At 66.2% G+C, this 115343-nt stretch carries 105 protein-coding genes and 1 pseudogene (2 of these 106 cut by a window edge); 36 read left to right on the top strand and 70 right to left on the bottom strand.

Annotated features, from left to right (window positions below):
- Positions 1 to 83, bottom strand: the 5' portion of a protein-coding gene (locus tag ACRVY7_RS11600; RefSeq protein WP_005173015.1) for a DUF4193 domain-containing protein. 217 nt of this gene lie to the left of the window's left edge; only the first 83 of its 300 coding nucleotides appear in the window; it begins with the start codon at positions 81 to 83; its stop codon lies off the left edge, out of view.
- Positions 84 to 511: 428 nt separating this feature from the next.
- Between ACRVY7_RS11600 and cei the strand changes: the two genes are divergently transcribed.
- On the top strand, positions 512 to 1225 hold the full coding sequence (gene cei / locus ACRVY7_RS11595; RefSeq protein WP_049697191.1) for an envelope integrity protein Cei: 714 nt from the start codon (positions 512 to 514) through the stop codon (positions 1223 to 1225).
- Between the two features lie 20 nt (positions 1226 to 1245).
- Here cei and ACRVY7_RS11590 read toward each other — a convergent pair whose 3' ends face one another.
- Positions 1246 to 2157, bottom strand: a complete 912-nt coding sequence (locus ACRVY7_RS11590) for an inositol monophosphatase family protein (protein WP_049697190.1) — start codon at positions 2155 to 2157, stop codon at positions 1246 to 1248.
- Positions 2158 to 2383: 226 nt separating this feature from the next.
- Between ACRVY7_RS11590 and ppgK the strand changes: the two genes are divergently transcribed.
- Both ppgK and ACRVY7_RS11580 read left to right on the top strand, forming a co-directional pair.
- Positions 2384 to 3169: a polyphosphate--glucose phosphotransferase gene (ppgK, locus tag ACRVY7_RS11585; RefSeq protein ID WP_049697189.1), complete on the top strand. Its 786-nt coding sequence runs from the start codon at positions 2384 to 2386 to the stop codon at positions 3167 to 3169.
- Positions 3170 to 3402: 233 nt separating this feature from the next.
- Positions 3403 to 4851: an RNA polymerase sigma factor gene (locus tag ACRVY7_RS11580; RefSeq protein ID WP_431817168.1), complete on the top strand. Its 1449-nt coding sequence runs from the start codon at positions 3403 to 3405 to the stop codon at positions 4849 to 4851.
- 15 nt (positions 4852 to 4866) lie between these two features.
- Here the strand turns inward: ACRVY7_RS11580 and ACRVY7_RS11575 are convergent, their stop codons facing one another.
- Positions 4867 to 5202 (bottom strand): DUF952 domain-containing protein, encoded by a 336-nt coding sequence (locus ACRVY7_RS11575; protein WP_431817506.1) that lies wholly within the window; start codon positions 5200 to 5202, stop codon positions 4867 to 4869.
- 300 nt (positions 5203 to 5502) lie between these two features.
- On the opposite strand from ACRVY7_RS11575, the gene ACRVY7_RS11570 reads away from it, so the two are divergent.
- Positions 5503 to 5709: a DUF7455 domain-containing protein gene (locus ACRVY7_RS11570; protein WP_005173003.1), complete on the top strand. Its 207-nt coding sequence runs from the start codon at positions 5503 to 5505 to the stop codon at positions 5707 to 5709.
- Positions 5710 to 5787: 78 nt separating this feature from the next.
- Here the strand turns inward: ACRVY7_RS11570 and ACRVY7_RS11565 are convergent, their stop codons facing one another.
- Positions 5788 to 7512 (bottom strand): DEAD/DEAH box helicase, encoded by a 1725-nt coding sequence (locus tag ACRVY7_RS11565; protein ID WP_270482640.1) that lies wholly within the window; start codon positions 7510 to 7512, stop codon positions 5788 to 5790.
- A 332-nt stretch (positions 7513 to 7844) separates the two neighbouring features.
- Between ACRVY7_RS11565 and ACRVY7_RS11560 the strand changes: the two genes are divergently transcribed.
- Positions 7845 to 9038: a YihY/virulence factor BrkB family protein gene (locus tag ACRVY7_RS11560; protein ID WP_431817505.1), complete on the top strand. Its 1194-nt coding sequence runs from the start codon at positions 7845 to 7847 to the stop codon at positions 9036 to 9038.
- A 28-nt stretch (positions 9039 to 9066) separates the two neighbouring features.
- Here the strand turns inward: ACRVY7_RS11560 and ACRVY7_RS11555 are convergent, their stop codons facing one another.
- Complete coding sequence (locus tag ACRVY7_RS11555; protein ID WP_049697486.1) at positions 9067 to 9342, bottom strand: DUF3039 domain-containing protein; 276 nt, start codon at positions 9340 to 9342, stop codon at positions 9067 to 9069.
- 183 nt (positions 9343 to 9525) lie between these two features.
- Here ACRVY7_RS11555 and ACRVY7_RS11550 point away from each other — a divergent pair, with 183 nt between their 5' ends.
- Together ACRVY7_RS11550 and ACRVY7_RS11545 are read left to right on the top strand one after the other, a co-directional pair.
- Positions 9526 to 9912, top strand: a complete 387-nt coding sequence (locus ACRVY7_RS11550) for a DUF3099 domain-containing protein (protein WP_049697185.1) — start codon at positions 9526 to 9528, stop codon at positions 9910 to 9912.
- Between the two features lie 190 nt (positions 9913 to 10102).
- Complete coding sequence (locus ACRVY7_RS11545; protein WP_049697184.1) at positions 10103 to 11113, top strand: sigma-70 family RNA polymerase sigma factor; 1011 nt, start codon at positions 10103 to 10105, stop codon at positions 11111 to 11113.
- 19 nt (positions 11114 to 11132) lie between these two features.
- On the opposite strand, the gene ACRVY7_RS11540 is transcribed toward ACRVY7_RS11545, so the two are convergent.
- Complete coding sequence (locus ACRVY7_RS11540) at positions 11133 to 14030, bottom strand: bifunctional acetate--CoA ligase family protein/GNAT family N-acetyltransferase (RefSeq protein WP_431817167.1); 2898 nt, start codon at positions 14028 to 14030, stop codon at positions 11133 to 11135.
- 82 nt (positions 14031 to 14112) lie between these two features.
- Positions 14113 to 15357 carry an acetoin utilization protein AcuC gene (locus ACRVY7_RS11535; protein ID WP_431817166.1) on the bottom strand — a complete coding sequence of 415 codons (1245 nt, stop codon included), beginning with the start codon at positions 15355 to 15357 and terminating at the stop codon, positions 14113 to 14115.
- A 133-nt stretch (positions 15358 to 15490) separates the two neighbouring features.
- On the opposite strand from ACRVY7_RS11535, the gene ACRVY7_RS11530 reads away from it, so the two are divergent.
- The gene (locus tag ACRVY7_RS11530; RefSeq protein ID WP_049697181.1) at positions 15491 to 16174 is read left to right on the top strand and encodes an iron-dependent transcriptional repressor DtxR; all 684 of its coding nucleotides are present in this window, start codon (positions 15491 to 15493) and stop codon (positions 16172 to 16174) included.
- 26 nt (positions 16175 to 16200) lie between these two features.
- On the opposite strand, the gene ACRVY7_RS11525 is transcribed toward ACRVY7_RS11530, so the two are convergent.
- Both ACRVY7_RS11525 and ACRVY7_RS11520 read right to left on the bottom strand, forming a co-directional pair.
- The gene (locus tag ACRVY7_RS11525; RefSeq protein ID WP_431817165.1) at positions 16201 to 17274 is read right to left on the bottom strand and encodes a DUF4192 domain-containing protein; all 1074 of its coding nucleotides are present in this window, start codon (positions 17272 to 17274) and stop codon (positions 16201 to 16203) included.
- 91 nt (positions 17275 to 17365) lie between these two features.
- The gene (locus ACRVY7_RS11520) at positions 17366 to 18028 is read right to left on the bottom strand and encodes a hypothetical protein (protein WP_431817164.1); all 663 of its coding nucleotides are present in this window, start codon (positions 18026 to 18028) and stop codon (positions 17366 to 17368) included.
- 265 nt (positions 18029 to 18293) lie between these two features.
- Between ACRVY7_RS11520 and ACRVY7_RS11515 the strand changes: the two genes are divergently transcribed.
- Both ACRVY7_RS11515 and ACRVY7_RS11510 read left to right on the top strand, forming a co-directional pair.
- Positions 18294 to 19292 (top strand): PAC2 family protein, encoded by a 999-nt coding sequence (locus tag ACRVY7_RS11515; RefSeq protein ID WP_431817163.1) that lies wholly within the window; start codon positions 18294 to 18296, stop codon positions 19290 to 19292.
- Positions 19292 to 21430 (top strand): DEAD/DEAH box helicase, encoded by a 2139-nt coding sequence (locus ACRVY7_RS11510; RefSeq protein WP_431817504.1) that lies wholly within the window; start codon positions 19292 to 19294, stop codon positions 21428 to 21430. Before ACRVY7_RS11515 ends, ACRVY7_RS11510 begins: the two co-directional genes overlap by 1 nt.
- A gap of 19 nt (positions 21431 to 21449) precedes the next feature.
- Here the strand turns inward: ACRVY7_RS11510 and ACRVY7_RS11505 are convergent, their stop codons facing one another.
- Positions 21450 to 22397 (bottom strand): hydrogen peroxide-inducible genes activator, encoded by a 948-nt coding sequence (locus ACRVY7_RS11505; protein ID WP_431817162.1) that lies wholly within the window; start codon positions 22395 to 22397, stop codon positions 21450 to 21452.
- A gap of 130 nt (positions 22398 to 22527) precedes the next feature.
- Between ACRVY7_RS11505 and ACRVY7_RS11500 the strand changes: the two genes are divergently transcribed.
- Together ACRVY7_RS11500 and ahpD are read left to right on the top strand one after the other, a co-directional pair.
- On the top strand, positions 22528 to 23115 hold the full coding sequence (locus ACRVY7_RS11500; RefSeq protein WP_431817161.1) for a peroxiredoxin: 588 nt from the start codon (positions 22528 to 22530) through the stop codon (positions 23113 to 23115).
- An 11-nt stretch (positions 23116 to 23126) separates the two neighbouring features.
- The gene (gene ahpD, locus ACRVY7_RS11495) at positions 23127 to 23660 is read left to right on the top strand and encodes an alkylhydroperoxidase, AhpD family (protein WP_431817160.1); all 534 of its coding nucleotides are present in this window, start codon (positions 23127 to 23129) and stop codon (positions 23658 to 23660) included.
- 58 nt (positions 23661 to 23718) lie between these two features.
- Here ahpD and ACRVY7_RS11490 read toward each other — a convergent pair whose 3' ends face one another.
- Complete coding sequence (locus ACRVY7_RS11490) at positions 23719 to 24540, bottom strand: helix-turn-helix transcriptional regulator (RefSeq protein WP_431817159.1); 822 nt, start codon at positions 24538 to 24540, stop codon at positions 23719 to 23721.
- Positions 24541 to 24640: 100 nt separating this feature from the next.
- Between ACRVY7_RS11490 and ACRVY7_RS11485 the strand changes: the two genes are divergently transcribed.
- Positions 24641 to 25429, top strand: a complete 789-nt coding sequence (locus ACRVY7_RS11485) for an SDR family oxidoreductase (protein ID WP_431817158.1) — start codon at positions 24641 to 24643, stop codon at positions 25427 to 25429.
- A gap of 45 nt (positions 25430 to 25474) precedes the next feature.
- Here the strand turns inward: ACRVY7_RS11485 and ACRVY7_RS11480 are convergent, their stop codons facing one another.
- Positions 25475 to 26704, bottom strand: coding sequence for an aminotransferase family protein (locus ACRVY7_RS11480; RefSeq protein WP_431817157.1), 1230 nt, complete (start codon positions 26702 to 26704; stop codon positions 25475 to 25477).
- 135 nt (positions 26705 to 26839) lie between these two features.
- Here ACRVY7_RS11480 and hrpA point away from each other — a divergent pair, with 135 nt between their 5' ends.
- Positions 26840 to 30826 carry an ATP-dependent RNA helicase HrpA gene (hrpA, locus tag ACRVY7_RS11475; protein WP_431817156.1) on the top strand — a complete coding sequence of 1329 codons (3987 nt, stop codon included), beginning with the start codon at positions 26840 to 26842 and terminating at the stop codon, positions 30824 to 30826.
- A 99-nt stretch (positions 30827 to 30925) separates the two neighbouring features.
- Here the strand turns inward: hrpA and nrdR are convergent.
- Both nrdR and ACRVY7_RS11465 read right to left on the bottom strand, forming a co-directional pair.
- Positions 30926 to 31360 (bottom strand): annotated as a pseudogene (gene nrdR / locus ACRVY7_RS11470) (transcriptional regulator NrdR); the annotation flags it as partial.
- Between the two features lie 144 nt (positions 31361 to 31504).
- Positions 31505 to 32134 carry a LysM peptidoglycan-binding domain-containing protein gene (locus tag ACRVY7_RS11465; RefSeq protein WP_431817155.1) on the bottom strand — a complete coding sequence of 210 codons (630 nt, stop codon included), beginning with the start codon at positions 32132 to 32134 and terminating at the stop codon, positions 31505 to 31507.
- Positions 32135 to 32450: 316 nt separating this feature from the next.
- On the opposite strand from ACRVY7_RS11465, the gene lexA reads away from it, so the two are divergent.
- A complete protein-coding gene (gene lexA, locus ACRVY7_RS11460) occupies positions 32451 to 33098 on the top strand; it encodes a transcriptional repressor LexA (protein WP_306302058.1) in 648 nt (215 codons plus the stop codon).
- Positions 33099 to 33142: 44 nt separating this feature from the next.
- Here lexA and ptsP read toward each other — a convergent pair whose 3' ends face one another.
- Positions 33143 to 34858, bottom strand: a complete 1716-nt coding sequence (gene ptsP / locus ACRVY7_RS11455; protein WP_431817154.1) for a phosphoenolpyruvate--protein phosphotransferase — start codon at positions 34856 to 34858, stop codon at positions 33143 to 33145.
- 269 nt (positions 34859 to 35127) lie between these two features.
- Between ptsP and ACRVY7_RS11450 the strand changes: the two genes are divergently transcribed.
- The 4 genes from ACRVY7_RS11450 (at position 35128) to ACRVY7_RS11435 (ending at position 39352) form a co-directional block, all read left to right on the top strand.
- Positions 35128 to 35898, top strand: coding sequence for a DeoR/GlpR family DNA-binding transcription regulator (locus tag ACRVY7_RS11450; protein ID WP_064870843.1), 771 nt, complete (start codon positions 35128 to 35130; stop codon positions 35896 to 35898).
- The gene (locus tag ACRVY7_RS11445; RefSeq protein WP_431817153.1) at positions 35895 to 36860 is read left to right on the top strand and encodes a 1-phosphofructokinase family hexose kinase; all 966 of its coding nucleotides are present in this window, start codon (positions 35895 to 35897) and stop codon (positions 36858 to 36860) included. Before ACRVY7_RS11450 ends, ACRVY7_RS11445 begins: the two co-directional genes overlap by 4 nt.
- A 97-nt stretch (positions 36861 to 36957) precedes the next feature.
- The gene (locus tag ACRVY7_RS11440; RefSeq protein ID WP_431817152.1) at positions 36958 to 39048 is read left to right on the top strand and encodes a PTS fructose transporter subunit IIABC; all 2091 of its coding nucleotides are present in this window, start codon (positions 36958 to 36960) and stop codon (positions 39046 to 39048) included.
- Positions 39049 to 39091: 43 nt separating this feature from the next.
- The gene (locus tag ACRVY7_RS11435; RefSeq protein WP_005204573.1) at positions 39092 to 39352 is read left to right on the top strand and encodes an HPr family phosphocarrier protein; all 261 of its coding nucleotides are present in this window, start codon (positions 39092 to 39094) and stop codon (positions 39350 to 39352) included.
- A 4-nt stretch (positions 39353 to 39356) separates the two neighbouring features.
- Here ACRVY7_RS11435 and hflX read toward each other — a convergent pair whose 3' ends face one another.
- The 4 genes from hflX to ACRVY7_RS11415 form a co-directional block, all read right to left on the bottom strand.
- Positions 39357 to 40928 (bottom strand): GTPase HflX, encoded by a 1572-nt coding sequence (hflX, locus tag ACRVY7_RS11430; RefSeq protein WP_431817151.1) that lies wholly within the window; start codon positions 40926 to 40928, stop codon positions 39357 to 39359.
- A gap of 81 nt (positions 40929 to 41009) precedes the next feature.
- A complete protein-coding gene (gene dapF, locus ACRVY7_RS11425) occupies positions 41010 to 41912 on the bottom strand; it encodes a diaminopimelate epimerase (protein ID WP_431817150.1) in 903 nt (300 codons plus the stop codon).
- A 26-nt stretch (positions 41913 to 41938) separates the two neighbouring features.
- A complete protein-coding gene (gene miaA / locus ACRVY7_RS11420; protein ID WP_431817149.1) occupies positions 41939 to 42859 on the bottom strand; it encodes a tRNA (adenosine(37)-N6)-dimethylallyltransferase MiaA in 921 nt (306 codons plus the stop codon).
- Positions 42856 to 43617, bottom strand: a complete 762-nt coding sequence (locus ACRVY7_RS11415) for a class III extradiol ring-cleavage dioxygenase family protein (RefSeq protein WP_431817148.1) — start codon at positions 43615 to 43617, stop codon at positions 42856 to 42858. The genes miaA and ACRVY7_RS11415 overlap by 4 nt, the downstream gene beginning before the upstream one ends.
- Positions 43618 to 43816: 199 nt before the next feature.
- On the opposite strand from ACRVY7_RS11415, the gene ACRVY7_RS11410 reads away from it, so the two are divergent.
- The gene (locus tag ACRVY7_RS11410; protein WP_431817147.1) at positions 43817 to 45211 is read left to right on the top strand and encodes a DUF349 domain-containing protein; all 1395 of its coding nucleotides are present in this window, start codon (positions 43817 to 43819) and stop codon (positions 45209 to 45211) included.
- A gap of 53 nt (positions 45212 to 45264) precedes the next feature.
- Here the strand turns inward: ACRVY7_RS11410 and ACRVY7_RS11405 are convergent, their stop codons facing one another.
- Positions 45265 to 45948 (bottom strand): Rv2732c family membrane protein, encoded by a 684-nt coding sequence (locus ACRVY7_RS11405; RefSeq protein WP_431817146.1) that lies wholly within the window; start codon positions 45946 to 45948, stop codon positions 45265 to 45267.
- Positions 45949 to 46037: 89 nt separating this feature from the next.
- The gene (gene miaB, locus ACRVY7_RS11400) at positions 46038 to 47588 is read right to left on the bottom strand and encodes a tRNA (N6-isopentenyl adenosine(37)-C2)-methylthiotransferase MiaB (RefSeq protein ID WP_431817145.1); all 1551 of its coding nucleotides are present in this window, start codon (positions 47586 to 47588) and stop codon (positions 46038 to 46040) included.
- A 181-nt stretch (positions 47589 to 47769) separates the two neighbouring features.
- Between miaB and ACRVY7_RS11395 the strand changes: the two genes are divergently transcribed.
- From ACRVY7_RS11395 to ACRVY7_RS11380, 4 genes are all read left to right on the top strand, one after another.
- The gene (locus ACRVY7_RS11395; RefSeq protein WP_049697478.1) at positions 47770 to 48498 is read left to right on the top strand and encodes an amino acid ABC transporter ATP-binding protein; all 729 of its coding nucleotides are present in this window, start codon (positions 47770 to 47772) and stop codon (positions 48496 to 48498) included.
- 94 nt (positions 48499 to 48592) lie between these two features.
- The gene (locus tag ACRVY7_RS11390; protein WP_431817144.1) at positions 48593 to 49576 is read left to right on the top strand and encodes a glutamate ABC transporter substrate-binding protein; all 984 of its coding nucleotides are present in this window, start codon (positions 48593 to 48595) and stop codon (positions 49574 to 49576) included.
- A gap of 14 nt (positions 49577 to 49590) precedes the next feature.
- Positions 49591 to 50262: an amino acid ABC transporter permease gene (locus ACRVY7_RS11385; protein WP_049697162.1), complete on the top strand. Its 672-nt coding sequence runs from the start codon at positions 49591 to 49593 to the stop codon at positions 50260 to 50262.
- Entirely contained in the window at positions 50259 to 51167 is a 909-nt protein-coding gene (locus ACRVY7_RS11380; protein ID WP_049697161.1) for an amino acid ABC transporter permease, read from the top strand. The genes ACRVY7_RS11385 and ACRVY7_RS11380 overlap by 4 nt, the downstream gene beginning before the upstream one ends.
- 2 nt (positions 51168 to 51169) lie before the next feature.
- Here the strand turns inward: ACRVY7_RS11380 and ACRVY7_RS11375 are convergent, their stop codons facing one another.
- The 7 genes from ACRVY7_RS11375 to pgsA form a co-directional block, all read right to left on the bottom strand.
- A complete protein-coding gene (locus ACRVY7_RS11375) occupies positions 51170 to 51727 on the bottom strand; it encodes a regulatory protein RecX (protein ID WP_431817143.1) in 558 nt (185 codons plus the stop codon).
- A 16-nt stretch (positions 51728 to 51743) separates the two neighbouring features.
- The gene (gene recA / locus ACRVY7_RS11370) at positions 51744 to 52787 is read right to left on the bottom strand and encodes a recombinase RecA (RefSeq protein WP_049697160.1); all 1044 of its coding nucleotides are present in this window, start codon (positions 52785 to 52787) and stop codon (positions 51744 to 51746) included.
- 427 nt (positions 52788 to 53214) lie between these two features.
- Entirely contained in the window at positions 53215 to 53409 is a 195-nt protein-coding gene (locus ACRVY7_RS11365; RefSeq protein ID WP_431817142.1) for a DUF3046 domain-containing protein, read from the bottom strand.
- A 9-nt stretch (positions 53410 to 53418) separates the two neighbouring features.
- Positions 53419 to 54621 carry a glycosyltransferase gene (locus tag ACRVY7_RS11360; protein WP_431817503.1) on the bottom strand — a complete coding sequence of 401 codons (1203 nt, stop codon included), beginning with the start codon at positions 54619 to 54621 and terminating at the stop codon, positions 53419 to 53421.
- The gene (locus ACRVY7_RS11355) at positions 54618 to 55439 is read right to left on the bottom strand and encodes a PspA/IM30 family protein (protein ID WP_049697476.1); all 822 of its coding nucleotides are present in this window, start codon (positions 55437 to 55439) and stop codon (positions 54618 to 54620) included. The genes ACRVY7_RS11360 and ACRVY7_RS11355 overlap by 4 nt, the downstream gene beginning before the upstream one ends.
- Positions 55440 to 55648: 209 nt before the next feature.
- Positions 55649 to 55993: a helix-turn-helix domain-containing protein gene (locus ACRVY7_RS11350; protein WP_431817141.1), complete on the bottom strand. Its 345-nt coding sequence runs from the start codon at positions 55991 to 55993 to the stop codon at positions 55649 to 55651.
- A 209-nt stretch (positions 55994 to 56202) separates the two neighbouring features.
- The gene (pgsA, locus tag ACRVY7_RS11345; RefSeq protein WP_431817140.1) at positions 56203 to 56943 is read right to left on the bottom strand and encodes a CDP-diacylglycerol--glycerol-3-phosphate 3-phosphatidyltransferase; all 741 of its coding nucleotides are present in this window, start codon (positions 56941 to 56943) and stop codon (positions 56203 to 56205) included.
- A gap of 37 nt (positions 56944 to 56980) precedes the next feature.
- On the opposite strand from pgsA, the gene ACRVY7_RS11340 reads away from it, so the two are divergent.
- Entirely contained in the window at positions 56981 to 57523 is a 543-nt protein-coding gene (locus ACRVY7_RS11340; protein ID WP_431817139.1) for an amino-acid N-acetyltransferase, read from the top strand.
- Positions 57524 to 57610: 87 nt separating this feature from the next.
- Entirely contained in the window at positions 57611 to 57895 is a 285-nt protein-coding gene (locus tag ACRVY7_RS11335; protein WP_049697155.1) for a YciI family protein, read from the top strand.
- 35 nt (positions 57896 to 57930) lie between these two features.
- On the opposite strand, the gene ACRVY7_RS11330 is transcribed toward ACRVY7_RS11335, so the two are convergent.
- From ACRVY7_RS11330 to thyX, 7 genes are all read right to left on the bottom strand, one after another.
- On the bottom strand, positions 57931 to 58941 hold the full coding sequence (locus ACRVY7_RS11330; protein WP_431817138.1) for a TerC family protein: 1011 nt from the start codon (positions 58939 to 58941) through the stop codon (positions 57931 to 57933).
- Positions 58942 to 59208: 267 nt separating this feature from the next.
- Positions 59209 to 62220 carry an FtsK/SpoIIIE family DNA translocase gene (locus tag ACRVY7_RS11325; protein WP_431817137.1) on the bottom strand — a complete coding sequence of 1004 codons (3012 nt, stop codon included), beginning with the start codon at positions 62218 to 62220 and terminating at the stop codon, positions 59209 to 59211.
- A gap of 172 nt (positions 62221 to 62392) precedes the next feature.
- Positions 62393 to 63025 carry a TIGR03085 family metal-binding protein gene (locus ACRVY7_RS11320; RefSeq protein ID WP_049697152.1) on the bottom strand — a complete coding sequence of 211 codons (633 nt, stop codon included), beginning with the start codon at positions 63023 to 63025 and terminating at the stop codon, positions 62393 to 62395.
- Between the two features lie 34 nt (positions 63026 to 63059).
- Complete coding sequence (locus tag ACRVY7_RS11315) at positions 63060 to 63830, bottom strand: tyrosine-protein phosphatase (RefSeq protein ID WP_431817502.1); 771 nt, start codon at positions 63828 to 63830, stop codon at positions 63060 to 63062.
- 211 nt (positions 63831 to 64041) lie between these two features.
- Complete coding sequence (locus tag ACRVY7_RS11310; RefSeq protein ID WP_431817136.1) at positions 64042 to 66108, bottom strand: ribonuclease J; 2067 nt, start codon at positions 66106 to 66108, stop codon at positions 64042 to 64044.
- Positions 66108 to 67013 carry a 4-hydroxy-tetrahydrodipicolinate synthase gene (gene dapA, locus ACRVY7_RS11305; RefSeq protein WP_005204512.1) on the bottom strand — a complete coding sequence of 302 codons (906 nt, stop codon included), beginning with the start codon at positions 67011 to 67013 and terminating at the stop codon, positions 66108 to 66110. The genes ACRVY7_RS11310 and dapA overlap by 1 nt, the downstream gene beginning before the upstream one ends.
- 144 nt (positions 67014 to 67157) lie before the next feature.
- A complete protein-coding gene (gene thyX, locus ACRVY7_RS11300) occupies positions 67158 to 67910 on the bottom strand; it encodes an FAD-dependent thymidylate synthase (RefSeq protein WP_049697148.1) in 753 nt (250 codons plus the stop codon).
- Between the two features lie 147 nt (positions 67911 to 68057).
- Here thyX and ACRVY7_RS11295 point away from each other — a divergent pair, with 147 nt between their 5' ends.
- Positions 68058 to 69467, top strand: coding sequence for an amidase (locus tag ACRVY7_RS11295; protein ID WP_431817135.1), 1410 nt, complete (start codon positions 68058 to 68060; stop codon positions 69465 to 69467).
- A gap of 15 nt (positions 69468 to 69482) precedes the next feature.
- Here ACRVY7_RS11295 and ACRVY7_RS11290 read toward each other — a convergent pair whose 3' ends face one another.
- The 5 genes from ACRVY7_RS11290 to ACRVY7_RS11270 all read right to left on the bottom strand — a co-directional run bounded on the left by ACRVY7_RS11290 (position 69483) and on the right by ACRVY7_RS11270 (position 74830).
- A complete protein-coding gene (locus ACRVY7_RS11290) occupies positions 69483 to 70247 on the bottom strand; it encodes an HAD-IIB family hydrolase (RefSeq protein WP_049697147.1) in 765 nt (254 codons plus the stop codon).
- 69 nt (positions 70248 to 70316) lie between these two features.
- On the bottom strand, positions 70317 to 71561 hold the full coding sequence (locus ACRVY7_RS11285; protein ID WP_431817134.1) for a winged helix-turn-helix domain-containing protein: 1245 nt from the start codon (positions 71559 to 71561) through the stop codon (positions 70317 to 70319).
- 11 nt (positions 71562 to 71572) lie between these two features.
- Positions 71573 to 72097: a dihydrofolate reductase gene (locus ACRVY7_RS11280; protein ID WP_049697145.1), complete on the bottom strand. Its 525-nt coding sequence runs from the start codon at positions 72095 to 72097 to the stop codon at positions 71573 to 71575.
- A 9-nt stretch (positions 72098 to 72106) separates the two neighbouring features.
- Complete coding sequence (locus ACRVY7_RS11275; RefSeq protein ID WP_431817133.1) at positions 72107 to 73768, bottom strand: PE-PPE domain-containing protein; 1662 nt, start codon at positions 73766 to 73768, stop codon at positions 72107 to 72109.
- A gap of 228 nt (positions 73769 to 73996) precedes the next feature.
- Positions 73997 to 74830 carry a thymidylate synthase gene (locus tag ACRVY7_RS11270; protein WP_431817132.1) on the bottom strand — a complete coding sequence of 278 codons (834 nt, stop codon included), beginning with the start codon at positions 74828 to 74830 and terminating at the stop codon, positions 73997 to 73999.
- A gap of 105 nt (positions 74831 to 74935) precedes the next feature.
- Here ACRVY7_RS11270 and ACRVY7_RS11265 point away from each other — a divergent pair, with 105 nt between their 5' ends.
- Entirely contained in the window at positions 74936 to 75307 is a 372-nt protein-coding gene (locus ACRVY7_RS11265) for an HNH endonuclease (protein WP_431817131.1), read from the top strand.
- Positions 75308 to 75314: 7 nt separating this feature from the next.
- Here ACRVY7_RS11265 and ACRVY7_RS11260 read toward each other — a convergent pair whose 3' ends face one another.
- From ACRVY7_RS11260 to ACRVY7_RS11240, 5 genes are all read right to left on the bottom strand, one after another.
- A complete protein-coding gene (locus ACRVY7_RS11260) occupies positions 75315 to 75992 on the bottom strand; it encodes a GAP family protein (protein ID WP_431817130.1) in 678 nt (225 codons plus the stop codon).
- 230 nt (positions 75993 to 76222) lie between these two features.
- Complete coding sequence (locus tag ACRVY7_RS11255) at positions 76223 to 76675, bottom strand: flavodoxin family protein (RefSeq protein ID WP_431817129.1); 453 nt, start codon at positions 76673 to 76675, stop codon at positions 76223 to 76225.
- On the bottom strand, positions 76672 to 77187 hold the full coding sequence (locus ACRVY7_RS11250; RefSeq protein ID WP_049697138.1) for a hypothetical protein: 516 nt from the start codon (positions 77185 to 77187) through the stop codon (positions 76672 to 76674). The genes ACRVY7_RS11255 and ACRVY7_RS11250 overlap by 4 nt, the downstream gene beginning before the upstream one ends.
- 6 nt (positions 77188 to 77193) lie before the next feature.
- On the bottom strand, positions 77194 to 77946 hold the full coding sequence (dapB, locus tag ACRVY7_RS11245) for a 4-hydroxy-tetrahydrodipicolinate reductase (RefSeq protein WP_049697137.1): 753 nt from the start codon (positions 77944 to 77946) through the stop codon (positions 77194 to 77196).
- 75 nt (positions 77947 to 78021) lie between these two features.
- Positions 78022 to 78504 (bottom strand): Lrp/AsnC family transcriptional regulator, encoded by a 483-nt coding sequence (locus ACRVY7_RS11240; protein ID WP_005204483.1) that lies wholly within the window; start codon positions 78502 to 78504, stop codon positions 78022 to 78024.
- 171 nt (positions 78505 to 78675) lie between these two features.
- Between ACRVY7_RS11240 and ald the strand changes: the two genes are divergently transcribed.
- Positions 78676 to 79791 (top strand): alanine dehydrogenase, encoded by a 1116-nt coding sequence (ald, locus tag ACRVY7_RS11235; RefSeq protein ID WP_431817128.1) that lies wholly within the window; start codon positions 78676 to 78678, stop codon positions 79789 to 79791.
- 78 nt (positions 79792 to 79869) lie between these two features.
- Here ald and ACRVY7_RS11230 read toward each other — a convergent pair whose 3' ends face one another.
- From ACRVY7_RS11230 to ACRVY7_RS11205, 6 genes are all read right to left on the bottom strand, one after another.
- Positions 79870 to 80544, bottom strand: a complete 675-nt coding sequence (locus ACRVY7_RS11230; protein WP_431817127.1) for a GAP family protein — start codon at positions 80542 to 80544, stop codon at positions 79870 to 79872.
- A gap of 94 nt (positions 80545 to 80638) precedes the next feature.
- On the bottom strand, positions 80639 to 81400 hold the full coding sequence (locus ACRVY7_RS11225) for an NRDE family protein (protein ID WP_431817126.1): 762 nt from the start codon (positions 81398 to 81400) through the stop codon (positions 80639 to 80641).
- Between the two features lie 42 nt (positions 81401 to 81442).
- Complete coding sequence (locus ACRVY7_RS11220; protein WP_431817125.1) at positions 81443 to 82945, bottom strand: putative nucleotidyltransferase substrate binding domain-containing protein; 1503 nt, start codon at positions 82943 to 82945, stop codon at positions 81443 to 81445.
- Positions 82946 to 83078: 133 nt separating this feature from the next.
- Positions 83079 to 85367, bottom strand: coding sequence for a polyribonucleotide nucleotidyltransferase (locus ACRVY7_RS11215; RefSeq protein ID WP_049697133.1), 2289 nt, complete (start codon positions 85365 to 85367; stop codon positions 83079 to 83081).
- Positions 85368 to 85846: 479 nt separating this feature from the next.
- The gene (rpsO, locus tag ACRVY7_RS11210; protein WP_005204469.1) at positions 85847 to 86116 is read right to left on the bottom strand and encodes a 30S ribosomal protein S15; all 270 of its coding nucleotides are present in this window, start codon (positions 86114 to 86116) and stop codon (positions 85847 to 85849) included.
- Positions 86117 to 86283: 167 nt separating this feature from the next.
- A complete protein-coding gene (locus ACRVY7_RS11205) occupies positions 86284 to 87258 on the bottom strand; it encodes a bifunctional riboflavin kinase/FAD synthetase (protein WP_064862099.1) in 975 nt (324 codons plus the stop codon).
- Positions 87259 to 87463: 205 nt separating this feature from the next.
- Between ACRVY7_RS11205 and ACRVY7_RS11200 the strand changes: the two genes are divergently transcribed.
- On the top strand, positions 87464 to 88168 hold the full coding sequence (locus ACRVY7_RS11200) for a metal-dependent transcriptional regulator (RefSeq protein ID WP_005204465.1): 705 nt from the start codon (positions 87464 to 87466) through the stop codon (positions 88166 to 88168).
- A gap of 39 nt (positions 88169 to 88207) precedes the next feature.
- Here ACRVY7_RS11200 and truB read toward each other — a convergent pair whose 3' ends face one another.
- The 3 genes from truB to ACRVY7_RS11185 are packed head-to-tail and all read right to left on the bottom strand — an operon-like array spanning position 88208 to position 90748.
- On the bottom strand, positions 88208 to 89107 hold the full coding sequence (gene truB / locus ACRVY7_RS11195; protein ID WP_431817124.1) for a tRNA pseudouridine(55) synthase TruB: 900 nt from the start codon (positions 89105 to 89107) through the stop codon (positions 88208 to 88210).
- A 1-nt stretch (position 89108) separates the two neighbouring features.
- Positions 89109 to 89765 (bottom strand): 4'-phosphopantetheinyl transferase family protein, encoded by a 657-nt coding sequence (locus ACRVY7_RS11190; RefSeq protein WP_005204461.1) that lies wholly within the window; start codon positions 89763 to 89765, stop codon positions 89109 to 89111.
- On the bottom strand, positions 89762 to 90748 hold the full coding sequence (locus ACRVY7_RS11185) for a metallophosphoesterase family protein (protein WP_431817123.1): 987 nt from the start codon (positions 90746 to 90748) through the stop codon (positions 89762 to 89764). The genes ACRVY7_RS11190 and ACRVY7_RS11185 overlap by 4 nt, the downstream gene beginning before the upstream one ends.
- Before the next feature lie 346 nt (positions 90749 to 91094).
- Here ACRVY7_RS11185 and ACRVY7_RS11180 point away from each other — a divergent pair, with 346 nt between their 5' ends.
- Complete coding sequence (locus ACRVY7_RS11180; RefSeq protein ID WP_431817122.1) at positions 91095 to 91586, top strand: hypothetical protein; 492 nt, start codon at positions 91095 to 91097, stop codon at positions 91584 to 91586.
- Between the two features lie 38 nt (positions 91587 to 91624).
- Here the strand turns inward: ACRVY7_RS11180 and ACRVY7_RS11175 are convergent, their stop codons facing one another.
- The 7 genes from ACRVY7_RS11175 to rimP all read right to left on the bottom strand — a co-directional run bounded on the left by ACRVY7_RS11175 (position 91625) and on the right by rimP (position 99646).
- Positions 91625 to 92947, bottom strand: a complete 1323-nt coding sequence (locus ACRVY7_RS11175; RefSeq protein WP_431817501.1) for an MATE family efflux transporter — start codon at positions 92945 to 92947, stop codon at positions 91625 to 91627.
- Positions 92948 to 93006: 59 nt separating this feature from the next.
- Positions 93007 to 93966 carry a DHH family phosphoesterase gene (locus ACRVY7_RS11170; RefSeq protein ID WP_431817121.1) on the bottom strand — a complete coding sequence of 320 codons (960 nt, stop codon included), beginning with the start codon at positions 93964 to 93966 and terminating at the stop codon, positions 93007 to 93009.
- A complete protein-coding gene (gene rbfA / locus ACRVY7_RS11165) occupies positions 93963 to 94421 on the bottom strand; it encodes a 30S ribosome-binding factor RbfA (protein ID WP_064869920.1) in 459 nt (152 codons plus the stop codon). Before rbfA ends, ACRVY7_RS11170 begins: the two co-directional genes overlap by 4 nt.
- A gap of 153 nt (positions 94422 to 94574) precedes the next feature.
- Positions 94575 to 97391: a translation initiation factor IF-2 gene (gene infB / locus ACRVY7_RS11160; protein ID WP_431817120.1), complete on the bottom strand. Its 2817-nt coding sequence runs from the start codon at positions 97389 to 97391 to the stop codon at positions 94575 to 94577.
- A gap of 79 nt (positions 97392 to 97470) precedes the next feature.
- A complete protein-coding gene (locus tag ACRVY7_RS11155) occupies positions 97471 to 97788 on the bottom strand; it encodes a YlxR family protein (RefSeq protein ID WP_152929968.1) in 318 nt (105 codons plus the stop codon).
- 157 nt (positions 97789 to 97945) lie between these two features.
- Positions 97946 to 98989, bottom strand: a complete 1044-nt coding sequence (gene nusA / locus ACRVY7_RS11150; RefSeq protein WP_431817119.1) for a transcription termination factor NusA — start codon at positions 98987 to 98989, stop codon at positions 97946 to 97948.
- A gap of 111 nt (positions 98990 to 99100) precedes the next feature.
- Positions 99101 to 99646 (bottom strand): ribosome maturation factor RimP, encoded by a 546-nt coding sequence (rimP, locus tag ACRVY7_RS11145; protein ID WP_049697122.1) that lies wholly within the window; start codon positions 99644 to 99646, stop codon positions 99101 to 99103.
- Positions 99647 to 99886: 240 nt separating this feature from the next.
- Between rimP and ACRVY7_RS11140 the strand changes: the two genes are divergently transcribed.
- Both ACRVY7_RS11140 and ACRVY7_RS11135 read left to right on the top strand, forming a co-directional pair.
- Positions 99887 to 100453, top strand: coding sequence for a hypothetical protein (locus ACRVY7_RS11140; RefSeq protein WP_431817118.1), 567 nt, complete (start codon positions 99887 to 99889; stop codon positions 100451 to 100453).
- On the top strand, positions 100450 to 100884 hold the full coding sequence (locus ACRVY7_RS11135; protein ID WP_431817117.1) for a ferritin-like domain-containing protein: 435 nt from the start codon (positions 100450 to 100452) through the stop codon (positions 100882 to 100884). Before ACRVY7_RS11140 ends, ACRVY7_RS11135 begins: the two co-directional genes overlap by 4 nt.
- 55 nt (positions 100885 to 100939) lie before the next feature.
- Here ACRVY7_RS11135 and ACRVY7_RS11130 read toward each other — a convergent pair whose 3' ends face one another.
- The gene (locus ACRVY7_RS11130) at positions 100940 to 102670 is read right to left on the bottom strand and encodes a proline--tRNA ligase (RefSeq protein ID WP_431817500.1); all 1731 of its coding nucleotides are present in this window, start codon (positions 102668 to 102670) and stop codon (positions 100940 to 100942) included.
- An 83-nt stretch (positions 102671 to 102753) separates the two neighbouring features.
- Between ACRVY7_RS11130 and yaaA the strand changes: the two genes are divergently transcribed.
- Positions 102754 to 103494 carry a peroxide stress protein YaaA gene (gene yaaA, locus ACRVY7_RS11125; protein ID WP_431817116.1) on the top strand — a complete coding sequence of 247 codons (741 nt, stop codon included), beginning with the start codon at positions 102754 to 102756 and terminating at the stop codon, positions 103492 to 103494.
- 11 nt (positions 103495 to 103505) lie between these two features.
- On the top strand, positions 103506 to 104240 hold the full coding sequence (locus ACRVY7_RS11120; protein ID WP_431817115.1) for a phosphotransferase: 735 nt from the start codon (positions 103506 to 103508) through the stop codon (positions 104238 to 104240).
- A 7-nt stretch (positions 104241 to 104247) separates the two neighbouring features.
- On the opposite strand, the gene ACRVY7_RS11115 is transcribed toward ACRVY7_RS11120, so the two are convergent.
- The 4 genes from ACRVY7_RS11115 to ACRVY7_RS11100 form a co-directional block, all read right to left on the bottom strand.
- Positions 104248 to 105795, bottom strand: a complete 1548-nt coding sequence (locus ACRVY7_RS11115) for an MFS transporter (RefSeq protein WP_431817114.1) — start codon at positions 105793 to 105795, stop codon at positions 104248 to 104250.
- A gap of 127 nt (positions 105796 to 105922) precedes the next feature.
- A complete protein-coding gene (cobA, locus tag ACRVY7_RS11110) occupies positions 105923 to 107239 on the bottom strand; it encodes a uroporphyrinogen-III C-methyltransferase (protein ID WP_431817113.1) in 1317 nt (438 codons plus the stop codon).
- Between the two features lie 117 nt (positions 107240 to 107356).
- Positions 107357 to 107698, bottom strand: a complete 342-nt coding sequence (locus tag ACRVY7_RS11105) for a hypothetical protein (RefSeq protein ID WP_331436594.1) — start codon at positions 107696 to 107698, stop codon at positions 107357 to 107359.
- Complete coding sequence (locus ACRVY7_RS11100) at positions 107695 to 108693, bottom strand: acyl-ACP desaturase (RefSeq protein ID WP_049697115.1); 999 nt, start codon at positions 108691 to 108693, stop codon at positions 107695 to 107697. Before ACRVY7_RS11100 ends, ACRVY7_RS11105 begins: the two co-directional genes overlap by 4 nt.
- Positions 108694 to 108886: 193 nt before the next feature.
- Here ACRVY7_RS11100 and ACRVY7_RS11095 point away from each other — a divergent pair, with 193 nt between their 5' ends.
- Positions 108887 to 109600 (top strand): response regulator, encoded by a 714-nt coding sequence (locus tag ACRVY7_RS11095; protein WP_049697114.1) that lies wholly within the window; start codon positions 108887 to 108889, stop codon positions 109598 to 109600.
- A 4-nt stretch (positions 109601 to 109604) separates the two neighbouring features.
- Here ACRVY7_RS11095 and ACRVY7_RS11090 read toward each other — a convergent pair whose 3' ends face one another.
- The 4 genes in view from ACRVY7_RS11090 to ACRVY7_RS11075 are tightly spaced (at most 32 nt apart) and all read right to left on the bottom strand, a layout consistent with a single transcriptional unit that may run on beyond the window.
- Positions 109605 to 111272: a GAF domain-containing sensor histidine kinase gene (locus ACRVY7_RS11090; protein ID WP_431817112.1), complete on the bottom strand. Its 1668-nt coding sequence runs from the start codon at positions 111270 to 111272 to the stop codon at positions 109605 to 109607.
- Entirely contained in the window at positions 111272 to 112699 is a 1428-nt protein-coding gene (locus tag ACRVY7_RS11085) for a cobyrinic acid a,c-diamide synthase CobB (RefSeq protein WP_431817111.1), read from the bottom strand. Before ACRVY7_RS11085 ends, ACRVY7_RS11090 begins: the two co-directional genes overlap by 1 nt.
- 19 nt (positions 112700 to 112718) lie before the next feature.
- Entirely contained in the window at positions 112719 to 113336 is a 618-nt protein-coding gene (gene cobO, locus ACRVY7_RS11080; RefSeq protein WP_431817110.1) for a cob(I)yrinic acid a,c-diamide adenosyltransferase, read from the bottom strand.
- A 32-nt stretch (positions 113337 to 113368) separates the two neighbouring features.
- On the bottom strand, positions 113369 to 115343 hold the 3' portion of the coding sequence (locus tag ACRVY7_RS11075; RefSeq protein WP_431817109.1) for a VWA domain-containing protein. 53 nt of this gene lie beyond the right edge of the window; 1975 of the gene's 2028 nt are visible here — the last part of the coding sequence; its start codon lies off the right edge, out of view — the gene reads right to left on this strand; its stop codon occupies positions 113369 to 113371.

Genomic DNA, 115343 nt, shown 5'->3' with positions numbered 1-115343 from the left:
CGACGAGCCTTCAACTCTTCGAGCGAATCCTCATTCAGGTCTTCGGTCTCCGTACGCCGTGGCGCGTCGTAATCAGTAGCCATTGTGTGCCTTACTTGGTTGGAGTTGGAGCCGAGGAAGACTGGCTTGTGGCCGGTCGACCAATGAGCACGATGCCTGTCGGGGGTTTGGATTTCACCGACGTCACAACAACTCGTGGCGCCTGCAATTCGTTACCCCCAACCAAACAGATTTATGTGATGTGCATCACATAATCCGTAGGCTGGTCCATCCACGTCTAGGACGGGGCGCCCGAACTGTAGTGCATCGCTTGTCCGCGGTCAACATCACGGCTACGCCGATTCATTCCCGAGTGATTCATCACCCGGGTACCGGTGAGCTCCGACTCGCACACACAGCGCTTGACACATCGGCGCCCGCGAACCCTCTACAGTGAACTCGTCCTGCTCGCTGGGCTCCCGGCGCCGGCAGGCGCAGGTATGCGTGGATACGAGAAGGAGCAGGGTCAACGGTGGTCTCGAGGATTACGGTCGGCTACCCGACCGACGACAAGGGACGCCCCTACCGACGTCGGCACGCGCGGCCGGCCATCATCGTCGCGGTCATCCTGCTCGTCGTAGGTGTGATCGCATGGGCGGTCGCGCTGTCGAATTCGACCGCGGACGCGACGCCGACCAGCTGCAACGCGCCCACCCCGGCAAGTTCATCGGTCGTGGCGCCACCTGCCGCCAACGCCCCCGCCGCGGCGTCTGCGAAAACACCGAAGCTCACCGTCGTCAGTCGTGACGACATGCTGAACGTCGCACCCGCCGCGCTGTCCACGTTCCAGGTGCGCGTGCTCAATGCATCGACTCAGCGCGGCGAGGCTCAGACCGTCTCCGACGACCTGACCGCCCAGGGTTTCAATCCCGTTCCCGATGGCGCATATGCCGACGACGCGCTGTACCCCAACCACGACCTCGACTGCGTGGCACAGATCCGATTCGGACCCGCGGGTAAGGCTGCCGCGGCGTCGGTCTGGGTCGCGATCCCCTGCGCTGAACTCGTCGACGATGGGCGCACAGGCACTTCGGTCGACGTCGCACTCGGCGAGTACTACAAAGCGCGTGAGCAGTCACAGGACACGCAGGCAGCCCTCGAAGCTCTCCGGTCAGCCGATCCGCACAACCCGAAGACCGGAGCAGATCCCGGAGTGGTACGAGCGGTTCACGCCCAACCCTGTTGACAGACAGGACAATTGGTCGCTCAGACGATGGGCTTGAGCGCACCGATCTCATCGAGCAGCGCAAAGAACTCCTCGCCGATGCCCGGCGCGACGGCAACCGTGGCGTCGCCGTCGGCTGAGCGCGAATCCGGCGGCGGGGTCCGCACGATCGCGCCCGCCTCTGCCGCCACAAGCGCACCGGCGGCCCAGTCCCAGGGACTCAATCCGTGCTCGATGTGCGCATCAACCGCACCCGAGGCCACCATGCACAGGTCGAGCGCCGCTGCGCCTATTCGACGTAGATCCCGAACCCGCGGAAGCAGCCGAGACATCAGTTCGCCCTGTGCGCGACGACGCTCGACGTCGTAACCAAATCCGGTCGCGACCAGCGCGAGGTCGACTCGCGAGATCGGATTGGCACGCAGCCTCGTGCGCACGCCGTCGCGAACCTCGTACGCGCCACCGGACAGCGTCGCCGTGTACACAACATCACGCGCGACGTCGACGACAGCACCGGCGACCGACCTGCCGTCGACTTGGGCTGCCACGGACACCGCGTATGCGGGAATGCCGTAGAGGAAGTTGACCGTCCCGTCGATGGGATCGATCACCCAGCGCACACCGGACGGGACCTCGACGGAGCCGCCCTCCTCCTCACCGAGAACAGCGTCGTCCGGGCGCAGCCGCTTCAGCAACGCGCGGATGAGTTCCTCGGATTCGGTGTCGGCGAGCGTCACCGGATCGGTCGGCGTGGATTTCGTCGACACCGCCGACGGGACAACGTCATTGCCCGTTCCCGGCGCCGTTCCGGTTCGCCCGAACAACTCCGGACGTCGCCTTCGGACATGGCGAGCCGCATCGGTGGCCACCTCGAATGCCACCTCACCGAGCTTCTCCACGTCGACGCCTGCAATGGTCTGGGCCGTATCGGCGTTCTCGCGTGGGATGTTCACCAGACCATCATGTCAGTTGACCTTCGCGCGACCATGTCGGTGACGTTTGCTCGACCCTGCGGGCAACTGTGCCCGACCCGGTGCCGGCATACCGTCACTCGCCGGTCACGTGATCGTCACCGTGCGACACGATTTCCGACAACGTCCGCCCGTTGCACGTCACCCCTCGATAGCCTGAATATCGCACGGTCGCGGACACCGCGATCCCCCGAGAGAGGAAGCCGCCATGACCGACTCATCCACCTCTGCGAAAGATTCCGCCGGACCCCGCGCGTTCGGCGTCGATGTCGGGGGGTCGGGGATCAAGGGCGGAATCGTGGACCTCACGACCGGCAAGCTCGTCGGCGAACGCTACAAGGTGCTCACCCCCAAACCCGCGACACCCGAAGCGGTCTCGAAGGGTGTCGCCGAGGTCGTCGGCCACTTCAACTGGGATGGGCCCGTTGGCATCACGCTTCCCGGAGTCATCACCGACGGAACCATGCGCACCGCGGCGAACATCGACAAGGGGTGGATCGGCACGAATACCTACGAGCTCTTCGCCAAGGACCTCGGGGGGCGTGCTCTCTCGGTCGTCAACGACGCGGACGCGGCCGGAATGGCGGAGGACGCACACGGAGCCGGAAGCGGAGTCGACGGCGTTGTCATGCTGCTGACGTTCGGCACCGGCATCGGATCGGCGATCCTGGTCAATGGCACGCTCGTACCGAACACCGAGCTCGGTCACCTCATCGTCGGAAAGAAGGAAGCCGAGCATCAGGCGTCCTCGCGCGTGAAGGAAGAAAAGGGCTGGTCGTACAAGAAGTGGTCCAAGAAGGTCAGCACGGTCCTCGAGGAGTACGAGGCGCTCTTCTGGCCGTCGTTGTTCATCGCAGGCGGCGGCATCAGCCGTAAGGCCGACAAGTGGATTCCGTACCTGACGAACGACACCAAGGTGGTTCCGGCCGCCCTGCAGAACACCGCGGGAATCGTGGGCGCCGCGATGGCCGTCGATCGGGGTCTCAAGCCCTGACCTGGCTGACGTCTGCGCGGTCTCCCAGCGCGAGCCGTCGGCGATCGGTGGGGGCTGGCGAGTCGACGTAACCGATGCTGCGACAACCTGTCTGACCTGGCATTTGTCACATTCGGAGTGATGTTGTCGTTACAATGGTTTCCACCGGTGACGATGCACCGAGAAACCAGCCCGATCCGCAGCGGTTCTCCGCTGTGAATCAGCGTGTCAGATTGTGTTCGGAAAGGTTGTACGTGGCAGCCACCCAGACCCGCCAGAGCGACGCCGAAGCCGAGGATTCGACGACGACGTCGGCCCCGGCTGCAGAGAAGGCGACGGCTAAGAAGACCGCCAAGAAGGCGGCCAAGAAGGCCACAGCTCGCAAGGCCCCCGCCAAGAAGGCGGCCAAGAAAGCCGCTCCGAAGAAGGCGGCCAAGAAGGCCGCGAGTCCTGCCGACGGGGCAGAGGAAGCCAACGCCGAGGAAGAACTCGACGGCGGCTCGATCGACGACATCGACGGTCCCGACGCGGAACTCGAAGAGGACGTCGAGATCGACGACGAGGATATCGACGTCGAAGATGAGGCCGAGGATTCGGCCGACGATGACGACGCCGAGGAGCCGGAGACTCCGGCCAAGACGACCGCCGGAGCCACTCCCCCGGTCGCGCCGCCCGCCGACAAGGCGTCCAAGGACGCCGACGCGAAGACCGCGGGAGACTTCGTCTGGGACGAGGAAGAGTCAGAGGCTCTTCGTCAGGCCCGTAAAGACGCAGAGCTCACCGCGTCCGCCGACTCGGTTCGTGCCTACCTCAAGCAGATCGGCAAGGTCGCTCTCCTCAACGCAGAAGAGGAAGTCGAACTCGCCAAGCGCATCGAAGCGGGCCTGTACGCCACCGAGCGTCTACGCCGGATCATGGAGTCCGGCGAGAAGATCTCGACCGCACAGAAGCGCGACCTGAACTGGATCTCCCGCGACGGCAACCGCGCCAAGAATCACCTTCTCGAGGCAAACCTCCGCCTCGTCGTCTCCCTCGCCAAGCGCTACACCGGCCGCGGCATGGCTTTCCTGGACCTGATCCAGGAGGGCAACCTCGGTCTGATCCGTGCTGTCGAGAAGTTCGACTACACCAAGGGTTACAAGTTCTCGACGTATGCCACATGGTGGATCCGTCAGGCGATCACCCGCGCGATGGCCGATCAGGCCCGCACCATCCGTATCCCGGTGCACATGGTCGAGGTCATCAACAAGCTCGGTCGCATCCAGCGTGAACTGCTTCAGGACCTCGGCCGCGAGCCGACTCCTGAAGAGCTCGCGAAGGAAATGGACATCACGCCCGAGAAGGTGCTGGAGATCCAGCAGTACGCGCGTGAGCCGATTTCGCTCGACCAGACGATCGGCGACGAGGGCGATTCGCAGCTCGGCGACTTCATCGAGGACTCCGAAGCCGTGGTCGCGGTCGACGCGGTCAGCTTCACGCTGCTCCAGGACCAGCTGCAGTCGGTGCTCGAGACGCTGTCCGAGCGCGAGGCAGGCGTTGTCCGGCTCCGCTTCGGACTCACCGACGGTCAGCCGCGCACACTCGACGAGATCGGCCAGGTCTACGGCGTGACGCGTGAGCGCATCCGTCAGATCGAGTCGAAGACCATGTCGAAGCTTCGCCACCCGAGCCGCTCTCAGGTGCTTCGCGACTACCTCGACTGACCGTCGTCACTGGGTTCAGGCACTTGGCCCGTCAAACGGCGCGAACGTGCCGTCTTCGCTTCGCGGATAGGGCGTGACGTCGACCACCGCGCTCAGCGGTAGTGGGCCGTAGAGGTGCGGGAAAAGCATCGATTCAGGATCGTCGTCGACGCCGGGCTCCCAGCGGATCTCGGCGTCGAGGCGTGCCGGCTCGACGTGTAGTGCGAGCAGGTCCTCCTCACCGGAGTAGAACCTGTTTGCCGGCAGGTGCACCTGTTGCGGGGTCGAGAGGTGAATGAACCCGACGTCGGCCAGCGATGGCGGCCGTAGTTCCGATTCGTGTCGGGCTGCGTCCCAGTCCGCACTCGACATCAGATGGATGAGGCGTTCGACGGTCGGCTCGTCGGTTGGTGACGTCACTGCAGCACCATAGCCACCAGAGGTCTCACCACTATCGAAATGTGAGCCAGATCGCCTCGCGCGTAACGGGGTCGTGTAGTTGTGTTGCACCTCGGGGAACCGATGTAAACGGTGAGTGACGACACACCCGGGAAACCGACGGAACAATACGGGGTCCCCAAACGTCTGACACAGTGAGGTTGACGCATCGTCCGGATGCGTTGGCTCTGAAGGGAAGGCGACCACACCGGCGCCGGACCGGGACGGAGGAAAATGTCTGACATCGCCACCACAACCCCGATCTCCATACCGCTCACCGCTGCCGATCGCTGTGATCGCTGCGGCGCAGCCGCAAAGGTTCGTGCCGTCCTGCCCAAGGGCGGCGAGCTTCTCTTCTGCCGCCACCACTTCAACGAGCACGAAGCCCGACTCGTCGAGCTCAGTGCCACCGTCGAAGAGTCTGCGGGAGAGCTGGTCTAGAGACCGATACACGTAGCGAACGCCCCGACCACTCGGATGTGGCCGGGGCGTTCTGCTATTCAGGTCTCACTGCCCAGGTCACCGCCACGCGCGGAGCGCCTTGATGCGCTCGCGGAGCTGGTCGGCCGTCGCCATGGCCGTCGGCGGGCCGCCGAGTTTGCTGCGTAGTTCGTTGTGCACCATGCCGTGCGGCTTACCGGTGCGATGGTGGTGCATCGCGACCAGTCCGTTGAGTTCCTTGCGCAGCGCGTGGAGGTTCTCCCCCGTCGCGGGCTGCGTCGGCACCTTATCTGCAGCGGGCACGATCTGCGTGACCGTCGAGCGCTGTGCCACCTGGTCGGCCTGCTTCTTCCGGAGCAGTGCGCGCACCTGGTCGGCGTCGAGCAGCCCGGGAAGGCCCAGGTAGTCCGATTCCTCGTCGCTGCCTGCGAACGTCGCCGTTCCGAACGACGAGCCGTCGAAGATCACCTGGTCGAGCTCGGCGTCGGCATGCAGCGATTGGAAGCTCTTCTCGTCCTCGCCCGGCTCGTCCTTCTGCTTGTTGGCATCGATCAGCAGGGCGTCGTCGAGACCGTCGCTGTCGCGATGCGGTTTGCCGAGCACGTGGTCGCGCTCGGCTTCCATCTGGCTCGCCAGATTCAACAGCACGGGCACGGAGGGCAAGAAGACGCTCGCGGTCTCGCCCGGGCGTCTCGAGCGCACGAAGCGCCCGATAGCCTGCGCAAAGAACAGTGGGGTCGACGCACTCGTCGCATACACGCCGACCGCGAGACGCGGCACGTCGACGCCCTCGGACACCATGCGGACCGCGATCATCCACTCGTCGTCGGATTCGGCGAACTGCGAGATGCGCGACGTCGACTTCGGATCGTCGGAGAGGACGAGGACTGGTTTGCGGCCGGTGATCGACTCGAGCAGTTCGGCGTAGTCGCGGGCGACGGTCTGATCGGTGGCGATGACGAGTCCTCCGGCGTCCGGAACGCCCGCCGCACGCAATTGGCCCAACCGTGTGTGGGCAGCCTGCAGGACTGACGGAATCCAGTCACCGTGCGCGTCGAGCGCGGTTCGCCAGGCCCGTGCGGTCTGCTCGGCGGACAGCGGCTCACCGAGTCGGGCGGTGTACTCCTCGCCCGCCGACGTGCGCCAACTCGCCTGCCCGGAGTACGCAAGGAAGACGACCGGACGCACGACCCCGTCGGCGAGCGCGTCGGCGTAGCCGTAGGTGTGGTCGGCACGCGATCGGAGCACTCCCGCCCCTTCCGGCTCGTACGTGACGAACGGGATGGGTGAGTCGTCGGAGCGGAACGGTGTTCCTGTCAGCGACAACCTCCGCACGGCGTCGGAGAACGCCTCACGGATCGCGTCGCCCCACGACTTCGCGTCGCCACCGTGATGGATCTCGTCGAGGATCACGAGTGTTCGACGATTCTCGGTGCGCACCCGGTGGCGCGACGGGTGCGCGGCCACCTGCGCGTAGGTCAGGGCGACGCCGTTGTAGTCCGAGCTCGTCTGACCGTCGGAGTTGCGGAAGCGGGAGTCGAGGGCGATGCCGACGCGCGCGGCGGCCTGCGCCCACTGGTGCTTGAGGTGTTCGGTCGGGGTGACGACGGTGACCTGTTCGATCGTGCGATCGTCGAGCAGTTCCCGAGCGACACGAAGCCCGAACGTCGTCTTTCCCGCACCTGGCGTCGCCACCGCGAGGAAGTCGGTCGGCCGGGTCGCGAGGTACTTCGTGAGCGCTCGACGCTGCCAGGCGCGTAGCGGCGGACCGGCGGGCGTTGCGGGCGATTGGGCAGAAGTCACGTAAACAAAGCTCCCGACGGCGCGAAGGCAAGAAACAACCCCTCGGCCAGATGGACCGTGCCGGAACACATTCACTCATCCGAGGGGACCTTCCGATCTTAGCGGCTCGCGCCGACGCGCCTTTCGCCAGACACGGCCGTCGAGGTAAGCCGGGTGATGGGCTTTGTGACACGCGGCAAGGGGTGTGTCGCACGTAACCTGCGCCGATCAGGGATGCTGGACCCATAGCCACGACACGCCGCAACCCTGTTCCGATGACCGACGACGCCGCCCCGTCGCCGGCTCTCGGAGAACGCGTGCGCAGAACACCTCGTCGGCCTGCGCCGGTGTCGATGGATCTTCCGCTGGGAGACGAACGCCAGCCGCTCGATTCTCCCGACGCCCCCAGGCGCGCTGCGCCGACACATGAGACCGACGACACCGGATCGACGAAAGACGGCACCGCATCGACGGGAACCGACGATCCGCAGGAGCACCAGACGTCGTCGCCCGGGCCTCCTGTGCTGCCCAATCTGCATCGGGTTGTCTGGCGCACGATCAAGAAGGCATGGGACGACGGGATCGTCGGCTGGGCCGCGCAGGCGGCATTCTGGCAAGCGTTGTCGCTACCTCCGCTGCTCCTCGGGCTCCTCGGCAGCGTCGGCTACATCGCCGGGTGGTTCGGTCCCGACACCGTCGAGGTGATCTCGTCGCGGATCATCAGCTTCGCCGAGCGCACCTTCTCGACGAACGTCGTGAACGACCTCATCACCCCCACCGTCGACAACGTCCTCGGCCGCGGGCGGGTCGGCGTCATCTCGGTGGGCTTCATCCTGTCGCTGTGGGCCGGTTCGTCGGCGGTGTCGTGTTTCGTCGCGTCGATCGTTCGGGCGCACGACCAGCACGAGGTGCGCAACCCGGTCTGGCAGCGGATCTTCGCGCTCCTGCTGTACGTGTGCTTCCTCGTCGTGTCGGTGTTCCTGCTGCCGCTGGTCGCACTCGGCCCGAACTACCTGCACGAGATCGTTCCCGACTCCTGGGACCGAGGAGTGAGCGCGCTGATCGACTTCGGATACTTCCCGTTCGTCGCGCTGCTGCTACTCGGGGTCCTCACGACGCTCTACCACCTGGCTCTGCCCAATCCGTTGCCCTGGCACAGGCTCGTCGGAGGCGCGGTGGTCGCCGGGGTCTTCTTCTGGATCGCCAGCTATGTTCTGCGCATCTACCTCGCCGCGATCACACGCGCCGGATACACCTACGGCGCACTGGCGACGCCGATCGCCTTCCTGCTCTTCACGTTCTTCCTCGGCTTCGCGATCGTGATCGGCGCCGAGTTCAACGCAGCGGTCCAATCACTCTGGCCCGCCAAACCGCCCGCCACCGCGCACGTCCGACACTGGGTACACGAACAGACCTCCGACTTCACCGGCCACATCAAGGCGATTCCCGAGCGGCTGGCCACCGGACCGATCCGCAAGGGCCCTCAACAGCCCCCAGACCGCGAATCGGGAGCTCAACGGCAACCGCCGCCCGGCGAGAGTCGCTAGCGGGCGGCGGTGGCTGAGGCGGGGAGGGTCACTCCTTGCGCATCCGACTGTAGATCTTCTTGCACTTGGGGCAGACGGGCGAACCCGGCTTGGCCGAGCGCGTCACCGGGAATGTCTCGCCGCACAAGGCCACCACGTGATTGCCCATGACAGCGCTCTCGGCGATCTTGTCCTTTTTGACGTAATGGAAGAACTTGGGTCTGTCGTCGTCTCCCCGATCGGTCGCATCGGCGTCGGGCCGCTCATCGGTCTTGGTGTCCGACCATTCGTCGAGGTCGGGCCGCTCGATAGTTTCGGTAGCCATGCACTCTATTGTGCTCCTCACGGGCCGATTCCGACACGGTGACCCGCCACGCGCGACGACCAGGGCCACCATCGCGGCCCCTGACACGCCCGAGCGCGTCACACCACGGTTGCCCCATCGGTGCAATCAGGAACTGAAAGTGGAACAGTGGAGACATGGGATTCGACGGAACGAAGCGCAGTCATGGTTGGCGCTGAGGGGCCACGCCGCGATCACGTGTCGCCCGAGGCCTTCCTCATCACCGATGCGCAGGAGTCCCTCGACGAGCAGCACCGGACACGTGTACGGAAATATCTGACGCTCATGTCGTTTCGTGTTCCCGCGCTGATCATCGCGGGCATCGTCTACAGCATGACGGGGTCGGGCTGGTGGGCGCTCGGCATCGTCGCACTGTCGATCCCACTCCCCTGGGTCGCCGTACTGATCGCCAACGATCGGCCGCCTCGCAAGCGCGGAGAGGTTGCCCAGTACAAGTACGGTCCCGACCACCACGTCGTGGGCCCGCAGGCCCTCGGCGGCGAGTCGAATGTCATCGACTCCACGGTCGCCGACGACCGACATCCCCACTGACGCTTCCGGATCGATCTACCGCGTCCGTACAGACCGACCGCGCGCACATCTCAGCCGATTCTCAGTCGGTTCGACATCCCTTAATGAGCGTTTATGCAGGTCAGGAGCCAGTAGCCCGAATCATCCTCCGGGGAACTTTCGAGGAGTGCATGTCGTTGCACCCTATGAACGCACTCGATTAGGAGGCCAGATGTCACGCTCCACCGTCACACGCTCCACATCCACCGTCGCTTCTGGCGACACCACCCCCTCGCGTCCGGCGATGACGGAACAGGATCTCGACGCACAGTCACCTGCGGCAGATCTGGTCCGTGTCTACCTCAACGGCATCGGCCGCACAGCTCTGCTCAACGCAGAGCAGGAGGTCGAGCTCGCCAAGCAGATCGAAGCAGGTCTCTACGCCAAGCACGTTCTGGCGACCCGCAAGCGGCTGTCCGCGGCAAAGAAGCGTGATCTCACGATCGTCATTCGCGAAGGCGAGGCAGCACGCTCCCACCTCCTCGAGGCCAACCTGCGCCTCGTCGTCTCGCTGGCCAAGCGCTACACGGGCCGCGGAATGCCGCTTCTCGACCTCATCCAGGAGGGCAACCTCGGTCTGATCCGCGCGATGGAGAAGTTCGACTACGCGAAGGGCTTCAAGTTCTCGACGTACGCGACCTGGTGGATTCGCCAGGCCATCACCCGAGGCATGGCTGACCAGAGTCGCACCATCCGTCTGCCTGTCCACCTGGTCGAGCAGGTCAACAAGTTGGCCCGCATCAAGCGTGAGCTGCATCAGCAGCTCGGACGCGAGGCCACCGACGACGAGCTCGCCAACGAATCGGGCATCCCGGCCGAGAAGATCGCTGATCTGCTCGACCACAGCCGCGATCCGGTGAGCCTCGACATGCCGGTCGGCAGCGACGAAGAGGCACCACTGGGCGACTTCATCGAAGACGCCGAGGCGACCTCCGCGGAGAGCGCCGTCATCGCAGGACTCATGCACACCGACGTCCGCGCGGTGCTCGCAACGCTCGACGAGCGTGAGCAGCAGGTGATCCGTATGCGCTACGGCCTCGACGACGGACAGCCACGCACACTCGACCAGATCGGCCGCATGTTCGGGCTCTCGCGCGAACGCGTCCGTCAGATCGAGCGTGAGGTGATGGGCAAGCTCCGTCAGGGCGAGCGCGCCGAGCGCCTGCGCGCCTACGCGAGCTGACCCGCTCCCGCCAACTCAATCAGCTCAATCGTCTCGGTCCGGTGTCCGCCTTGGTGGGCACCGGGCCGATTCGTATGCGGGCGTTGAGGATTGCGGCGCCCTCCGGCGAACACAGCACGGGATCGACGACGATCTCGCGGATCTCCGGGATGTCGTCTGCCATCGTCGAGATGCGGATCAGTAGGTCGACCAACGCTTCTCTGTTGACCGGGGCCTCTCCCCGATATCCGTAGAGCAGTGGGGCCGATCGTGGCTCGTCGATGAGTTCGTCGGCGTCGAGCGCGTTGATCGGGATCGCGCGGTACCCGTCGTCGCCGAGTAGTTCGAACGTTCTGCCCGACAATCCGAAGGAGATCAACGGCCCGAACGACGGGTCGTCGCGCATGCGGACCATGGTGCCGACACCTTTGGGTGCCATCTTCTGCACGTGGAGCACGTTGTCGCCGGTCAGCTCCGAGATCTCGGCGAACGCGGTCACCACGGCGGTGGCGTCGGGCAGATCCAGACGTGCGCCCTCACGGTCGAGTCGGCCGCGCCACGCCGGTGACGTTGCTTTCACTGCGACAGGGAATCCCAGGTCGCGTGCTGCGGCCGACGCCTCGTGCATCGTCGAGACCTCGCGGAAGGGCACCACCTCGACTCCGTACCACTCGAGCAGGCGGGCGGAGTCGACGTCGTCGAGGACCGTTACCGGATCGGCGCCGCCGACCGTGGAGCCGTCCGAATCGACGCCTGGATCGACGTCCGAATCGTCGTCGGGAAGTCCCCACATGGCTTCGCGCACCCATGTCCTCGCAGCCTCGGGGTCGATCCCGTCGGGTCTCTCGACGGGGACCTCCGGTCGTGCGCACCACCGCGCGTACTGCCATGCCCGTGCCAGTGCGGCCGCTGCACGTTCGGGGGACGAATACGACGGAATCGAGCCGCGCGCCGGCAGCCCCGATGGTCCTGGCCTCATCAGGCCGGGCGGGATGCCCTCGACGGCGAGGAAGGTGGTCACGATCGGTTTGTCGGCGTCGGCGTCCGGTGTGTTCGCGCCCGCGATCAGGGCGCGTGCGTGCCAGTCGAGGTCGACGGCGACCGGCGGCACGAAGACGACGATCACGCTGTCGACGCCCGGATCGGCCATGGCCTGCGCGACGGAGGCCTCGAACTCGTCCTCGGAGGCTCCTGCGCCGAGGTCGATGGTCGACTCGACTTCGAGACCGCCCGACCGCGCGGTGTCGGCGGCAAGACTGCCGAGCACCGACGAGTTGCCGATGATGCGGGTCCGCGGACCGCGAGGCAGCGGTTGATACGCGAAAAGTGATGCGCAGTCGAACAATTCGGGAATGGTGTCGACCTGGATGACGCCCGCTTGCTCGAGCATCATCTGGGCGATGCGATCGTCGAGGCTCGCCGCAGCCGTCCGTGCGGCACGCACCGGGCTCATCGCACCCTTGCCCGATTTGACCGCGACGATCGGCTTGGATCGCGACACTCTGCGAGCGATGCGCGAGAACTTGCGCGGGTTACCGAAACTCTCGAGGTACAGCAGCACGACGTCGGTGGCGGCGTCGGAATCCCAGTACTGCAGCAGGTCGTTGCCCGAGACGTCGGCACGGTTGCCCGCCGAGACAAAGGTCGACAACCCGATCTGTCGATGTGCGGCCGTGTCGAGGATCGCGATGCCGAGCGCACCGGACTGACAGAAGAATCCGACACGTCCCAGTGGCGGGATACGCGGCGCGAGAGTGGCATTCAGCGCAATCGACGGGTCGTTGTTCGCGACGCCGAGAGCATTCGGCCCTACCAGGCGCATGCCGTGCTCACGGACCTGCTGGACGAGGCGATGTTCGCTCTCCAGGCCCGCCTCGCCGCTTTCGCCGAATCCCGACGACACGATCACGAGCGCGCGCACACCTTTGACCATGCAGTCGTCGAGCACCTCGTCGACGCTCGCCGCGGGCACCGCGACCACCGCGAGATCGACCGGATCGGGAATGTCGCGGACCGTCGGGTACGCGCGGATTCCCCTGACCGACGGCGGCCGCACGCGGGGCGCCCGCGCCGGGCCGCGATGGCGTCGCTGTGGTTGGCGCGTCGCCCCGGCGCGCACCGCGTCGTGAGCCGATCCGCCCTGCTCGTCGTCGGGTTCACCGTCACGGTCGGGACCATTGACCGGGAAGACCGGTCCGGTGAATCCGGCCGCAATGATGTTGGCCAGCAGTGCGTTTCCCACCTTTTTGGGATCGGTCGACGCCCCGATCACGGCAACGGACGCCGGTCGCAACAGGTTGGCGACGCTGCGCGCCTCGGAGGCGCGCTCACGGTCGTTGCGCACCGAGAGCATCGCCTCGGTGGGGTCGATCGTGAACTCGACGTGCACCGTCGAGCCGTCGAATGCGCGCGAGATCTGGTAGCCGGCGTCGCGGAACACGGCGACCATGTTGGGATTCTCGCTGAGCACCTCGGCCTCGAAGCGGGTGAACCCGTTCTCGGCAGCGGCACCGGCGAGATGTTCGAGCAGAATCGGTCCGAGGCCGCGGCCCTGGTGTTCGTCGGCGACGACGAAGGCGACCTCGGCAGATTCGGGCTTGCCGTCGGCGGCGAGTCCCTCGTAGATGCCGATCGCGATGATCTCCCCACCGAGCACTGCGACGATCGCAACCCGGTTGCGGTGGTCGACCGTGGTCATGCGTGCGACCTCGCGCGGCGGAAGCGTCGGCGTCGGACCGAAGTAGCGCATGTACCTGGTGCGTTCGGACAAACCCGAGTGGAATCGGACGACGCGGTCGGCATCGTCGGGGACGATCGGACGCAGATGCACCACGCCGCCGTCGGACGCGAGGACATCGGCGATCCAGTGTCGGGGGTAATCCCACGGACCGCGCGGGCGCTCACCCTCCGCGTGGTCGTCCCGGGGAGCGGTCTGCACGGCTGAATCCGTCGCTGGGGTACCAGCGGCTGGGGAATCAGTGGCCGGGCTACCAGCGGCTGGGGTGTCGGTCGCGGGGGAATCAGTCACGGGGGTCCTCCGGGTCGAGTCCGTGTAGCGGATACACGGCACGGCGAGTGGCCATGATGGCGCGATCGGTTTGTCGTTGGGCGCTCTCGTCGATGCCGGGCGGTGGTTCTTGCCCCGTGTCGCCATCCCATTCGACGAAGTCGACGTCGCCATCGTCGCCCATCACGTGCACGGGCGCCTGCGAGTACTCCGAATGCACCTGCGTTGCGATCTGTTCGGCTGTGGCGCACCACGATTCGTTGATCGGGGTCGTTACGTCAACGTCACGATCGAGGACGACCCCGAGCAGGTGCGACCAACTACGCGGGACGACGTTCACCACGCCGTAGCCGCCTCCGCCGACCGCGATCCACCTACCGTCGCAATACTTCTCGGCCAGGTCGCGCATCGCGATCATCGCGGCGCGCTGCCCGTCGACGGTCAGCGAGAGGTCGGTCAACGGATCGGCGCGATGGCTGTCGGCGCCGCACTGGCTGATGATGATCTGGGGCTTGAACTCGGCGATCAGCGACGGAACGACCGCGTGGAAGGCGCGCAGCCACAGCCGGTCCTGCGTGTCGGGCATCAGAGCGATGTTGACCGCGGAACCCTCCGCGCCGTCGTCGCCGACCTCGGTCGGCCAGCCCGTTCCCGGCCACAACGTCGCCGGATGCTGGTGCAGCGACACCGTCATCACGCGTGGGTCGGACGCGAACGCCACCTGCACGCCGTCACCGTGGTGCGCGTCGATGTCGATGTAGGCGATGCGGTCGAAGCCGTTCTCGAGTAGCCAGTGAATGGCCACCGCGCAGTCGTTGTAGATGCAGAATCCGGCAGCCCGCGACCGCATCGCGTGGTGCATCCCGCCGCCGATATTGACTGCTCGACGCACGGCCCCGGAACCGACCGCCTGCGCCGCCGCCAGCGTTCCGCCGACCAACAGCCGTGCCGCCTCGTGCATTCCGTCGAACACGGGATTGTCGGAGTCGCCGAGACCGAACAGACGCTCGAGAAGCGGCCCCGACAACGACGCCGTCCCCGATCCGACAGCACGCACCGCGTCGATGTAGTCCTGACTGTGGACGACGGTCAGGACATCATCGCCGATCGCAAGTGGTTCGGCGACGTCGACATCGTCGAGCACTCCGAGGCTCTGCGCGAGCGTCATCGTCAGCGCCAAGCGCACGGGATTCATCGGGTGGGTGTGTGCCCAGCGATACGAGAGGAACTCCTCGCTCCAGATCACTGCCGCGCTCATTGATGTCTCCACGCACTACGCACACGACCAAGGCTAGTGCCTCGCCGCGCGGGCCGGACGCGTTCGGCATGTGACGAGGCAGTCTCGAACGCAGGTCAAGGTACTCTTGTAAAGACGGAAGGGACTGGCTCAAGTGAACGATCTGGTTGATACCACCGAGATGTACCTCCGGACGATCTACGACCTCGAAGAAGAGGGAATCGTCCCACTGCGCGCACGCATCGCCGAACGACTCGAGCAGAGCGGACCGACTGTGTCTCAGACAGTCGCGCGTATGGAACGCGACGGACTGTTACGCGTCGCAGGCGACCGGCACCTCGAGCTGACCGACAAGGGTCGCGCCCTCGCGGTCGCCGTGATGCGCAAGCATCGTCTCGCCGAGCGGCTGCTCGTCGACGTGATCGGCATGCCCTGGGACGAGGTCCACGAGGAAGCGTGCCGCTGGGAGCATGTCATGAGCGAGAACGTCGAGCGCCGTCTCCTTGCCGTGCTCGACAACCCGACGACCTCGCCGTATGGCAACCCGATTCCCGGCCTGGAAGAGCTGGGCGTCGAGACGACGACGTCCACTGGTGAGGCCGCTCGCCTGTCCGACCTCCCGCAGGGTGAGGCGGTTGCAGTGATCGTGCGTCGACTCTCCGAGCACGCGCAGTCGGATACAGAGCTGATCGCGGCGCTGCGCGAGGCGGGCGTCGTCCCGAACGCACGCGTGACAGTGACCTGCACGCCGCAGAAGGTGGAGATCAGCACGCCAGGACACGCCGGACTGACACTGTCTCCGGAGATGGCCCACTCATTGTTCGTCGAAAAGGTCTGAGCGACAACACAATTCGATGCAACACGTCAACCCGCATCGCGCAGGGTTGCGTGCGGCAAGACCAGGCCGAGCTCCGCTGCCGCGTCGTACGAGTCACCGATGAGGTGCCACAGGTTGTCCGGACGTAATCCGTTGCGCAGCGAGTGGTCGAGGAGTTGCGCGAGCTTCCAGTTGCGGTCGGCGTCGCGCGCGACGTCGAGCGCCACACCTGCGAAGCTTCCCTCACCTGCGATGTAGTGCAGGTGCGCGAGGAGTGTTGCAGCGCTGGCCCGTCCGGTACCGGTCAACCGTCGGGTCAGTTCGCGCCACAACATCTCGGCGCCTGAGCGAAGATCTGTGACGGCGAATGCCAGCGCGGCATCGCGAACCCGAACGTCGCAGATCGCGCGTTCGAGTTCGGCAACCCTTTCGCACGAGTAGTAGTCGGACTCCATCACGACCGCCTCGTAGATCGCTACCAGGAGTTCCTGTGGTGGTTCGTCATCGAAGCGGCCGTCGTCGGCGATGGTGCTGCAGGAGCCGTCGTCGCAATGAGGCGCCGGGGCGAGCATCGCTGCGATCTCCGCGCGGTTCGCCATGAGAAAGCGCCCTGAATGCACGGCACCGGACACCGCGGTCGGCGAGATCCGAGGGTCGGTGAGCACCCCGCAGTGCCTCGATGACTGCGCCGACAGCGCAGCGCCGTGCTCCCAGATCTGCGTCCACGGCTCCCCCTCGGCGAAGCGACTGCACACGTAGCCGCGACCAATGCCTCCGCACAGTCGCATCCGCCGATCGACTCTCGACAGAATCTCCTCATACGTGCGGGTATCAAGGTCGAAGCGGTCGTCACCGATGACCGCGATGAGGTCGGCGCTGCCGTAGCCCTGAAATATCCGCGCCAGATTGTCGATCTCGTTGAGCATCGGCCGCGCCGGTGAGCCGTCGGGGGCAAGGTCGAGATCGAGCCGTACGGACGCCTGAACCGTGCGTCCGTCCGGCGCGAGTGCCAGGAGAACAAGTGAGCGCTCGGGAATGAACCCGAAGAAGCCAGGGATAGCGGTGAGCAGCGCGGAGACGGTCCGGATCGGCCCGTTCGACGAATCGTTTCGAAGTGACATGTCGAACATCTTGGGTTCACCCGGAGACGCCCGAACCCGCGAGAAGCTCCGATGACCGACGTTGTGCACACCCTCGGACGGATGCACAAACTCACGAACCGAAAGCCGCCCGCAACGCCTTCTCGAACAGAGCCCCGAGCTGACCCTTCGCCTCGGAACTGATGTCACCCGCTGATGGCCACCGGTACTGGCAGTACACGCGCACCGTGCCCTGCTGTCCGATGTAGGTCATCGTGCGCGTCAAGAGCGGCGCCTGGTCGCCACCGGTCTCGACGGTCCGCAGAACGGCAGCGGTATCGACCCCCGCAGGATGTTCGGGGGCGTCGGACACCCTTGTCTGCACCTTGCTCGTCGCCGTCGTCGCGTTGCCGGTGGTCGCTCGAGGACACGCACGCGCCTGATCGACCACCGTGCTCAACGCGTCATCGACTCCGACGACGGCGGAGGTGAAGGACGCACGGTCGGCTTCGACGATTCCCAGATAGACGACGGCTCCGTCGGAGCCAACCGCCGCGGGCTGACACTCGGGTGGATCGTAGGGCGAGTTGGCTGGTCGGCCGATGAGGTCGCCGATCGCGTACGCGACGGAGTTCTGCGGAACGCGAGTAGCACCCGAAACCGGGAAATCGGCTGCGGTCACCGATCGCGAGGAGAGATCGGCAGTGTTCTGCGTCGCATCACCATCGACCGAACACGACGCCACGAGAAAAGCCGCGGCCAACCCCATCACCACACCGACACTGCGTACACCCACGAACTTCGACTGTGCCACCGCAAGGCCGAGGCACCGGTCACGACACTCCGACGGTCTCCAGATCATCTCGGGGAATCGAGAGGTGGGCGCGGTTGTTGAACACACAAAGATCCGCTAACACACAAGGATCCGCTGCAAGAACAACACAGATGCGTCACGCGGACGCTCGACGAGCGACACCGATTGGTCACGAGTGGTGTGGATGCGGGACAATTCGACGAACAGGTAGGACAGGCACGTGCCGATCTTCAAGAGGAGGGACGACATGGATTCCAATCCGGACGAGGGCCGTCAGCTCTTCGAGCTCGCCTTCCCCGCTCCCCAGGTCTCCGACGCTGCGGGAACCGGCCCCGTACTGATCCACGCGCTCGACGGCTTCGCCGACGCGGGACATGCCGTGGCACTCGCCGCGCAGAATCTTCGCGACTCGCTCGACTCCGAGGTGGTCGCGACCTTCGACAACGACGAGCTGATGGACTATCGCTCTCGCCGTCCGACGATCACCTTCAGCGGCGAGACCTTCACCGACGTGCAGATGCCAACGCTGACGCTGCACGCGATCCGCGACAACGCCGGTAAGCCGTTCCTGCTGCTGTCCGGCTCGGAGCCGGACCTGCGGTGGGAGCAGTTCACCGAGGCCATTCGGCGCCTCGCCGACCATTTCCGGGTCACCGACGTGATCGGTCTCAACGCCATCCCGATGGCCGTTCCGCACACCCGCCCGTCGTCGTTGACCGCGCACGGCAACGAGCCCGAATCGTTGGGCGACCTACCGACGTGGGGTTCGCAGATGAAGCTCCCCGCGAGTGCGTCGATGCTCTTGGAACTGCGCCTTGGTCAGGGCGGACGACGCACCTCTGGACTGTCGGTGCACGTGCCGCACTACCTCTCCCAGACCGATTACCCGGCTGCGTCAGCACGTCTGCTGGAGGCGGTGTCGGGACTGACAGGTCTCGAATTGCCCACCAGTGCACTCGAATCCGCAGCAGCGGCAGTGCGTGAGCAGGTCGACGCCGAGGTGTCGGGCAACGGTGAGATCGAGTCCGTCGTCGCGGCGCTCGAGGCGCAGTACGACAGCTTCACCGAGGCACAGACTCAGCGCGCATCGCTGCTCGCCGCCGACGAACCGCTGCCCAGCGGGGATGAGCTCGGCGCTGAACTCGAGCGGTTCCTGGCGGAGCAATCGCGTGGCGACGTCGATCCGGACGGCACCGGAGATCTCCACGACGGGGACGGCAACGGCGGTTCGTCATCGCCGAACTGATCGACGAGTCCGTTTCGGGGTCGGCGACGACGCTGACCCCCGTCGCCGACGATGACGACGCCGCATTCGACACGTTCACCGGATGGTGGGCCGACCGCGGCATCGACCTGTATCCACATCAGGAGGAGTCGCTGCTCGAGTTGATCTCGGGTAACAACGTCATCCTGGCCACACCGACTGGTTCGGGCAAGTCGCTCGTTGCCTCCGGCGCCATCTACTTCGCCCGATGTCGGGGCCAACGCGCTTTCTATACCGCGCCGATCAAGGCGCTGGTGAGCGAGAAGTTCTTCGATCTCTGCGCTCAGTTCGGGGCCGACCAGGTCGGACTGATGACCGGCGACGCCTCGGTCAACGCCAATGCTCCGATCATCTGCGCGACCGCCGAGATCGTCGCGAACCTCGCACTTCGCGACGGTCCGAACAGCGATATCGGGGTTCTCGTCGCCGACGAGTTCCATTTCTACGGCGAGTCTGATCGCGGATGGGCTTGGGAAGTCCCGCTGATCGAGCTCCCGCACACGCAATTCCTCCTGATGTCGGCGACGCTCGGCGACATCACATTCTTCGTCGACGACCTGTCACGACGCACCGGTCGCACCACCACCGCGGTCACCGGAACCCACCGACCGGTCCCGCTCGAATACACGTATGCGATGACACCCATCCACGAGACGATCGAGGGACTCATCGATGCGGGTCGGGCACCGATCTACGTCGTGCATTTCACCCAGGCAGCAGCCGTCGAGCGCGCGCAGGCCCTCCTGTCGGCACGAATCACCACCAAGGAGGAGAAGGCTCAGATCGCCGAGGCGATCGGCGACTTCCGCTTCTCCACCGGATTCGGCTCCACACTGTCGAAGCTGCTCCGCGCGGGCATCGGAGTCCACCACGCAGGCATGTTGCCGCGCTACCGACGTCTCGTCGAACGCCTTGCACAGCAGGGACTTCTCAAGGTCATCGCCGGTACCGACACCCTCGGAGTCGGCATCAACGTGCCCATCCGTACCGTTCTGTTCGCCGGTCTGAGCAAATACGACGGCACGCGCGTGCGTCGTCTGCGCGCCCGCGAGTTCCACCAGATCGCCGGCCGCGCAGGGCGAGCAGGCTTCGACACCATCGGCTACGTCGTCGCACAGGCACCCGAGCACGACGTCGAGAACGCCCGCGCAGTCGCCAAGGCGGGCGACGACCCGAAGAAGCTCCGAAAGCTGGTGCGCAAGAAGCCACCCGAGGGTTTCGTGTCCTGGGGCGAGAAGACGTTCCTGCAACTCGTCGACGCACCCGACGAGCCGTTGCGCTCGCACTTTCGGATGACAACGGCGATGTTGCTCGAAGTCCTCGGCCGGCCGGGAGATTGCTTCGCGGCCACGCGACATCTGTTGGAGGACAACCATCTTCCACGCAATCGGCAGCTGGGACAGATCCGCCACACCATTCGTCTCTACCGTGACCTGCGCGACGCGGGCATCGTCGTGCAACTACCCGAACCCGACGACGAGGGCCGATACGTCGCGCTGAGCGTCGACATGCCCGAGAACTTCGCGCTCACCAACCCGCTGTCGGCGTTCGCGCTCGCCGCCTTCGAGCTACTCGATCCGGATTCGTCGACGTACGCGCTCGACGTCGTCTCGATCCTCGAATCCACTCTCGACGATCCCCGCCCGGTGCTGATGGCACAGCGCAAGGAAGCGCGCGACGCCGCGATCGCCGAGATGAAAGCCGACGGCGTCGAGTACGAGGACCGCATGGCGCGTCTCGAGGAGATCACCTGGCCGCAACCGCTCGCCGAGGAGATCGACTATGCCTTCGGTGTCTACCGTCGCACCCACCCGTGGATTGCGGGGTTTCCGCCGTCGCCGAAATCGGTCCTCCGGCTCATGCTCGAGCGAGCGATGACGTTCACCGAACTGATTTCTGCCTACGGTCTCGCCCGCAGCGAAGGAGTGGTACTGCGGTACCTGTCCGACTGCTATCGCGTGTTGCGCCAGGGTGTTCCGACCACGGTGTTGACCGACGAGATCGTCGAACTGACCGAACGCGTCGGCGACATGGTCCGCGACGTCGACTCCAGTCTCCTCGACGAGTGGGAAGAATTGGCCCGCACTGCCGCCGCCGACGCGCTCGCCGAGCAACACTGAGACGCCGACCGAATCATGCTCACATGGCGGGAGTTTTCTCCACACGCACCGCGCCCGTCTGTTCGACAAGACCGGCGATGATGGACGCCAGTCGCCGATACGACTCGCCTCTGCCCGACGACTCGCGGTAGACCAGCCCGATTCGACGCCCCGGCCGCGGCGTCGTGAACGTCGCGGTCGCGAGGTCGCCGCCCGCGGTTTCGGCGGCAACGGCAGTCCCTGGGATCAGCGTGACGCCCAGACCACCTTCGACGCACTGCACCGCGGTCGCCAACGAGGCGGCCCTGGTGTGCCCTATGTCTGCGCGTACACCCGCGAGTCGACACACCTCGAGTGCCTGGTCGCGCAGGCAGTGCCCCTCGTCGAGCAGCAGGAGCGGAAGGTCGGCGAGCGAACTCGGGTCGACGCGCTTGCGTCCGGCCAGCGGATGATCGGACGGCAGCGCCAGCACGAAATCCTCGGCGTACATCGGTATCTCGGCAAGGCCGGGCACGTCGGCGGGTAGCGCGAGACACGCGGCGTCGAGTGAGCCCTCACGCAACTGCGCCACCAGTCGCGCCGTCTGGTCCTCGACGACCCGCAAAGCGAGAGAGGGCAATTCGGCGGCGAGCCCGCGCAGTACGGTCGGCAGAACGTACGGCGCGACCGTCGGGATCAGGCCGAGTCGCAGGGTTCCCGCAAGCGGATCGTCGGAACCCGCGGAGGCAGAGAGGAATTCGTCGACGGCGTCGGTCACCGCGATCGCTTTGGGTAGGAGCATCTCGCCCTCCGGCGTCACGAAGACACGCCGCGTTGTACGTTCGATCAGTTGCTTGCCCAACCCGGCCTCGAGGCCTGCGAGTGCTTGCGACAGAGACGGCTGACTGACGCCGAGTTCCGTTGCCGCAGCACCGAAATGACGTTTGCGAGCGAGTGCGACGAACGCCCGCAGACCTGCGACGGACGGCTGATAACTTTTATCACTCATGCCTATCAGTCTAGTGCTAATCATCACGTTTCGCTTTTGGTGGCTTTTCGGCAGAATTGAGAGGCAACTGCAGAACGTGAGTTCGCGCGCCACCCACGAACGCAATCGACACGAAGGAGCGAAAACACACATGGCTCTTCTGACCATCGGAGACCAGTTCCCCGCCTACAGCCTGACGGCGGTCATCGGAGGCGACCTGAGCAAGGTGGACGCCCAGCAGCCCGACGACTACTTCACCCAGGTGTCGAGCGACGATCACCCCGGCAAGTGGCGCATCGTCTTCTTCTGGCCCAAGGACTTCACGTTCGTGTGCCCGACCGAGATCGCCGCTTTCGGAAAGCTGAACGACGAGTTCGCCGATCGCGACGCCCAGGTCCTCGGCGCGTCCGTCGACAACGAGTTCGTCCACTTCCAGTGGCGTGCACAGCACGAGGACCTCAAGACCCTCCCCTTCCCGATGCTGAGCGACCTCAAGCGTGAGCTCGCCACCGCCGCAGGCGTTCTCAACGCCGATGGCGTCGCCGATCGCGCGACCTTCATCATCGACCCCAACAACGAGATCCAGTTCGTCTCGGTGACGGCCGGTTCCGTCGGCCGCAACGTCGACGAGGTGCTGCGTGTTCTCGACGCACTGCAGTCCGACGAGCTGTGCGCCTGCAACTGGAAGAAGGGCGATCCGACCATCGACGCCGGCGAGCTCCTCACCGCAAGCGTCTGAGAGGAATCGGCATGAGCATCGACAATCTCAAGGAAGCCCTCCCCGAGTACGCCAAGGACCTCAAGCTCAATCTGAGTTCGCTGGCGCGTTCGACCGAGCTCTCCGAGCAGCAGCTCTGGGGCACCTTCCTCGCGTCGGCTGCGGCATCTCGCAACGCGAAGGTGCTGGCCGAGGTGTCCGAGGAAGCAGCCGACACCCTCTCGGCCGAGGCCTACAACGCAGCGCTGGGCGCGGCGTCGATCATGGGCATGAACAATGTCGCGTACCGCGCCAAGAGCTTTCTCGGCGACGACTACGCGCAGGTGCGCATGGGTCTGCGGATGAACATCATCGGCAACCCCGGCGTCGACAAGACCGACTTCGAGCTGTGGAGCCTCGCCGTGTCGACCATCAACGGTTGCCACGACTGCACGGCAGCACACGCGAAGGTCGTCCGTGATGGCGGCCTGACCAAGGAACAGGTCTGGGAGGCCGTCAAGGTCGCCGCAACGGTTACCGGTGTGGCGCAGGCCATCACCACCACCGAGGTGCTGGCGAACGCCTGATCTATCACCCCACTGCACTGCCCCGGTCTCACGAGACCGGGGCAGTGTGTTGTTCGGGTCAGCTGCCGACCACACCGACCCTGGCAGCGGCGTCGAGTCGTGCGAGCTTCTCGGCGCTGCCGGTGCCCTCGACAGGCTGGTATACCACGACCCTCTGCCCCCGCGCACCGGCGACTTCGAGAGTGTCCCAACGCAATTCGACGACGCCGACGTCGGCGAGCACTATCCGCTTGGCGCCGCTGGACTTCACCTGAACCTCGTTGCGCGCCCAGATCTCGGCGAACAACGGGCTGTGCAGCGAGAGTTCGCCCACGAGGTCGCGCAGACGCGGATGATCAATGTCTGCTCCGGTGAGCGATCGCAGGTTGGCGACGGTCTCGGCCGCCAGCAACTCGTAATCGGGATAGATCGACGGAGCGTGCGAATCAAGAAAAAGCTTGCGCAACATGTTGTCTCCGGGCACGGTCCCGATCGCCTGATGAAGTGCTGCTCCTGCGTCGTTGATCGCGAGGAGGTCCATGAACCGATTCATCACGATCGCAGGCTGCTGCCATTGAGCCATCAATACTCTTATCGGTTCGACCACCTCGTGATCGGCGAAGTCGACGTCGATGCGCACATCGGCGAGTGCGGCGAGATGCTCACGCTCGGCATCATCGAGTCCGAGTACATCGGCCAGCGAGGCCACGACCGCAGCCGACGGATTGCGGTCGCGTCCACGTTCGAGCCGCACAAGGTATTCGACGCTGATGCCGGCGAGACTGGCAACCTCCTCACGACGCAGACCGGGCGTACGCCGCGGGCCGACCGTCCGCAGACCGAGCGTCGTAGGGTCGACGCGCTCGCGGCGGGCGCGCAGGAACTGTCCGAGTGCGGTCATAGCGAAAGTCTAGGCTCGCGGCGATCGACAGCCAGGTAGTGCGAGGACCCCTCACGACGCGGTCTGTTCGTGCCGTCCGAGCCGCTCGATCCTTGTACTCATGACACAAGAAGCCCAGACACAAGAAGCACTCGCACAAAATGAGAACACCGCGACTCTCGACGGCCGTATCGCGGTGGTGACCGGCGCGGGCACGGGTATCGGCGCCGCGACGGCGAGGACGCTGGCGGCGCGCGGAGCACGCGTCGCGCTGCTCGGTCGTCGAATCGACAAGCTCTTCACCGTCGCCGAGGAATTCGACGGCCTCGCCATCGCGACGGACGTCAGTGACCCCCGTGCCGTCGCCGCAGCGTTCGAGGAGGTGACGCGGCGCATCGGCGCACCCGATCTCGTCGTCGCCAACGCCGGTGCGATGCTCGCGGCGCCGTTCGACGACGCCGACCGCGACGAGTGGCGTCGAATGCTCGATGTGAACGTGATGGGCGTGCTCGACACCGCTCGCGCCGCCATCCCGGGCTTACGCGCGGCCGCGGCGGACGGACGATCCGCCGACCTCGTGCTGATCAGTTCGATTGGTGCGCACATCGTGCTACCGACGTACGCGGTCTACACCGCGACGAAGGCCGCCGTCTCGCACCTCACACGAACGCTCCGAGCAGAGCTGGGCCCCAACGGTATCCGTGTGCGGGCCATCGAACCGGGAATGACGGAGTCAGACCTCGGCCACGACATGACCTACCCGGGTTCGAAGGAGTTCCTGGCGGGGTTCGCCGTACAGAACCCGCCGATCCCCGCGTCCGCGATCGCGGAGGCGGTCGCCTGGTCGGTGTCGCTTCCGGCTGCGGTCAACGCCGCGTCGATCGAGGTCTTGCCGACGGCACAGGGCTGAGCGACCGGCCGAGCGCTTGACCGACCGGCGCAGCTTGTGACCGGCTCAGCCCAGCGCTGCGCCGATACGGTCGGCCAGCTCGCCGACCTCGGCGGTCGTCATCACGAACGACGGTGACACCTGCAGCGCGCCCTGGCCTGCGGCGCGGGTGCTCACGCCGTGCTTGCGCAAGGCACCGACCGCTGCGGGCGCCTGCGACGGGTCGGCGAGTTGGACGGCCGTGACCACACCGAGTCCGGTGCGCACCTCCGACACCGCGTCGAGGTCGGCGAGCGGCGCGAGCTTGTCTGCCAGATCGCCCTCGAGCCGTGCCGCCTCGGCAAGGAGTCCCTCCCGCTCGATGATGTCGAGGTTGGCCATCGCGGCTGCCGCAGCTCCCGCGTGGCCGCCATAGGTGTAACCGTGACGCCACCAGACGCCACCGGCGTAGAAGGGTTCGGCGACGCGCGGCGCGATGAAGACCGCACCCATCGGGACGTACCCCGACGTCAAGCCCTTGGCCGTGGTCATCATGTCGGGTTGAAGATCGAAGCGTGCCGAAGCGAACCAGCTCTCGCCTCCGATACGGCCGAAGCCGGTCACCACCTCGTCGGCGACGAACAGCACATCGTTGTCGCGGCAGATCTGTCGGACCTCGGCCAGATAGCCCTCGGGCGGAAGGTAGATGCCGCCTGCACCGATGATCGGCTCGCAGAAGAATGCGGCAACCTTGTCGGCACCGACGCGTTCGATCAGTCCGAGCAGGCTCTTGGCGTCGTCCCACTCGACGGTCTGGGCGTCGGGCATCAGGGTGCCGTAGCCGTCGTGGTTACCCGGGATGCCCGCAAGAGAAGTACCCGCGACATGCATGCCGTGGTAGGCCTTGGTCCGGCCGACGATCATCGTCTTCTCCGGCTTGCCGACCTCCACCCAGTAACGCCGCGCGAGTTTCGCCGCAGTGTCGATCGAGTCGCTTCCGCCGGAAGTGAAGAAGATCTTGCTCCCGGGAACCGGCGCGATTGTTGCGAGCCGATCGGCAAGTGCGTCGGTGACGTCGGCGGTGAGATCCCCGAATCCCGAGTAATGCGCGAGCGTCGAAAGCTGATCGGCCACCGCCTGTGCGACCTCGGTGCGCCCGTGACCGATATTGGTGAACCAGAGACCGGCGGTGGCATCGAGATATTCGTTGCCATCGCGGTCCCACACGCGGGTGCCCTCACCCCGCGTGACCACAAACGGGCCGCTTGCGCTGACCGACCCCATATCGGCGAATCCGTGCCACAGTGAACCTGACATGCGCTCAATGATGCCCGGCGGCATCGCGGTCAGGGCACTCAGGGTCAGGTCAGCGCGCCCAGGGTCACGCTCTGGGTCATCGGTCGGAGGTCAGACTGCGTTGACCCATGTATCGACACATATCCTTGAGTGATCATGTCCGTCTCCCCCGAATCACAGCCCAGCGAGTCCACCGCCGAGGCGACGCAACCTACTCCGACGGACCAACGCTCACTTCGACGCCGGCTCGCCGACCTGACGATCGTCGACCAACACCGCCTTCGACGCCGCGTCGACAAGCTCGGCGCATCGTCGAACGCGGATGCGGTGGCGGCACTCGCGCGCGACATCGACGCCGCATCACGCCGCGTCGAGCGTCGTCGAGCATCGGTTCCGGTGCTCGAGTTTCCACCGGAGCTACCGGTGTCGGAGGCCCGCGACGAGATCGCCGCCGCGATCGCCGCTCACCAGGTCGTGGTGATCGCGGGCGAAACCGGGTCGGGCAAGACCACACAGCTCCCCAAGATCTGTCTGGAGCTCGGGCGAGGCGTGCGGGGCGCCATCGGTCACACCCAGCCGAGGCGTATCGCCGCCAGTTCCGTGGCGCGACGTATCGCCGACGAGACCAACACCGAGATCGGCGACGCCGTGGGGTATTCGGTCAGGTTCTCCGACCGCTCCGGCGCCGACACCCTCGTGAAGGTGATGACCGACGGCATCCTGCTCCGCGAGATCGCAACCGATCCGATGCTGCGCGCCTACGACACGCTGATCATCGACGAGGCGCACGAACGAAGCCTCAACATCGATTTCATCCTCGGCTACCTGCACCGACTGCTCCCGCGTCGCCCCGACCTGAAACTCATCATCACCTCGGCCACGATCGAACCCGACAGGTTCGCGCGGCATTTCACCACACCCGACGCCGAGGTCCCCGTCCTCGAGGTGTCGGGGCGGGCATACCCCGTCGACGTCCGCTACCGCCCGCTCATCTCCTCCGACGGCCCCGACACCGGTGACGAGCGCGGTGGCGGCGAGCACGCCGACCTCGACCAGATCCAGGGCATCGACGCCGCCATCGACGAGTTGTGGGGACGCAGTAACGCCGGTGGCGACATCCTGGTGTTCCTGCCAACCGAACGTGACATCCGCGAGGCGGCGGACTCGCTGTCCCGACGCGTCGCGGCGGGCGCCGAGGTGGTTCCGCTGTACGCACGATTGTCGATCGCCGAACAACAGAAGGTGTTCACACCGTCGCGCGGCAATCGAATCGTGTTGTCCACCAACGTCGCCGAGACGTCGCTGACCGTCCCGGGTATCCGCTACGTGATCGACACGGGCACCGCACGTATCTCGCGATACTCGGCGCGCACCAAGATCCATCGACTTCCGGTCGAACCGATCTCGCAGGCGAGCGCCCGCCAGCGCGCCGGGCGATGCGGGCGAGTCGCCCCCGGCATCTGCATCCGCCTGTATAGCGAGGCCGATTTCGACGCCCGCCCCGCCTTCACCGACCCCGAGATCCTCCGCACCGACCTCGCGTCGGTCATCTTGCAGATGGCCTCGCTGAAGCTCGGCGACATCGCCGACTTCCCCTTCGTCCAACCTCCCGACGCACGCGGTATCCGCGACGGAATCGGAGTTCTCACCGAACTCGGCGCGATCACGACGACCGACAAGACCGACACCACCCCGCGGTTGACACCTGTCGGACGCACGATGTCGCGCATCCCGGTCGAGCCGAGGGTCGCGCGCATGCTGATCGCGGCACACGAATCCGGTTGTCTCGCCGACGTTCTGGTCATCGCTGCCGCACTGTCGATTCCCGACGTCCGCGAGCGGCCCGGCGATCATCGCGAAGCCGCCGACGCAGCCCACAAGCGGTTCGTCGTGCCCGGCTCCGACTTCATGGGCTACCTCGCACTGTGGCGCTACCTCCAGGAGAAGCGACAAGAACTGTCCGGCAACCAGTTCCGCCGCACCTGCGAACGCGAGTTCCTCCACTACCTTCGCATCCGCGAATGGCAGGATCTGCACCGACAACTGCGGCGCATCGTCGACGATCTCGGCTGGTCGACGAAGGATTCTGGCGAGGCCGAGGCGTCGCACCGCACCGATGCGATCCACCAGGCGATACTGTCCGGGCTCCTGAGCAACATCGCCGCCCGCAACGCCGAGGGTCGGGAGTACACGGGCGCACGCAACACCACCCTGATGATCTTCCCCGGCTCATCGCTCTCCAAGAAGCCGCCCGCGTTCCTGATGGCCGCCGAGATCCTGGAAACGTCCCGGCTTTTCGCGCACACCGTCGCGGGAATCGACCCGCTGTGGGCCGAACGACTCGCGGGCGACCTCGTCAAACGCACATACAGCGAGCCGCACTGGTCGTCGAAGCGCGGTGCCACGATGGCATACGAACGCGCGACGCTCTACGGCGTCCCGCTGGTGGCCCGACGCCGCGTCGACTACGGACCCATCGACCCTGCCGCCGCGCGTGACATGTTCATCCGGCACGCCCTCGTCGAAGGTGATTGGAAGACGAATCATCCGTTCTTCGAACGCAATCGAGCACTGCTGTCCGACGCCGCCGAGGTCGAACACCGCGCTCGACGCCGCGACGTGGTGATCACCGAGGACCAACTGTTCGACTTCTACGACCATCGCATCGGCGCCGCGGTCACCTCGGCGCGCCACTTCGACACGTGGTGGAAGAAGGCGCGCCGAGCCGACTCGACGATGCTCGACCTCACCCCGGAGGACGTCGCCGCCGACGTCCACGTCGCCGATGCCGACTACCCCGGCGAGTGGCAACAGGGCGATACCCGTTACCGCCTGCGATACCGATTCGAGCCCGGCGCACCCGATGACGGTGTGTCCGTGCTCATTCCACGCCCGCTGTTGCGACACGTGCGCCCGGCGGGCTTTGACTGGCTGGTCCCGGGAATGCGGAGCGAACTCGCCGCCGAGTTGATCAAGACGCTGCCCAAGACGATCCGCAAGACGATGGCACCGGCCGGGCGATTCGCCGATCTCGCCCTGTCTCGTCTCACCCCACGTCGCGAGCCGCTCATCAACGGCCTCGCGCGTGAGCTGTCGACGATCACCGGGCAGACGATTGCGGCCGACGACTTCGCTCCGGAGCGACTCCCCGCCTACCTTCGCATGAACTTCGTCGTGATCGATGACCGAGAGGAGACGGTCGCCACCGGCAAGTCCCTCGCCGAGCTCCGCCGACGCATCGAGGGTGAGGCGCCCGCGCCGACGCCGCGTCGGGTGTACACGACGTGGACGGCCGACGGAATCGGAACACTTGCAGAGTCGAGCGTCGATACCGTTGCCGGACAACAGATCACGCGTTATCCGTCACTCGAGGTCGTCGACGGAGGGCGCAACCGTGGGGTGGCACGGACGCTCGCGACGTCGGACGCCCAGCGGCGTGCGCAATTGCACGGTGCCGTCATCGAACTGCTCGACCACGCGATCCCGCCGCTCTCACGCAAGATCAGCGCCGGGCTCGACCCGGCCGGTCGGCTGGCACTGAGCCAGAGTCCCTATGCGTCACCCGACGCGCTGTATGCCGACTGCACGCGTCGGGCGATTCGCGACATCGCTCCCGCAGCAGTCGATTTGGGATCAATCCGCACGCCTCCGGCCTTCGACGAGCTCGTCTCGACACTGCGACCGCGCGTATCGGCTGCGGCGCCGGAGTATTTCGCTCTTGCTGTCGATGTGTTCCGTGAGGTGGCTCCCCTGCGCGCCGAGATCGACCGCCACTCGGGTCAAACAGCGGCCGACGACGTCGCCGAACAGTTCAACAACCTGGTCTTCGACGGATTTGTTCTCGCAACGGCTCGCGAACACCTGCAGCACGTTCCGCGATACCTGACCGCCGCACGACAGCGCCTCGAGCAGCTTCCTGCCGCCGCGAACCGCGACCGCGAGGGAATGGCCGCCATCGACAGGGTCACCGAACGATGGAACCAGCGCCTGACACAGCTTCCCGAATCGCGCCGAGACATCGTCAGCGAGGAAGCTCAGTGGATCGTCGAGGAGCTGAGGGTCAGCCTCTTCGCCCAGAAACTCGGTACCGCCTATCCTATTTCGGAGAAACGGGCGCTACGAGCTCTTGACCGACTCGGTTGACACCGGACCCGCTGGACTCGACGCAGCATCGACAGTGTCGTCGCGGGTGGCGGGCGTGTCGAGGTCGTCGGCGCCTTCGTGCGAACCGGTGAGGTTGCCCTGGAGGTCGTCGATCTCGCGTTGGAAGTCTTCGAGCGAATCGAACGACCGGTAGACCGAGGCGAAACGTAGGTACGCCACCTCGTCGAGGTCGCGGAGCGGGCCGAGGATGGCCAGACCGACCTCGTTGCTGGGGATCTCGGCCGAACCGGACGACCTCACCGCGTCTTCGACCTGCTGAGCCAACTGTGCGAGATCGTCTTCGTTCACGTGACGTCCCTGGCATGCGCGTCGTACCCCGCGCATCACCTTTTCTCTGCTGAACGGCTCGGTCACACCGTTGCGCTTCACGACTGCCAGAACAGCACTCTCGACTGTGGAGAACCGCCGCCCGCACTCGCTACACGCGCGACGACGCCGGATCGCCTGCCCCTCATCGGCGACACGCGAATCGACGACCTTGGTGTCTTCGTTCTTGCAAAACGGGCAGCGCATGTAGTCCTCGTGCAGATCTCGGGACGCAGCGGCTCCGTCGGTCTGGCTCGGTCCGATCGTCTGACGACCGGCGGAGGCGAGACCGCAGCGGTGACCGTGTCGGTTTCCGACTGGACCCTGTGACATCGAGAATACCGCCAGCGCTCAGCGGTACGCGGGTGTGACAAGCGGTTGGCCAACGCGCAGCCCACTCGACGGCAGATCGTTGAGGTCGATGATCTCGTCGATGACGGTCTGACGCGGCACATCAGGCGCGACGCGTGCGGCGATCGAGCTCAGCGATTCGCCGGAACGCACGTGGACCACCTGCGTGGAGGTCGACGACGGCATGCTCGCCCGCTGGTAGTCGGCGCCGACGGTCCCGACCACCCACACGGTCAGTGCCAACCCGACTCCCGCGAGTACCGCCAAGAACGCTGCCCGGCGCCGACGGGCAGCCACCAGCTCGCCGACGCCACCGGCGCATCGCGTGCCCGCTGGCCGCGTTGAGGTTCCGTGATCGAACGCGATCCGACGCCGAGGTTGCGGCATGACGTCTGCGCCGGCGGTCCGTCGGGACTCAGTCGTTCGAACGTGCCCCGCCACACGTAGCTCGTCGCTACGCACGGGATTCGACGGTGCACGTCCACTGACCACCGTGGCGCGGTGAACTCGGGGACGCGTCGTCGATGCAGGTCGCGGCGTTGCAGATCGGGTGGTCGGCGGTGTTGCCGCGGATGCACTCGACGTGCTGGGAATCGTGCGGGTCACCGGGTTGGTCATCAAGCTGGTCATCGCTACCTCCAATGGTCGATCAAGCGTTCGATGAACTGATGTTCGAGTTCTACCAGAGGGGTCCGACAAAGTCCTGCGACACGTCGAACAAATGTTTGATGTTGTCAGTGGCCTCCGCTACTGTCGGCGCCAGACGATGGAAGAAAGACGCACCCCACCCCGCTTCACAACAGCACCCGGTTCACAACAGCACCCGCTTCACACATCAGGAAGGACGGAACCGATGACAGAGAAGTCACGACGCGGCCCGTCGTCGCCCAAGGGCAACGGTCGCAGCGTCGAAGGCAAGAAGAGTGGAGGCGGCGAGGAGGCACCGATCCATCCGGCCGTCGCCGAGGCAACACTCACCGATCGCCAGCGTGGCGTCCTCGATGTGATCCGAAAGTCGGTGCGCGAGCGCGGGTATCCGCCGAGCATCCGAGAGATCGGCGACGCCGTCGGCCTCACGTCCACGTCATCGGTCGCACACCAGTTGCGCACCCTCGAGCGCAAGGGCCTGTTGAAGCGCGACGCCAACCGTCCGCGGGCGGTCAACGTCTCCGAGGCTCCCGACGCACATCACTCCGATGCCATCAACGGAGATCTCCCGACCCCCACGTTCGTTCCGGTACTCGGCCGCATCGCGGCGGGCGGTCCGATTCTCGCGGAGGAGGCGGTCGAAGACGTCTTCCCGCTTCCGCGTGAGCTCGTCGGTGAGGGCTCGTTGTTCCTGCTCCGCGTCGTCGGCGAATCGATGATCGACGCCGCGATCTGCGACGGCGACTGGGTTGTCGTGCGTCAGCAGAATGTCGCCGACAACGGCGACATCGTCGCAGCGATGATCGACGGCGAGGCGACGGTGAAGACCTTCAAGCGCAAAGACGGCCACGTCTGGCTGATGCCGCACAATCCGCTCTTCGATCCGATCCCCGGAGACGACGCCGCCATCCTCGGCAAAGTCGTCACGGTGATGCGCCGGGTCTGATGCGCGGAACGGGCCCCGCAGGTCGCTGACCAGCGGGGTCTGCGTCAGCCGTCGAGTTGCTCGGCAGCTGCGCGTCGGGCGAGTGCCGGACTCGAGGTGGCAAGTGCGGCAGCGGCGGCAGCCCGGCACTGCTCCATCGTCGCCGTCGACAGCTTCGCCCCGACTGCGGGCGTCGCCGCCGGAGCCGCCGACAGCGAGGTGACTCCGAGCCCGACGAGCACACATGCGAGCGACGGGTCGGCCGCGGCCTCGCCACAGACTCCGACGGGTTTGCCCTGCTGGGCGCCGGCGGTCGCAACCTGCGAGATGAGTGCGAGCACCGCCGGTTGCCAGGGGTCGGTGAGTTCGGCGAGTTCTGCCGACATCCGGTCGGCGGCCATCGTGTACTGGGTGAGGTCGTTGGTTCCGATCGACACGAAGTCAACCTCGGCCAGAATCGCGGGCGCCAGGATCGCCGCTGCCGGGATCTCGATCATCACGCCTGCCGTCAGACCACGCTGACGGACGAGTTCGGCGAACTGTGCGGCCTCCGCGGCCGTGGCGATCATCGGTGCCATGACCCACGGCGTCGTGCCGGACTCCTCTGCCGCGCGCGCAATCGCGTCGAGCTGAGTTCGCACGATGTCGGGGTGGTCGTCGCCGATGCGGTTGCCTCGCACGCCTAGTGCGGGATTCGCCTCGTCCGGGTGCTCGATGAACGCCAGCGGCTTGTCCGACCCGGCGTCGAGCGTCCTGATGACGACTTTTTGGCCCGCGAACGCCTCGAACACGTCGCGGTACAGCCGCGTCTGCTCGTCCACATCGGGCTCATCCGCCCTGTCGAGAAACGCCAACTCGGTGCGGAACAGCCCGATGCCCTCGACTGGTGCATCGGCAGCGCTGCGCGCGGAGACGCCGTCGGCAACATTCGCGAGGATGGCGACGGCGGTGCCGTCGGCAGTCCGGCCGGGGCCACGCCACGCAGCAACAAGCGCGGCCTCCGCAACGCTGCGCTCGACGAGTTCACGCGCTTCGGACCCCTCTGGTTCGACGGTGATCGACCCCGCGCCTCCGTCGAGCAAAACCATTGTGCCGCTGGTGATCTCACTCAGTCGCGCCACAGCGACCACGCACGGGATGCCCAACTGCCGCGCGATGATGGCGGTATGACTGGTCGGTCCGCCGAGACGCGTGGCCAGCCCGACGATCACCGCGGGATCGAGCCCAGCGGTATCCGCGGGAGCGAGGTCGTCAGCGAAGAGAATCGACGGGTGACTCGGCGTCGGAATTCCCGGCTCCGGCTGGCCGAGCAACTCGGCGACCACTCGGTCACGAACGTCGTTGAGGTCGGTGATCCGCTCTGCCATCAACCCGCCGAGTTTGGCGAACATCTCGGAGAACTGCGCCGTGGCCGCGACCGCGGCGGCGGGCGCCGACGCGCCCTTCGCGACACGCGATTTCGCCGCACCGATCCATCCCCGATCCTCGGCCAACCCGGCGGTCGCAGCAAGGACCTCGGCCGCAGCTCCCGACGCGTGTGATGCGCGATGACGCAGCCTGCCCGCGACGACTGCCGCGGCGGCGACGAGGCGTTCCGCCTCCGCGTCCCGCTCGCCCTCGGCCAGAACGTGATCGGTGCCGAGTGACGTCTCGTCGTAGGTGACGCGCCCACCCGGCCACAACACCGGCCCGTAGGCGAACCCCGCGACGACGGGTGTTCCCGACAACTCTCCTTGACCGTTCATGGTGACCCGATTCTCCGATACCAGGTGATTCTCCATTGCGTCTGCTGCCTTCCGGGTCGATCGGCCGGGTGCGGTGATCTGTGAGGGATACCCGGCATCGTGAATTTCTGTGATCAAAGTTACTCGAAACACTTGACTTGTCAACACACACGGGCGTAAACACAGATATATCAACATCGAATGCCACACAGAACCAAACTCACGATGATCCGCAGAAGCCAGATCCACAGCAGCCGGATCCACAGCACACAGACCCACAGATGGTTCGCCGAAGCGCGAGCCACACCACAGATCGGAGTCGACAGGTGTACGCCGAAGAGCGACAGCGAGCAATAGCCGATCAGGTGCGCGCGCACGGCCGCGCATCCGTGACCGCCCTCGCCGACAGGTTCGACGTGACGAGCGAGACGGTGCGCCGCGACCTCGCGGTCCTCGAGCGCGCAGGTAGCGTGCAACGCGTCCACGGCGGAGCAGTCAAGGCCGGGACGGTCGAGGTAGTCAACGAGTTGGGACTCGACCAACGCGAGTCCTCCCACACCGCAGAGAAGGCCGCGATCGCACGCGCTGCGATACGGTTTCTGCCCTCGGACGGCGGATCGGTCATCTTCGACGCCGGAACCACCACCTACCAGGCCGCCAAGCTGCTGCCGGCGGATCGCAGGCTCACGGTGATCTCCACGAGCCTCCAGCTCGGGCAGGCACTCACCGCGCACGAGCGGGCCACCCTACTCATGGTCGGCGGTCGAGTCCGCGGACTCACCCAGGCCGCAGTCGGAGCCGAGACCGTCGCAGCGCTGCGAAAGATGCGTGCTTCGGTTGCCTTCGTCGGCACCAACGGGATCAGTGAGGGCCACGGCCTCTCCACCCCCGACGCGGAGGAAGCCTCGGTCAAGTCCGCCATCGTCGCCGCCGCGCAGCGTGTCGTAGTGCTGGCCGACTCGTCGAAGATGGAACGCGAGGACTTCAGCTCGTTCGCTCCGCTCGACGAGGTGGATGTCCTGATCACCGACGACGGGATCGACCCCGAGTTCTCGGCGGCGCTCTCGGCACACGGCATCGAGGTCGTGATCGCATGATCCTCACAGTCACAGCCAACCCGAGTCTCGACCGCACCCTGGAGATCGCAGGACCGTTGATGCGGGGCGAGGTGCAACGCAGTACCTCCACCCGGGTCGAGCCGGGCGGCAAGGGAGTCAACGTGTCCCGCGTCGTCGCGGAAGCCGGCATCCCCACCGTCGCGGTACTACCCGCGCACGCCGACGACCCGTTGCTCACCGCCCTCGACGCGGTCGCACTGCCCTATCGCACGGTCGATATCGACGGCCAGATCCGCACCAACATCACGGTCGCCGAAAACGACGGGACGACCACGAAGATCAATGCGCCCGGCCACACCCTCACATCTGCCGAACTCGACGATCTGACAGCGCTCGTACTCGGCAGCGCCGAGGACGCGTCGTGGGTGGCACTGTGTGGCTCGCTTCCGCCGGGAGTTCCCGACGACTGGTATCGACGCATCTCCGATCGCCTCGTCACGAGCGGACGCCGCGTGGCGATCGACACTTCGGGCGCACCCCTGAGCGCGGCGATGTCGGGGCCCATCGACCTGATCAAACCCAACGACGAAGAACTCGCCGAGGTCAGTGATATCGCCCCGGCCGAACTGGCCGCTGCCATCGCCTCGGGCGACTACCTGCCCGTCGTGGCGGCGTCGCGCACGCTGATCGCCACCACGCAGGGAGCGGTACTCGCGACCCTCGGTGCGGCGGGTGCGGTACTCACGACCGCTGAAGGCAGTTGGCTGGCCACTCCCCCGCCGATCGTGCCGCGCAGCACCGTCGGGGCAGGCGACGCGTCGCTGGCCGGATACCTCATCGCGTACACGGCAGGCGCCTCCGAACCCGACCGTCTCCGCACGGCAGTCGCCTACGGATCGGCGGCCGCCGGACTTGCAGGGACGCAACCGCCGCTTCCAGCACAGGTCGACGTCGACTCGGTCGATGTCGTCGAACTCTCGGGAGCCGCCCCGATCACGTGACCCCACAGCCTCCAGACCCTGTACGCGAATCGCCACGAAGCTCACCGACCAGAACCGGAACACCCCCTCCGGCCGCACAGAAGTAGAAGGAAAACCCATGTCCGACAACATCATCACCGCAGCGACGGTGCATCTCGATGTCGACGCCGGTAGTGATCCCGCCGCCGTCATCACCTATCTCGCCGAGAATCTCGGCGAGGCCGGGCGCACGACCGATCCATCCGAACTGAGCCGCGCCGCCCTGGCCCGTGAGGCGAAGTCGGCAACCGGGCTGCCCGGTGGGATCGCGATTCCTCACGCACGGGCCGCATCGGTCACCACTGCCAGCCTTGCGTTCGCCCGACTGTCCAACAACGTGGACTTCGGTGCCCCCGACGGCCCGGCCGACCTGGTATTCCTCATCGCAGCACCCGAAGGCGCTGCGTCCGACCACATGAAGCTGCTGAGCTCGCTCGCACGAGCGCTCGTGCGTCCCGACTTCGTCGCCGCCCTCCGCGAGGCGCCGAGCGACGAGCGCGTCGTCGAACTCGTGGATGAGGCCATCAACCCTGCCCCGGCAGGCTCCACGTCGACATCCGCCGCGCCTGCTGCGGGCGCCGCCGCTGCTGCCGCAGTCCCGGCAGCAGGCACGAAGACCGCGAAGACACTGAGTCCCGATTCGCAGAAGCGCCCCTCGATCGTCGCGATCACCGCGTGCCCCACCGGAATCGCACACACCTACATGGCCGCGGACGCACTCAAGTACGCCGCGGAGCGGGCGGGCGTGGACTTCCACGTCGAGCCGCAGGGATCGTCGGGCACGACGCCGTTCACCCCTGACGTCATCGCAGGCGCCGACGCCGTCATCTTCGCCACCGACGTCGGGGTGAAGGGCAAGAGCCGCTTCAGCGGAAAGCCGGTCATCGAGTCCGGGGTCAAGCGCGCCATCAACGAACCCGACAAGATGATTGCGGAGGCCGTCGAGGCGTCGCGCAATCCGCACGCCTCGCGCGTCGACGGGTCGGCAGACGACGGTGCCGGCGCAGCGGAGGGATCGGCGTCGAGCCTGTCGTTCGGCAAGAAGATCCAGCAGGCACTCATGACCGGTGTCAGCTACATGATCCCGTTTGTCGCGGCAGGCGGACTGTTGATCGCGTTGGGCTTCCTGCTTGCCGGATACGAGATCGCCAACAAGACGCTCGATTCATCCAAAACCCTGTCCGACGGCGCCTACATCGCGCTGAACAACAGCCTCTGGGATCTACCCGCGGGCGGTCTCGGCCAGTACCTCGGCGGTGTCAGTTTCGCGATCGGCGCGCTCGCCATGAGCATGCTGGTACCCGTCCTTGCGGGTTACATCTCGTTCGCGATAGCCGACCGTCCCGGTATCGCACCCGGTTTCGTCGCAGGCCTGGTCTCGGTTGCTGTCGGCGCGAGTTTCATCGGAGGTCTGATCGGTGGACTGATCGCAGGCGCCGTGTGCCTCGCAATTTCCCGACTTCCGTTGCCGCAGTGGGCACGTGGACTCCAGCCGGTCATCATCATCCCGCTGTTCGGCAGCCTGATCGTCGGCGGTCTGATGTTCATGTTGCTCGGCAAGCCGCTCGCCTGGGTCACCACCCAGCTCACCGACGGTCTCAACAGCATGAGCGGCAGCTCGAAGATCGTCCTCGGCGTGGTTCTCGGACTCATGATGTGCTTCGACCTCGGCGGACCGGTCAACAAGGCCGCGTACCTCTTCGCCACCACCGGTCTCGCGATCGGCGACACACCCCAGCTCGAGATCATGGCAGCGGTCATGTGCGCGGGCATGGTTCCGCCGCTCGCGATGGCACTCGCCACCGTCATCCGCCCCGGACTGTTCACCGAGCCCGAGCGCGAAAACGGTAAGGCCGCTTGGTTCCTCGGCGCTGCATTCATCTCCGAGGGTGCGATCCCGTTCGCCGCGAAGGACCCGATCCGCGTGATTCCGTCGATGATGGCGGGCGGCGCACTCGCAGGCGCACTGATCATGGCCTTCGGAGTCACGCAGCGTGCTCCGCACGGCGGCATCTTCGTCTTCTTCACGATGAACCACTGGCTGCTCTTCCTCGCAGCACTTGCGGCAGGTACGGTCCTCGGCACGGTGTGCGTCGTCGCGGCCAAGCAGTTCGGGCGATCGGCCAGCCGCCAGACAGCTGCACCCGAGCTCGAGACCATTCCCGCCTGAAATCACCAGTCCCGACATAACCCCATCTGCAAAGGAGCAAATAATGCCAAGCACCACCGTCGAGGTCGGATCAGCCGTCGGATTGCACGCACGACCAGCAACGATCATCGCCGAGGCAGTCGCCGACGCGGGTACACCCGTGACGATCTCGGTCGTCGGAGGCGAACCTGTCGACGCGGGATCGGCACTGCTGATCATGACGCTCGGTGCCGAGAAGGGAACCGCGGTCGTCGTCGAATCCGACGATCAGGCAACGCTCGACGCCATCGCGAAGCTCGTCGCCGCCGACCTCGACGCCGAGTAGACCCCTACTGGGCCAACGAGGCCAGTTCTCCCGCCAGCGCCGAGGGCACACGGACACGCATCCGGGTGCCCTCGGTGCTGTGGTCTGTGGTGAGAACCTCGCCCTCGCGGTGAATTCGTGACACCAGATCGCCTCGCGTGAACGGGATGTCGACGGTGAGTTCCACATCGTCGCGACCCACGAACTCACGGACCGCCTCAAACAGTTCGGGCAGTCCCTCACCGGTGCGCGCCGAGACGTACACGACGCCCGCTGAGTTGGGTCCGTGCGTACTACCGCCCGCGCCGAGCATGCCGCGCAATTCGGTGAGCCGGGACGCATCGATGGCATCGATCTTGTTGATCACCAACAACTCCGGGGGTGGCGCGACTCCCTCTTCGGCCACAACGTCGTTGATGACCCGCCGGACCGCCGTGATCTGTTCCGCGGGGAACGGGTCGCTGCCGTCGACGACGTGCAGTACGAGATCGGCATCGACGACCTCCTCCAGCGTCGACCGGAATGCCTCGACGAGTTGCGTCGGGAGATGGCGGACGAAGCCGACGGTGTCGGTGAAGACCAGTTCGCGGCCGTCCTCGAGAGTCGCGCGGCGCGTCGTGGGATCGAGGGTCGCGAACAGCGCATCCTGCACGAGCACACCCGAACCCGTCATGGCGTTGACCAGACTCGACTTACCCGCGTTGGTGTATCCCGCGACGGCGATGCGCGGCACAGCGCCCCGCAGTCGCGCAGAGCGCTTCGTGGTTCGGGCGGTGCGCATTTCGCGAATCTCGCGGCGCAGCTTGGCCATTCGCTCACGGATGCGCCGACGGTCGGTCTCGATCTTCGTCTCACCCGGTCCGCGTAGACCGACGCCGCCGTTGCTGCCGGCGCGGCCACCGGCCTGACGGGACATCGATTCACCCCAACCACGCAGGCGCGGGAGCATGTACTCCATCTGCGCGAGGGCGACCTGCGCCTTGCCCTCACGCGAACTCGCATGCTGGGCGAAGATGTCGAGGATGAGGGCAGTTCGGTCGATCACCTTGACCTTGACGACCTTCTCCAGCGCGGTCAGCTGCGCAGGCGTCAGCTCACCATCGCAGATGACGGTGTCGGCGCCGGTGTCGGCGACGACGTCGCGCAGCTCCTGCGCCTTGCCCGAGCCGATGAAGGTCGCGGGATCGGGTGAGGATCGTCGCTGGATCACCGCTTCGAGGACCACGGAACCCGCGGTCTCGGCGAGTGCCGCGAGCTCCTCCATGTTCGCCTTCGCGGCGGCCGCGGAGCCCTCGGTCCAGACGCCGACGAGCACCACGCGCTCGAGGCGCAGTTGTCGATACTCGACCTCGGTGACGTCGGTGAGCTCTGTCGAGAGCCCGGCGACGCGCTGCAGCGAGGCGCGATCGGAGAGTGCGAGCTCGCCGGTCGTCGGGGTGTGGGCACGGTCGCGGGAATCGTCGTGGTCGCCGAAGTTTGCGGGGTCGACGAGATCGTCGGGATCGATCAGATCGCGGGAGAGGTCGATCGCGGGTGCGTTCGCGTCGACGGGACGGGTGTCGTGCAGGTCATGTACCTGTGGTGATGTTTCGGTCATACACCATCCATGGTGACACGCCGACGCCCCGTCGAGCACGTGGATATCCGCCGAGCCGCCGTACAGCGGGCCTGCGGCACGTCAGTCGACGCGATACCAGCCCGCCCGGAATCGGCCGTCGGCCACCAGTGCGGACGGTCCACGCAGCGTCGCGTGACCGTCGGCAACGGTGACCGTCACCCTTCCGCCGGGCACGTCGATGACCATCTCACCTGCGTCGCGGCCGAGGGTCTGCAGACCCGCTGCCGCCGCCGCGACCAGCCCCGTTCCGCAACTTCTGGTCTCGCCGACTCCGCGCTCGAAGACACGCATCGTGGCGTGCAGACCACCGTGCGGGCCGTCTTCGGGAGACGTCAGCAGTTCGACGTTGGCGCCGTGCGGAAAGACGCCGTCCGGCAGGACGACGCCGCTAGAGAAATCGATCGCGGCGAGGTCGGCCGTCGACATGTCGGGCACCACGCACGCCAGGTGAGGGTTGCCGACGTCGACCGCGACACCCGGGTAGAGGTCGTCGCCGATCCGCACGGTCGCGTCGTCTCCGAGTGTCACCGGCCCCATCCGCACACTGACGTCGGCGTACAGATCATCGAACGAATGCACCACCACCGGGCGTCCGCCCGCGCGCGAACCCACCGTGAACTCGTCGGAATCCGTCAGCCCGGTAGCCCGCAGGTAGTGGGCGAAGACGCGGACCCCGTTGCCACACATCTCGGCGATGGAGCCGTCGGCGTTGCGATAGTCCATGAACCAGTCGTCGGGGTCGACGCCGTCGGGCAGTTCGTCGAGGACGCCGGCGCGCACGAGGGCCACCGCCCGCGCGACGCGCAGCATGCCGTCGGCCCCGATACCGCGTTGGCGATCGCAGACCGCCGCCACGAAGTCGGTCGTGAGGTCGAGTTCGACCGCCGGGTCGGTGAGCACGACGAAGTCGTTCTGGGTGCCGTGCCCCTTCACGTAGGTCACTGCCTCGCTGATCGTCGTCACCCGTCCAGAATACGTGCGAGTCGTTCTCAGACTTCCGCCGTGGCAAGCGCGGCGTCGAGGAGTGCGGGTGTCGCGGCGTCGAGCCAATGGATGCGGTGATCGCGACGGAACCACGAACGCTGCCTGCGCACATACCTGCGGGTGCCGATGAACGTCAGTTCTTCCGCGGTCGCAAGGTCGTACTCGCCGTCCAGCGCGGCAAGTGTTTGCGCATATCCGATGGCTCGACGAGCGGTGACGCCCTCGCGCAGACCCGCCTCGACGAGCGCGTCCACCTCGTCGACGAGACCGTTCGCGAACATCAGCCGCGTCCGCAGGGCGATGCGTTCGTCCAGTTCGGCAGTGTCGCGGTCCAGCGCGAGAATCCTTGTCCCCCAACGTGGTTCACCGATCTTCGGCGCCGACGCCGCGAACGGCTCCCCGGTCAGTTCGACGACCTCGAGCGCGCGCACGATCCGTCGTGCATCGGTAGCGAGGATCGACGACGCCGCCGCAGGGTCGACAGTCGCGAGATGCTGATGCAATGCCGCGACTCCGATCTCGTCGAGCATCGCCTCGTAACGGGCCCGCACCGCGGGGTCGGTTGCCGGGAAGCGCCAGTCGTCGAGTAGCCCCTGGATGTACATCATCGACCCGCCCACGATCACCGGCGTGCGACCGGCGGCGAGCAGAGAGTCGATGTCGGCGGACGCGGCCTCCTGATAGCGCGCGACGGTGGCCGTCTCGGTGACGTCGAGGACGTCGAGTTGGTGGTGCGGGATGCCCCGACGCTCCTGTGGTGGCAGCTTGGCCGTGCCGATGTCCATGCCGCGGTACTGCTGCATGGCGTCGATGTTGACGATGTCGCCGTCGAGTCGTTCCGCGAGGTCGAGCGCGAGGTCGGATTTCCCGGTCGCGGTCGGGCCGACGACGGCGATGGGGGTCGCCCCGGATGACCGAGCACTCACCGCGCGTCCTCGGGGGTCCACGACGCGACGACGTATCCGACACCGAACGGTGCGTCGGCGTAGGACACCTCGGCGGCCGTCGGGGTGTCGCCGACGATCGCCGCGGCGACCTGCCACGCCGCTCTGCCGTCGACTCCGTCGGCATCGCACGCGGCAACGTCGAGTCCGCGAAGCGCGCCGATATCAGCCGCCCCGAGTGCCTCGACTACACGCTGCTGGAGTTCGACGGCGCTATCGCGTCGGCCCCCGCCGGGAGCCTTCGGCGCAAGCGCGGTTGCACCGTCGGCGACGATGAGTACCCCGATCGGCTCGGGGTCGGCGGAGATCTCGGCCGCCAGTGCACGACCGAGCTCGTGTGCGGCGTCGGGTCGTACGTCGGGGTCGACGACGATCGGACGCACCGACTCGGCGTCGACCTGTTCGCGTAACCACCCGGCGATCAGCATCGCCAGCGGCAGACGTCCCGATGCTCGCTCATCGCCCGCTCGTTCCAGGGAGACCGGTACGTCGACGCCGAACCTGCCGAAACCGCCCGTCGTCGGTATCGAGCGCGATGCCTGCGCCTCGCCTGCACCGGACCTCGCGGAGGCGATGCGGTCGTCGGCCCCCACCGCCACCCAGCGTGACGCATGTCGGGCGAGCAGCGCGCCCGCGTCGCGAACAGCCGAGCGCACCTCGAGGGTGTCCACCGCATCCGGTCCCGCCAACTCGGGAACGACCAGTGGTGCGCTCGGGACGAAAACCACACACGCCAGCACACCGTCGACGCTAGCCGACGGTGTGCCCAATGCCGCGACTAGCTCCGACACACCCCCGCGACGTCGGCGATGTTCCGCAGGCCGCACATCGAGAACCCTGACCTGCTTGAATAGGTGGAGTCCTGAGGCCAGTTGCGCAGGACGTAGTGACAGGCAGCCGTGACGCGCGGCACCACTGACGCTGTGAGGGGACCACACCATGACGAGCGACGACACCAGCGGACCGGCCACACCCGCATCCGAGCCGACTCCCGGCCCCCGGCCTGGCCCGCCGAAGCCAGGTCCCAAGCCCGGCCCCCGGCCTGGTCCCGGACCCAAACCTGCCGCGCAGGCACCGACCCCTGTCCCTGCAGTTGCCGTCGGTAAGCATGAGTCGTTCGATCCCCGCAAGTTCGGGCGGATCGATGAACAGGGCGTCGTCTGGCTCATCACGGCCGACGGTGAGCGTGAGATCGGGTCGTGGCAGGCGGGAACCATCGACGAGGGTCTCGCCCATTTCGCGCGTCGATACTCCGACCTCGAGACCGAGGTGGAGATTCTCGAAGAGCGCCTCGCCGCACGCACCGGCGATCCCCGTAAATCGCAGGCCGCAGCCAAACATCTGCTCGACACCCTCCCCGAGGCCAGCGTGATCGGCGATGTCTCTGCCATCGAGCAGCGATTGACCGTCATAGTCGGAAGTGCCGACGACGTCGCCGATTCGCTGAAGGCCGAGCGCGAACAGGCTCGCGCCACTGCCATCGCGCGCAAAGAAGAACTCGCCACCGAGGCGGAAGCCATCGGAGCAGAATCCACCCAGTGGAAGACCGCGGGCGATCGGCTGCGCGCGATCCTCGACGAGTGGAAGACCATCAAGGGCATCGACCGTAAGACCGACGACGCGCTGTGGAAGCGGTACTCGAAGGCGCGCGACGCGTTCAATCGTCGACGCGGCGCCCACTTCGCCGATCTCGATCGGGAACGCGCTGGCGCCAAGGCACGCAAAGAGGAGCTCATCGCACGGGCAGAGGCGTTGTCGTCGTCGACCGACTGGGGTCCGACCGCAGGCGCCTTCCGCGAGCTCCTCGCCGAATGGAAGGCATCCGGTCGGGCGCCGCGCGACGCCGACGAGGCACTGTGGCAACGGTTCAAAGCCGCCCAGGACGTCTTCTTCGCGGCTCGAAACGCGGCATCGTCCGAGCGCGACGCCGAGTTCAGTGCGAACGCGACGGCGAAGGTAGCCCTGCTCGACGAGGCGGAGAAGTCCATCGATCCCGCATCCGATCTCGACGGTGCGCGCCGCGAGTTCCGGACGTTCCGGGAGAAGTGGGACGAGATCGGCAAGGTGCCGCGCGAACAGATGCACAGCCTCGAGGGCCGTGCGCGTGCGTTGGAGAAGCGGATTCGCGACGCCGAGGACGCGCAGTGGCAGCGCACCGACCCCGAGGCGCTCGCGCGCGCCGCGCAATTCGCCGACCGCGCAGCACAACTCGAGGACCAGGCAGCAAAGGCGGCCGAGCGCGGCAAGAAGCGCGACGCGGAGAAGCTCCGCGAGCAGGCGGCCCAGTGGCGCGAATGGGCGCAGGCCGCGCAGAGCGCCATCGCAGACCGCTAGCCGGCCCGGGCCGAGCTCGATCAGGTACTGATACCCAGATCAGATACAGATACTCAGAGCTCGCGCGGGCGCTGCTGAAGTTTGCGTGCGGCCTCTTCGCGTGCCACCGCTTCCCGACGACGCTCCTCTTCGAGCGCCAAGTGGTAGGTGCTGCGCGCCCACACGACGCGTGACCAGTGGAAGGTGAGCACGAGCAGGGCCAACCAGCCGAGGACGAGCCCCGCGCCGACACCCGACGGCGGTGCCACTCCCCCGACGCCAGGGGTGTTCCGCGACCACCACGCGAGCATGCCTGCAACGCAGCCGATCGCGCACCCGCACAACGCGATCCACGCGATCACCCATCGGCGGGTGACCAGCGCGAGCATCGACCCGAAGATTCCGAACACCACCAGGAACCAGACGAATACCTTCGAGACCACTGCGACACGTTCGGTCGCTGCGGCCGCGGACGAGGTCAGCACGTCGAATCCGTTCGCAGAACCCGTGTGCGGCAGGAGCAGCGAGCCCATCGCGACGAGCACCGCGACGGCGACCACCACGGCGCGAGCTCCCGGATCGATCTCGCCTGCGACCTTGCGTTCGGCCTTGCGGAGATCGTCTGCGTACTGCGCGAACTCGGCGTCGTCACTTCCGGTGCCGCCGTCGGCTGTGCTACCCCCGCTGCTACCACCGCTGGCTCGTTGAGCCGTCGGCAGTCGGTCGTCGGTGTTGTCCTCGCGCGGTTCGTCGCTCATCTCGCGCCTCTCATCTCTCGTCGCTGGGTGCTTGGCAGTTCAAAAGGCCCGGCAGATCCACGGTGCCCGGCAGGTCATGCCGTCATGGTTCACGAACCACAGGCGCCCGAAGAACATCCGGTCGAGGCCACGGCGGGCATCGGCGCCGGACCCAGTCCCGGCATACCCAGTCCGACGCCGACCGGCGCCGTCGTCGGGGTGGCGTTGATTTCGTGCGCGTCGCCTGCGCGGGTTCTGCGATGCGACGCAATGGACCCGTCGGCGATGAGGTGATGCGGCGCGGCGTCGGTGACGGTCGTGACCACGACGTCGCCGGGCCGGATCGCCGCGGCGGCGTCGCCCGCGCGGAAGTGCACGAGACGCCCGTCGCGGGCGCGGCCGGTCAGCCGTCCGGTGTCGGCGGATTTGCGCCCGGAATCCGCGGCTACGAGCAGCTCGACGTCTGACCCGATGAGGTTGCGGTTCTCGGTGAGACAGATGCGCTCCTGCAGCGCGATCAGTCGTTGGTAGCGCTCGCTGACGACCTCTGGCGGCACCTGATCGGGCATTGTTGCCGCAGGTGTACCGGGCCGAGGCGAGTACTGGAAGGTGAACGCACTCGAGAAACGCGCACGCTCGACGACGTCGAGCGTCGCGGCGAAGTCCTCTTCGGTCTCACCGGGGAATCCGACGATGATGTCGGTGGTGATGGCGGCGTGCGGCATCGCGTCGCGCACCTTGTCGAGGATGCCGAGGAATTTGGTGGTGCGATAGCTGCGTCGCATGGCCCGCAGGACGCGATCCGAACCCGACTGCAGCGGCATGTGAAGCTGCGGGCACACGTTGGGTGTCTGCGCCATGGCATCGATGACGTCATCGGTGAACTCTGCCGGGTGCGGCGAGGTGAATCGGACTCGTTCGAGACCGTCGATGTCGCCGCAGGCGCGCAGGAGGTCGGCGAACGCGCCGCGGTTGCGGGGCAGTTCGGGGTCGGCGAACGACATGCCGTAGGCGTTGACGTTCTGCCCGAGCAACGTCACCTCAAGCACGCCCTGGTCGACGAGCGCCTTGACCTCGGCGAGCACGTCGCCGGGGCGTCGATCAACCTCTTTGCCACGCAGGGACGGAACGATGCAGAACGTGCAGGTGTTGTTGCACCCGACCGACACCGACACCCACCCGGAGTAAGCCGAGTCGCGTTTGGCCGGCAGCGTCGACGGGAAGGCTTCGAGTGAGTCGAGGATCTCGACCTGCGCCTCCTCGTTGTGCCTGGCGCGGTCGAGCAGTGCGGGCAGCGAACCGATGTTGTGCGTACCGAACACGACGTCGACCCACGGCGCCTTGCGCAACACCGTGTCCTTGTCCTTCTGCGCGAGACATCCGCCGACCGCAATCTGCATCCCCGGTCGTTGCGTCTTCACCGGCGCGAGGTGCGAGAGGTTGCCATAGAGCTTGTTGTCGGCGTTCTCGCGGATCGCGCAGGTGTTGAACACGACGAGATCGGCATCGCCGTCCTCGTCGGCGCGCACATATCCGGCATCTTCGAGAAGCCCCGCGATGCGCTCGGAATCATGCACGTTCATCTGGCAGCCATAGGTACGCACCTGATAGCTGCGCCCCGATCGCGGCAGCTCATGCCGCTCCGACAACTCCGTACTCACTGGATCCAGGGTACGGTGCCGGTGCAAATCGCCTTCACGGTCACCACACGCGCAACGCCGAGGTTCTCATTCAGCGCGCCTGTAAGGGTTGTCGGCATTAGTGTCGACGGTTATGACCGATTCACCGACAGGGGGTTCGGCGGTCGGACCCGCGACCCCGGCTCCCGCCACCGGAACCAACATGATCGTGCTCAAGAACGTGCAAAAGCACTTCGGCGAGCTGCACGTCCTCAAGGACATCGACCTCGAGGTCCCCGCCGGACAGGTCGTCGTCGTCCTCGGCCCATCCGGCTCGGGCAAGTCGACGTTGTGCCGCACGATCAACCGGCTCGAACCCATCGATTCCGGCGAGATCCTCGTCGAGGGACGGTTACTTCCCGAAGAGGGCCGCGACCTCGCCACTCTGCGCGCCGACGTCGGAATGGTCTTCCAGTCGTTCAACCTGTTCGCGCACAAGACAATTCTCCAAAACGTCACACTCGCGCCGACCAAAGTCCGTAAGAAGAACAAGGCCGACGCCGAGAAGCGCGCGCTCGAGCTCCTCGAACGCGTCGGCATCGCCAGCCAGAAGGACAAGTACCCCGCGCAGCTTTCCGGTGGTCAGCAACAGCGCGTCGCCATCGCACGCGCACTCGCCATGGAACCGAAGGTGATGCTGTTCGACGAGCCGACCTCGGCCCTCGACCCGGAGATGGTCAACGAGGTGCTCGACGTGATGGTCTCGTTGGCCAAGGAGGGCATGACGATGCTCGTGGTGACCCACGAGATGGGCTTCGCCCGCAAGGCGGCCGACCGCGTGATCTTCATGGCCGACGGCGCGATCGTCGAGGACACCGATCCGGACAGCTTCTTCGACAGTCCACAGTCCGAACGCGCCAGGGACTTCCTCGGCAAGATCCTGGGCCACTGACATGGCCGACACGTCGCCGACGACGCGTCGGCGTGCCTCCGGGCACCTAGCTGTCGACACCCCTGCTGCGAGGAAACGGTCGCGCCGACGAACCATGGCGCTCACGGTATTTCTCCCCGTCTGTGCGCTGTTCGTCTCGCTCCTCGCGGGCTGCGGAAGTACCGAGCCGAAGAACCTGCTCGACTCGATCCGCAGCGGCGAGGTGGTACTCGGCACCAAGTTCGATCAGCCAGGCCTGGGCATCTACAACCCGGACAAGTCCATGAGCGGGTTCGACCCCGCCGTCTCCGAGTACGTCGTCAATCACATCGCCGACTCGCTCGGAGTGCCCCACCCGAAGATCTCCTGGCGCGAGACTCCGTCGGCTCGACGCGAGGCCATGATCGAGCACGGCGAGGTCGACATGATCGCCGCCACCTATTCGATCAACGAGAACCGCGCCAAGAAGGTCGACTTCGGCGGCCCGTACCTGATCACCTATCAGGGACTCATGGTGCGCAAGTCAGACGAGTCGATCCAGAATCTCCCCGACCTCGGCAAGGGCAAGAAGCTGTGCTCGGTCACCGGGTCGACATCGGCCCAGAACGTCAAGGCGCAACTGCCCAATATCGAACTGCAGGAATACGATTCGTACTCCGCGTGCGTCGAGGCGCTACGTCGGGGCAAGGTCGACGCACTGACCACAGACGAATCGATCCTCGCGGGCTACTCCAACTTCTGGAAGGGCGAATTCCGTCTGGTGGAGATGACCTATCTCAAAGACGCGTGCGTCAAGAAAGCTCTGAAGGCGGCGGGAACGCCGTTCTCCACCGAGCGTTACGGGATCGGTTTGGCCAAGGGCGACTCGGAGTCGGTCACCAAGGTGAACGAGGCCCTCGACGCAATGTTGAAGCCAAGCGCCGACAACGGTCCGTCACCGTGGATCAGCGCACTGCGCGAAAGCCTCGGCGACGACTACGTCAACCAGATCGAGCAGCGCGCCGAGAAGCCGGGATCGAAGTTTGCGTTCACACCGAAGCCCGGCGACCTCGCATTCCTCGAATCGAAGTCCACACCGTGCCCCGCGGGCCTGAAGTGAGGAGGTGACCAGTCGTGAGTGAACTCTGGGAAGACATGGGGCCGCAGTTGTGGCCCGCGTTCTGGGTGACGATCCAATTGACGTTCTGGTCGGCGATCGGTTCCCTCATCTGGGGGACCATCCTGGCCGGAATGCGGGTCTCCCCCGTGCCTGTGATGCGCGGCTTCGGAACCACATACGTCAACATCGTGCGCAACACGCCGCTGACCCTGATCGTGCTGTTCGCCGCGATCGGGCTGTATCAGAATCTCGGGCTGACGTTCTCGTCGACCATCAAGACCAACAACTTCTGGCTCGCCGTCCTCGCATTCATCGTCTATACGTCGACGTTCGTCTGCGAAACGCTGCGCTCCGGTTTCAACACTGTGCCACTCGGGCAGGCCGAGGCCGCGCGGTCGCTCGGGCTCTCCTTCACCCAGGTGTTCGGCATCATCGTGCTCCCTCAGGCGATCCGAGCGACGATCGGCCCGATGGGCAGCGTGCTCATCGCACTCACCAAGAACACCACCATCGCCTCCGTGATCGGCGTCGCCGAAGCCGCGGCACTGATGAAAACGGAGATCGAGTCCTTTGCCGACCAACTACTGGTCATCTTCGCGGTGATCGCCGTCGGATTCATGATCATCACACTCAGTGAGGGCGCCGTCTTCGGTTGGCTCGCAAAGCGATGGGCGGTCAAGCGATGAGCGACAAGGCAACCGTCCTCTACGACGCTCCCGGACCCCGTGCGCGCGTACGCAACGCGATCGTGGCCGTCGTGTTCATCGCGATTCTCGTCGCGATCTTCGCGTACGTGATCGCGATATTCGCAGGCAACGACCAGTTCACCGCCGAGAAGTGGAAGCCGTTCGTCACGTGGAGCACCTGGACCGGCTACATCCTTCCCGGTCTGTGGCGCACCCTTGTCGCGGCAGCGCTCTCGATCGTGCTCGCACTGATCCTCGGTTCCATTCTCGGCATCGGACGTCTGTCGGATCACGCCTGGGTACGCGGGGTGTGCACCGTGCTGGTCGAGGTGTTCCGCGCGATTCCCGTGCTGATCCTGATGCTGTTCCTCTGGTTCTTCTTCGCCCAGTACGGAGTGGTGCCGTCGTCACAGCTGGCTTTCGCGGCAGTGGTCTGCGGCCTGACGCTCTACAACGGCTCGGTGATGGCGGAAATCCTGCGCTCGGGCATCAAGTCGCTGCCCACGGGGCAGACCGAGGCGGCCAAGGCGCTCGGCATGCGCAAAACACAGATGATGCTGTCGGTTCTGCTCCCGCAGGCCGTCACGGCGATGATGCCCGCGATCATCTCGCAGATGGTCGTGGCCCTCAAGGACACCGCGCTCGGTTATGTCATCGGCTACTCCGAGATCATTCACATGGCGCAGCTGTCCGCGGCCCGGTACGGCAACTACATTCCGGTTCTCATCGTGATCGCCATCATCCTGATCATCATCAACTTCGCACTGTCGTCGTTGGCGACATACATCGAGCGAAGGCTGCGGCAAGGTCGCGGTGGTAACACCGACGACGTGCCGCCCGCCGATCAGGTCGACCAGGCGGCCATGGAGAACATGCCGGTGCCCTCGCCCAAGCCACGGGCCTGACGTCAGTCGGCGGAGGTGATCTCATCGATCGCCCCGCCGACGACGTCGATCGCCATGGATTGCGGGTAGCCGCGTCGGACGAGCATGCCGACCAAGCGCCGAAAGTGCTTGTCGCGCACTGATCTGTCGTTGGTTTCGGCGGCGTGGACAAGCTGCTCGGTCACAGTCGGTGTGAGCTTGCGGTCGACCAGGTTGCGGGCCGCGGCGCGTTCGTCGTCGGGATCGATCTCGTCGAGCGCTCGCTGCACGATCGCGACGTCGACTCCCTTGGCGGCGAGTTCGTGCCGCAGCGCGACGCGCCCTCGCCCCGAGTAGGTATGGCGTGAATGCACCCACTCGGCGGCGAACTCCTCGTCGTCGAGCAGCTTGTGGGCGTCGAGGCGAGTCATCACCTCGTCGACGGTGTCGGCATCGAATCCTCTGCGCGCCAGACGCTGAGCCATCTCAGAACGGCTGCGAGCACGAACCCCGAGGAGCCGGAGTGCTACATCCCACGCGGACGGGCCTTTCCGCTCCGTCGTGGACTCACTCGGCTCCCCGGGGTCATGGGGTGAACTCATCGGCGATGCGCGCAGATCAGAATTCCACCGGCGCGGGCGCGATGTCGTCGGCGTCGACGACCGCACCGATACCCAGCTTCTCCTTGATCTTCTTCTCGACCTCGTCGCGGATGTCGGTGTTCTCCAACAAGAACTTTCGGGCGTTCTCCTTGCCCTGGCCGAGCTGATCACCCTCGTAGGTGAACCACGAGCCGGACTTGCGGATGAATCCCTCGGCCACACCCATGTCGATGAGTGAGCCCTCCTTGGAGATGCCCTGGCCGTAGAGGATGTCGAATTCGGCCTGCTTGAACGGCGGGGCGACCTTGTTCTTGACCACCTTGACGCGGGTGCGGTTACCCACGGCGTCGGTGCCGTCCTTGAGGGTCTCGATACGACGTACGTCGAGTCGGACCGACGAGTAGAACTTCAGTGCCTTGCCGCCCGTGGTGGTCTCGGGTGACCCGAACATCACGCCGATCTTCTCGCGAAGCTGGTTGATGAAGATCGCGGTGGTCTTGGAACTGCTCAACGCCGACGTCATCTTGCGCAGCGCCTGGCTCATCAGGCGAGCCTGCAGACCGACGTGGCTGTCGCCCATCTCGCCCTCGATCTCGGCGCGGGGCACCAGCGCGGCCACCGAGTCGATGACCAGGATGTCGAGAGCGCCGGAACGGATCAGCATGTCGGCGATCTCCAGAGCCTGCTCACCGGTGTCGGGCTGAGAGACCAGCAGTGCATCGGTGTCGACACCGAGCCTGGCCGCATAGTCGGGATCGAGAGCGTGCTCGGCGTCGATGAATGCGGCAATGCCGCCCGCAGCCTGCGCGTTGGCCACCGCGTGGAGAGCGACCGTCGTCTTACCCGACGACTCAGGGCCGTAGATCTCGACGACACGGCCACGAGGCAGACCGCCGATACCGAGCGCGACGTCGAGTGCGATGGACCCGGTCGGGATCACCTCGATCGGCTGCCTGCTCTCCTCACCGAGGCGCATCACAGAACCCTTGCCGAAGTTCTTGTCGATCTGGGCCAGCGCGAGGTCGAGAGCCTTCTCGCGGTCCTGGGGAGCTGCTGCCATGGGATCTCTCCTTGTTCGGGATGGTTGAGGTTTGTCTGTGCCGTCCTGCGTGCTGCGCGCTGAACGTGTTGTCTTCGAGGCCGTTGTTCGTTTCATGTTGCGTTGGACGCTAGTCGGTGGGTCTGACAAAACCGGGTCTGACAAAACCGGGTCTGACAAAACCGGGTCTGACAAAACCGTTCTGACAGAATCTCTGACGCATCCGGGGTCGCTGTGGTTCCACTGAATACAGCATGGCGCGAACAAGTGTTCGACGGCAAGCGCGACACGCGGGCAGAGGTCGATTCGCACCACCGAACAGGCCACGCCGCGGCAACAGCGACATTCGGCCGGAATGTGGATCGCCGGCTACGCGAATGCCAATGGCCTGCGCTACACCCGCGACTGGACCACGTGAACGGGACGCCCCACGCTCACCGCGTGGCCGTCACCACTGCGAGCGCGGAACGTCGAAGTCACGACAGATCGCCACCCAGATGTCACGGGGATCGACGCCGTCCTCTATGGCTTGCGCCCCGGTCCGGCCACCGAACTCGATGAGCACGTGATCGGCCAGGATCGCATCAGCCGACGACACCCCGAACTGGGTTGTCATCAGTTCCGTGAACTCCGTGAGACGCACTCGGCCAGCCTACGTTCCCGCCGATGCGAGCACGTCGCGCAGCACGTCGGTCGGGTCGGTCACCGCGTTCGCCGACTCTCGAGCTCGGGCAGCAGCAGCGGCGTGGCTCGGATCGCACAGCACCGCCTCGATCGCCTCCGCAATCGCCGTCGCGTCAGCGGGCCGAACAAGCACACCACTGCCCTGCCTGCTGACCCGATTTGCCAGTTCCCACTGATCGCCACCGCCGGGGACGACGACGACCGGGACACCGGCCAACAACGACTTCGCGAGCATCCCATGTCCACCACCGCAGACCACGAGATCCGCATCGGCCAGCAACTCGTCCTGGCGACCGAGTCCGAAGCTCACCGTCGCGGCCCCTGCGCGCGCGAGTGTGTCCGACGGAGGTGGGTCGAGGGAGGAGATCACCGCCCGTACCGGCGTACGTGACGAGATCGCGCCGAGTGCACCGAGCGTCTCGTCGAGCAGACCCTCGCAACCGGTGACCGCGGTCGACGGCGCCACGACGATGAGTGGCCCGTCGCCCGACGGTCGCTCGAAGATGCGGTCGGTCGGCTCCCAGAGCAGCGGACCGACCAGATGGGTATCGCGTGGCCAGTCCGGGCGCCAGACTTCCAACGCGGGAAGGGTCGCGATCAGTCGGGCGGCAGGCGCCGGTCCCTGATCGCCGAGCCCGATGCCACGACGAGCTGCAGCGCGCTGACGCACGCCGAGTGCGACGGAACGATTACTCGCGGTCCGCATCGCGGCGTCGCGTAACCGACCACGGAACCCGCGGCCGGGCGTCAGACCTGCGCCGACCGGCGGCAGACCCTTCGACGGCGCATACAGCGGGTGCGGCGACAGTTCGACGAACGGTAGCCCGGTCAGCTCCGCGGCCCACGACCCGGCGACCGTGATGACATCTGAGACCACAAGGTCGGTACGTCGGCTCGCCAACACAGGTGCGAGACGAACGGCCATCCGCGCTGCCCGTCCGCTCAGCTTCTCCCCCGCGTCGAGGTCGTCGTCGGAGTCGTCTGGTCGCAGTTCCGGGAGCTCCGCGATGTCGATATCCCGCCTACCGGCCGCGGCGTACCACTGCGTGCCGGTGAACACCGTGGCTTCCCAGCCGATGTCGCGGCAGCGCTCAGCGAGAGCGAACGCAGGAAAAGCGTGACCGGCGTCTGGTCCGGCAACGATCCCGACTCGGGGCGGTGAGCCCGTCAGTTGCTGGTGGGGGGCTCGGTCGCGGGCTGCGTCGGCTGCTGGGCAGGAGCCGCGTTCTGGGCGGGCTGGGCCGCGGTACCGCCGGACGGCAGCGCTCCGCCGTTCATGCTGGCCCTGATCTGCTCGAGGCGAGAATGGCCTGCCATTTGAACGCTGGCCTGCTGCACTTCCTGCATGCGCCCCTGAACGCTGTTCTTTGCCAGTTCAGCTGAGCCCAGGGCGTTGGCGTAGCGGCGTTCGATCTTGTCGCGCACCTGATCGAGGTTCGGGGTGTTTCCGGGGACCGACAGTTCGCTCATCTGGTTGAGCGACGCCGAGACCTGCTCCTGCATCTTGGCCTGCTCGAGCTGGCTGAGGAGCTTCGACCGCTCGGCGAGCTTCTGCTGCAGGATCATCGCGTTGCGTTCGACTGCGTGCTTTGCCTGCTCCGCGGCCTGCAGCGACTGATCGTGGAGGGCCTTGAGGTCTTCGACGCTCTGCTCCGCAGTGACGAGCTGCGCGGCGAATGCCTCAGCAGCGTTCGTGTACTCCTGGGCCTTCTGCGTATCGCCCGCCGCGGTCGCCTGATCGGAAAGAGTCAGCGCCTGGCGGGTATTCGCCTGGAGCTTCTCGATCTCCTCGAGCTGCCGGTTGAGCTTCATCTCGAGCTGACGCTGGTTGCCGATGACCGCTGCCGCCTGCTGCGACAGCGCCTGGTGCTGACGCTGAGCGTCTTCGATCGCCTGCTGGATCTGGATCTTCGGATCCGCGTTCTCGTCGATCTTCGCGTTGCCTGCTGCCATCAGGTAGCGCCACAGCTTCACGAACGGATTCGCCATGCTCTTCGTCAACTCCATTCAGCGGTCGTCGAACCTCGGTCCGACAGGTCTTATCGATTCGCCAGGTTTATCGATTCGCCAGGTTTACCGATTCGCCAGGTTTACCGATTCGACGGGTCTTGTCGATTCGGGTGGTTTTGCCGATTCGAGGGGTCTGTCGTTGGTGCTGAATCCAATCTAGCGCCTACCGACCGACAAACAGGCACTTGTCAGGCAGCGGCAAGCGCAGTGGCCCGGTGGGCGTCGGGCGATGGGATGACGACCTTCGGGGAACCGAGACCCGATTCGCCCGCCAGTGCCATCGCATCGGCGTCGGCTGCCTCAGGTCGCATGGCCGTGCCGACGTCGAGAAGCAGATCGGCGATCTCGACGTCGAGAGCATCACAGATCGAGGCGAGCAGTTCGCTCGACGCCTCCTTCTGGCCGCGTTCCACCTCGGACAGATATCCCAGACTGACCCGTGCATTGGTGGATACTTCGCGCAGCGTTCGGCCTTGCTGGGTACGCACCCGGCGCAAGCTGTCGCCAAGCGCCTCGCGCAAGAGCATCGCCATCGAGTCTCCTCTCGGTGTCTGTGTCGTGTTCTGTCTCTTGTGTCCGTTCGGCTTCAACGCCGGAGACAGCCGATACGTTCCCGAACCTTCAAATCCCGACCTTCGCACACCGTCCCCCGTGTGTCTGCACGACACTAGTCCAAAGTTCCGACAGTCGCCGTACGCCGTTCGTCCGCGCGTCGCGGCGCCAACCCTTGGCCCGCGCCAGATCACACGGTGTCGGAATGGCGGCGCGGCGAAGGACGAATGACGTCAGGAGCCTTGCGTGCGTCAGAGGTCTTGCGATCGTCAGAGGTCTTGCGGGAATCAGGAGCCTTGGGGGAATCAGGAGCCTTGCGTAGCGAACCGGTCGTCGAACCCGACCGAGCGGCCCGGACGCGCACACGCAGCGCCTGCCAGGTGTAGTCGACGCCCGTCACCACGGTCACGACGACAGCGGCCCACATGATCACCATCGCGATCGTGTGCCATACACCGTTCAACGGAAGCACCAGGAGCCCGATACCGACCGACTGCAGCAACGTTTTCAACTTGCCGCCCCGACTGGCAGGAATCACCGCGTACCGGATCACCCAGAAGCGCAGAAGCGTCACCCACAACTCGCGGACCAGAATGATGCCGGTTACCCACCAGCTCAGATCACCCAGAATGGACAGGCCGATGAGTGCGGCACCGATCAGCGCCTTGTCGGCGATCGGATCCGCCATCTTCCCGAAGTCCGTCACGAGTCCGCGTTCGCGGGCGAGTCTGCCGTCGACCCTGTCGGTGAACGCGGCCCCCGCGAAGATGACCGCGGCGACGATCCGCCACACGGTGTCGTGCCCACCGTCGATGAAGAGCACCGCGACGAACACGGGAACCAGCAGAATGCGGAACACCGTCAGCGCATTGGCGATGTTGACCACCGGCACCGGATCGACCGGGTCGGTGATGTGATCGGGAGTCCGCACCCCTTTAGCGTATCTGTCGCGACTAGGCTCAGATGCCGTGCCCACTGCCGAACAGGAAACGGTGCCCCTCATTCGACGCGCCCGCACGTCCGACGTGCCCCGCATCAAGGAACTCATCGACCTCTACGCGGGCAGGATCCTGCTCGAAAAAAACCTCGTCACGCTGTACGAGGCGGTCCAGGAGTTCTGGGTGGCCGAGGTCGACCACGTCGTGGTGGGTTGCGGCGCGCTGCACGTCCTCTGGGCCGATCTGGGCGAGGTACGTACCGTCGCGGTCGACACCCGCTTCTCCGGTCGCGGGATCGGGCACCTCCTGGTGGGACAGCTCATGTCGGTTGCCCGGGAACTCCAACTCTCCCGGGTGTTCGTGCTGACCTTTGAGACCGCGTTCTTCGGTAGGCATGGCTTTCGCGAAATCGAGGGCACCCCCGTCACCCGCGAGGTCTATGAGGAGATGTGCCGCTCGTACGACACCGGCGTCGCCGAGTTCCTCGACCTGAGCTACGTGAAGCCGAACACCCTTGGCAACACACGCATGCTCGCCCACCTCGACAAGAATTCGACCGAACAGACGCCGTAGCCGACCGAGCACCGGTCACCGGCTACACAGTCACCCGCTGGAGACCACCCACTGCACACCACCCAACCAGACACAAGGAGCGACATCGTGGCGATCTTCGCAGTCCACTACACCTACGGTCCCGCCAAGGCGGCCGTGCGAGACCAGCACCGGCCGTTGCACCGTGAGTGGTTGGCAGAAGAGTTCAAGGCCGGCAACGTGCTGATGACCGGCCCCTACCCCGACGGCTCGGGAGCGCTGATCCTCATCCGCGGCACCGACCTCGACGAGGCGGAGGCGTTCATCGCCAACGATCCGTTCAACGCGCACCAAGCCATCGACGGCGTGCGGGTCGTCGAATGGACCCAGGTGTACGGCCCCTTCGCCGAATAGCTCGGGACGCCGCACACCTGAGCGACTCGTCTGCGCTATTCGTCGTGTCGGACCGCCGGTTCGCTCGTCGACGCGCCCTTGCGCTTGGACCAGAGCAGGCTCGCCACCGTGGTGATCACGAGTGTCGCGAGGATGACCGACAGCGACACCACCGTCGAGATCTCCGGTACCGCAACGTGCTCGCCGCCGTTGACGAACGGCAGCGTGTTCTCGTGGAGTGCGTGCAGCACGAGCTTCACGCCGATGAAGCCGAGGATGAACGAGAGACCGTAGGACAGGAACACCAGGCGGTCGAGTAGGCCGCCGAGCAGGAAGTACAGCTGGCGAAGGCCCATCAACGCGAACGCATTCGCGGTGAACACCAGGTACGGCTCCTGCGTGAGGCCGTAGATCGCGGGGATCGAGTCGAGCGCGAACAAGACGTCGGTGAAACCGATGACGATCAGGACGAGCAGCATGGGCGTCGCCCACCGCTTGCCGTTGATTTTGGTGAAGAGCTTGTCGCCGTCGTACTCGTCGCTGGTGCGCAAGCGCTTCTTGAGGAAACGCTCGAGCCTCGTCTCGCGCTCCTCCTCATGCTCGACGGGGTCGTCGCTCTCGCGGAGCAGCTTGATCGCCGTGAAGATGAGGAACGCGCCGAAGAGGTAGAACACCCAGCTGTATGCGTTGATCGCGGCGGCGCCGACAGCGATGAAGGCGCCCCGCATCACCAGCGCCATCACAATGCCGAGAAGAAGTACCTTTTGCTGGTACTCCCGTGGCACCGCGAACTTGCTCATGATGATCACGAACACGAAGAGGTTGTCGACGGACAACGCCTTCTCGGTGACGTAGCCCGCGAAGTACTCACCGCCGTAGGTTCCGCCCCACTGCCACCAGACGAACAGACCGAAGATGACGGCGATCGAGATGTAGATCGCCGACCACATTCCGGACTCGCGGAGCGAGGGGGCGTGTGGAACACGGACGTGTGCAAAGAAGTCGAAGACGAAGAGGCCGAGGATCACCACACAGGTGATCGCCCAAACGGTGGGCGAAACATTCATAGAAAGATCTAACCTCCAGCGCGCAGCACAGAATTGTTGCGATGCCAGAGGTCTCTCCCGCCCGGCGCCGCCTCATCACGGGCAGCGATATTTCCGGACCAGCTACCCGGGCCGGGGGTGTCGAGCGATGATCCGCATCGTCGACCTCCCGACCGTATTGACGGACAGTCTGCGAGGTTGGGGATACTCCCCTCTTCGATCTGCCGACCACTTTAACAGTCAAATGAAACCGAGGGCGATCCGGTTCATCCGTTATGCCCGAATCGGCTATTCGGGGCTACTGTCCGTGTCGCCACCGCCGGTGATCGATGCGATGACCCCTGCCAGATCGTCCGGCTTCACCAGCACCTCACGTGCCTTCGACCCTTCGCTCGGGCCCACAACGCCGCGCGTCTCCATCAGGTCCATCAGTCGTCCTGCCTTGGCGAACCCGACACGCAACTTGCGCTGCAGCATCGACGTCGAGCCGAACTGGCTCGACACCACGAGTTCGATGGCTTGCAGCAGATCGTCGAGATCATTGCCGATATCGCCGTCGATGTCCTTCTTGTCTCCGGCCTTGGCTGTTGTCACGCCCTCGGTGTACTCGGGATCGGCCTGCTCACGCGTGTAGTCGACGACGGCGGCGATCTCCTCGTCGGTGATGAACGCTCCCTGCATACGCACAGGCTTGTTCGCGCCCATCGGAAGGAACAGTCCGTCGCCCATGCCGATGAGCTTCTCTGCGCCGGGCTGGTCGAGGATGACGCGGGAGTCGGTCAGCGACGACGTCGCGAACGCCAATCGCGACGGCACGTTGGTCTTGATCAAACCGGTGACGACGTCGACGGACGGCCGCTGCGTCGCCAACACGAGGTGGATGCCGGCCGCACGTGCCTTCTGCGTGATGCGGACGATCGCGTCCTCGACGTCGCGGGGGGCGGTCATCATCAGGTCGGCGAGCTCGTCGACGATGGCGAGGATGTAGGGGTACGGCTTGTAGACGCGCTCGGAGCCCAGTGGTTTGGTGATTTCTCCCGAGGCCACCTTGGTGTTGAAGTCGTCGATGTGGCGCACCCGCGACGCCTTCATGTCCTGGTAGCGCTGCTCCATCTCCTCGACGAGCCACGCGAGCGCGGCCGCAGCCTTCTTGGGTTGCGTGATGATCGGCGTGATCAGGTGCGGAATGCCCTCGTACGGCGTGAGTTCCACCATCTTCGGGTCGATGAGGATCATTCGCACCTGCTCGGGAGTGGCGCGCGTCAGCAGCGACACGAGCATCGAGTTCACGAAGCTCGACTTACCCGAACCGGTCGAACCCGCGACCAGCAGGTGCGGCATCTTCGCGAGGTTGGCGCTGACGAAGTCGCCCTCGATGTCTTTGCCGAGACCGATCACCAGCGGATGCGAGTCCTTGCGGGTCGACGGCGACTTGAGGACGTCGGCCAGACGCACCATCTCCCTATCGGAGTTGGGCACCTCGATACCAACCGCGGACTTACCCGGGATGGGCGCGAGCAGCCGAACGTTGTCGGTGGCCACCGCATACGCGATGTTGCGCTGCAGTGCGGTGATCTTCTCGACCTTCACACCGGGACCGAGCTCGACCTCGTATCGCGTGACGGTAGGTCCGCGGGTGTACCCCGTGACCGCCGCGTCGATCTTGAACTGTTCGAGCACCCCGGTGATGCGATCGATCATGTCGTCGTTGGTCTGGCTACCACGCTTGGGCGGGTCACCATCGACGAGCAAGGTGGCCGGAGGCAGGCGGTAATCGCCTTCGACCTCGGCGACGACGAGCGCGTCCGAGTCGGCGTCGGAGTCGGCGTCGGAGTCGACGACCGGCTCCGGTGCTGCCGGCTTCGCGGACGCAGTCGTCTCGCGACTACGCGTCTTGGCAACCTCGCCCGCACGTTTGCGGGTTCTGGCAGCGGGCCGCGCGATCTGCTCGGTGACCTCGTCGACGACGGGTTCGGTCAGCATGTCGTCGAAGTTGTCGGTCGGCAGGTCGGCAACGTCGACGGTCGGTGTCGGCACAGCGATGGGTGCGCTGCGTCGATCCGAGCGCGTGCTGCGTCGACGAGGGCGCACCGTCGCGTCGTCGTCGGGCGGGTAGTTCTCGTACGGGTCGTCGGAGCGGCCACCCACAGACCACCGAGACCATCCACCGGTGGCGTAGGAGCCACTCCGGTTCTCGTCCTCGAAGTCGTCGTCGGCGTCGACCAGGTCGTCGTCATAGGCTTCATCGTCGACGTCGTCGTCCCACGGGAGATCGTCGTCGACGACGTGCCCGCCGCCCAAGCCGAGCCAGCCCGCGGCCGCGTCGACCACCTCGCGGATCGTGCGACCGGAGAGAATCAGGACACCGAAAGCGATGCACAGCACCAAAATCGGCACCGACACCCATGCCGTGACACCCGCGGTCAGCGGCGTCCCGACGACGTAGCCGACGAACCCGCCCGCATGTGAGCGGCCGGGAAGGTCTTCGGGCGCCCCGGCCACCAGGTGCATCAGACCGAGCAACGGCAACACGATCAGCAACGCGCCACCGATGTATCTTGCGCGCTTCTCGGGGTTCGGACCCCGTCGCATCAGCACTACTGCACCTGCGGCGAGCGCGACGGGCACCAACAGCGCAGCGGTTCCGACAATGGCCCGCACCAGAGCGTCGATGAACGCGCCGACCGGACCGGCCGCCCCGAGCCAGACACCAACAGAGACGAGGAGAGCCAGGGCAAGCAGCGCCAGCCCGATCCCGTCGCGCCGATGCGAATGGCCCTGCGCGCCGATGGCGTGCCGATCGGCCCGACCCTCGAATCCGTCGACGTCATCGGCGGTCAGGTAGTCGTCGTCGACGTCGCGCAGGTCCTCGTCGACCACCGACGCCGACGTCGAGTGCCCACCACCCGCACGTGCGACAGAACCGACCCCCCGCGCGAGCAGCGACCACGCACCACCGAGACCGCGGCCCACTCCCCGACCGACGACGGCTCCCGCGGAGCGTCGACTGATATCGGCGGATTGTTGCTTACGGACCGGTTGCTGACGGCCTGAACTCTGCTTTCGCCCCGAACCCTGCGTGCTGGTCGACGATGTCGACGCTGTGCGTGTGCGTCCGGTACCGCTGGTGCGCGACCCTGCGGCACGACTCCCCGACCCTGCCGCGGGTCGCCGTCCGCCCGTGCTCTGCTGACGGCTCGACGCCCGTCCCCCCGTTGCACCCCGTCCCGCCGCTGCGCGCTGTCCACCGCTTGCGCGTGACGCGGCCGCGGCCGAACTCGTGCCTGCCTTCGAAGCCATACGGACAGACTAGTGGTCACCCATCACCTGAGTCACATACACAACACAGGCAACACAACTGTGTGTCGAATTCGTAACCCGTGCCCGACTCGAGCGTTCCTGCGATTTTCGCGAACCCGCAGTTCAACGCCCGAATCAGCTGAATCGTACGGGGAGATTCACACTGGGAAATTCATACGGAGCGGGTGGTTGCCAACACCGCCGCGATCGCATCGGGGTCGCCGGACCATGTGATCGCCACAGGTGCGCGGCCGTAGGCGAACAGAAGCAACTCGCCGACGGTCCCCGTGGCCGTTACCGGTTCACCCGACCCCGCGACCAGCACGTTCTCGCCGTCCGGTGTCGCGAGCGTGAGCTGAGCAGGCATCGACCGCAGCGTGAGCTTCCCCATACCCTTCAGCGGGGTGCGCAGTGCCTGCGTCATCTCGGCGCTCAGCTCGCGTGGAGTCCACGGTCCGTCCGGATCCGCGCCACCGCGCAGTACGTCCTCGTGGTGGATGAACATCTCGGCGAGATTGGCCCACCTGTCGACAAGGCGGAACATCGAATACCACGGCGGGCCGTCGGCAACCTCCTCGACGAGGTCGGGCCACGGGTGGGCAGCGGTCTGCGCCTGCACCTTCTCGGTGTGCCCGGCCAAGGGACTCACGACGATTCCGAGCGCTGCGTCGGGTCGACGCTCACGGATCACCAGGTGCGCCGCGAGGTCGCGGGCATCCCAGTCGCCACACATCGTGGGCGCATCGGGTCCGACGGTCCGTAGCGTCGCGGCCAACTCCGCGCGTTCCGACTGTGCAAGGCTCACCACCCCACCCTAGCCAGCCCGCGCGGAACGCTGTTCAGATCGACGGCAGCAGCAACGCCTTCTTGAGTCCTGCGACGTCCGAATCGGAGAGCCGAAGTCCCTTGTGGACGTAGTTCTCGAAGCTGCCGTACGTCTTGTCTGCCGCTGCGAATGCGGCGTTGAGCAATCCGATGTTCACACCGTTGAGCGGATCGGTGGGCGATGCGTGGCGGAACGAGTTGCTGGCGAGGAAATCGGCGTCGACGACCTGGCGATCGACGCCGAGAACGGTGAGCAGGACCGCCGAGAGCCACCCCGTGCGGTCCTTGCCTGCGCTGCAATGGAACAGCACCGATCCGCCTGCACCGACGGTGTTCTTGATGTCGAGCAGCGACGCGCGGAACGCCTCGCGTGCGTGCGCATCGGTGACAAAGGCGCGGTAGGCGCTGGGCAGATCGACGAGGTACGACACCGGGACCGCACCGAGGACGTCGAAACTGCGTCGCGTGGCACCGGGAACCACTTTGTCGGGCTGCACCGTCGACTCGAGCTGAGTGCGCAGATCGATGATCGAGCGCAGGCCGTGTCGCTGGAGGACACCGATCCCGGCGGGAGTGAGCCCACTGAGATTGGCACTGCGAATCACCTTGTCGGAGATGCGCATTCCGCTGTGCGTCGTGTAGTTGGCGAAGGTGCGGGAGTTCTGGACACCGGGCACCGAGATGGCCAGCGGCGCCGGGGCGGCGTGCGCGGTGATCGCAGCGGGAGCGGCGTGCGCCTGCGCTGCCGTCGCGACGCCGATCGGGATCAGCGTGGTGCTCAGCACCGTTGCGGCGATCGTGATCTTCCTGGCTGCGGCTGTGGCACGCGACCGGGCGTCGCTACGCGTATTCGAAGTCACTTCGGGGCTGGCCTTTCGGGGCGTCATCTCAGCTCACAACGAGACACCACGCCCCGTCGCCCACCCGCGAAATCGCGGGCCGGAGTGAGCATAACGACTGGCACCTCTCGGCTGGACGTGAGACCGCCCACAGGAGCTACGAACCGACCGCGAGCACCGTCGGCACGATCATCGGGCGTCGACGATAGGTGTCGGCAACCCACCGTCCGACAACTCGTCGAATCGTCTGGGCGATCCGATGCGCGTCGGTAACCCCTTCTGCGGCAAGCGAATCGAGCGCCTGGTCGACCAGGCTCGCCGCTTCCTTGAGCGCTTCCGGGTCGTCGGAGAACCCGCGTCCGGAGACCTCGGGAGGGCTGACGGCACGACCGGTGGCGGCGTCGATGGCGACCGTGATCGCGATGAATCCGCCCTCCCCGAGGACGAGGCGTTCCGACAGCGTCGACTCCCCCACGTCGCCGACCGACAGGCCGTCGACATAGACGTGGCCGACGGGCACCCGTCCGACGATCTCGGCTTGGCCGTCGACGAGGTCGACGACGACGCCGTCCTCGGCGAGCATCACGCGGTCGGGGTGCACACCGGTCGCCACCGCGAGAGCCGCGTTGGCACGTAGATGCCGCCATTCCCCGTGCACCGGCATGGCATTGGTCGGCCGCACGGCGTTGTAGAGGTAGAGCAACTCGCCCGCCGAAGCATGCCCGGAGACGTGGACCTTCGCGTTCTGCTGCGTGATCACCGTCGCGCCTCGCTTGGCGAGTCCGTTGACCACCGCGAACACCGAGTTCTCGTTACCCGGGATCAACGACGACGCCAGCACGACCAGGTCGTCGGCGCGGATGTTGATCTGACGGTGTTCGCCACGAGCCATCCGGGACAATGCCGAGAGCGGCTCACCCTGCGAACCTGTCGAGATCAACACGAGCCGGTGATCCGGGAGCGTCGCCGCGGTATCCATGTCGACGACGACACCGTCGGGCACGTGCAGGTATCCCAGGTCCTGGGCGATCTGCATGTTGCGCACCATGGACCGTCCAACGAAGGTGACGCGCCTGTTGTGGGCGTGCGCGACGTCGATGATCTGTTGGATGCGGTGTACGTGGCTCGCGAACGATGCGACGATGACGCGCTGTTTGGCCTTGCCGATGACCTGGTCGAGGACCGAGCCTATCTGGCGTTCCGGCGTGACGAATCCGGGGACCTCGGCGTTCGTGGAGTCGACGAGGAAAAGGTCGACGCCCTCGTCGCCGAGACGGCTGAATCCTGCGAGGTCGGTGAGGCGGTTGTCGAGTGGAAGCTGGTCGAGCTTGATGTCGCCGGTGTGCAACACCAGTCCCGCGGGGGTGCGGATGGCAACCGCGAGCGCGTCCGGGATCGAATGGTTGACCGCGAAGAACTCGAGGTCGAACGGTCCGTAATCGAGCCGATCACCCTCACGTACCTCGACGAGCTTGGGCCGCAGGCGGTGTTCCTTGCACTTGGCGTCGACGAGCGCGAGAGTGAACTTCGCACCGACGACCGGGATGTCGCTGCGCAACCGCAGCAGGAACGGCACGGCGCCGATGTGATCCTCGTGGCCGTGGGTGAGTACGACCGCCTCGACGTCGTCGATGCGATCCTCGATGTAGCGGAAGTCGGGCAGGATGAGGTCGACGCCGGGCTGCGCGTCCTCCGGGAACAAGACTCCCGCGTCGACGATCAGCAGCCGACCGTTGTACTCGAAAACCGTCATGTTGCGGCCGATTTCGCCGATTCCGCCCAGCGCGACCACGCGTAGTCCGCCGCGCGGCAGCTTGCGCGGGGTGCCGAGCCTGTCGACCGCCGGGTCAACGGGGATCGACTCTCGACGACCGGCCTGTCCTTGCGCCCCCGATTGCTTGCCGTTGCCGGAGGCCTGCGCATCGTCGCGACGCTCATGCTTGCCGCGACGCCGACCGCGTCCCGGGTTCTGTTCGCCCGATGGTTTGGAACCCTGCTTAGCTGGTGCCTGCTTCTGCGCCGGCGCCTGCTGTGCCGGTGCTTGCTGGACGGGCGCCTGCTGTGCCGATGCTTCTTGGGCCGGTGCTTGCTGGGCCGGTGCTTGCTGGGCGGGAGCTTCCTGGGCTGGTGCCTGCTTCTGCGCGGGCGTCGGCTCGGGACGTTCGGCGGCCGGCGTGGGAGGACCCGCTTGGCGTGAGGCGCTGCGTCGACGCTGGGTGGCCATCAGGCGAGCACCCCCGCCGCGCGCAGGTCGGTGATGAGCGCTTCGATCTGCGGGCCCGTCGCGGGCACCTGCGGCAGACGCGGATCTCCGACGTCGAATCCCAGAACACGCAACGACGCCTTGACCATGGTCACCCCACCGAGGCGACCCATTGCATTGACCAACGGCAGGATCGACGTGTTGATCGCACGTGCTGCGACGAGATCGCCCTTCTCGACGGCGATCTGCATGTCTCGCAGACGGTCGGGCACGAGATGTCCGATCACGCTGACGAACCCGGTCGCCCCCACCGAGAGCCACGGCAGGTTCAGTGCGTCCTCGCCGGACAGATACTCGAGTCCGGTCGTCGCGATGATGCCAGCTGCCGAATGCAGATCTCCCTTGGCGTCCTTGACGCCCTTGATTCGCGGGTGCTCGGCGAGCGCGATGAGTGTCTCGTTGGCGATCGGAACGACAGAGCGCGGCGGAATGTCGTAGAGCAGAACCGGGAGCGACGTCGAATCGGCGACGGCCCGGAAGTGCGCGAGCAGCCCGGCCTGCGGCGGCTTGGAGTAGTACGGGGTGACGACGAGAAGCGCATGCGCACCGGCCTGCTCGGAGGCCTGCGCGAATCGGATGCTCTCTGCGGTGTCGTAGCTTCCCGCGCCCTGCGTGATGCGGGCGCGATCGCCGACTGCCGAGAGCACGACGCGCAACAGGTCGAGCTTCTCCTGCGGCGTGGTTGTGGGAGACTCGCCGGTCGTCCCGGAGACGACGAGTCCGTCGCATCCCTTGGACACCAAGTGATCTGCCAGTTCAGCGGCCTTGTCGAGATCGAGCGAGCCGTCGGCGCGGAAGGGGGTCACCATTGCCACCACGTTGGTCCCGAAGGGGTGCGTGTGCAGCTGCTGCGCTCCTGCGTTCATGGTGGTCAAGGCTACCGTGGCGCCGGGAGCGGGAGCGAGCGGGCCACATCAGCGCCGTGGCGCCGGGAGCGTGAGCGAGCGGGCCACATCACCGTGGCGCCGGGAGCGGGAGCGAGCGGGCCACGCCGTTTAGGCCCTGCCTGCTCAGCCTTCGAGCACGAACGGCGATGTGGCGACCTCGGTGCCGTCGGCGAGCGTGCCGATCTCGAAGTCGCCGAACACTGTCGGCGCGACATCCATGAGTTGACGCAGGCATTCGACGGCGAGCTGGCGGATCTCGACGTCGGCGTGTTCGGTGGCGCGCATGCCGACGAAGTGTCGCCACGCACGGTAGTTGCCGGTGACGACGATCTTGGTTTCGGTCGCGTTGGGCAGCACCGACCGCGCGGCCTGCCGTGCCTGCTTGCGGCGCAAAATCGCGTTGGGCACGTCGGCGAACTTCGCCTCCAGGGCGTCGAGCAGTTCGCCATACGCCTTGCGGCTCGCGTCGGTGGCTTCGGTGAACAACGCCTCGAGGTGCGCGTCGCCCTCGATTGCCGGTGGTGCGACCACGTTCGAGTCGTGTTCGGGGACGAACCGCTGCGAGAGCTGCGAGTACGAGAAGTGGCGATGCCGGATCAGTTCGTGCGTGCACGACCGCGAGATCCCGGTGATGTAGAAGGTCACGTTCGCGTGCTCGAGAAGCGACAGGTGACCGACCTCGAGGATGTGCCGCAGGTAACCGGCGTTCGTCGCGGTTCGGGGATTGGGCTTGTCCCAGCTCTGATAGCAAGCGCGGCCCGCGAACTCGACGAGCGCCTCGCCGCCGTCGGCGTCGGTGCTCCACGGGACGTCCTCGGGCGGGTTGAACGTGGTCGCGGCGACCATCTGCACCTTCAACGGGACCATGTCCGACATGCCGCCTCCTCTCACCTAGTGGGCATCCATGATTGTCCATCAGCGCGACCTTCACGACCCGAGCACCCCGTCGTCCGAGGGAGCTCTCGGCAACACCTGCGGAGTTTCAGCACCCGCCCCGGTGCCCGACGGGGGACGATGGGTGGCATGCCCGATCTGCACTTCAGTTCTGTTCACAGCCAGCGCTCCTGGGTCGTCGACGGCCAGGTCACCTCTCGCGAACTCGTCGAGCACAGCTTGGCCGAGATCGCTCGCCTCGACCCCACGCTCAACGCGTTCTCCACCGTTCTGCACGACGAGGCGCGAGCCGAAGCCGATCGACTCGACGCCGCGTTGCGCGACGGCATCCCTGCCGGCCCGCTGCACGGGGTACCGATCGCGATCAAGGACGAGAACGACGTCCGCGGTGTGCCCACGGCATACGGCGGAGCGTCTGTCACGACGCCGGCACAGGCCGACTCGGAGGTGGTGAAGCGTCTGCGCGACGCCGGCGCTGTGATCATCGGCAAGACCCGGATGCCCGAGTTCGGCATCTGGCCCTTCACCGAAACCGCTGCGAACGGCTGGACTCGTAATCCGTGGGACACCGACCGGTCCCCCGCCGGCTCGAGCGGAGGCACCGCGGCAGCGGTCGCGTCGGGGATGGTGGCCGCAGGTATCGGCGGCGACGGAGGTGGGTCGATCCGCCTCCCGTCGAGCTGGTGCGGCCTGTTCGGGCTCAAACCGCAGCGAGGTCGGGTCAGTACCGCACCCAACCCCGACCTGTGGCGAGCGCTGGGCACCCTGGGGCCGTTGACCCGCACCGTCGCAGACAGCGCACTCATCTATGACGTGATCTCCGGCGCGACGTCGACAGACAGATTTCATGCCACTGAGCTGGCCGGTTCATTCGTCGACGCTGCGGCCACACCACCCGGCCGTCTGCGGATCCGGCTGTCGTTTCGCAATCCGATGCGGGCGGGCATGGTCGACGACGAGTCGGCCGCGGCGATACGCGCGCTGGCCGACCGACTACGGGACGCGGGACACGACGTCGTCGAATCAGACCCCGACTACCCGCTCCTTTCGGGGGTGTTCTCCGTGCAAACCGCGTCGGGTGTCTCCGAAGAGGCTGCGCGCGTGGAACATCCGGACCGGCTCGAGCGCAATACTCGACGCATCGCCCGAGTCGGACGTGTCCTCCACGCCCGTGCCGGATGGGCCGAGCGACGCGCGGAGCAGTTCGCGGACGAACTCCTCGCAACGATCTTCGACGACTACGACGTTCTGCTGACCCCGACCACGCTCACCACCGCCGTCGAAGCGGGGCAGCTCGATCGGCACGGGTTCGTCGGCCTACTACGTGCGGCAGCCGAGACCGCGTCGTACACGGCGGCGTGGAACGTACTGGGCAACCCCGCGGCAGCCGTACCCATAGGAGTGGATCGGTCGGGCCTGCCGCAGAGCGCTCAGCTCGTCGGACCGGCGAACAGCGAGTTGTTGCTCGTGTCGCTGGCCGCTCAGATCGAGCAGATGGTTGGGTTCGCCGAGCATCGGCCAGACGTCACCGGACGGTGAGCACGCCGGCCGGGCTCACTCGTCGAGAAGCGCGGTGAGCTTGGCGAGCGTGTCGGTCCAATCGGACACGCTGATCGACGTGATGCCCAGTTCCATCACGGGACGGTCGTTTCCGCCCTCGTCGAGACGGTCGCCGTAGAAGAGGATGTCGTCGACGGTGAGGTCGAGGATCTCCATCAGTCGGCGCGCGCCGTAGGACTTGTCGATGCCCTTGCGGGTCACGTCGACCGACGTCGATCCGCCGCTGCGCACCTCGAGGTCGGGAAGTCGTTCGGCCGCGTACGCGCGCAGCGACTCCTTCTTGCGACCGTCGGGATCCCATGCCTTCTTGGCGTCGACAGGAGCGGCCTGCCCCAATGCGCTGAACGTGATCTGGCTGCCCCGGTCCTCGAGAACCGGCCCCCACGTCTCGGTTTCCCACAGGCCGAGTTCTTTCGCGCCGGTCTCGAGCGTGGTCAGGGTGCGCTGCTTCTCGTCGTCGGTGAGGTACTCGGCGTACACGGTCTTCCACTCGGAGCCGTCCCACCGCACGTACTGCGTGCCGTTCGTAGGCATCAGATGCAGGTTCGCGCGATTCACGCCGTCGCCGAGTCGGTCGAGCACCTGCACCTGGAACTGATCGAAGTTGCCGCCCGAGATGATGCACGCCATGCTGCGGTCGAGTAGTCGGCCGAAGACCTCGACCATGGAATCGTCCATGGGGCTCTTCGACGGTGCCAGGGTGTCGTCGAGGTCGAACATGACCAGTTGGTAGGTGCGCCCGTCGTGCGTGACCGTCATCGGTACCTCTCGTGAACTCTTCGATGTGGTGAATGCCTGCTGGATTGTCTCAAAGCCGGAAACAGCATGTCATGCCGAAGCCCCGACGGTGGCATGAGCCAAGGTGGCAGCCAGATCGCCCCGAGAGCCGACCTCGACGCCGTCGAGTCCGAGCCACTGCGCCGTCGTTGCGAGGTCGGTTGCGAGGCGCTCGGCGACCATGCCTGCGTCACGCCCCTCCTCGAGGTGGGCCGCAGGCACCCGGAGTACACCCGCGGCGCGGTCGGCCTTGAGATCGACGCGTGCGACGATCTTGTCGCCGAGTAGATAGGGATGCACGTAGTAGCCGTGTACGCGTTTGTGTTCGGGTACGTAGATCTCGATGCGATAGCGGAAACCGAAGAGCCGTTCGGCACGCGGACGAAAGAAGACCAGCGGATCAAAGGGTGACAGCAGCGCCGACCGTTCGTCCGCATGGGCGATGCGACGCGGAATCACGGTGTCGGCGTGCACGAACGCGGGGTCTTTCCAGTCACGCACCGAGACCTGTTGCAGCACTGCATCTTCCACCAACTCGGCGACGACACCGCGAACCTCGGCGGGCTTGAGTCGGTAGTAGTCGGCGAGATCGGCGACCGTCGCGACGCCAAGCGCCGCAGCGGCATTCGTCACCAACTGTCTGTGCGCATCGACCCTGTCGATGCGGCGCTGCGCGACCTCGCCGACGACGCGCTCGGTGAGGTCGTAGTGGCGTCCGAAGTTGGCGTCTCGCACAGCCGACAACTCACCGGAGGCGAACATCGCTTCGCACAGATGCTTCACGTCGCCGCGATTCCACCAGCCGCCGGGCGCACTGGGTTCACGCTCGATTCCGAGATGACTCTCGATCAGACGCGGCGTCGACGGTCCGATCTCGGCGATGAGCGCCCGAATGTCTCCCGCGAGAGCCCGATTGTCGCGCATGAGTTCTCGTGTGTGGAGATACCGTCCGTCTCGGTACTCCTCCATGCGCCACCCAAACAGCGGCCAGTCGTCGACCGGAATCAGCGCGGCCTCGTGCGCCCAGTATTCGACGAGCATCCGAGTGGCCCGCCCGGGATGCCACGCGGCGCGGTCGAGCAGGGTTCGGTCGTAGGTGCCGAGCCGCGAGAACAACGGCAGGTAGTGCGCGCGCACCGCGATGTTCACCGAATCCATTTGGATCAATCGCGTGCGTTCAACGATCCGCGACACCTGCTTGCGTGTCACGGTTCCCGCGAAGGGTCGAGGACCGAATCCCTGTGCGGTGAGGGCGATTCGGGCCGCCTGCGCGGCTGTGAGCTCGGGAGACGCCATCGCGGAGGCTATCAAGCTCCCCGACGCACATCCGACGTCGCGCCGTGACGCGAGTAGTCGACGAAGCGATAGCGAAGTCCGCCCGACGACGTCTCCCACGACGTGGTCTCCGCGACCTCCCACCCGTACGGGTCGATCTCGGGTGCGAACGCGTCGGCGCCCTCGACGAGGAGGTCGATCTCGGTGACGTGCAATCGCGTGGCGTGTTCCATCGCGGCCTCGTAGATGGCCCCGCCACCCATCACCGTGACGGCGCCGACGATCCGATCGAGCGCTTCACGCAACGAACCCGCGATCTCAGCACCGGGCGCGACGTAGTCGCTGTTGCGGGTGATCACGACATTGCGGCGCTCCGGCAACGGCCGAAATCGCTCGGGCAGCGACTCCCACGTCTTTCGTCCCATCACGACCGGGTCGGTGCCCGTCAGTTCGCGGAACCGGCGCATGTCCTCGGGAACGCGCCACGGAATCGCATTCTGACGCCCGATGGCGCCGACGCGGTCTTGCGCCCAGACGAGTGTGATGACGGTGGCCATGGACAGAGACTACCGCCGCGCTCCGACAGGCTCTCCGAGCGTCGACGCGCCCCGATCTACCTGTGACGAATCATGCGGTACCGCAGCACCTTCGGTCGCCTGAGTACCGCCCGCCGGTGCTGTTGCCGGGGCGGTGGTACTCGGCACGTCGTCGACAGGGCGGCTATCGCTTGCGGATCCGCCACCCACATTCGGCGGATCTGCCGACTCGCCCTCCGAAGGCACCTGCGGTTCATTGACAGGGTGCGGCGGTGCCGCCGAACGACCGGAGGGCTGCGTGTCCGGCTTGATGGAGCCGGCCCCCGCCGCCGAGTTGTTCGACGGCTCGCCCGATTCGGCGGCGCGCGGCACCGACGTCTCCGGGTCGCGCTGACCGGGAAGTGTCGCGGTCGAATCGTTCACCTGCGCGGATCGTGCCTGAGCGGCGACAGGAGCCGTCGACGCATCGACTGTCGCACTGAGCGGCAAACCTGCTGGACTGTCGGGATGCGCGGCGTCGAACCAGTCTCGGAAGCTGAACTCCGGCACCCCGAATGGTCCGTTGATCGCGGTGGTGCCGAGTGGCCGGTTGGACGGATCTCCGGTCTTCTGCGCGACAGCGTCGTCGATACCTGTCGCGATCGCGATCGCGACGGTGATGGCGTCACGTACCGGCGAGAACCGGAACCACTGCGCCGCAAGCGGTTCCCCCGGGCTGATGTCGCGGCTGTATCCCATTTCGACGATGGTGCGTAACGGCATATCGAGCGCGGTGATCCACGTCGCGGGTAGCACGCCCACCAGTGGAACGAGGATCGGCAGAACCTCTGCCGGAATCAGGTAATAGTGCGTGTCCCCGTACTCGCCCTGATCGACGGTGCCCGGCGCGCCCAGCGGTGATTCAAATGGATAGAGGCCGTGCTGATAGGCGATGCCGAGAACCGCGTTCATGTCAGCGATCACGTTGAGAGGGTGTGACGGGAAGTCCGAGAAGCCGTCGTACTGGAAGCTGATATCGGTTGTGCGGAAATGACATTGCTCGTCGACGCAACTGTTCGTCGGCGCCGCGCCGTCCATGCTGATACCGAGGAACGGAATCGACAATCCTGCGAACCTCGCGAGGATTCCCCCGTTGGGCCTGTTCACGTCCGCGGCCAGAACGAAAGACACGTCGGGAGCCGACGCCCAGCCGACGCTCGAGTAGTAGTCGATCAGCGACCGTTTGGTGATCGCCGCGATCCTGGTGCTCTGCGAGTATCCGAACACGACGAGCTGATCGCCCGCGGCGGGCGTGCCGAACGAGAGATTGCGCGGACACGCGTTCGCACCCGATATACAGGCACTCAGATTCGCCACGCCGAGCGCGACCGAACGATCGAAACTCAGGTCGCCCGCGGTGAATGGCGCGAACTCCTCCGGCGTGTACACGGCGACCTTGTTGAGGTCGGCCGCGTTCACACCACTGGCCTGCGCGAGGTAGTTCGACGCGATGAGGTTGAGATAGGTATCGACAAACTCGTCGGTTTGCGCTTGAGGACCGAAGTCCACCAACGGATTCCAGGTACCACCCATGATGAGCGCCGTGACGGTCGCCGCGTTGGCCACCGTCATGACGGCAGCCGCCCAGACAGCTCCGATGACGCCACCGATCGCCGACGCCATCGCGGCGCAGACGCGCTGAATCGATCCCATATGTAGTTACCAACCGATCGGGCCGACCGCTCCCGACCCGACTTCGAAAGTCAGCCCGTCGGTAGCGAGGGCACTCCCGACCGACGAGACCGGCAGAGTGCGGTAAGGCCCATCAGATCTCCGCGCGGTGACTCATGATGTAACACACATCACACTTCGATACCGCCGGTACTGAAAAGTAGGCCACGATAAACACTCCGTTCGAAGGACAACGGATGCTGCTCGTGATCAGACCGCGACAGGCGCCTTGATGCCCGGGTGTGACTGATAGTCGACGATCTCGATGTCGTCGAACTCGTAGTCGAAGATCGACTCGCGCGGATTCAGTCGGAGCGTCGGATACGGATACGGCTCACGCGAGAGCTGCAGGTTGACCTGGTCGACGTGGTTGTCGTAGATGTGGCAGTCTCCGCCGGTCCAGACAAATTCCCCGACGTCGAGGCCCGCCTGCTGCGCCATCATGTGCGTGAGCAACGCGTACGACGCGATGTTGAAGGGCACTCCGAGGAACAGATCCGCACTGCGCTGATAGAGCTGACACGACAGCTTGCCGTCGGCAACGTAGAACTGGAAGAACGCGTGGCACGGCGGCAACGCCATCTGCGGGATCTCCCCCACGTTCCACGCAGACACGATGTTGCGTCGCGAGTCGGGGTTGGTCTTGAGCATCTCGAGCGCCGCGGAGATCTGGTCGATGTGCTCACCCGACGGAGTCGGCCAACTTCGCCACTGCACGCCGTAGACGGGGCCTAGTTCGCCGTTCTCGTCGGCCCACTCGTCCCAGATCGTCACGCCTCTGTCCTGGAGCCATCGCACGTTGGAATCGCCGCGCAGAAACCACAGCAGTTCGTAGATGATCGACTTCAGATGCACCTTCTTGGTGGTGACCAGCGGGAAACCCTGAGCGAGGTCGTAGCGAAGCTGGTGCCCGAACAGACTGCGTGTTCCGGTCCCGGTGCGATCGGCCTTGGGCGTGCCGGTGTCCATCACCAGACGCAGCAGGTCTTCATATGGCGTCGGGATCGTCTCTGTCGAGCTGAGGTCGCGGATGGCCGTACTCACGCCTGCCAGTCTAGGGCCGTCGCACCTTCCCCCGGTCTTCGCGACACCCCCGTGGGTTGCGTGTGGCTCGTGTGATGTGTGGTGACAAGAGACTAGGCTCGCTACGTGCCACCCCGCCCGCGTACCCGCGCCAACCGCTACGCACGACGTCGCAGGTCACGAGTCGCGGCGAAGTCGCACGACCTGACTCCCCTCCAGTGGGCAGCACTCCAAGAAGCGTGGGGCGGCTGCGCATACTGTCGCGCCGATGGTGTTGCGCTGCAACGCGATTGCATGTTGGCGATTTCCCGCGGTGGTCGCTACACGCTGGGGAATGTGGTGCCGTGCTGCCGATCGTGCAATGCCAGTAAGTGCAATACCGAGGTCACCACGTGGATGCGTCGCAAGAAGCTCGACGAACGCTTGTTCCTGGTCCGGCAGGCCCAGATCATCGCTGAACTGACCGACGCCTTCGAAGAGTCGCAACCGACGGAATGACCGGCCCTCACGAGAACACTGCGAGTCCCTTGCCGACGAAGTACACACCGACGACGAGACACGTGATGATGGTGATCGGCGAGATGTTTGCCTCGAGCCACTCCCGGAAGTTGTTCAGCGCCGGATCGAGCCGGTGACCTCCCACTATCGCAATGAGCAGCGGAAGCAGGATGCCGAGACTGGCGATGAGGACATAGATCACCAGCACTATCCACGCCTCTGACGGGTTGCCGGTGTCCTCGGCTATTCGCGCCCCCGCGCCGAGACTGAGTGGCACGTTCTTCACGACTGCCACCGCTTCGACAAGCCCGAGCCCCAACACCGACAGCCCCGACATCGCCGTCACCCTGGCCAGGAGTTTCGCTTCGCTTGCCGGCTCACCGGGCGCGGGTCGCCTTCGCCAGGAAATCACTGCTAGTCCAAGGAAGATCAGCCCGAGTATCAGGGTGAAGATCTTGACTCCGTCATCCGTGGCGGCGGGTGAATCCTCTTCTGCCACGTCCGTCACCGCGACCGCGATGCCCGTCACGACGAGCAGACTGACGATCCACCCGACAGCAAAGAGCACCGCTTTGGCGCGGCCGTGTTCGGACAACAGGAGCACGACACCCGAGATGATCGCGACCGGACTGATCGCGACCGTCACCGCGATCGGCAACACATCCCCCACCGCGGTGGCGATCACGCCGCTGCTCCTGTCACGATTGACGCCTTCCGCACTCGCCGACGATTGTTTGCGCAAGTTTCCCAGCAGTCGTGCATTTTCGTCGTAGATGGCCGCAAAGTCGGCACAAAATGCGCGGTGGCGTCGGCCCGTGTCCTCACGTTCCAGACGCGGCTCGAACTGGCAGACGCGGCTGGTGCACCAGCCGCGTTCACCGACTCGAGCCGCGTTTGCGATCCCTGCCGGCCTGCCTAGGTCGATAGCCCGGCGGCCACGGTCGCGCCCAGCTCCCAGCACGCCTCCAGCACAGCCTTGTCCGGCTTGTTCGACGCGATCACGTACTCCGCGGCCTTCTCCCAGCCGAGCCCCGCGGTGATCCGGTCGACCGCGTTCTCCGCGCCCTCCGTCCCCTCGTTGCCGTGAAGGTAGAGGCCGAACGGGCGGCCCCGCGTCGAGTCGAGGATCTGGTAGTACGAGCAATCGAAGGCGTGTTTGAGGGCACCTGAAATCGAACCTAGGTTGGCGGGACTGCCGAGCACATACCCGTCGGCGTCGAGGAAGTCGCTGGTCGACACCGACAGTGCCGCACGACGCACGACGTCGACGCCCTCGATCTCGGGGTCCGTTGCACCGCTGACCACCGCCTCGAACATCGCCTGGCAATGCGGCGACGGCGTGTGGTGGACGATCAGCAGGCGACTCATGCGCTTGGCCGCTGCTCACGTCCATGGAACTGCGCCACAGCGCGTTTCATCATCTCTCTGGCTCGAGAGCGATCGCCCGCGTAGTCATAGGCGCGGGCGATCCGATACGTGTTGTGCCAATCGGACGGGTTCGCTTCCCACTCCTGCTTGACCTGGGCGAAGAGTTCGTCCGCGGCCTCGCGTTCGATGCGGCCCGACGCTCGACGCGGCAGGTCGGAGACGTTGAGTTCACGTCCCTCCTGCGCCATGATCCGCGCCAGTTTCTGATGTTCGATGCCCGCACGCAGCGTCGACCAGATCAGCCACGCACCGAGGAACGGCAGGATCAACACTCCGATACCGAGCCCCACCGCCACGACGCCGCCGTGCGCGATGAGCTGCACACCGGTCCTGCCAAGTAGCACGAAGTAGACGATCATCGCGACGACGAGAAACGCGATCATCCACACGATCGGGCGGGCGTCGCGCTGCGTCGGATCCTTCTTTTGCTTCTTGCTCGGCTCGGCAGACATCGGCAGTTACAGGTCCATCAGTTCGTCGAGTCCGACGGTCAGGCCCGGGCGGGTGCCGATCTGGCGGACACCGAGCAGCACTCCTGGCGCGAACGAACTGCGATCGATCGAGTCGTGCCGGATGGTCAGCGTCTCACCCTGCGTGCCGAGGAGGACCTCCTGGTGTGCGACGAGACCGGCGAGTCGGACAGAGTGCACACGCACGCCGTCGACAACAGCCCCGCGCGCACCGGGGAGTTCCTCGGTCGTGGCATCGGGGCTCGGCCCGACGCCCGCCTGGGCACGCGACTCCGCGATCAGCGCCGCCGTGCGATACGCGGTGCCCGACGGCGCGTCGGCCTTATGCGGATGGTGCAGCTCGATGACCTCGACGGAGTCGAAGAAGCGTGCGGCCTGCTGCGCGAAACGCATTGACAGGACGGCTCCGATCGCAAAGTTGGGTGCAATCAGCACCCCGACGCCAGGCGCGTCGGACAACCACTCGCGCACCTGCGCAAGACGTTCCGCGGTGAACCCCGTCGTACCGACGACCGCGTGAATTCCGTTCTCTATCAAGAACTTCAGGTTGTCCATGACGACGCTCGGATGCGTGAAGTCGATGACGACGGAGGTGTCTGTGTCGACGAAGGCGACGGGATCGTCGCCCTTGTCGACGCCGGTGGTGAAGACGAGATCCTCGGCGGCCTCGACAGCGTCGACCATGGCCTGCCCGACCTTGCCCCCGCTGCCGAACACGCCAACTCTGATCTCGTCGCTCATCGGTGCTCCCTCTTCGTGCGTGCTCGGTCGAACATTCTTGTCCGAGTCTAGTGGGCGGCACTTTCGTGCCGACCCTCAGTAGATCGGCGCATCGCCGCGCTGGTGGTCGAACACCAGCGACGTCGTGGTCCCTGCGACCTCGCGTCTGGCATTGAGCATCTCGACGAACGTGCGCAACGCCTCGGTGTCGGCGGTCGCGACGTGCAGCAGGTAGTCGTCGGCACCCGCGAGAAAGAAGACGTCGATCACCTCGTCTCGCTGTGCGATCTCGCCGACGAACTGGCGGATCTGCCCGCGAGCATCCGACTGCAAGCTCACGGCGACCATCGCCCGCAATGGCCGTCCGACCGCGGCCGGATCGACGTCGGCGAAGAATCCGCGGATCACACCGGCGTCGACGAGCCGTCGGAGGCGCCCGTGCGCTGTCGACGCCGCGATCCCCACTCGTGCCGCGAGCTCACTGTTGGGGATGCGCGCATCGAGTTGCAGGACACGCAGCAGTTCTCGATCGGTCGCGTCGAGCTCGACTGCCCGAACATCCTTCGGCGTGGCGGCCATCACAACTCCTCGATCTGACGATTCTTCATCCAGATACACAATCTACAGAACTTTCCTCATCAATGTTGTGCGCTTGTCGACGTTCCTTCACGCTTGAAGGTGTTCAGCGCAGAGCAGCGCCTCCGCAGCGCCACCACGTGACCACACCCCAACACTTTCGAGGAGTTCCCGATGCGTATCGGCATCCCCACAGAGATCAAGAACAACGAATACCGCGTCGCCATCACGCCTGCCGGCGTCGCCGAGCTGACCAAGCGCGGCCACGACGTAGTCATCGAAGCAGGTGCAGGCCTCGGGTCCGCCATCGACGACACCGACTTCAAGGCTGCGGGCGCACAGATCCTCGACACCGCGACCGCGGTCTGGGAGCAGGCCGACCTGCTCCTCAAGGTCAAAGAGCCGATCGAGGCCGAGTACGGACTCATGCGCGAGGGCCAGACGATCTTCACCTACCTGCACCTCGCGGCCAGCCGCCCGTGCACCGATGCGCTGCTGGCTTCCAAGACGACGTCGATCGCCTACGAGACCGTCCGCGCCGCCGACGGCTCGCTGCCCCTGCTCGCCCCGATGAGCGAGGTCGCCGGCCGACTCGCTCCCCAGGTGGGCGCCTACCACCTCATGCGTTCCGAAGGCGGCCGCGGCGTGCTGATGGGCGGCGTCCCCGGCACCGAACCCGCCGACGTCGTCGTCATCGGTGCTGGTGTCAGCGGCGTCAATGCCGCGACCATCGCGATGGGAATGGGCGCACAGGTCACCGTCTTCGACCTCGACATCGCCAAGCTTCGCGCCGTCGACGCCCGCTTCGGCGGACGCGTCCACACCCGCTACTCGACGTCGCTCGCACTCGCCGAGGCCGTCAAGCAAGCCGACCTCGTGATCGGCGCAGTGCTCGTCCCCGGCGCGAAGGCACCTGTGCTCGTCCCCAACAGCCTTGTCGCGCAGATGAAGTCGGGCGCGGTGCTCGTCGACATCGCCATCGATCAGGGCGGCTGCTTCGAAGACTCGCGCCCCACCACCCACGACGACCCGACGTTCACCGTGCACGACACCGTGTTCTACTGCGTCGCCAACATGCCCGGCACCGTTGCCCGCACATCGACGCAAGCACTCACCGGTGCCACGCTCCCCTACGTGCTGCAGCTCGCCGACAAGGGTTGGGAGAAGGCGCTGGCCGACAACGCCGCACTCGCAGGCGGCCTGAGCACCCACGCGGGCACGTTGTTCAATGCCGAGGTCGGCGCAGCGCTCGACATCCCGGCCGAGCAGAATCCGTTCGCCACCAACTGACCACGACCTCCATCGCGAGACCGCCGGACCCGAGATCGCCTCGGGCCCGGCGGTTGTCGTATAGGTCGCGCCTGCAACTCAGGACGCGAGCAGGGCATCGATGCCGTTGGTCGTCACGACGGCGCCCAGAATGATCAGCACGGCACCGACGATCACTGAGTTGTATCGCGTGATCACCTCGTCGACCCGCGCCAGCGTCGCTCCTGCGCGGTCTCCGGCCAACTGCGTTGCCACGGTGGGTGCGGCCACTCCTATGCTGCCGACGAGGACGAACACCACGATGCCGACGACCTGAGCGCCGATATTGTCCGTCGCCTCGGCGACGGCGACACCGGCCGCGACAGCGAGGAACAGGTTCTTGGGGTTCAGCGCCGCCATACCGATACCGAAGGCGAAGACCGTTGACCCGCGCATACGCTCTATCGACTCGTACCACGACGGCACCTCGCCCTTGTTCGGGTTCCGCCACGCGCCGTACCACTTCCACACGCCGAGGCCGAGGAGGATGACGCCCACGACGACGCCGACCACCCCGCCGACGGTCCCCGTGTCACCGGCGATGGACACCAGATCGGCAACAGCGACCACTACCCCGCAGACGATTGCGAGCCCGAGAATCCAGCCGAGCAGAAAGCTCCAACCAGCCCCCACCGACCTTCTGATCACCAGCGCCATGCTGACCATCACCAGGGGCGCCGACGCCATCAGTAGGCCAAGTGCAATGGGCAGGACGTCGACTGCAGCGCGAATCACCTGAGCAACATAACCGGACCGCGGCTGCGATGCGGACACTCGGGGGTGCAGCGCGATGGACCGTGTCGCTGACAGACACCAGTCACTGCGGAGATCACCAGGACAGCACCGTGGTCGCGGCGGCCTTTCCCTCATGGAAACGACGTTCGGTCAGGTCACCGTGTCCATCTCGACCCATCCGCAGCACCGACGACGCCCGGGTGCCGTAGCCATCCATGTCGACGAACATCGCCGAGAGCTCGTGTTCACGCTCGGGATCGATGCCCGTGTCCGGCAGTCGCGCGGGGTCGGCCAGGCGCCGATCGTCGAGCATCGCAAGGTAGTCCTCCGGCAGCGCATCCACGTCGGCCGCGACGTGCTGGAACCGTCGAACACCGTCGGTCACCTTGGGCCAGTCGCTGTCGAGCACCCCATTCGACAGTCCGTGCCAGCCGGGCGCCACGGCCCTCGCCTCGGGCACGGGTGCATTCGTCGCCCACCAGACGTCGACGCCGTCGGCCACCAGCAGGTTGACCGGCGCGTATTCGTCGGCGTGTCGCACAAGATGCTCCGCCGCTTCCCGCGGGGTGGCCTCACCGACGAGGAAGTCGACGGGCAGGTCGCCGCGTGATCGTTTGTCCGGCAGCACTTTCGGCTCGCCGATGCGCACATTTGTTACCGCTGCCATCCGTCGTGGCGACGTCGTCGACACGCCCATCCACGTGCCGCCGGCCGTCAGATCACGACCGCCGATGATCGGGGCGTCGGCCCACCGGTGAATGCCGTCGGTCGGTCGCGAGTAGATCTCGTCACGATTGGCGGCCAGGAGAAACTCGTATCTCGGGTCGGCGTCGACGGCGAACAGAATCAGACACACCGCGCGCGACTCCTTCTCACCGACCTCACTGCACAGACCTCACTACACCGAACCTACCGGCAGATAGTGCGCGCGGTTGGCGGCCCGGCGCTGCACCCCGGCGATCTCGCGGACGGCCTGCGCCACCATGCTGCGGTCGAGCGGCGACAACCGTTTCATGTCCAGTACGTCGCTCACATCCTCGCCCCGATCGAACTGTGCGACTTGGTAATTGAGGCGTATCCGTTGCAAGATCTCGAAGACCTCGATCAGGGTGTCGGCCTGGTCGTCGGACAACAACTCGGTTCCCGACGCGGCGCGGAGCCGACCACGTGTGTCGAGTTGCGTCGACCCCACCGACAACGCCGCCCAGCGGGCGAAGTTCACCAGGGGACCGATCGCATGTTCCTTGACGTCGAAGTCGTCGCCTCGACGAGTCAGCACGTCGCGCATCGACCGCATCTTCGCTCTGGTGGCAAGAGCTTCCGCCAGTAAGAGATTCAGCGTTCCGCGATGGCGTCGAAGGTCGGCGAACACCTCGCCGACCGCGGGGAGTCCTTCATCGCCCCAGATGGGACGGGCGTCGATCAACAACGACGTGAGGATCATGCCCTTGTTCTCCAACGGCTCGGCGAGCCACCGTTCCGCTGCCGCGCGCCATTTCGCGTGAGTGCGCGAGAACAACGGCATCGAGGCAATCGCGCCGTTGTCGTCGACGTCCATACCCGCTCCGCGGAGCACGGTGTCGACCTCACCGAAAGCCACTCGATAGGCCTGCACCTGCTCGTCGCTGACATCGTCGGAGAACGAGGCGGCCGAGTCGATGTCGGAACTCAACACTGTCTCCCGACGAGCGTTGCTGCCCAACGACATCCACGTCAGCTTGGTCGGGTCCAGCTCCGGATGGAAGGCGAGAACGAGTTCGAGCGCACGACGGACCACCGCATCGACGACAAGAGAAGCCATCGTGGTAACCGAGTGTGCGGGTTGCTCGCGACGGACCAGATCAGCGATCAGGTACGGCACCCGAGACGCACGCTCCTGCAATTCGACGACGTCACGTGCACGTGAGATCTGCTCGCGCAGAGCAACACTCGGCCCTCCCGGCGCTGACACGAAGTCCGACGGTGCGACGACGCCGCGCACCACTCCCCCCGCGTCGACGACGGGCAGAGCCGTCAGGTCGTTCTCGAGGATCGTGGTGAGCGCGTCGGTGGCCGCGACGTGCGGCGCGACCACGGTTGCGCGACGCGGCGTCAGCTCTGTCACCGGGGTATCGAGCGATGCGCCCGCTGCGACCACTCGTTCGCGGAGGATCGCATCCGTGAGCACTCCGAAACCGCCGTCACGCAACGGAATCAGCACATGGTCACGATTGCGCTCGGTCATCAGTTGGGCCGCCTCCCGCACCGACATGTCGGCCGTGCCGACAACCGGGGCGGAGCGGATGAGGCTCTCGACGGTGTGGTCGACCGATCCGGCAGGCTCACGCCGGTGCGCGACGGTGAGTTTGTCTGCGAAGGCGCCGACCCCGCCGACCTCACCACCCCGCTCATCCTCCGCCATCGTCACTCCCCCTCACCGAATTCCTCGCGAACGTACGTACAAGTCCACACCGACGACGGCGGCCCGCCGTCCACTCCATTGTGGACGACGGGCCGTCGAGTTCTCGCGGCGAGCACGCCGCGGCGTCAGCAGATCAGGCGTCTGCCGAAGCCTTGTCGTCGGACTTCTCCGCATCGCTGCCGGACTTGTCACTGTCGTCCACGGGGACGAGGCTGATCTTGCCGCGCTCGTCGATGTCGGCGATCTCGACCTGAAGCTTGTCGCCGACCTTGACGACATCCTCAACCTTGTTGATGCGCTTGCCCTTACCGAGCTTGCTGATGTGCACCAGACCGTCGCGGCCCGGCAGCAGCGACACGAACGCGCCGAAGGCGGTGGTCTTCACCACGGTGCCCAGGAAGCGCTCGCCCACCTTGGGCAGCTGCGGGTTGGCGATGGCGTTGACCTTGTCGATCGCAGCCTGTGCCGACACGCCGTCGGCAGCACCGATGAACACGGTGCCGTCGTCCTCGATCGAGATGTTGGCGCCGGTGTCCTCGGTGATGCCGTTGATCGTCTTGCCCTTGGGGCCGATCAGCTCGCCGATCTTGTCCATCGGGATCTTGATGGTGGTGATCCGCGGGGCGTACGGGCTCATCTCGTCGGGCTCGTCGATGGCCTCGGCCATCACATCCAGGATGGTCAGGCGCGCGTCCTTGGCCTGGCTCAATGCGCCGGCCAGCACCTTCGACGGGATGCCGTCGAGCTTGGTGTCGAGCTGAAGCGCCGTGACGAAGTCCTTCGTGCCCGCGACCTTGAAGTCCATGTCGCCGAAGGCATCTTCGGCTCCGAGGATGTCGGTGAGCGCGACGTAGCGGGTCTCGCCGTCGACGGTGTCGGACACGAGGCCCATCGCGATGCCGGCGACGGGAGCGCGCAGCGGCACACCGGCGTTGAGCAGCGACATGGTCGACGCACAGACCGAACCCATCGAGGTGGAACCGTTGGAGCTCAACGCTTCCGAGACCTGACGGATCGCGTAGGGGAAGTCCTCGACGCTCGGGATCACCGGCACGAGGGCACGCTCGGCGAGCGCGCCGTGACCGATCTCGCGACGCTTGGGCGATCCGACGCGACCGGTCTCACCGGTCGAGTACGGCGGGAAGTTGTAGTGGTGCATGTAGCGCTTCGACGTCTCGGGTCCGAGCGAGTCGATCTGCTGCGCCATCTTGACCATGTCGAGCGTGGTGACACCGAGGATCTGGGTCTCGCCGCGCTCGAACAGTGCCGAACCGTGGGCGCGAGGGATCACGGCGACCTCGGCCGAGAGCGACCGGATATCGGTGATGCCGCGACCGTCGATACGGAAGTGGTCGGTCAGGATGCGCTGACGCACGAGCTTCTTGGTGACCGAGCGGTATGCCGCACCGATCTCCTTCTCACGACCCTCGAACTGCTCGCCGAGCGAGGCGAGGATGTCGGCCTTGAGCTCGTCGGTCTTCTCGTCGCGCTCCTGCTTACCCGGGATGGTGAGGATCTGCGAGAGACGCTCGGTGGCGGCAGCCGAGACGGCGTCGTAGACGTCGGACTCGTACGCCGGGAAGAGCGGGAACTCAGCGGTCTCCTTGGCAGCAGCCGCGGCGAGCGACTTCTGCGCCTCACAGAGACGAGCGATGAACGGCTTGGCAGCCTCGAGGCCCTCGGCGACGATGGCCTCGGTCGGTGCCTGCGCGCCGCCTGCGACGATGTCGATGACGTTGTCGGTTGCCTCGGCCTCGACCATCATGATCGCGACGTCTGCGTCATCGCCTTCTCCGACGATGCGGCCGGCGACGACCATGTCGAAGACAGCACCTTCGAGCTGCTCGACGGTCGGGAACGCCACCCACTGGCCGGCCTTGTTCTCCTCGGTCGGGATGAGCGCGACACGCACGCCACCGACGGGACCGGAGAACGGCAGACCCGCGAGCTGGGTCGACGCCGATGCCGCGTTGATTGCGACGACGTCGTAGAGATCCTTGGGGTCGAGGCTCAGGACGGTGACGACGACCTGGATCTCGTTACGCAGACCGTCGACGAACGACGGACGAAGCGGACGGTCGATCAGACGGCAGGTCAGGATGGCGTCGGTCGACGGACGGCCCTCACGGCGGAAGAACGACCCGGGAATGCGTCCCGCGGCGTACATTCGCTCTTCGACGTCGACGGTGAGGGGGAAGAAGTCGAAGTGCTCCTTGGGGTGCTTCGACGCCGCTGTCGTCGACAGCAGCATGGTCTCGTCGTCGAGGTAGGCGGTTACCGAACCGGCTGCCTGCAGGGCGAGACGTCCGGTCTCGAACCGGATGGTGCGGGTGCCGAAGCTGCCGTTGTCGATGACGGCCGTTGCCTCGGTGATCGCGTCGTCGAACTCCTCGACGACCTCAGTGGTGGTGACATCTGTCATGTGGGCTATGAATCCCTTCGTGCCGGTCGCATTCGACGCGACCGTGGTGGTGGCCGCTCATAGCGACCCGAATATGCGGATTGGGACCAGGAGCGACAGACTGACGTGCGCTCCCGATGAACTGCGCGAATGAACTCGCGCACCGGGGCGCGCGTAGCGCCACTACCGGCCCAGAACATCGCGCGAAATGGCCACTGCATGCCAGGGCCGCCGTAGTGCGACCCGTGGGTGCTCAGACGGCCTTCGATCGAAGCGGCCGGAATCATCTGGCAATTCCGGCGGCCACTACCGAGGACCGATCTGACTCTGCGACATGTGTGTGAGCACACAAATCCGCAACGTTCCGCTTGTCAGCCTATCATTCCGGCCCCTGAGACCAGGAAGCGACGAGACCGGAAACGACGAACCGGCCACCTCCCGTGGGAGATGACCGGTTCGTTCAGTTCGTGTGTCGCTCAGCGACCGCAGCTCAGGGTCGCTCAGCGACGCAAACCGAGGCGCTCGATCAGCGAGCGGTAGCGTGCGATGTCGACCTTGGCGACGTACTTGAGCAGGCGGCGACGACGGCCGACGAGCAGCAGCAGACCACGACGGCTGTGGTGATCGTGCTTGTGCTCCTTGAGGTGCTCGGTGAGGTCGGTGATGCGCTTGGTCAGCAGCGCGACCTGAGCCTCGGGCGAGCCGGTGTCGGTCTCGTGGAGGCCGTACTCGGTGAGGATTTCCTTCTTCTGCTCGGCAGTCAATGCCATGGAGATACTCCTGTTGTTTCAGTCCCGCGTCATCTGTGACCAGCGGCAATCCCACCCGGGATCGTCAACGCTGATTCGGTGCGCCACCGCGGACTGCAGCGGCACCGACATGTCAGGTTACCAACCGCGCAGGTCCCAACCCAAATCGCGCCAAGGCGTCCGTGGTCCTACGAACCGCTCTGGTTCGCGGCGAGGATGCCTCGGGTCTTGTCGACGTCTCCGCTCATTGCGGTCAGCAGATCGTCGATGCTGTCGAAGTTCTCCATGCCGCGGATTCTGTCGACGAAGTCGACGGCGACGTGCTGACCGTAGAGGTCGGCCGTGGTGTCGAGCACGAATGCCTCGACAGTCCGCGTACGCCCGGAGAACGTCGGGTTGGTACCCACCGACACAGCGGCCTGGTAGCTCTCCCCCGGAATCACCTGGCCCACAACCGGTCCGGGTCCGAGAACCGTGAACCACGCGGCGTACACCCCGTCAGCCGGAATGGCCGCGTACATCGGCGGTGCGACATTGGCTGTGGGATAACCCAATTCGCGCCCACGTCCGTCACCGCGAACCACCACTCCCTCGACGCGGTGGGGCCGTCCGAGGGCTTCTGCCGCGCGCTCGACGTCGCCCGCAGCAACGCACGAGCGGATGTAGGTCGACGAGTAGGTCACCGCGTGCTCGCCGAACAGCGAGATGGCCTGCACCTCGAACCCGAAACGCTGACCGAGCTCTGTGAGCTTCTCGACGTTGCCCGCGGCCTTCTTCCCGAAGGTGAAGTTGGCACCGACCACCACCTCGGCGGCATGCAGGCTCTCGACGAGGACGTTGTGCGCGAAGTCCTTCGGAGAACGCGACGCCAACTCGGGGGTGAACGGCATCACGCAGAACACGTCGATCCCCAACTCCTCGGCCAACTCGGCTCGACGAGTCAGCGTCGTCAACTGTGGTGGGTGCGTTCCGGGGCGAACCACCTCGGCGGGGTGCGGGTCGAACGTCATCAACACCGACGGAATGCCGCGCTCGGCCGCCGCAGAGGTCGCGGCGTGGATCAACTGCGCGTGCCCCCGGTGGACCCCGTCGAACACACCGATGGTGACCACACACCTGCCCCAATCCGCGGGCACCTCGTCCAGACCTCGCCATCGCAACACGCCGACAAGCCTACGGCGACCGACGCCGGTGAACCAGCACCCGCGCCCGCCCGATGCCGATCCGAAGGCGCATCGTGAATCACGCACGTCCACACAGTGAATCGCGGCATGCCACCACACCAATGACAGTTGTCCATGCCGCGATGGCGCCGGGTTCGGTCGGCCATGGGGCTTCGGCGTAGGTAGGCGGGGCTAAGCTCGTTTCATGCCTCAAACCCGAGCTGCCGGTCCCGATACGTCCGTGGCCGAGTTGTCGACGGTCACCCAGGACTACCTCAAGGTCATCTGGACCAGCCAGGAGTGGGCCGAGGTCAAGGTGACCACCAAGATGCTCGCCGACAAGATGGGCGTATCGGCGTCGACGGCGTCGGAGGCGATCCGCAAACTCGCCGATCAGGGCCTCGTCTCACACGAGCGGTACGGCGCAGTCACCCTCACCGACGAGGGTCGGGCGGCCGCGGTGCTGATGGTGCGACGCCACCGTTTGATCGAGACGTTCCTCGTCCGCGAACTCGGCTATGGGTGGGATGAGGTGCACGACGAGGCCGAGGTCCTCGAGCACGCGATGTCCGACCGCTTCATGGCGCGCCTCGACACCAAACTCGGTCATCCAGACCGCGACCCGCACGGCGACCCCATCCCGCGTGTCGACGGCTCGATACCCGCACCGGAGGCGTTCTCACTCGCCGATCTCGACACGGGTGAGGGCGGCAGAATCGCACGAATCTCCGATACCGATCCCGAGGTGCTCCGCTACTTCGACCAACTCGGAGTCGCTCTGGACTGCGTGGTCCACGTCTCCGAGAAACGCCCGTTCGCCGGCACGATCTCGATCTCGATCGACGGCGCCGAGCCGATCGTGCTCGGCGACATCGCCGCTCGCGCGATCTTCCTCGTCGCCGAGCACTGAACACGACGCACTGTCGGGAGCGCGTCAAGCCACGCGTCGCTATCGCAGCGTTGCAGGCCGCACGACCATCACAGAACTCGCCCGACGCCCCTTTTCCTGCACCAGCGCGATGGCCTGCCCGGCGGGGTCGACAACCACGTAGATGCCCTTGCGCCCGATCGGCGTCAACCACCGTCCCTGACTGATGGATTCGGCCTCGTCGTCGTCGATATCGCGGTGCGGGAAGGAGATCAGGGCAGCCTCGTCGATCGTGAGACTGAGCTCGGGGCGTTCGGTCAACTGCTCGAGTGTCCGTGCGTGTTCCAATGTGAACGGGCCGACCGCGGTTCGACGCAGCGCGGTCAGGTGTCCCCCGACTCCGAGTGCCGCGCCGAGATCGCGTGCGAGAGAGCGGATGTAGGTTCCTGCGGAACAGTCGACGACGACGTCGATGTCGACGAACTGCCCCTCGTCGCGACGAGCCAACACGTCGAATCGCGAGACGGTGACCGGCCTCGCGGCGAGCTCGAACTCCTCGCCGGTCCGTGCCAGCGCGTGCGCGCGCCTGCCGTCGACCTTGATCGCGCTGACCCGCGCGGGTATCTGCTCGATGTCGCCGGTGAGTGTCGCGACCGTTGCCGCGATCTGCTCGTCGGTGATCGACGACGCGTCGGCGCTCGAGATGACCTCGCCCATACGGTCGTCGCTGTCGGTTGCGGCGCCCAGTCGGATGGTCGCGGTGTACGACTTGGTCGTCAGCGCGAGCAATCCCAACAGTTTTGTCGCCCGCTCGACACCGACCACGAGCACTCCGGTCGCCATCGGATCGAGTGTGCCCGCATGACCAACTCGTCTGGTGTTGAACAGCTTTCGGCAACGAGAGACCACATCGTGACTGGTGATGCCCTCGTTCTTGTCGACGATGACCAACCCGGCGTTTTCGATCGATGAGTCGGCCATTTCAGCTCATCACGATCGTCGTGGTGATGTAACCGTCGTCGACCAGCCAGCGTCCGGAGAACTCGGTGATCGGTGTTCCCCCGTCGATGACCGAGCCGTCGATCAGGATTCGGGAGCGGAAGGTACCCATATTTTCCGCAGTCTGCTCGAACGTGATGTGGGCATCCTCGAAGCCGAGCCATCGTTGGGTCAGCGGGAACCACGCCTTGTAGGTTGTCTCCTTGGCGCAGAACAGAAGTCGATCCCAGTGCAGCCCCGACGGCCGCTGCGCGATGACGTCGCGTTCGGCAGGAATGCTGGTGTGCTCGAGCACGCCGTCGGGCAGCACGTCGTGCGGCTCGGCGTCGATTCCCAGTGTCCTGACGCCCATCGCGTACGCGACGATGGCGGCACGATATCCGTCGCAGTGTGTCAGGCTGCCCACGATCTGGTTGGGCCACAACGGCATTCCCTTGTCGCCGCGCATGATCGGCGTCGGCTCGATCCCGAGCTGGCCGAGCGCCTGACGGGCGCAGTGTCGCGCCGTGATGAATTCACGACGACGCTTCTCGACGGCGCGCGAGATCAGCGATTCCTCTGCGGGCATCGGCTCGAGACCCGGTGGGTCGCCGAAGGATTCGGCGGAGGCGACGCCGGGTGGGAGGAGTCGTTCGATCACTGGTCGCCCTCCTGACCCGAGCTTGTCTGACCCGAGCTTCGCTGTGCTCGACGCTGCGCCACGCGTTCGGCGAACTCGCGGGCACGCTCGGCGTAATCCGGTGGCAGTGTGAAGCGCGCGCCGTGATCGGGTAAATCCTGTTCGCGCACACCGGGATCGGGTGCGATCTGACGTAGCAGCGGTTCGGGCAGGCCGCGTCGCTTCCACTCGCGCGGGTATCCGACCGACACCTCCTCGAACCGCACGTCGTCGTACCAGGTGGTGCGCGGGATGTGTAGATGTCCGTAGACGCTGCATGCGGCGTTGAACCGCGTGTGCCAGTCGGCGGTGAGTTCACTGCCGCACCACAGTGCGAATTCGGGGTAGAACAGCGCGTCGGTCGGTTCGCGCCGCAGCGGCCAGTGATTGATCAGGATGGTCTTCTCTGCCGGGTCGAGTGCCTCGAGACGCTTGCGTGTCGACTTGATGCGGGCCCTCCCCCACGCGTCACGGGTCGGATACGGCTCGGCGGACAGCAGGAACTCGTCTGTCGCCACCACGTTGCGTTCCCGTGCGACAGCGAGCGCCTGCAGCGCCGTCGAAGTGCCCTCCGGGCGGAATGTGTAGTCGTAGAGCAGAAACATCGGCACGACGCGGACGGGTTCGCTGCCATCGCCTGCGTCGAACAGCGGGTAGATGTCTTCCGGCGTGACCACCCCGATGTCGCGGCACGCCTGGACGAGGTAGTCGTAGCGCGCGACACCGAAGATCTGCAGCGGGTCCTTGGCGGTGGTGTAGAGCTCGTGATTGCCCGGCACCCAGATCACCGTGTCGAATCGAGCCTTGAGTCGACGCAGGGTGTCGATGATGTCGTCGGTGCGTTCGGACACGTCGCCCGCGACGATCAGCCAATCGTCGGGAGCCGACGGTCGAATCTGGTCGACGATGCTCTCGTTGCCGCGGTGCGCGACGTGAAGATCGCTGATCGCCCAGAGTGTAGCCACGAGGATCCATCGTGCCAGATGGCCGCGGCGCCACTGTTTTCAACCGAATGAATCACCGGTGACCCACTCGATGTGGCGTTCCACCGTGTGTCAGGATGCGCACGTGTATCCGAGCCAACCCCAGCCGCCTATTGCACAACCACCTGGGCCTTCGTACCAGCCCCCGTACCCGATGTACCCGGCACGCCGCCGAGCCCGCACACCTCTCGGCGACCGCGGCCCGTGGTGGGCACAAGCCCTGGTCAGCGCAGCGATCGGCGGGTTCTTCTTTGTTGTGAGCTGCGCGCTCCAAATCGCTCTGAGCGAGTTCGGCTTGCACGATTGGTGGAGATTCAGCGTCTGGACGTTGGCAGCCCTGTTATACGTGGGCGTCCTCGCCGTGTGGGCCCGGTCCACTCCGCAACGAATCCTCGGTCCCGGCGCCGCCTTGGTGCTCCTGGGATTGCAACGTGTACTCGACGCACTGTGGGCTGTCTCCGGCCCACGCCTCTACTCGGGCTGGACCTACGCCGAATTCGAATGGTGGTACAGCGCCAATAACGGACTCGTCATTCTTGGCGTCGTGGTGGGGTGGTCACTCGCACGCAGAAGAACTGCCTTCGCGTTGATCGGCATCATCCCGGCGCTCGCGCTCAGCGCGGCGGGGGGATGGATCGAGCAGGCAATCCACTACCCGAAGTCGTACATAACTGCGTCGCTTCTCGACGGCGTCGTATTCATAGGCTTTTGTGTGCTCGGCATCCTCAGTGTGTGGGCCTGCGACGGAATCGGCCTGGCCATCCGACGCGGACGCACTCAGAGCAGACCGCGAACTGCGTACCCACAGCCCGGCTACTGAGTGGACGCCGCGCGAGCCATCGACATTGGTGCCGTCGATCAACCGCGCTCGTGTCCGACCCGCTGCCACCGGCCCGACCGAATCCGCCACACGACGGTCAGCATGCGAATCACCATGAACACCACGAGGCCCGTCCAGATGCCGGCCAACCCCCAGTCGAAGGCCAGAGACAGCCAGATCAGCGGTAAGAACCCGACGAGCGCTGCCACCAACGTCGCAGTCCTCAGGTAGGCGGCGTCGCCGCTGCCCAGGAGCACGCCGTCGAGCGCGAAAACGACACCCGCGATCGGCAGCATGGCCACGAAGAACCACCAGGGCGTGCCGATGGCGTCAAGCACACGGGCGTCGCTGGTGAACAGCCGCGGCAGCACGCCGGCGCCGAGGGCGAAGACCGCTGCCATTGTCGATGCGGCCACCACCGAGACGATGGTGACCCGGCGGGCGACGTTCTGCGCCGCTGTGACCGCACCCGCCCCGAGCGCGGCACCGACCAACGCCTGGGCTGCGATGGCCACCGAGTCGAGGAACAGCGACATGAACTCCCACAGTTGAAGTGTCAACTGATGAGCGGCGACGGCGGCCACCCCGAAGCGGGCGGCAACGGCAGCAGCCGAGAGGAAGCACACCTGGAACGAGAGGCTGCGCGCAACGAGGTCGCGCGCCATCACGAGTTGGGCCCTGATCACGGCCCATCGAGGACGTAGCGCGCGACGCCCACCGTCGGGAAGTACCTCACGGAGGAGTCGCACCGCGAACAGCAGACCGGTGATCGACTGTCCGACGACGTTGGCAACTGCGCTGCCCTGCAAGCCAAGCCGTGGGAAGAACCACATCCCGTGAACCAGCCCAACCAGCAGAACCGCCCCGATCGACAACCCGATCACGACGTACACGACCGGTCGACGGGTCTCCTGGACGCCACGCATCCAGCCGTTGCCCGCCATCGACACAAGAATGAGCGGCACGCCGAAGCATGCGATTCGCAACCACGACGTCGCTTCCGCCGCAACGTGACTCGCATCCGGACCCGACGTGCCGACCATGAGTCGCATCACCCACGGCGCGAGCGGATAGATCACGGCGACGATCACTGCACCGACGCCGAGCGCGAGCCACGTGGCCTGCACGCCCTCTCCCACCGCACCCGCGCGATCGCCCGCGCCGAACCGTCGAGAAGATCGCGCGGTTGTCCCGTACGAGAGAAAGGTGAGCTGGGTGCTGATCACGGAGAGCACCAGAGCGCCGACGCCGAGCGCGGCCAGTTCGTCGCCGCCGAGGCGTCCCACGACGGCGAGGTCGAGGAGTAGATAGAGCGGCGGCGCGGTCAGCACCGCAAGCGCCGACACCGACAACACGGCGATGCGGCGTATCCCCGTGTCCGGGGCGCTCGCCTGGGCATCGGCCTGTCGGGCGGGCTCGGTCAGAGCAACCCCACCAGCCGGTCGACGACCTCAGACGCGCTCCCGGTATCGCTGTACCCGGAGGCGTGTCGATGTCCGCCGCCGCCGAGTGCGCGTGCGATCGGAACCAGATCGACCGAGGCCTTCGACCGCAACGAGACCGTCCAACTCGCCGGTTCGATCTCCTTGAACACCGCCGCGATCTCGGCGCCTGCCGTGGTTCGCACGATATCGATGATGCTCTCGGATTCTTCCCAGCTCATGCCGACCATCGCGTCGTGATCGACGACGGCGTAGACGAGTCCCGCACCGTCGGCTGCTTCCGGGACGAACGTCGCCGAAGCCAACACCCCGGCCACCATGGACAGCCACGAGAAGGGGTGGGTGTCGAACAGCGCCCGACTCCACCGTCGACCGTCGACTCCGCTGTCGAGCAGTCGCGCCGCGACCCGAAACGAGTCGGGGCGCGCCCACTTGAACGATCCCGTATCTGTCGCGAGACCCGCGTACAGGCACGTCGCGATGTCGGCGTTCAGCGGAACGTCGAGTTCGTCGATGAGTCGCAGGACGAGCACCGCGGTGCAGTCGGCGTCGGGGTCGACGAAGTCGAGGTCGCCGAAACCCCCGTTGGACATGTGATGATCGACGACGACCGATGTGACCGCACGCTCGAAGACCGCGGCCAGCTCGCCGAGCCGATCAGGTCCTGCGGCGTCGACCGACACCGTCACGTCGTGACCCTTGAGTGCATCGGGTTCGACGAGCAGGTCCCGCGCCCCCGGCAGGTCGCGCAGGGCAACGGGCAGGCTCTCGGGACCGGGATAGGAGACCTCGACGTCGAGGCCGCGTGTCTTCAACGCAAGCCCCAGCGCTAGTCCACTACCGATGGTGTCTGCGTCGGGTCGCACATGGCAGAGAATCGTCACCGCCGATGCCCCACCGAGGGCATCTGCGATCGCCGCAGTGGAGGCAGTGGTCACCCGCGTGAACCGTCCTCGCTGTCTTCGTCCTTGCTTCGATACGGGTCCGCGTCACCGGCGGGTTGCGCTTCCTTCGCCTGACGCGCGACGAGTTCGTCGTTGGCACGTGCGCGTGCCACGAGTTCTTCCATGTGCCGCGCGGCGTCGGGAACGGTGTCGAGGACAAAACTCAATGTCGGGGTGAAGCGCACGCCTGTTCCGGCGCCGACCTTCGAGCGGAGAATCCCGGTCGCCTTGGCGAGTCCCGCGGCAGCGGCCTCGTAGTCGGGTTCGGCGTCGATCGATTCGCCCATGACGGTGTAGAAGACCGTCGCGTCGTGCAGGTCGTTGGTCACCTTGGTATCGGTGATCGTGACGTGGGCCAGCCGCGGGTCCTTGATGTCGTGGGCGATCGACGACGCCACGATCGACGAGATCCGCTTGGCCATTCGCTGTGCCCGTGCCGGGTCAGCCATGGGATGTCCTTCCTCCAGAATCGAACCAGCGAGAATCGAACCACTGAGAATCGAACCACGCACTGTGAATGAGGAACGTACTCCCCTTCCGGGGCCGTTGAGCACCAAGTGCCCTCAGGCCCCGGAAGGGGAGCGTGTTCGACGATCCGCGCGTCAGTCGCGCGGCTTCTCCTGCAACTCGTAGCTCTCGATGACGTCGTCGACCTTGATGTCGCTGTACGTCAGCGTGAGACCACATTCGTAGCCTTCGCGAACCTCGGTGACGTCGTCCTTCTCGCGTCGCAGCGACGAGATCGTGAGATTCTCGGCGACCACCACGTTGTCGCGCAGCAGACGAGCCTTCGCGTTGCGGCGGATGAGACCGGACTGCACCAGGCAACCGGCGATGTTGCCGACCTTCGAGCTCTTGAAGATCGCGCGGATCTCGGCGCGGCCGAGCTCCACCTCTTCGTAGATCGGCTTGAGCATGCCCTTGAGCGCGCTCTCGATCTCGTCGATGGCCTGGTAGATCACCGAGTAGTACCGGATGTCGACGCCTTCGCGGTTGGCGAGCTCTGTGGCCTTGCCCTCCGCACGGACGTTGAAGCCGATGATGATCGCATCCGACGCCGCGGCCAGGTTGACGTTGGTCTCCGTCACGCCACCGACACCACGGTCGATGACGCGCAGCGAGACCTCGTCGCCCATGTCGATACCGAGCAGCGCCTCTTCGAGCGCCTCGACGGTACCTGCGTTGTCGCCCTTGAGGATCAGGTTCAGCTGGCTGGTTTCCTTCAGCGCCGAATCGAGGTCCTCGAGGCTGATCCGCTTGCGGCTACGTGCGGCCAACGCGTTGCGCTTGCGCGCGTTGCGCCGGTCGGCGATCTGCCGGGCGGTGCGATCTTCTTCGACGACGAGCAGGTTGTCACCTGCACCCGGCACCGACGTGAAGCCGATGACCTGGACGGGTCGCGAAGGCAGAGCCTCGTTGACGTCGTCGCCGTGCTCGTCGACCATGCGTCGCACACGACCGTAGGCATCGCCTGCCACCACGGAGTCGCCGACACGCAGCGTTCCGCGCTGGACCAGCACTGTCGCCACAGGTCCGCGACCGCGGTCGAGGTGCGCCTCGATGGCGACACCCTGGGCGTCCATGTCGGGGTTGGCACGCAGATCGAGCGACGCGTCGGCAGTCAGCAGCACCGCTTCGAGCAGCTGCTCGATGTTGGTGCCCTGCTTGGCCGAGATGTCGACGAACATCGTGTCGCCGCCGTACTCCTCGGGGATCAGCCCGTATTCGGTGAGCTGGCCGCGGATCTTCGACGGATCGGCGCCTTCCTTGTCGATCTTGTTGACCGCGACCACGATCGGCACATCTGCTGCCTGCGCGTGGTTCACGGCCTCCACCGTCTGCGGCATGACGCCGTCGTCGGCGGCGACCACGAGGATCGCGATGTCGGTCGACTTTGCACCACGGGCACGCATGGCGGTGAACGCCTCGTGACCCGGGGTGTCGATGAACGTGATCAGACGATCGTCGCCGTTGAGGTGCGTATTCACCTGGTAGGCACCGATGTGCTGGGTGATGCCACCGGCCTCGCCCTCACGCACATTCTCCTTACGGATGGTGTCGAGCAGGCGAGTCTTGCCGTGGTCGACGTGACCCATGACGGTGACCACCGGCGGACGCTGTTCGAGATCCTCTTCGCCGCCCTCGTCCTCACCGTAGGAGAGATCGAAGCTCTCGAGGAGCTCGCGATCTTCGTCCTCCGGGCTGACGACCTGGACGTTGTAGTTCATCTCGGAGCCGAGCAGCTCCAGCGTCTCGTCGTTGACCGACTCGGTCGCCGTGACCATCTCGCCGAGGTTGAACAGCGCCTGGACCAGCGATGCCGGGTTGGCGTCGATCTTGTCGGCGAAGTCGGACAGCGAAGCGCCGCGGGCGAGACGGATCGTCTCACCGTTGCCGCGCGGCAGCCTGACGCCACCGACGGCCGGAGCCTGCATCGAGTCGTACTCTTGCCTCTTCTGACGCTTGGACTTGCGACCCTTGCGGGGTGCACCACCCGGACGTCCGAACGCACCGGCTGCGCCGCCACGACCGCGACCGCCGCCACCGGGGCGTCCGCGGAAACCTCCGGGAGGACCTCCCGGTGCTCCGCCGGGCGCGCCTCCGCCGCCACCGCGATAGCCTCCGCCACCGCCGCCACCGCGACCGCCTGGTCCGCCGCCGCGGCCCGGTCGGCCTGCGTCGGGACGTGCCGCACGACTGGGCATGGCACCCGGGTTAGGGCGAGGGGGCATGTTGCCCGGGTTCGGGCGGGGTCCGCCCTGACCCGGTGCGGGACGTGCTCCAGCACCGCCGGGACCGGGGCGCCCTGCACCCTGACCTGGTCGGCCCTGTGTGGGACGTCCGCCACCCGGGCGGGGTCCGCCCTGGCCGGGTCCGGGACGTGGTGCCGCCGGGCGCGGAGCTGGTGCGGGTGCAGACGAATACGGATTGTTTCCGACGCGAGGCGCACGCGGACCGGGCTTGGGCCCGGGACGTGGACTCGTCGGCGTCGGCGCGGAAGCCTGAGCTGCCGCGGGCGTCGGCTTCTGTGCCGGCGCCGGGGTGGGCGCGGCGGCAGGTGCCGGGGTGGCTGCAGGCGCGGGCGCTGGTGCCGACTGTGCGGCAGCAGGCGTCGGTGCTGGTGCAGGTTTCGGAGCCGCCGGCTTGGGGCCGGGGCGAGCTGCGCCGGGCTTGGGCGCAGCAGAGTTGTCACGAGCCGCGGCACCCGGCTTGGGTGCTGCCGACTTCGTGGAGTCGTTCTTGGTTGCTCCCCCGTTAGCTGCGGGGAAGGATTCGCGGAGTCGGCGGGCCACGGGGGCCTCGACGGTCGACGACGCGGATTTGACGAACTCGCCCTGTTCTTTGAGACGTTCGAGCACTTGCTTGCTCGTCACGCCAAGTTCCTTGGCCAGTTCATGCACGCGGGCTTTGCCTGCCACTGCTCTCCTCACTTGGAGGCCGAGCGGCTTGCCCGCCACGGCCTCGGATTACGTCCGATACGTGCTCATCGTGGTGACTTCACGGTGTGCTCATGTCTTCTGCTACCTGTTCTGGCCCGTTAGGGCCGCTCTCGTCCGTGCTGTCTCCCGAGCGGGTGTACAGCACTTCTTTGAGGTCGGACTGGTCTACGACCAGTCCCGGACTCCTCAGCGCCCGGGCAAACGCGTGGCGTCGAACCGCGGCGGACACGCAGTCCGCCATCGGATGCAGCCAAGCACCTCGCCCAGGCATGGTCTTCGCGGTGTCGACCGCGATCCTCGGGCCGCTCGCGCCGGTGACGACGACGACACGGACCAGATCTGCGATGCCGGCTCGTTGCCGACATCCCAGACACATACGGATCGGACCTTGCGGAGAATGACTCTCGGAAGAATCGTTCCGCGGACCGGACCGGTCACCACCATCGGAAGCGTGTCCACAGGGGGCGGCCGGCCGCATTCGCGTGACCATCGATCAGTCTAGCGCGCCGAGCACCGAACTGGACAACCGGACCTCATGACGCGCGTCCGGTGCCCGGCCCGCCCGCCTGTCCGGCGGGTGCACCGGGAGCGTCGTCGGCGTCGGAACGGATGTCGATTCGCCAACCCGTCAGTCGAGCGGCCAGGCGGGCATTCTGACCTTCCTTACCGATCGCGAGCGAGAGCTGATAGTCGGGCACCACGACACGCGCGGCTTTCTGTGCGGCGTCGACGACCTCCACCGAGACGACCTTCGCAGGCGACAGTGCGTTCCCGACGAACACGGCGGGATCGGTGTCGTAGTCGATGATGTCGATCTTCTCGCCGGACAACTCGCTCATCACGTTGCGCACGCGCTGCCCCATCGGACCGATGCACGCGCCCTTGGCGTTGAGTCCGCTGACACCGGTGTGCACGGCGATCTTGGAGCGGTGACCCGCCTCGCGCGCCACGGCGACGATCTCGACCGACCCGTCCTCGATCTCGGGGACCTCGAGGGCGAACAGTTTGCGGACCAGGTTCGGATGCGTTCGTGACAGCGTGATCTGCGGTCCGCGCGGGCCCCGCGAGACCCCGACGACGTAGCACTTGATGCGCTCGCCGTGTTTGTAGCTCTCCCCTGGCACCTGCTCAGCGGGAGGGATGACTCCCTCCGCACTATTGGCGTCGCTACCGATCTGCACGACGATCATGCCGCGTGCGTTGGCGCGGGCGTCCTGCTGGACGACGCCGCCGACGATCTCGCCCTCGTGGGTGACGAAATCGCCGAAGTTCTTCTCGTTCTCCGCATCACGCAGACGCTGCAGGATGACCTGACGGGCGGTGGTGGCCGCGATCCGGCCGAATCCCTCGGGGGTGTCGTCGTACTCGTGGACGACGGTGCCGTCCTCGTCGACCTCCTGGGCCATCACCCGGACCGCCCCGCTCTTGCGATTGACGTCGATGCGCGCGTGCGGCGCGAACCCGTCGGTGTGGCGGTATGCGGTGAGCAATGCGGTCTCGATGGCGGTGATCACGGTGTCGATCGAGATTCCCTTGTCGGCCTCGATCATGCGCAGTGCATTGATGTCGATGTTCATTGGGCGCTCCTATTCACTTGTCGGCTGCTATGGAATTTTTCGGCTGTGTCGTTCGGTTCTGAAGTCAGTTTCGTCGCCCCGGTTTGTGTCGTCGGCCGCGTTGTCGGGTCGCTACGAGGTGACGGTGTCGCGACGTTGCGCGATCTGTTCGTCGTCGAGCCCGCACAATCGCAGTTCGGCGACTCCCGGCCGCGAGAAGTCGACGTCGACCACGGCGCGTGTGACCGCGTCGAGTTCGACGGCGCGCACCCGGAAACGCCCGCGGTCGTTGCTCACGATGTCGACCTGGCCGTCGTGTAACGGTCCGACCCTGCCGGCGACACGGGCAGGCCCGTCGTCGTCCACGAGATCGATGAGCACCTTGCGTCCGGCAGCGCGACGCCACTGGCGTTCGGTCGTGAGCGGCCTGTCGACGCCGGGTGAGGTGACCTCGAGCGTGTCGATGTCGGAGTAGGCGGGATCGGCGTCGAGCGCGTCCGACAGTTCGCGACTGAGGTCGGCGAGCTCGTCGAGGGAACCTCCCCCGTCCCGATCGACGATCACGACGACAGCGTCGCCGTCCGCACCCTGGGTGACCGCGACGTCTTCGACGTCGAATCCGCGGTCGGCGACAAAGGTGTCGACGAGTGTGCGGAGTTGTCGTGTATCGATGCTCATTGCTCCCCTCACTCCTCGTCTTCGCTTGCCGCGCAGCGTGTTCAGTTGCGGTCGTCAGTTGTGTTCGTAGCCATCGGTCGGCTTTCGCGACGATTGCTCTGCCGCATCCGACGGCACCCCATTCTAGTCGATCTTCGACCCTGTCCCGACCACCTTGCGACCGGCCTCGGACTCGGCAGGCTACTTCAGACCGCCAGACCTCTCGCGGCCCGTGCGGCGCCCGTGTGTCGGGCTGGCATCATGTGTCGGGTGAAGCCAGCAGCCACCGATGTACTCGACGCCGTGGATCGTCGTGCCGTCTTGCGAGGCGGCCTCGCGCTCGGTGCCGGAGCACTCGTGATCGGCGCGTCGAGCGCATGCGACAGCGGCCCGACGCCCAATGAGATCACCGCGACCGCCCTGCTCCCCTTGGCCAAGGCTGCCCGCTCCGACGCTGCGGCAGCGCGTTCCCTCGCCCCTCGCCTTCCGACATACAGCGCGGCGCTCGGAGTGATCGCCGAGCAGCGTGACGCCCACGCGACCGCCCTCTCGCAGGAGGTCCAACGCCTCGACGCCGACACGGCCAACCAGTTGTCTGCCGCACCGTCGGCATCCGCGACTCCCGGCTCGACCGGTGCGGGGGCGTCGTCGACGTCCGCACCGGAGTCGTCGTCGACGGCGGGCACGCTCGACGAGCTGCGCTCGGCGCTGCGTGCGTCGACCCGCGCGGCACACGACGCCGCGATCTCACTGAAGGGCTACTCGGCAGGATTGGCCGGGTCGGTCAGCGCTTCGGTCGCAACACTCGTGGAGGTGCAGCTCGCATGACCGCCACAACCGACGCTCTGGCCGCGGCGACGCAGGCCGAGAATGCCGCGATCTTCACATACGGGGTCACGACGGCCTTCGTGTCCGCGACTCGACGCACCACTGTCGCCGACTACACCGCCGCCCACCGCGCCGCGCGAGACGCCCTGAACGCCGCCATCTTGGCAGGGGGTGCGACGCCACCCGACATGGCCTCCGGGTACACCTTGCCGGTGCAGGTCACCGACCCCACCAGTGCCGCCCGCGCCGCGCTGGCTGCCGAAAATGATTGCGCCACGGCATATCGCTCCGCACTCGAGCGAGCCGACTCCGAATCAGCGCGCCGCCTGGCCGTCGACCAACTCACCGACTGCGCGCAGCGAGCAGCCACCTGGCGTGCCGCGCTCGGCGAGCGGCCGGTGACCGTCGCGTTCCCGGGCCAGCCGCAGTAGTCCGAGCGGCCGCAATACCCCTCAGCCGCAATAGGTCCGAGTGGCCCGCGGAAAGCTACCCGCGCACCGCCGCGACGATCGCCGACACCGCGTTGTCGACCGGCACCTCTGCGCTCTCGCCGGTGAAGCGGTCGCGGACCTCGACGACGCCGTTGGCGTAGCCGCGGCCCACCACGACGACGATGGGCATGCCGAGCAGTTCAGCGTCCTTGAACTTCACGCCGGGCGACGACTTGCGGTCGTCGAGCAGTACGTCGAGACCCTCGGCGTCGAGTTCCTCGGCCAGCGACGTCGCGCCGCCGATCGCGGCCTCGTCCTTGTTGGCGATCACCAGGTGCACGTCGTAGGGCGCCACCTCTGCCGGCCAGCGCAATCCCTTGTCGTCGTGCTGCTGCTCGGCAATCACCGCGACGAGGCGTGACACGCCGACGCCGTAGGAGCCCATGGTCAGGCGGACCGGCTTTCCGCTTTCGCCGAGTACATCCACCTCGAAGGCATTGGTGTACTTCTGCCCCAACTGGAAGATGTGACCGATCTCGATGCCCTTCGCGGCCACCAGCGGCCCCTTGCCGTCCGGCGAGAGATCGCCGTCGAGAATCTCGGCGGCCTCGATCGTCCCGTCCGGCGTGAAGTCGCGCCCGGCGACGAGTCCGACGACGTGCCGGTTGGGCTGGTCGGCACCCGTGATCCACGCCGTGCCGTCGACGACGCGCGGATCGACGAGATAGCGAACACCGTTCTCCTGCAGCGCTTTTGGCCCGATGTAGCCCTTCACCAGGAACGCGTTGGCCGTGAAGTCGGCCTCGGTGAGCAGCTCGACCTCGGCAGGCTCCAACGACGCCTCGAGCCGCTTGAAGTCGACCTCGCGATTGCCCGGAACGCCGATGCCGAGCAACTCCCACTCGCCTCCGGGTTCGCGGACCTTGACCATCACGTTCTTGAGTGTGTCCGCGGCGTCGAACGTCCCGTCGAGGGTCTCGTTGGCCCAGGCCACGAGCGTCTCGATCGTTGTGGTGTCGGGGGTCTCGTGAACCTGCGCCTCCGCGAGGCCGTCGAACGGAATCGATTCGGGCGCAGGCGTGACGACGGCCTCGACATTGGCCGCGTAGCCCGACTCCACGCATCGTACGAACGTGTCCTCGCCGACCTCGCTCTCGGCGAGGAACTCCTCCGAGGCACTGCCGCCCATCGCGCCGGACGTCGCGGCGACGATGACGTATCGCACCGCGAGCCGCGCGAAGATGCGCTGGTAGGCGTCACGGTGCGCGATGTAGGAGGCCTTCAGACCGTCGTCGTCGAGGTCGAACGAGTACGAGTCCTTCATGACGAACTCGCGTCCACGCAGGATGCCTGCGCGCGGACGTTCCTCGTCGCGGTACTTGGTCTGGATCTGATAGAGGATGACCGGCAGATCCTTGTACGACGAGTACTCACTCTTGACCAGTTGCGCGAAGATCTCCTCGTGCGTCGGACCGAGGAGCATGTCGGTGCCCTTGCGGTCCTTCACACGAAACAGGTTGTCGCCGTACTCGGTCCAGCGGGCAGTCGTCTCGTACGGTTCACGCGGTAGCAGCGCGGGCAGCAGGATCTCCTGCGCACCAATCGAGTTCATCTCCTCGCGCACGATGTTCTCGACCGCCCTGAGCACACGCAGTCCCAGGGGGAGCCAGCTGTACACGCCCGGCGCGACACGCCGAACATATCCAGCGCGAACAAGCAGCTTGTGGCTGGGAACCTCGGCGTCTGCCGGGTCATCGCGCAGCGTACGCAGGAACAGCGTCGACATCCGTGTGATCACGGTCGATCAGTCTAGTCGGCCACCGCACACGGTTTTCGGTCCCGTCCGCATGGCCGGATACAGTGTTCGACGTGCTCGTCATCCTCCCGCCCTCGGAAACCAAGTCCGACGGGGGTTCCGGCGCCCCACTCGACCTCGACGCACTCTCGTTCACCGAACTCAATCCGGTCCGCAAACAGATCGCCGACGCCGTCGTCGACCTCGCCGGTGATCTCGACGCGAGCGTCAAGGCACTCGGACTCGGCAAGACACAACTCGCCGAGGTCGACCGCAACGCCGACCTCTGGCTCTCCCCCACCCGCCCTGCCATCGAGCGCTACACCGGCGTGCTCTACGACGCCCTCGACCACCGATCACTGACCCGCGCGGGCAAGACGAAAGCGGCAGACCGCCTCGCGATCGGGTCGGCGCTGTTCGGGGTCATCCGGGCGGGCGACCGGATACCCGCGTACCGCCTCTCGGGCGGATCCACACTGCCCGGCTTCGGCACACTCACCTCGGCGTGGAAACCAGCTCTCTCGAACGCGCTCGACGCGGTGGACGATTTCGTCGTCGACCTGCGCTCGGGGATCTACCAGCAGTTGGGCCCCGTCTCTGGCGCGGTGACCGCCACGGTGATGACAGAGGCGCCCGACGGCACCCGAAAAGTGGTGAGCCACTTCAACAAGCACTACAAGGGGTTGATGGCCCGCGAACTGGTACGGACGCGCCGAAACGTCCGTGACATCAACGCCCTCGCCGCCGTGCTGTCAGACGCCGGGCAGCGCGTCGAGATCCCCCGACGCGACGAGATCGTCGTCCTGACCGACTGATACCGATCCCCATGACCTCTGCCGTCCCCGCGCACGAATTTCCAGACGTCGTCTTGTCGCATTCCGGCGGCGATCCGATCACACCGGTCTGGCTCAATGATGTCGGCGGCGTCACCTATCGGCTCGGCGAAGGCCCGTCCGCCCGGTACCTGAAATGGCAGCCACCGACAGACGAGGTCTCCCTGGGCGCCGAAGCTCACCGACTCTTGTGGGCGGCGCAGTTCGTCGCGTGTCCCACCGTGCTCGACGCTGGATACGACGAGAGCGCAGAGTGGGTGCTGACGGCCGCAGCGCCGGGGGATTCGGCGGTGTTCACACCGTGGCTCGAACACCCCGAGATCACCGTCCCAGCGCTCGGTCGAGGTCTTCGCCGTCTGCACGACACGCTGCCCACCGACGCGTGTCCGTGGACGTGGTCGCCCGCCGAACGCATTTCCGACGCACGGTCGCGCGGCATCGACGTCCAACTCGAGGCCACAGATGCCCCCGCGATCGACCGCGCGGTCGTGTGTCACGGCGACGCGTGCTGCCCCAACTTCCTGCTGTCAGACCCCGGACAGGTGACGGCGTACGTCGATCTGGGCAGTCTCGGCGTCGCAGATCGCTGGGCCGACATCGCCGTCGCAGCCATGAGTACGGTGTGGGACTACGGACCCGGGTGGGAACGACCGCTGGTCGAGGCGTACGGCGTCGACTTCGACGAGGAGCGAATGAGCTTCTACCAGCGTCTCTGGGACTCCACCTGAGACCTGATCAGTGGTCGCGGATGTTCTGCGCGATGTCCGCGTCGAGTCCGGCGTCCGCGGCTTCTTGCGCGGCCTGCCCCTCGGCCACCTGCTCGGGGGTGAACCGCATGAACAACACGACGACCGCGGCAATCACCGCGATGCCCGCGCAGCACGCGAAGGCCAATCCGTAGCCGTTGGCCTGCGCTGCGAGTTGCGTCGCGTTCATCGTTTCCACGGGCGCGGTGGTGCCGCCGAGTGACAACGCGCGGGACGTCACGAGCGCGCCGACCGCGACCAACCCGATCGCACCGCCGAGGTTCTGGGCGACCTGCGCGAGCGCCGTGAGCGGCCCGATCTCATTCGGCCCGACGCCCGCGACAACCGAGAGTGTCAGCGGGATGACAGCGAAACCGACACCCACGCCGATCACCACGACAGGGATGAGGATGCTCGGGAAGTACGCGGGGGCCTTCGACGCGACCGACGCCGCGTACAGGCAACCGGCCAGAATGATTGCGCCGCCGCAGAGCACCAGCCACCGCGGCTGAACATGCAGCGCGAGCTTCGACGCGATCGCAGCCGCGATTCCGAGGCCGAACGCGAACGGCACGACCGCGAGACCGCTCTGAACGGGGCTGTACTTCAGGATTCCCTGGAGGTACAGCGAGATGAAGACCGCCATACACATCATGATCATGCTGGCGAAGAAGATGGCGACCAGCGCGGCCACGCGACTCGTGTTGTCGAAGAGAACGAACGGCAAGATCGGGTTGCTGGCACGTCGCTCGACTATGACGAACGCAACAAGAGCAAGACCGCCGAGAATGAACGAGCCGATGACGATCGGACGGCCCCAACCGCTCGGGCCCTCGTTCACCGCGAGCACCAGCAGCGAGCATCCCAGCGTCGCGAGCACGGCTCCCGGTAGGTCGAGGGACAATCGCACACCCTGGGATTCGCGCAGGACGAAGTAGGCGCCGACAGCGACGAGAAGGCCGATCGGGACGTTGATCAGGAACACAAGACGCCAGGAGACCTGGGTCAGCACACCACCGAGGATCAGACCCGCGACAGAACCGATACCGGTCATCGCCGCGTAGATCGCGAACGCCTGACTGCGCGGTTTACCCGGCGCGAACGTCGTGGCGACCAGGGCCATCGCGGTCGGCGCTGCGACGGCCGCCGAGGCACCCTGCAGGGCACGTCCGACGATCAGGCTCGTCTCGTCCCAGGCCAGGCCACACAGCAGTGAGGTCACGGTGAAGGCCGCGACGCCGATCACGAACATGCGCTTGCGCCCGAAGGTGTCGCCGAGTCGACCACCGAGGAGCATCAACCCGCCGAAAGCCAGGACGTAGCTGCTGATGATCCAGTTCGCGCCGGACTCTGACAGTTGCAGCGACTCGCGGATCTTCGGAAGCGCCAGCGCAGCGACCGTACCGTCGAGCACCATCAGTAGCTGCATTCCGGACAGCACAAGGATCGCGAGTCCGAACACCGGCCGGTACTGATTGGTGTCCGACGCCCCGGCCGCGAAATCCAGCCGGTGTGCTTGCCCAGGTGACGACGACATAGGCTTCGACGCTACCGCGCCCCTGCGCGTATGTGCCAATTCTCGTTGGCGGATAGGTTGTATGCCCACTCGGCTGGATACAGCGCCCAGTCGGCTGGATACAGCGCCCAGTCGACGGCCCGGCGCCCTAGCGTCGCGCTGATCGAGACTCGTCCCCCGCTGATCGAGCTCTGTCGAGATCACCGAACGCCGCGACGGCATCGGCATCGTCGAATCCCGCGACGGCGCCGATCACGACGATCGCGGGTGGCTTGAGTCCTTCGCGCACGGCGGTCTCGCCGGCGTGGGCGAGGTCGGTGCGGATGAGGCGTTGGGTCGGCAGCGATCCGTTCTCGATCATCGCGACCGGGGTGTCGCCGGGCTTGCCGCCTGCCAGGAGCGCGTCGGCGAATACGTCGACACGTTCGACGGCCATCATCAGCACCAGCGTTCCGCGTAGCTGTGCGAGCACCGACCAGTCGATGAGCGAGTCGGGGTGCCCGGGCCGCACGTGCCCCGAGGCGATCACGACCTCATGGGTGACGCCACGATGCGTGACGGGGATGCCGGCAGAACTGGGCACGGAGATGGGGCTGGTGATGCCGGGGACCACGGTCACCGGAACCCCTGCGGCCACGCATGCCTGCAGCTCCTCGAAGCCGCGACCGTAGACATACGGGTCGCCACCCTTGAACCGCACGACGAACTTGCCCTCCTTCGCTTTCGAAGTGAGGACGTCGTTGATGGCCTCCTGCTTCATCGCCCGCCCGTAGGGCACCTTCGCGGCGTCGATGATCTCCACCTGCGGACCGAGTGAGGCCAAGAGCTCCGGTGGCGCCAACCGATCCGCGACGACGACGTCGGCCGCCATCAGCAGTTTGAGTCCGCGCACGGTGATGAGGTCGGGGTCGCCCGGGCCACCTCCGACGAGCGCGACGCCCGGCGGGTGCGGCTGCTCGTCGACGTCGAGTGAGCCGTCGGCCAGTGCCCGCGAGATCGCGGCGCGCAAGGCCGCCGACAACCTGTGGTCGCCGCTCGCCAGCACCCCGAACTGCACGTCGCGGTGTCGCCCCGACGCCGGGGTGACAGCACTGCCCCACCGCGCTTCGTCGGCCCGCACACAGAACGTGTGTCGACGCTCCGCCTCGGCGACGACCGCTGCATTCACGTCGGGATCGTCGGTGCACGCCATCGCGTACCACGCCCCGTCGAGATCGCCGTCGACGTACGCACGCTTGTGCACGACGACCCCGGGAAACGACTCGACGGCGGGCGTCGGATCAATCGCGACGACCTCTACCCGCGCGCCGGCGGCCACAAGATTCGGAAGTCGACGCTGCGCAACCGACCCACCACCGACGACAACCACCTTTCGTCCGTGCAGATCGAGCCCGGCGAGATAGTGGACGTTGTCGCCACTCTTGTCGTTATCGCCACCGGGGACCGCGGACGCATCGTCTGACATGGGTGCTGATCCTACCGACGAGACGCGCGTGCGTCCGGATCGCGACGGGTCGGCCCCGCAAGAGGCGGACCGCCCCCTCGCGATCGTCGAGGATCACCCATTCACGGGTTCACCAACTCAGAGCGGTAGCTCACCGACGCGTCGGACGTAAGACCACACGTCGGCGGCGGGCACCCCGAGCCGGTGCGCCGCGGACTGCAACAACGCGCCGAGGAGGATCGACGAGCAGTACTCGCCTGCAGCGGAATCCGTTGCGTGGGTGCGGATCTCATTCCACCGGGTCGGGTTGTGCAACGTGGCGGCCTCGGCCATCATGATCGCCTCGTCGAAGCCTTCGGGGACGTCGCGCTGGTCGGTGGTCTCACGCTCGCACGCACCGCAACACCCGTCACAATCCCGTGCCCCGGCGTCGTCCGCGGGCGAGATCGCCAGTGCCAGCCTGTTGTCGATCACGGTCACGCTCCCGCCCTCGCCTTCTTCGCCTCGCGTTCGAGTGCGCGTTCGCGGGCGCGCTCGAACTTCTCGACCTTGACGTTCATCTCTTCGAGGTAGTCGGCCAGTTTCTCCCGGTACATCTCACCGAGCGGCCCGAAGTCGTCGCGTTCGAAGATCCGCCACTTGCGCAGGACCGGCATGACGACCTCCGAAAGATGTTGCGGCAGATCGTAGATGCCGCCCTTGGCGATCAGCACTGCATTGCGCCGGAAGTTGGGCATCGTCGCGCCGGGCATCTGGAAGTTCGACACGATGCTGTAGATGGCGCACATCGCCTGATCGGGAACCAGGTCGAGGGCGCCCGCAACGACGTTGCGGTAGAAGAGCATGTGCAGGTTCTCGTCGGCGGCGACCCGCTGCAGCATGCGGTCGGCGATCGGGTCGCCGCATGCCTTGCCGGTGTTGCGGTGGCTCACACGCGTCGCGAGTTCCTGGAAGCTGACGTAGCTGACCGCGAAGAGCATGTCGAAGCTGTGGTCACGCTGACCGTCGTCCTCGGGCAGCGGATTGAAACCCGACGTCATGTGCGCCATGCGGGTCTCTTCGAGTTCCACCGGGTCGACGCCGCGGGTCACGACGAGGTAGTCGCGCATCACCGTTGAGTGACGCATCTCCTCGGCGGTCCAGCGCCCCACCCAGAAGCCCCAGGCGTCGTCGAGGGAGAAGTTCTCCGCGATCACCCGGTGATACGACGGCAGGTTGTCCTCGGTGAGCAGATTGGTGATCATCGCGGCCTTCGCGACGTCGGAGAGCTGCGACTGCTCCGGATCCCAGTCGATGCCACCGAGAGCAGCGAAGTTGCGCCCCTCGTCCCAGGGCACGTAGTCGTGTGGATGCCAGTCCTTGGTCATCTTCATGTGCCGCTCGACCTCGGTCTCGCACACGGGAAGCAACTCCCGCAGCAGATCCGAACCGGTCATTCCGGTGTCGCTGATTCCTGGCCCGATGAGGCTCGTCACTGTCTCTCCTCGCTCTCGTCGTCGACGCCGCGCGTAGCGGTGCGTCGTCCGGTTCCGCTCGGCCCGACCACCGACCTCCACCGACAGATATTCACTCTCGCGTGTGACGCAGGGGGCGTGAGTGAGACCAAAGTCCCGAGTGGATGGGGACCGACGTCGCGAACTCAACTTCGACCTGCGGTAATTTCGGTACATGCATTCCGAAGGTCAGCCGGCCCCCGCGGCGTCAGATCCCACGGCGTCGGACACCGCGCCGGACGAGTCGAGGGTGCGCGTCTTCCTCGTCGACGACCACGAGTTGGTGCGTCGAGGTCTCCGTGACCTGCTCAGCACGGCCGACGACATCGAGGTGGTCGGCGAGGCCGCGTCGGTCGGCGAGGGCCGCGTGGGCATCCTCGCCGCCAAGCCCGACGTCGCGGTCCTCGACGTCCGGCTCCCCGACGGCAACGGCGTCGAATTGTGCCGCGACGTGCGTGCCGCCGAACCCGAGATCCGATGCCTCATGCTCACCAGTTACGCCGACGACGACGCACTTCTCGCCGCGGTACTCGCAGGTGCGTCCGGCTTCGTGCTCAAGCAGATCCTCGGCCATAACCTCATCGCGGCCGTACGGACCGTCGGACGGGGCGGCTCACTGCTCGACGACCGTTCGACCGCCGCACTGCTCGCCAAGCTGCGCGACGGCAAGAACAAGCCGTCCGACCCTCTCGCAGAGCTCACCCATCAGGAACGCGAGGTGTTCAACCTCATCGGCGACGGGCTGACGAACCGCCAGATCGCTCAGCGAATGTTCTTGGCGGAGAAGACGATCAAGAATTACGTCTCACGTATCCTCGCCAAGCTCGACATGCAGCGACGCACCCAGGTCGCGGTGATGGCCACCAAGATCCGCGACGGCAAGGCCTGAGCCGCTAGGTGAGCGGCACCGACCAGGTCAGCGTCGTCCCCGACGAACGGCCGGGCGCCACACGAGGATTGGTGACGACGGTGAACGTGCCGTCGCATTCCTCCGCGCGGCGCGTGAGGTTCTCCAGACCGCGGTAGGTGACGTCGGTACTGATACCCACCCCGTCGTCGGTGATCTCGACCGACAGCACGTCGTCGGCGCTCACCGACACCGAGATGTGCTCGGCGTGCGCGTGGCGCAGCGCATTCGACAGTCCCTCGCGCAGCACGGCGTCGATGTGTGGCCCCAGCGTGTCGGGGACAACGGTGTCGACCGGGCCGTCGAATTGCACGCTCGGCGCGATCGGCGCGTGGACCGAGAGTTCGGACACAATGTCGAGGACGCGGCGCCGCAACGTCGCGGTGTCGTGATGCCCGGGGACGGTCTGCAGGTCGAAGATCGAGGTGCGGATCTGCGCGATCGTGCGGTCGAGGTCGGTCATCACCTGTTCGAGCCGCTCGGCGCGCGCGGCGTCGTCGAATCGCACCGACGCACCGCTGCCGCCCGCCGCGAGCATCGTCTGGATCGACATGCCGATCGCGAACAGTCGCTGGATCACGTGGTCGTGCAGGTCGCGGGCAATTCTGTGGCGGTCGGAGAGCACCTCGAGGTCGCGGGCGACCTGTTGCTGCTCCGCATAGACCATCGCCAACGACGCCACTTCGGAGACGCCGGCCAGGCCCGAGGCCTCCTCGGCCTCCCACACCGGCTCGTCGACATGTGTGATGACGATCCACCCGAAAGCCCCCGAGGCGCGCGCAAGCGGTTGCACCGTCGCCCAGCGAGCACCGCGCCGACCGAGTGCGGGCGAGAGATCGGCGATCGGCACGATCGACATCCCCGTCCCCGTCGGCGCCGAGAACTCCGCGGGATCGAACTCGATCGGCCCGCCGGTGTGGCCGCTGAGCACGATGTCGTCTCCGCTGTCGCTCTCGTCGCTCAAGATGAGGACGTCGGAGGCGCCGACCAGGTCGGCCACGTCGGTACACATCCGAGACAGCGTGTCCTCCAACGCGATTCCCGAGAGCGGCTCCGAGCCGCGACGCACCAGCACCTGCATCCACCGCTGCCTCGTGCGTGAGCTCTCGAACAACTGGGCATTGTCGACGGCGATCCCGGCGGCCACCGCGAGGACCGCGATCAGCGCTTCGTCGAGCGGCGAGAACTCGTCGGCGCCACGCTTCTCGGTCAGGTAGATGCGGCCGAAGTTGGAGCCACGGATGATGATCGGAGCACCGAGGAATGTCGTCATCGGCGGATGGTTCGCCGGAAAGCCCACCGACGCAGGGTGTTTCGCCAGATCCGGAATGCGCAGGATGTGGGGGTCGTTGATCAGGACCCCCAGCACTCCCTTGCCGACCGGCAGCGACCCCATCGCAGACCGCTCGTCCGGAGTGATCCCCGTGTACACGAACTCCGACAGCCCACCGTCGGGACCGCGCACACCCAGCGCGCCGTAGCGAGCATCGACGACTCCGACAGCAACTTCGACGATCCGCTGGAGGGCTTCGTCGAGGTCGAGTCCCTGCCCGACGACAAGCACGGCCTCGAGCAGATCACGCAGGATCGCAGGATCGTCGACGCCGTGCTCACGCAGGATGTCGAGCACCTGCGCAACCTTGCTCTCCGCCATCACGTCTCCTTCGGCTCGCACGCGCGCACGAACCGCGCAATCGATGTCGGCACCGCCGCCGGGTGCACGTGCAGATACGACGCGTGGACATTCGACGTCGCCACGCCGTGCACCCCTGATGCGCCATGATGGTCACGCCACGCCCACGCAGGCGCCCCGGCATCGAGTTCGACAACGCTGCGGTGGAACTCGTGCCCGGTGACCCGTTCGCCTGGCCGATAGAGCACCGAATCGGTGACCGCCACGGCGTCGCGATATCCGAGGGTGAGCGAGGGACCGAACCGACCGACCGCGTCGATCACCCCGGTCATGTGATGCCCGTCGAGCTCTCGCGTGAGGTACAGCAGGCCCGCGCACTCCCCGTGGATGGGACCACCTGCGCGGTTCAGCGTCGCGATGTCTTCTCGCAGTTCATGATTGGCCGCCAGCTTGTCTGCGTGTTCCTCGGGGAATCCCCCTCCGACGACGAGTCCTGCTGCGCGCTCGGGCAGGCGGTCGACCAACGGATCGAACTCGACGACCTCCGCACCGGCCGCGCGCAACAGTTCCGCGTGCTCTGCGTACCCGAAGGTGAACGCAGCACCCGCGGCGATCGCAACGACTGGGCGTCCGGAGTGGGGACGAGCAGAGTGCGGACGTTCGGATCGCGCGCCCTCCTCCGCGTCTGCGATGGCGTCGGCCGCCGACCACGGCGCCGACAGCGTGACGCCGCCCAATTGCGCAAGCGCGACGATTGCGTCGAGATCGAGTGCTGCGCCGACCATTTCCGACATCGCGTCGACGGCCTCGACAGCCTCGACCGACCTCTCCGCGGCGGGGATCAGCCCCAGGTGACGAGAGGGCACCTGAAGGCGCGAGTCGCGACGCAGCACCCCGAGCACGGGCATTCCGACACGCGCACAGGCTTGTCGCAGCACGGCTTCGTGTCGCGGAGAACCAACCCGATTGAGCACGACACCCGCGATCCGCACCGACGGTTCGTAGCCGACGAAGCCGTGCAGCAGCGCCGCGAGCGACTGACTGTGACCCGCGGCGTCGACGACAAGAACGACCGGCGCGTTCAGCAGTGCTGCGACGTGCGCGGTGGAGCCCGTGCCGATCGGGTCCGCGTCGGCGACGTCGTCAGCGGTGATCCTGCCGTCGAAGAGCCCCATGACACCTTCGACCACCGCGATGTCGGCGTCGAGACTTCCGGCCGCGAACAGCGGCCCGATCAGGTCGGCTCCGACCAGGTTGGGGTCGAGGTTGCGACCGACACGTCCCGCGGCGACCGCGTGATAGCCGGGATCGATGTAGTCGGGCCCCACCTTGAACGGCGCAACCCGGTGCCCGGCGCGGCGTAGCGCACCGATCAGCCCGGTGCTCACGGTGGTCTTGCCGCTGCCCGACGACGGCGCGGCCACGACGACTGTGGGGATCGACGTCATGTCGCCCTCGCCACGCGGCTCACCACTCGATTCCCTTCTGGCCCTTACGTCCCGCGTCCATCGGGTGCGCGACCTTGCGCATCTCAGTCACCAGGTCGGCGGCGTCGATGAGTGCCTCGGGAGCACGACGTCCGGTAATGACCACGTGTTGGCGGCCGGGTCGGTCGACGAGTGTCCGCACCACCTCGTCGGTGTCGATCCATCCCCAGTCGAGGGGGTAGGTGAACTCGTCGAGCACGTAGAAGTCGTGCTGCTCGTCGGCGAGACGACGGGCGATCTCGGCCCAACCGGCACGTGCCGCCGCGGCATGGTCGTCGGCGACGTCGGCATTGGCACGCAGCCACGACCATCCCTGGCCCATCTTGTGCCACTCGACGGGCCCGCCGATGCCCTGTTCGGTGTGGATCTCGCCGAGCGCGGCCATCGCCGACTCTTCTCCCACACGCCATTTCGCGCTCTTGACGAACTGGAAGACCGCTATGCGCAAACCCGCATTCCATGCGCGCATCGCCATCCCGAACGCCGCCGTCGACTTTCCTTTGCCGTCACCGGTGTGCACGGCCAGTACCGGCTGCTGTCGACGCTGCCGGGTGGTCAACCCGTCGTCGGGGACCGTCTGCGGAACACCCTGCGGCACAGTAACTCTCCCTATTCTCGCGCGGACTCGGATCAGGCGGCCGACGTGCGCGACTGACGCCGGTCGGCGGCGGGGGCCGACAACGCCGCCACCGACAGCTCGTCCATCCGCATCGTCTGCGCCCCGAGGCGCACGGCAAGATCCGCGGCGAGTCCGAGTCGAACCGCGCCCTGCTCGCAGTCGACGACGACGCTGTCGATTCCGTTGCGCCGTATACGCTGCGCCGCAACCGATGCGCGTCCGGCGGCGTCGGGGCCCGCAGTGGCCCGACCGTCGGTCAGCACCACGAGCAGCGGTCGACGTCGCGGATCGGCTCGTCGGGCACGCTCGATGACCCGCTGCGCCTCGATCAGCCCTTCCGCCAATGGGGTTCGGCCACCGGTTCTGATGTCGGCGAGTCGCCGCACAGCGATATCGACCGATTTCGTCGGGGGCACAGCGAGTTCTGCACGCGATCCGCGCGCCACGATCACCGCGACCCGATCGCGCCGCGTGTACGAATCGCGCAGCAGGTCAACGCATAAGCGGCTCACAGCGCTCAGTCGCCTGCGTGCCGTCATCGACCCGCTGAGGTCGACGACGAACACCACCAGGTTGCCCTCCTGCCCGATGCGTTGTGCCCCACGCAAATCGACCGGTGCAACTGATAGCCGCTCGGACGTCGTCGATATCTCAGTAGTGGCCACCGAACGCCCTGCGGCGCGCAGCACTGTCCCGAAGAGGTGGACCGGACCTCCCGGCGCGAAGTCGGTGTCGGACACGGTGTGCCCGCGACGACTTCGTGCGCGTGACCGCTTACCCGGATCGCCGTCACCGACGCCGTCGGCCCGCAGGCGCCGCATGCGGACACCGGAACTCGACGCCGCGGCACCGAACATCTGGCCGCGCGGCGGTTGCTGCGACTGTCCGGAGACGTCCTGCTCGACAGGCTCGTCGCTGGAATCCTGTTGCGGGCCAGTGGGATCGGAGTCAGCAGGATTGAAGTCAGCGGAAGACTCGTCGCGTTGCTCGGGCGCAGGAGCACCGTCGGGTCCGTCCGGGTCGGGCTCCGGTTCTTCCGGAGGGCCCGCGGCGTCGTCGCCTGCCGACAGCGCGTCGTCGAGTTGCTGCTCGGACATGCCCGACTCGTCGAAGGGGTCGCGTCGACGACGGTGTGGCAGAGCGAGTTCGACGCCGACGCGCACATCCTCCTCGGTCACCGACGTGGCCCCGCGCAGTGCCGCATGTGCGGCCGCGGTACGTGCGACGACGATGTCGCCGCGCAGTCCGTCGACGTCGAGGTGCGAGCAGATGCCTGCGATGCGTCGCAATTCTCGCGCGCTGATCTCGACACTTCCCACGGTTGCGCGAGCGGCGGCGATCCGGTCGGAGAGTGCTCGCTCGTCGTCGGCATACCGCTCGACGAAGCGATCGGGATCGGCGTCGAAGTCCATCCGGCGTCGAATGACCTCGACGCGGTCGTCGACCTCGCGCGCCGCGGTGACGTCGACGGCCAGCCCGAAACGGTCGAGCAGCTGCGGACGTAGTTCTCCCTCTTCGGGATTCATCGTTCCGACGAGCACGAAGTCGGCGGCCTGGGTATGTGAGACGCCGTCGCGCTCGATGGTCACCCGCCCACTGGCCGCGGCGTCGAGCAGCACGTCGACGAGGTGGTCGGCGAGGAGATTGACCTCGTCGATGTAGAGCACACCCCCGTCGGCACGGGCAAGCAGCCCGGGCGTGAACACCGCCTCACCGTCGCGCAGTACGGCCGTCAGATCCAGCGACCCGACGACGCGGTCCTCGGTGGCACCGATCGGCAGTTCGACGACTCTGCCTGCGGACGGCTCGTCGCCGCCACCGTTTGCCGTGTCCTCGTGAGCGATCAGTGGTCCGAGTCCGCGGACGATGGTCGATTTGGCCGTGCCCTTCTCGCCGCGGATCAGCACACCGCCGATGCCCGGCGACACCGCGCACAGGATCAACGCCAACTTCAGCCGCTCCTGCCCCACCACGGCGCTGAACGGA

This window comes from Gordonia jacobaea, assembly GCF_965344965.1.
Lineage (GTDB): Bacteria > Actinomycetota > Actinomycetes > Mycobacteriales > Mycobacteriaceae > Gordonia > Gordonia jacobaea.
The sequence above is the reverse complement of the archived record's forward strand: the minus strand, read 5'-3'. Positions and strand labels throughout refer to the sequence as shown.

Excerpts from the sequence above, each read along its gene's own strand:
- rpsO (WP_005204469.1), bottom strand. The coding sequence starts at position 86,116 with ATGGCATTGACTGCCGAGCAGAAGAAGGAAATCCTCACCGAGTACGGC.
- ACRVY7_RS11395 (WP_049697478.1), top strand. The coding sequence starts at position 47,770 with ATGATCGTGCTCAAGAACGTGCAAAAGCACTTCGGCGAGCTGCACGTC.
- ACRVY7_RS11560 (WP_431817505.1), top strand. The coding sequence starts at position 7,845 with ATGGATCTTCCGCTGGGAGACGAACGCCAGCCGCTCGATTCTCCCGAC.
- ACRVY7_RS11535 (WP_431817166.1), bottom strand. The coding sequence starts at position 15,357 with ATGAGCGCGGCAGTGATCTGGAGCGAGGAGTTCCTCTCGTATCGCTGG.
- ACRVY7_RS11325 (WP_431817137.1), bottom strand. The coding sequence starts at position 62,220 with ATGGCTTCGAAGGCAGGCACGAGTTCGGCCGCGGCCGCGTCACGCGCA.
- ACRVY7_RS11500 (WP_431817161.1), top strand. The coding sequence starts at position 22,528 with ATGGCTCTTCTGACCATCGGAGACCAGTTCCCCGCCTACAGCCTGACG.
- ACRVY7_RS11275 (WP_431817133.1), bottom strand. The coding sequence starts at position 73,768 with ATGGGATCGATTCAGCGCGTCTGCGCCGCGATGGCGTCGGCGATCGGT.
- ppgK (WP_049697189.1), top strand. The coding sequence starts at position 2,384 with ATGACCGACTCATCCACCTCTGCGAAAGATTCCGCCGGACCCCGCGCG.
- nusA (WP_431817119.1), bottom strand. The coding sequence starts at position 98,989 with ATGAACATCGACATCAATGCACTGCGCATGATCGAGGCCGACAAGGGA.
- ACRVY7_RS11250 (WP_049697138.1), bottom strand. The coding sequence starts at position 77,187 with ATGTCTGCCGAGCCGAGCAAGAAGCAAAAGAAGGATCCGACGCAGCGC.
- ACRVY7_RS11480 (WP_431817157.1), bottom strand. The coding sequence starts at position 26,704 with ATGTCAGGTTCACTGTGGCACGGATTCGCCGATATGGGGTCGGTCAGC.
- ACRVY7_RS11575 (WP_431817506.1), bottom strand. The coding sequence starts at position 5,202 with ATGTCGAGTGCGGACTGGGACGCAGCCCGACACGAATCGGAACTACGG.
- ACRVY7_RS11280 (WP_049697145.1), bottom strand. The coding sequence starts at position 72,097 with ATGGCCACCGTCATCACACTCGTCTGGGCGCAAGACCGCGTCGGCGCC.
- ptsP (WP_431817154.1), bottom strand. The coding sequence starts at position 34,858 with ATGGAGAATCACCTGGTATCGGAGAATCGGGTCACCATGAACGGTCAA.
- ACRVY7_RS11545 (WP_049697184.1), top strand. The coding sequence starts at position 10,103 with ATGTCACGCTCCACCGTCACACGCTCCACATCCACCGTCGCTTCTGGC.
- ACRVY7_RS11330 (WP_431817138.1), bottom strand. The coding sequence starts at position 58,941 with ATGAATGTTTCGCCCACCGTTTGGGCGATCACCTGTGTGGTGATCCTC.
- ACRVY7_RS11380 (WP_049697161.1), top strand. The coding sequence starts at position 50,259 with ATGAGCGACAAGGCAACCGTCCTCTACGACGCTCCCGGACCCCGTGCG.
- ACRVY7_RS11135 (WP_431817117.1), top strand. The coding sequence starts at position 100,450 with ATGACCGCCACAACCGACGCTCTGGCCGCGGCGACGCAGGCCGAGAAT.
- ACRVY7_RS11465 (WP_431817155.1), bottom strand. The coding sequence starts at position 32,134 with ATGACCAGCTTGATGACCAACCCGGTGACCCGCACGATTCCCAGCACG.
- rimP (WP_049697122.1), bottom strand. The coding sequence starts at position 99,646 with ATGAGCATCGATACACGACAACTCCGCACACTCGTCGACACCTTTGTC.
- ahpD (WP_431817160.1), top strand. The coding sequence starts at position 23,127 with ATGAGCATCGACAATCTCAAGGAAGCCCTCCCCGAGTACGCCAAGGAC.
- ACRVY7_RS11155 (WP_152929968.1), bottom strand. The coding sequence starts at position 97,788 with ATGTGTCTGGGATGTCGGCAACGAGCCGGCATCGCAGATCTGGTCCGT.
- ACRVY7_RS11515 (WP_431817163.1), top strand. The coding sequence starts at position 18,294 with ATGGATTCCAATCCGGACGAGGGCCGTCAGCTCTTCGAGCTCGCCTTC.
- ACRVY7_RS11490 (WP_431817159.1), bottom strand. The coding sequence starts at position 24,540 with ATGACCGCACTCGGACAGTTCCTGCGCGCCCGCCGCGAGCGCGTCGAC.
- ACRVY7_RS11350 (WP_431817141.1), bottom strand. The coding sequence starts at position 55,993 with ATGGCGATGCTCTTGCGCGAGGCGCTTGGCGACAGCTTGCGCCGGGTG.
- hflX (WP_431817151.1), bottom strand. The coding sequence starts at position 40,928 with ATGACCGAAACATCACCACAGGTACATGACCTGCACGACACCCGTCCC.
- ACRVY7_RS11290 (WP_049697147.1), bottom strand. The coding sequence starts at position 70,247 with ATGACGGTCACGCACGACGGGCGCACCTACCAACTGGTCATGTTCGAC.
- ACRVY7_RS11255 (WP_431817129.1), bottom strand. The coding sequence starts at position 76,675 with ATGAGTCGCCTGCTGATCGTCCACCACACGCCGTCGCCGCATTGCCAG.
- ACRVY7_RS11085 (WP_431817111.1), bottom strand. The coding sequence starts at position 112,699 with ATGACGTCGATCCCCACAGTCGTCGTGGCCGCGCCGTCGTCGGGCAGC.
- ACRVY7_RS11440 (WP_431817152.1), top strand. The coding sequence starts at position 36,958 with ATGTCCGACAACATCATCACCGCAGCGACGGTGCATCTCGATGTCGAC.
- ACRVY7_RS11285 (WP_431817134.1), bottom strand. The coding sequence starts at position 71,561 with ATGGCGTCTCCCGAGCTCACAGCCGCGCAGGCGGCCCGAATCGCCCTC.
- ACRVY7_RS11505 (WP_431817162.1), bottom strand. The coding sequence starts at position 22,397 with ATGAGTGATAAAAGTTATCAGCCGTCCGTCGCAGGTCTGCGGGCGTTC.
- ACRVY7_RS11435 (WP_005204573.1), top strand. The coding sequence starts at position 39,092 with ATGCCAAGCACCACCGTCGAGGTCGGATCAGCCGTCGGATTGCACGCA.
- ACRVY7_RS11485 (WP_431817158.1), top strand. The coding sequence starts at position 24,641 with ATGACACAAGAAGCCCAGACACAAGAAGCACTCGCACAAAATGAGAAC.
- ACRVY7_RS11115 (WP_431817114.1), bottom strand. The coding sequence starts at position 105,795 with ATGTCGTCGTCACCTGGGCAAGCACACCGGCTGGATTTCGCGGCCGGG.
- ACRVY7_RS11405 (WP_431817146.1), bottom strand. The coding sequence starts at position 45,948 with ATGAGCGACGAACCGCGCGAGGACAACACCGACGACCGACTGCCGACG.
- ACRVY7_RS11095 (WP_049697114.1), top strand. The coding sequence starts at position 108,887 with ATGCATTCCGAAGGTCAGCCGGCCCCCGCGGCGTCAGATCCCACGGCG.
- ACRVY7_RS11295 (WP_431817135.1), top strand. The coding sequence starts at position 68,058 with ATGCCCGATCTGCACTTCAGTTCTGTTCACAGCCAGCGCTCCTGGGTC.
- recA (WP_049697160.1), bottom strand. The coding sequence starts at position 52,787 with ATGGCAGCAGCTCCCCAGGACCGCGAGAAGGCTCTCGACCTCGCGCTG.
- ACRVY7_RS11090 (WP_431817112.1), bottom strand. The coding sequence starts at position 111,272 with ATGGCGGAGAGCAAGGTTGCGCAGGTGCTCGACATCCTGCGTGAGCAC.
- ACRVY7_RS11215 (WP_049697133.1), bottom strand. The coding sequence starts at position 85,367 with ATGACAGATGTCACCACCACTGAGGTCGTCGAGGAGTTCGACGACGCG.
- ald (WP_431817128.1), top strand. The coding sequence starts at position 78,676 with ATGCGTATCGGCATCCCCACAGAGATCAAGAACAACGAATACCGCGTC.
- ACRVY7_RS11555 (WP_049697486.1), bottom strand. The coding sequence starts at position 9,342 with ATGGCTACCGAAACTATCGAGCGGCCCGACCTCGACGAATGGTCGGAC.
- truB (WP_431817124.1), bottom strand. The coding sequence starts at position 89,107 with ATGGCCGACTCATCGATCGAAAACGCCGGGTTGGTCATCGTCGACAAG.
- ACRVY7_RS11120 (WP_431817115.1), top strand. The coding sequence starts at position 103,506 with ATGACCTCTGCCGTCCCCGCGCACGAATTTCCAGACGTCGTCTTGTCG.
- ACRVY7_RS11310 (WP_431817136.1), bottom strand. The coding sequence starts at position 66,108 with ATGGCCACCCAGCGTCGACGCAGCGCCTCACGCCAAGCGGGTCCTCCC.
- ACRVY7_RS11140 (WP_431817118.1), top strand. The coding sequence starts at position 99,887 with ATGTGTCGGGTGAAGCCAGCAGCCACCGATGTACTCGACGCCGTGGAT.
- ACRVY7_RS11445 (WP_431817153.1), top strand. The coding sequence starts at position 35,895 with ATGATCCTCACAGTCACAGCCAACCCGAGTCTCGACCGCACCCTGGAG.
- dapB (WP_049697137.1), bottom strand. The coding sequence starts at position 77,946 with ATGAGCGACGAGATCAGAGTTGGCGTGTTCGGCAGCGGGGGCAAGGTC.
- cobA (WP_431817113.1), bottom strand. The coding sequence starts at position 107,239 with ATGTCAGACGATGCGTCCGCGGTCCCCGGTGGCGATAACGACAAGAGT.
- ACRVY7_RS11130 (WP_431817500.1), bottom strand. The coding sequence starts at position 102,670 with ATGTCGACGCTGTTCCTGCGTACGCTGCGCGATGACCCGGCAGACGCC.
- ACRVY7_RS11240 (WP_005204483.1), bottom strand. The coding sequence starts at position 78,504 with ATGGCCGCCACGCCGAAGGATGTTCGGGCAGTCGAGCTCGACGCGACC.
- ACRVY7_RS11525 (WP_431817165.1), bottom strand. The coding sequence starts at position 17,274 with ATGTCACTTCGAAACGATTCGTCGAACGGGCCGATCCGGACCGTCTCC.
- hrpA (WP_431817156.1), top strand. The coding sequence starts at position 26,840 with ATGTCCGTCTCCCCCGAATCACAGCCCAGCGAGTCCACCGCCGAGGCG.
- ACRVY7_RS11550 (WP_049697185.1), top strand. The coding sequence starts at position 9,526 with ATGGTTGGCGCTGAGGGGCCACGCCGCGATCACGTGTCGCCCGAGGCC.
- ACRVY7_RS11390 (WP_431817144.1), top strand. The coding sequence starts at position 48,593 with ATGGCGCTCACGGTATTTCTCCCCGTCTGTGCGCTGTTCGTCTCGCTC.
- rbfA (WP_064869920.1), bottom strand. The coding sequence starts at position 94,421 with ATGGCTGACCCGGCACGGGCACAGCGAATGGCCAAGCGGATCTCGTCG.
- ACRVY7_RS11200 (WP_005204465.1), top strand. The coding sequence starts at position 87,464 with ATGCCTCAAACCCGAGCTGCCGGTCCCGATACGTCCGTGGCCGAGTTG.
- ACRVY7_RS11570 (WP_005173003.1), top strand. The coding sequence starts at position 5,503 with ATGTCTGACATCGCCACCACAACCCCGATCTCCATACCGCTCACCGCT.
- ACRVY7_RS11220 (WP_431817125.1), bottom strand. The coding sequence starts at position 82,945 with ATGGCGGAGGATGAGCGGGGTGGTGAGGTCGGCGGGGTCGGCGCCTTC.
- thyX (WP_049697148.1), bottom strand. The coding sequence starts at position 67,910 with ATGTCGGACATGGTCCCGTTGAAGGTGCAGATGGTCGCCGCGACCACG.
- ACRVY7_RS11410 (WP_431817147.1), top strand. The coding sequence starts at position 43,817 with ATGACGAGCGACGACACCAGCGGACCGGCCACACCCGCATCCGAGCCG.
- ACRVY7_RS11355 (WP_049697476.1), bottom strand. The coding sequence starts at position 55,439 with ATGGCGAATCCGTTCGTGAAGCTGTGGCGCTACCTGATGGCAGCAGGC.
- ACRVY7_RS11375 (WP_431817143.1), bottom strand. The coding sequence starts at position 51,727 with ATGAGTTCACCCCATGACCCCGGGGAGCCGAGTGAGTCCACGACGGAG.
- dapA (WP_005204512.1), bottom strand. The coding sequence starts at position 67,013 with ATGAACGCAGGAGCGCAGCAGCTGCACACGCACCCCTTCGGGACCAAC.